Genomic DNA, 107,225 nt, shown 5'->3' with positions numbered 1-107,225 from the left:
GCGGCCGGTGCTTTTGCGACTCCTACGCCCGGGGGGGGGGGGGGGGGGGGGCCCCCCCCCCCTCCCCACAAAAGCCCCTCACCACATAGTTGGGGTTATCTCAGCGCGGCGATGGCATCCACCGATTCGCGAATCAGCGCCGGGCCTTTGTAGATGAAGCCCGAATACAACTGCACCAGGCTGGCGCCCGCAGCGATTTTCTCAGCGGCGTGCTTGCCTTCGGTAATGCCGCCCACCGCGATGATCGGCAAACGCCCGGCCAGCTCGGCTGCCAGCACCTTCACGGTGTGAGTGCTCTTGTCACGCACCGGGGCACCGGACAAACCGCCGGCCTCGTCACCGTGCTCCATGCCTTCGACGCCTGCGCGGCTCAGGGTGGTGTTGGTCGCGATCACCGCGTCCATCCCGGTGTCGATCAGCGATTGCGCCACTTGAACGGTTTCTTCGTCTGTCATGTCCGGGGCGATCTTGATCGCCAGCGGTACACGCTTGCCGTGGCGCTGAGCCAGGTCTTCCTGGCGCTGACGCAAGGCTTCGAGCAATTGCTTGAGCGAGTCACCAAACTGCAGGCTGCGCAGACCCGGGGTGTTCGGCGAGCTGACGTTGACCGTCACGTAACTGGCGTGGGCGTAGACCTTGTCCAGGCAGATCAGGTAGTCGTCGACCGCACGTTCAACCGGCGTATCGAAGTTCTTGCCGATGTTGATCCCCAGCACGCCCTTGTATTTGGCAGCCGCTACACGCGCCAGCAAATGATCGACGCCGAGGTTGTTGAACCCCATGCGGTTGATGATCGCCTCAGCCTGCGGCAAACGGAAAATCCGTGGTTTTGGATTACCTGGCTGCGGGCGCGGGGTAATGGTGCCGATTTCGACGAAGCCGAAACCCAATTGGGCAAACCCGTCAATGGCCGCACCGTTCTTGTCCAGACCGGCTGCCAGACCCACCGGGTTCGGGAAGTCCAGGCCCATGACATTCACCGGCATCTGCGCTGGCGCCTTGCACAGCAAACCATTGAGCCCCAAACGCCCACCTGCGCCGATCAGGTCCAGGGACAGATCGTGGGAGGTTTCCGGGGAGAGTTTGAACAGCAGTTGGCGGGCCAGGGTATACATGGGCGGGTTTGACTCGGTTGGCGGCGAAATAAGGCGGCGATTATAGCCGGGCATCGGGGTCGCAAGCGAGGCGCACGACGAAATCAGCCATCAGTGGCATATGCCTTGCACTAACACACTCATCTGCACCCATGCCAATGGCGGGATGAGTGCCTGGTTGCGAATCGAAAGGACAACGGCGTCGTCACCTGGCCTGGTTTGCACACGGGCCATGGGTACGGCGCTTTTTTAATGCAAGGTGCTTATTTGATGACTGAACCCGAAGCAGGTCCGCTGGCCTGGGTCAACGGCAGCGATGCCCCGGAAAAAACCACGATCAACCTTGGCTTCATGGCCCTGAGCGACTGCGCGTCAGTGGTGGTTGCCGCGACTCAGGGCTTCGCTCAACCCTACGGGCTGACCCTGAACCTCAAGCGCCAATCGTCGTGGGCTAACCTGCGGGACAAACTGGTCAGCGGCGAACTGGATGCCGCCCACAGCCTCTACGGTTTGATCTATGCAGTGCATCTGGGCATCGGCGGCGTCGCGGCAACCGACATGGCGGTGCTCATGGGCCTGAACCGGAACGGCCAGAGCATCAACCTCTCTCACGGCCTGCAAGGGCTGGGCGTGACCAGCCCTGAAGCGCTGGACCGTCACGTGCACCAAAGTCGCCCAAAACTCACCTTCGCCCAGACCTTCCCCACCGGCACCCACGCCATGTGGTTGTATTACTGGCTGGCGAGCCAGGGCATCCATCCGTTGCAGGATGTCGACAGCGTCGTGGTACCACCGCCACAAATGGTCGCGCACTTGCAGGCCGGGCGTATCGACGGTTTCTGCGTTGGCGAACCGTGGAGCGCCAGCGCGGTGAAGCAGAACCTCGGCTTCACGATGGCGACGACTCAGAGCATCTGGCCCGACCACCCGGAAAAAGTCCTCGGCTGCACCCGCGCCTTCGTCGAGCAGTACCCGAACACCGCTCGGGCGCTGGTCATGGCGATCCTCGAGGCCAGCCGCTTCATCGAACAAAGCACGGAAAATTGCCGCAGCACCGCGCAACTGTTGAGCGCTGCCGAATACCTCGACGCGCCACTGGACTGCATCGAACCGCGCTTGCTGGGCGACTATGCCGATGGCCTCGGCAATCGCTGGCAGGACCCTCACGCACTGCGCTTTCATGGTGACGGCGACGTGAACCTGCCATACCTGTCCGACGGCATGTGGTTCATGACCCAGTTCCGTCGCTGGGGCTTGCTGCGCGAAGACCCGGACTATCTGGCAGTGGCACGCCAGGTCCAGCAACTCGGTGTCTATCGCGACGCAGCCATGGCGCTGGGTGTCGCGGACCGAGGTCAGGACATGCGCAGCAGCCAGTTGATCGACGGTAAAATTTGGGACGGTTCGGAACCGGCAGCGTATGCCCGCAGTTTCAAACTGCACGCCATGGCCGACACCCCAGCCCTTCTCGCCCGCCGCTGACAGGAGCCTGCAAACATGCTGCGTATCCTGCTGATCAACGACACCGCGAAAAAGGTCGGACGGCTCAAGGCGGCACTGAGCGAGGCCGGCTTTGAGGTGATTGATGAGTCCGGCCTGACTATCGACCTGCCCGCACGCGTCGAAACGGTGCGTCCGGACGTGATCCTGATCGATACCGAGTCACCGAGCCGCGATGTGCTGGAACAAGTGGTACTGGTCAGCCGTGACCAGCCACGACCGATTGTGATGTTCACCGACGAGCACGACCCGCAGGTGATGCGTCAGGCGATCAAGTCCGGCGTCAGCGCCTATATCGTCGAAGGCATTCATGCTGCGCGCCTGCAACCGATCCTCGACGTGGCCATGGCGCGTTTTGAAAGCGATCAGGCCCTGCGCGCCCAGCTCCAGGCCCGCGACCAGCAACTGGCCGAGCGCAAGCGCATCGAGCTGGCCAAAGGGTTGCTGATGAAAATGAAGGATTGCAATGAAGAGCAGGCCTACACCCTGATGCGCCGCCAGGCCATGAGCCGCCAACAGAAGCTGATCCAGGTGGCCGAGCAGATCATAGCCATGAGTGAGTTGTTGGGCTGAGGCCTTCTGGCGCCTGTAAGGGCGCCAATCGCGAGCAGGCTCGCTCCCACAGGTGATCTGTGTACGACGCAGTTTCCCCTGTGGGAGCGAGCCTGCTCGCGATTGGCCGCAACTCGGTTTCACCTGTTGGCACAGATCTCGCTATGTAAACCACACAGGTAACCAACGGCGGTTGCCCCACCTACGACAAAGACGTCGCACACCCCTTTCGCGCAAGCGCAACGGGTTGCGGCGTTTTTTCGTTTTGGCCCCACAGCCCGGGGCCGGTGGTGCGGCCGTCGCGGCGCCCCACCGCAAAGCTCATGACTCCCTTCGAGACTCTTCACAGCTGAGGTGCGCGATGAATTCAAGTTTCTGGAAATCCGGCCATACCCCGACATTATTCTCAGCCTTTCTGTATTTCGACCTGAGCTTCATGGTCTGGTACCTGCTCGGCCCGCTGGCGGTGCAAATCGCCGCCGACTTGCACCTGACCACCCAGCAACGCGGACTGGTGGTGGCTACGCCGATTTTGGCCGGGGCGTTCTTGCGCTTCGTGATGGGCTTGCTGGCGGATCGTCTGTCGCCAAAAACCGCTGGGCTGATCGGCCAGGTGATCGTGATCTGCGCGCTGTTCGGCGCCTGGAAACTCGGCATCCACAGCTACGAGCAAGCGCTGCTGCTGGGCGCTTTCCTCGGCATGGCCGGCGCCTCGTTCGCCGTCGCCCTGCCCCTGGCCTCGCAGTGGTATCCGCCACAGCATCAGGGCAAGGCGATGGGCATTGCTGGCGCGGGCAATTCGGGCACCGTATTCGCGGCGCTGATCGCCCCGCTGCTGGCAGCGTCATTTGGCTGGAGCAACGTCTTCGGCTTCGCGCTGATCCCACTGATCCTGACTCTGATCATCTTTGCCTGGCTGGCGAAAAACGCGCCTGAACGGCCAAAAGCCAAATCCATGGGTGACTACTTCAAGGCCCTCGGTGACCGTGACAGCTGGTGGTTCATGTTTTTCTACAGTGTGACCTTCGGCGGCTTCATCGGCCTGGCCAGCGCCCTGCCCGGTTACTTCAACGACCAATACGGCCTGAGCCCGGTCACTGCTGGTTATTACACTGCTGCCTGTGTGTTCGGTGGCAGTTTGATGCGGCCACTCGGTGGTGCTCTGGCGGATCGCTTCGGCGGCATCCGCACCCTGTTGGTGATGTATACCGTTGCGGCGATCTGCATGGCTGCCGTGGGTTTCAACCTGCCCAGTTCCTACGCTGCACTGACGCTGTTTGTCTGCACCATGCTCGGCCTTGGTGCGGGTAACGGCGCGGTGTTCCAGTTGGTGCCTCAGCGCTTTCGGCGCGAAATCGGCGTGATGACCGGATTGATCGGCATGGCGGGCGGCATCGGCGGTTTCGCCCTTGCGGCGGGTATGGGTGCGATCAAACAGAGCACCGGCAGCTATCAGATGGCCTTATGGTTGTTCGCCAGTCTCGGTGTTCTGGCCTGGTTTGGCTTGCACGGGGTCAAACGCCGCTGGAGAACCACCTGGGGTTCGGCCGCTGTGACCGCAGCGCGGGTATGATGCATCAATGAGCCTGCAATTGAGCTTCGCCGAGGCCAGCGCCATCGGCCCACGAGACGAGAATCAGGACGCCCTGCGCCTGGTCACACCGGCCGCCGAACTGGCGGCGAGCAAGGGGTTTCTGTTCGCCATCGCCGACGGCGTCAGTCAATGCGCCGATGGCGGGCTCGCAGCCCGGACAACCTTGCAGGCTTTGGCCCTAGACTACTACGCCACGCCGCAGACCTGGGGAGTGGCGCAAGCGCTGGACCGCCTGCTGCTGGCGCAGAATCGCTGGTTGCAGGCCAATGGCGGTGGGCAGCCATTGCTCACCACCGTCAGCGCGCTGGTGCTGCGGGGTCGACGCTTCACCTTGGCGCATGTCGGCGATTGTCGGGTGTATCGCTGGCACGCCGACCAATTGCAGCGCATCAGCGAGGACCACGTCTGGGAACAACCGGGCATGCAGCACGTGCTCAAGCGCGCATTGGGACTGGATCAGCACCTGGTGCTGGACTTTCTCGACGGTGAGCTGCGGGCGGGCGAGAGCTTCATCCTGCTGAGCGATGGTGTTTGGGCGACCTTGGGCGACACGGCAATCGCAGCCATTCTGCGCGATCAGCCCGACCTCGACAGTGCTGCGCAAACCCTGGTCAACGCCGCGCACCTGGCCGGCAGTCAGGACAACGCCAGCGCGCTGCTGGTGCGGGTCGACACCCTCGGTGAAACGAGCATCGGTGATGCACTGATCCAGTTGCAGCAATGGCCATTGCCGCCGCCGCTCAAACCCGGTCAAGCCTTCGAGGGCTGGCATGTCGAGAGACTGCTCGGGCAGAGTCAGCAGTCGCTGATTTACCGTGTTCGTGATGGGCAGCAACAGCCCTGGCTACTGAAAACGCTCCCTTTGCAGTTGAACAACGACACCACGGCCGCACAGGCGCTGCTCTGCGAAGAGTGGTTTCTCAAGCGCGTTGCCGGTCGAAGCTTTCCGGAAGTTCACCCGGCGACTCAACGTCAGCACCTGTATTACGTGATGCGCGAGTATCCGGGGGTGACCCTGGCCGAACTGTTCGCGCAAAACGGTCCGTTGCCGCTGCCCCAATGGCAACACCTGGCCGAACGTCTGCTGCGGGCCGTGGGGATGCTGCATCGGCGGCAGATCTTCCACCGCGACATCAAACCGGAAAACCTGCTGCTGGCGGAAGACGGTGAGTTACGACTGCTGGATTTCGGTCTGGCGTACTGCACGGGTTTATCCGAAGACCCATCGAACGCGCTGCCGGGCACTCCGAGCTACATTGCCCCGGAAGCATTCAATGGGGACTTGCCGACGCCGCAACAGGATTTGTACTCGGTCGGGGTGACGCTCTATTACCTGGCCACCGGGCATTATCCCTATGGGGAAATCGAAGCCTTTCAACGCCCACGTTTCGGCTCGCCAATCAGCGCCAACCGCTATCGACCGGATCTGCCGGACTGGTTGGGACAAAGCCTGGAACGTGCGGTATGCGCCGACCCGGCGCAACGTTATGAAACGGCGGAGGAATGGTTGCTACTGCTGGAGCAAGGTGAACGGCGCAGTTTGAGTGTGCGCCCCAGACCGTTGCTGGAGCGCGAACCGTTGAAGGTGTGGCGCACGTTGGCGCTGGTGTTGTTGCTGATCAATCTGGTGTTGGTGTTTTTTGTGCTGCGTTCATCGTGAGTCGAACGCGATTCCCTGTGGCGAGGGAGCTTGCTCCCGTTCGAGTGCGCAGCACTCGTAACACCTGAGACCGTGGTCTGTCTGAAACACCACGCGTGAAGGTTTTGGGGTCGCTGCGCAACCCAACGGGAGCAAGCTCCCTCGCCACAGGTTCTCACCGCGCCATGACTGTGCGTCACGCCTTGAATCGGTGCAAAAACGCCTGAATCACACTGACTAGCAGCGCGTAAACCCAACAAAACCGCGCCTCCCCCAACTTGGCACAACCGCTGCATTACCTTTTTCACCATACATAAAGTTCAGCCTTCAACGACGAAGGCCGGGCTTCCCGAGAGAACGGGACCAGGACAAAGGCGTCCTCGCTAGGTAACTAGCGGGACGCCTTTTTTTGTTTGCGCAAAATATGTCGAGCCAGCCTGACCGCCCTGATGAGGCAAGTCTGAGCTCCCCGGAGAACCTGATGAAAAAGCTAAAACTGGTGATGATCGGCAACGGCATGGCCGGGGTTCGCACCCTGGAAGAATTGCTCAAGCTGAGCAGCGAGCTGTACGACATCACGGTCTTCGGTGCCGAACCCCACACCAACTACAACCGCATTCTTCTCTCGCCGGTGCTGGCGGGTGAGCAGACCTTTGAAGAGATCGTGCTCAACGATCTGAGCTGGTACCTGGACAACAACATCAAACTGCTGCTCAACCGCAAAGTGGTGGAGATCGACCGGGTCAAACGCCGGGTCATCGCCGAAGACGGCAGCGAAGCCGAATACGACCGCCTGCTGATCGCCACCGGTTCAACGCCGTTCATCCTGCCGATCCCCGGCAACACCTTGCAAGGCGTGATCGGCTACCGCGACATCGCCGACACCCAGGCCATGATCGACACTGCCAAAACCCACAAACACGCGGTGGTCATCGGCGGCGGCCTGCTGGGCCTTGAAGCGGCCAATGGGCTGATGCTGCGCGGTATGCACGTGACCGTGGTGCATCTCGGCGAGTGGTTGCTGGAACGGCAACTGGACAAAACCAGCGGCCAGTTGCTGCAAACCGCCCTGGAAGGTCGCGGCCTGCACTTTCGCCTGTGCGAACAGACGCAGGCCCTGCACGACGCCGGCAATGGTCGGGTCGGGTCGGTGCAGTTCAAGAACGGTGACATCATCCCCGCTGACCTAGTGGTGATGGCCGCTGGCATTCGCCCCAACACCGAACTCGCGGAAAAATCCGGCATCCCGTGCAACCGCGGAATTCTGGTCAACGACACCCTGCAAACCTATGACCCGCGTATCTACGCCATCGGCGAATGCGCCAGTCACCGAGGTATCGCCTACGGCCTGGTGGCGCCGCTGTTCGAGCAAGCCAAGGTCTGCGCCAACCACCTGGCGCAACTGGGGTTTGCCCGCTATTCGGGCTCGGTGACCTCGACCAAATTGAAAGTCACCGGCATTGACCTGTTCTCCGCTGGCGACTTCATGGGCGGCGAAGGCACCGAGACCATCACCCTTTCCGACCCCATCGGCGGGGTCTACAAAAAACTGGTGATCAAGGATGACGTGCTGGTCGGGGCCTGTCTGTACGGCGACACGGCAGATGGTGGCTGGTATTTCCGGCAGATTCGAGAGAATCACGCCATCGGCGAGATCCGCGACCATCTGATGTTTGGCGAAAACACCATTGGTGATGTAGGCCACCAAGGCCAGGACAAAGCCATGAGCATGGCTGACAACGCCGAAGTCTGCGGCTGCAACGGCGTCTGCAAGGGCACCATCGTCAAGGCGATTCAGGAACACGGGTTATTCAGCGTCGACGAGGTCAAGAAACACACCAAAGCGGCCAGTTCCTGCGGTTCCTGTGCCGGTTTGGTGGAACAGATCCTGATCAACACCGTCGGCGGTGCGGCGGACGTCAAACCGAAAAGCGAAAAAGCCATCTGCGGTTGCAGCGACCTCAATCACGGGCAGATCCGCCAGGCGATCCGCGAAGAACATCTGCTGACGATCGCCGGAACCATGAGCTACCTGAACTGGCGCACCCCGAATGGCTGCGCCACCTGCCGTCCGGCGCTCAACTATTACCTGATTTCCACCTGGCCGGGCGAGGCCAGGGACGATCCGCAATCGCGGCTGATCAACGAACGGGCCCACGCCAACATTCAGAAAGATGGCACTTACTCGGTAGTCCCACGGATGTGGGGCGGTGTGACCAATCCTTCGGAGCTGCGGCGCATCGCCGACGTGGCAGACAAATACAACGTGCCCATGGTCAAGGTCACCGGCGGCCAGCGCATCGACTTGCTGGGGATCAAGAAGCAGGATCTGCCCGGCGTCTGGAAGGACCTCGACATGCCGTCCGGCCATGCCTACGGCAAATCGATTCGCACAGTCAAAACCTGCGTAGGCAGCGAGTTCTGCCGCTTCGGCACACAAAACTCCACGCAACTGGGCATCGAACTGGAGCATGACCTGTTCAACATGTGGTCGCCGCACAAGGTCAAGCTGGCGGTCTCTGGTTGCCCGCGCAACTGCTCGGAAGCCGGGATCAAGGACGTAGGGATCATCGGCGTCGACTCTGGCTGGGAGATGTACATCGGCGGCAACGGCGGGATCAAAACCGAAGTCGCGGAGTTCTTCGTCAAACTGAAAACTGCCGAAGAAGTGCGCGAGTACAACGGCGCCTTCCTGCAGCTGTATCGCGAAGAAGCCTTCTACCTCGAGCGCACCGTGCACTACTTGCAACGGGTCGGTATGGAACACATCAAGAAAGCCGTGCTGGAAGACCCGGAACGCCGCAAAGCCCTCAACGACCGGCTGCAATTCTCCCTGTCGTTCGAACAGGACCCGTGGAAAGCACGCCTTGAGCAGCCGCTGCTGAAGAAGGAATTCGATGTCATCCCCGTGAAAAACCTGGAGGTGTCGGCATGAACTGGCTGGATATCTGCGCACTCGAAGAAATCAACGCCCTGGGCTCGCGCATCATCAGCGGGCCAAAAGGTGACATCGCGATTTTTCGCACCAGCGACGATGAGGTTTTCGCCCTCGATGATCGCTGCCCGCACAAGGGCGGACCGCTGTCCCAAGGGCTGATCTACGGCAAACGCGTCGCCTGTCCATTGCATAACTGGCAGATCGACCTGGAGTCCGGAGAGGCCCAGGCGCCCGACGTCGGCTGCGCCCATCACCATCCGGCGCGGGTGGAGAACGGTCGGGTCATGCTGGCTGTGCGGGACGCAGGCTGATGAGCCGCCAGACGACCGCCTCGACCTGCTGTTACTGCGGGGTGGGCTGCGGCGTACTGATCGAGCATGACGGCGAGCAAATCCTCGGCGTCAGCGGCGACCCGACGCACCCGGCCAACTTCGGCAAGCTGTGCAGTAAAGGCTCGACCTTGCACCTGACCGGCAACCTCGCGGCCCGGGCGCTGTACCCGGAACTGCGCCTCGGCAAAGGCCTGGCCCGCAGCCGTACCGATTGGGGCACCGCCCTTGATCACGCCACCAGCGTTTTCGCCGAGACCATTGCCGAGCACGGCCCGGACAGTGTGGCGTTCTATATCTCCGGGCAACTGCTGACCGAGGACTACTACGCCTTCAACAAGCTGGCCCGGGCGCTGGTGGGCACCAACAACATCGACAGCAATTCACGACTCTGCATGTCGTCAGCAGTGGTCGGCTACAAGCGCAGCCTGGGCGCCGACGCTCCGCCATGCAGCTACGAAGACCTTGAGCTAAGTGATTGCGTGATGATCGTCGGCAGTAACATGGCCTACGCCCATCCGGTGCTGTTTCGTCGCCTGGAAGAAGCCAAATCCCGCCGACCACAGATGAAAGTCATCGTCATTGACCCTCGGCGTACCGATACCTGCGACCTGGCCGACCTGCATCTGGCCATACTGCCTGGAACCGATGTCGCGCTGTTCCATGGAATATTGCATCTGCTGTTATGGGAAGACTGGGTCGACCGTGAGTTCATCAAGGCTCACACCGAAGGCTTGGCCGAGCTGAAAAACCTGGCGCGCGACTACACCCCGCAAATGGTCGCGCAACTCTGCGGGATCAGCATTGAACAATTACAGCAATGCGCAGAGTGGGTTGGCACTTCGGCCAGTTTTCTGTCGCTGTGGTGCATGGGCCTCAACCAGTCCACCGCCGGCAGCGCAAAAAACAGTGCACTGATCAATTTGCACCTGGCCACCGGGCAAATCGGCCGTCCAGGTGCAGGCCCCTTCTCTCTCACCGGTCAGCCAAATGCCATGGGCGGACGCGAAACCGGCAGTTTGTCGAACTTGCTGCCAGGGCATCGCGAAGCGGCCAATGCTGAGCATCGCGCCGAAGTGGCGGCTTACTGGGGTGTCGAAAAACTGCCCGACACTACCGGGCTGACCGCCATTGAACTGTTCGAGCAGGTCCAGAGCGGAAAGATCAAAGCACTGTGGATCGCCTGCACCAACCCGGCGCAGTCGCTGCCGGATCAGCAAACCGTTCGCGCGGCATTGCAGGCCTGCCCATTCGTGGTTCTGCAAGAAGCCTTTCGCACCACCGAAACCGCCCCTTTCGCCGACCTGCTGCTGCCCGCCGCCAGTTGGGGCGAGAAGGAAGGTACGGTGACCAACTCCGAACGGCGAATTTCCCACGTCCGCCGCGCCATAACCGCCCCGGGCGAAGCGCGTCCGGACTGGGCGATTACCGTGGATTTCGCACAACGTCTGGAACGGCGCCTGCGCCCGGGAATGCCCAGCCTGTTTGCCTTCGAACAACCGGCGCAGGTCTTCGATGAATACAAACAACTGACGCGCGGACGGGATCTGGATCTCTGCGGGATCAGCCATGCGCTGCTCGACCGCCTCGGCCCCCAGCAATGGCCGTTCCCGGACGGCGCCTTGAGCGGAACCCCTCGGCTCTATGTGGACGGAGTTTTCCCCACGGCGAGTGGTCGCGCACAGTTTGTTGCCGATCCCTATCGCGCCGCCAAGGAGCAACGCGACGCACGCTTTCCGCTGACCCTGATTACCGGACGCCTGCGCGATCAATGGCACGGCATGAGCCGCACAGGCACCGCCGCGCAATTGTTCGGCCACGTCAGTGAAGCCTTGTTGAGCCTGCATCCTGATGAACTGCGTCGGTATCGCTTGCAGAGCGGTGGCCTGGTCAACCTCAAAAGCCGTCGAGGCAGCCTGATCGTCGCCGTCGACAGCGATGACAGCGTGCGCCCAGGCCAGGCGTTCCTGCCGATGCATTGGGGAGACCGCTTCCTCAAGGGCGGCGTAAATGCCGTCACGCAGCCGGCGTTCGATCCTCTGTCGAAACAACCCGAACTCAAACACAGCGGCGTGCGTATCGAACCGGTAAAGCTGCCATGGCATTTATTCGCATTGGTTGAGGGCGATGTTCAGCAGCATTTCGAGACCTTACGACCGCTCTGCGAGGACTTTGCCTACGTCAGCCTCAGTCTGACCGGCCGTGAACGTCCAGCGCTGCTGATTCGCGCTGCCAGCCCCCAGGCGCCCGATCCACAACGACTGCATGACATCGATCAACTGCTCGGACTCAACGAGGGTCCAGTCTTGGCCTACGACGATCCACGCCGCTCGATTGGCAAGCGGGTTCGCATCGAAAATGGCCGGATTACCGCCATCCGCCTGGCCGGTGAAACCCTTGCACAACACTGGCTGCAAAACCTGTGGCTGGAAGGCCGGGCCGACGAGCAGCTACGACGCTGGTTGTTGGCGCCGTTGAGCTCGCCACCCGGCAGTGCGGGCTCATCCGTCAGCGCCAACAAAACCCTGTGCAACTGCAAGAACGTCAGCGAAGGCGCTGTGTGCGCCGGTATTCGAAGTGGCCTGGATTTGCAAGGTCTGAAACAACAACTGGGTTGCGGCACGCAATGCGGCTCCTGTGTCCCGGAAATCAAGCGTCTGTTGGCGGCCAGCGTGCAGCCCATCGCAATCACGTCGTGAGGAATAGAACATGAGCGCAAAAGTCTGGTTGGTGGGTGCAGGCCCTGGTGACCCTGAATTGCTGACCCTCAAAGCCGTACGGGCGCTGAACGAAGCCGATGTGGTGCTGGTCGATGACCTGGTCAACGAAGCAGTGCTGGTGCATTGCCCGCAGGCGCGCATCATTGCGGTCGGCAAACGCGGTGGCTGCCGCTCTACTCCGCAGGCGTTCATTCATCGCTTGATGCTGCGTTACGCTCGCCAAGGCAAGTGCGTGGTGCGGCTCAAGGGCGGCGACCCGTGCATTTTCGGGCGCGGCGGTGAAGAAGCGCGGTGGCTGCGCGAGCGTGAGATTGAGGTGGAGTTGGTCAATGGCATCACTGCAGGCCTGGCCGGCGCTACGCAATGCGATATTCCCCTGACCCTGCGCGGTGTCGCTCGTGGCGTAACCCTGGTCACCGCACACACTCAGGACGACAGCGAGCTCAATTGGCGAGCCTTGGCCCAAAGCGGTACGACGCTGGTGATTTACATGGGCGTGGCGAAATTGAGCGAGATCCGCGAGCAATTGCTCGCCGGCGGGATGACAGCGGATACACCGGTGGCAATGATTGAAAACGCTTCATTGCCACACCAGCGCGAATGCCGGAGCAACCTGACAGCAATGCAGGAAGACGCCCACAACTTCCAACTGAAAAGCCCCGCCATCCTGGTGATCGGCGCGGTGGCAGCCTATGACAATGCTAAAAGATCGCAGCCTGCGGCAGCTACAGAGGAGCGCTGGAACGCTAATCTAGCGTAGGAGCTGCCGCAGGTTCGGGCCGCGTTCGGACGATCCTTTCAAAAAACCAAATCGCAGGCAAAGAAAAGCCCGGCCTAAGCCGGGCTTTTCCGAACTACACGCTAATTACTTAGCGGTAGCTTCAACCTCTGCTTCTACGCGACGGTTCATAGCGCGACCAGCTTCAGTGCTGTTGTCAGCAATTGGGCGGGACTTGCCATAACCAACCGAGTGAACGCGGTTAGCTTCAACACCATCCTTGACCAGGACTTGTTTCACAGCGTCGGCACGACGCGCGGACAGTTTCTGGTTGTAAGCGTCAGGACCGACGTTGTCGGTGTGACCTGCAACAGTGGTGGTGGTGTTCGGGTACTGCTTCATGAAGTCAGCCAGGTTCTTCACGTCGCCGTAGCTGTTTGGCTTAACAACAGCCTTGTTGAAGTCGAACTTCACGTCCAGCTGAACTTTAACAGTTTCAGCAACTGGAGCTTCTGGCGCTGGCTCTGGAGCCGGTGCTGCAGCTACTGGAGCTGGGGCAACTTTGCCACCGGTGCCACCGAAGTTAACGCCCAAGCCGATCAGAGCCTGGTAGTCCCAACGACCGCTGTCCAGCTTGTAGTCGGCTTCAACGCCAGCACGAGCGTACAAGTTGTCGGTCATGTACCACTTGGCGCCAGCACCAGTGGTCAGGTAGGTCGAACCATCACGGCCGGTGTGGCCGTCAGCAGCGACGTTGGTCATGCTACCGTGTTGAGCACCGCCTTCAACGTAAGGACGGATGGCATCGCCAACAGTACCGAAGTGGTACTGGGACTTCAGACCAAAGTGATCGCCACGGATTTTCTGGCTACCAGTGTCGGAATCAGAACGAGTGTAGTCGTCCGAACGGTAGGTGGCATTCACAGAAACGTCATCGGTCAAGAAGTAACCGATCGAGTAGCCAGGACCAGTGCGGCCGTTCTCGTAAGAGTCAATACTGTGGTTGAAAGTTTTGCCGTAGAACAGCTCACCTTCGACCGCGCCTTGGCCTTGTGCCAGAGCGCCGAACGAAGTAGCGGCAATAAGAGTACCAATGGCCAAGCCCAAGGTGTTTTTCAGTTTCATCCGTTAAATCCCCATCTGGTGATTGTAAAGCAGTCCCGCAAACCGGGGGACAACTCGGCGGCAAGTCTAACAGAACTTGCCTACACGTAAGAGATATTTGCGCCGAACTAAGTTTCGGCAATGCCCGCAAATTTCTCACGCAATTTGTCGAGAGCGCGTTTGTACCGCATTTTCGTTGCGCTCAAGCCCATGTGCATGATGTCTGCGATCTCCTGAAACTCCAGCTCTGCGACAAATCGTAGCACCAGAATTTCTCGGTCAATCGGGTTCACATACACCAACCAGCGATCAAGTCCACCCTTTTCCTCAGGTTTCGGCGTCTTTTCCTCAGACGCTTCCTCAAGGGGGTCCAGACTCAAAGCGTCCATCAAGCGACGCTTACGCCGTTCCTTCCGATACTGTGTGATGCATTCGTTGTACGTGATGCTGTAGAGCCATGTCTTGAACTTCGATTTCCCCTCGAAGTTCTTCAGGCCGTACAACACCTTCAACATCACTTCCTGACAGACATCATCTGCGTCACGATCGTTCCCAAGATACCGTGCACAAACGTTAAATAATGTTCTCTGATAACGCCGCATCAGCTCTTCGTAGGCGCGCGTCACGTGAAACAGCTCCGTGTGCGAGCGCGCGACCAACTCCTCATCAGAGAGCTCGCGGGGGTCGTAGCGCATGGATAGCGATTGGGCTTTATTCAAAACAAGTCGGGCCGACAGTCAGGTCAATGTCCGCCGCTACCCAGGGTATCGGGCATTTTGCGGCGGCATACATTAGCAGGGTTTGCCGGGTTAGCGGCTACTTACATGCTGTTCCAGGAGGATCCGATTGGAAAGTGAGACTAGCTCACCCTCATCGGTCAGCAATGTAGTTTTAACCGTGCCGATCTCTTCGATCTGACCTTCGACCTCACCAACACGCACTTGTTGCCCAACCTGATACAACTCACGCACATAGATTCCAGCAAGAATCTGGCCGGCAATGTCCCGGCTTCCCAACCCCATGGCCAAGGCTACTGCCAGACCAACGGTAATCAACACAATCACGATCACATGGTTCAGCAGGTCGGTTTTGACCTCCAGCTGACTGATCGCAACCGAAATACTGATGATGATCACCAGGCCTTGAGCGATTCGCCCCAGGCCCGATGCGTAATCAAGCCCTACACCCTCTGCGGCGCCGCGCACCAGCCCATTGGCCAATTGTGCGAGCAACACGCCCACCAGCAACACCAGCGCAGCACCGAATACTTTCGGCACATACAGCGCCAACATATCGAGCGTAGCCGAAACTCGCTCCAAGCCAAGGGATTCTGCAGCAGAAACCAGAAAAATCAGCAAAACGAACCAATAAACGATCTTGCCGATCAGGGTTGAAATCGGCACCTGCAGGCCTGCACGGGCCAGCAGCTTGGTCAAACCAGTACCGCCCATCAAGCGGTCCAGGCCCAGTTTTGCGAGTAATTTGGAGAGCAGGGTGTCGAGCAGCTTGGCCACGACAAACCCCAGTAACAGCACTACGAGTGCGCCGAACAGGTTAGGAATGAAGTTCGCTACCTTGGTCCACAACGCTGTCATTGCCGTGACGAGGCTCTGAGTCCAGAGATCAAGTTCCATATTCAATCAGCCTTATCAGCAGTGCGAGCAGTAGGTTTACGACGGGAAACCGGCGATATATGGGCCGATCCGTTATTCAGGGCGATCATCAGCGCGGGCAGCCAGCGGCCCAGCAGGCTGAACAGATCACCGGCGCCGACCTGGCGGTTGGCGGTTTTCAGTACACGCCCCAGACAGGCATCGTCGTCACGGCTGGACGGTGATGCCTTGAGCATGTCACGCAAGGACTGTTCAAACGGATCGTGCATACGCACCTCTCGTGATATCTGTGAAAGACGCGATCAAAATTCTTCGGGTCACATGGCGCTCCTTCATACCCAGCGTAAACGTCGGAACAACCACCACTGCCCCACCGCCACTGTCACCATCATCAGACAGGCAATCACGAAGCCATAAGGGTTCCCGGAAAAAGGAATTCCACCGACGTTTATGCCGAGCAAACCGGTCAGGAAACTCATCGGCAAAAAGATCCCGGTGATGATCCCGAAGCGGTACATAGTGCGATTCATGCGCACGCTCAAACGCCGATCTTCAGTCTCAAGCACCAGTCCTACGCGCTCCCGGGTCAACTCCAGCTCTTCCAGATAACGCGTCAGGCTGTTGTACAATTCGTTCCAGTAGTCGCCGTCATCGTCGACGAACCATGGCAGTTTTATCCGCGTCAGCTGACCGAAGATATCCCGCTGCGGAGCAAGGAAACGCTTGAGTCCTGCCGCTCGCCGACGGATCTGCAAAATGGCGCCATGCTCCGGAGCATACCGTTCGTCGGTATCCAGCTTTTCTTCTTCATCATCGACGATTTCGGAGAGATCGCTCACCAGATCCTGCACTTTATGGGTGAGGTACTGAGCCATATACAGGACCAGTTCCGAGGTGGTTTTCGGCCCCTTGCCCTCATTCAGTTGCACCAGCAACTCATCGGTGGCACGCAATGGCCGTAAACGCAGGGAAATGACCCGCTGAGCAGAGGCGAAGATCCGCACCGACACCATGTCTTCAGGCTCGGCTCCCGGATTGAGATTGATTCCGCGCAAAAACAGCAACAGCTCGGAGTCCGGCAGCGCCAACAGACGCGGCCGGGTGTTTTCTTCGAGCAACAGATCACAACTGAACGCACTCAGACCACTGGCTTGACGCAACCAGGTCTGGGTTTGCGGGTGACTACGGTCCCAGTGCAGCCAGAGGCTTTCATGGGCTTGCAGTTGCAGGTCATTCAGTTCAGTCCGGGCAATAGAACGCGCACCGCCTTTTCCATCCAGCACCAGGGCATGCACCAGCCCCCACTGCGCGTTTTCTTCCTCGAACATCCTCACCCCTTTCTTGAACATCGACAGCTATTCGATGTTTTATTCCGGCATTTTCAACGGACTCGGCGAGATGATCACGCCGTTATTATCCGCATAGATGTATTCACCCGGACGGAAAGTCACACCGGCGAAGGTCACTGCGACGTTCAGATCACCGATACCACGCTTGTCGGTCTTCATCGGGTGACTGGCCAGCGCCTGCACGCCCAGATCGGTTTGTGCAATGACGTCGACGTCACGGATGCAACCGTAGATCACCAGCCCTTCCCAACCGTTTTTCGCGGCTTTCTCGGCCAACATGTCGCCCAGCAGTGCACGACGCAGCGAACCACCGCCGTCGACCACCAGCACCTTGCCATTCCCTTTGAGCTCGACCTGCTCCTTGACCAGTGAGTTGTCTTCGAAGCATTTGATGGTAACGATTTCGCCGCCGAAGGAATCACGGCCACCAAAATTGCTGAACATCGGCTCCAGCACCTGCACCAGTTCCGGGTAGGCGTCGCACAGGTCGGGAGTGAGGTAATGGTTCATCGAGAAACTCCTGTAAGAGAGAGAACACAATTGTGGGCTGTCGAAAATCGCAGGGGTTGCAGTACTCAAACGAGTAGTCGCAAAAGATTTAAACATCAATCCCTATGCGATCACCCTCGTAAGCCACCCTCAGTATGCTCAAGCCAGGGCACGGTGCCTGTACCGGAACGCCGCTGGGCAACTGAAACTCGATTCCGTGGCGCTGACAACGCAGGATATTTCCCGAGAGTGTCGCGCAACTCAACGGAGCGCCTTGATGTGGACAGCTGTCTATCAGCAACAACGGCTGATTATCCAGCACCAACAACAGCAGGCTACGCCCTTCGACCTGGAACGTCCGCCGATAACCTTCATTCAGATTGATCAGACGCTCAAGAGGCACGAACATAAGGCCGACCCAGTAACCGTTTGTGACCAGAACAGCTCAATGCGTCATATCTTAGCCGTTAGCTGATCGGAGCGAAACGCTCTTGTTAGAGCATTCGCACTCAGACCGCTGTCGCCAGATCCGACTTGCCAGCCAGTAACGGCGCCTGCTGATCGGTCAGCCAGCGCTGCACCAACGGCCAGACTTCGGCTTGTGCAGCTTTGCTGACCAGCATTTCAACATGACCAAAATTGTCCGAAAAGCCCTGCTCACGCCCCAGGCAGACAAACTGCTTGTGCTCGGAGCCGATCTGATCGAACAGCTTGCGACACGCCCAATCAGGGTCCTGATGATCGCTCGTCGCGCTGACGCCCAATACCGGCACCTGAACCTCAGCCAGCCCGGCCCACCAGTCTTTCTCGGCATCGCCAAAGCGCCCGAACAAGCCGTACCAACGCATGCCTTCCAGGGCCAGGCCTATCGGCTCGTCCTCCGGACCACGCTTGAGGCGAGAGCCAGAAATCTGCGCGAAACGCTTCAGGATGAACCGCCCGCTCCATTCCACCGGGGGAATTTTCAGCGGCCAATAGGTGCGACTGACCTGCGTACCAAAAAATGCTGCGGAGGCAACCGCTGGCTCACCCAGGTACTGCCCACCCAGCGCTGCCGCCAGGGTGATGCCACCCAGTGAATGACCAATCCAGTGCGGAATCTGTCCACTTTGCTCGCGAACGAACGCGGCAATCGCGGGTAGATCGTAACGGGCGTAGTCGGCAACGCGGTTCTTTCGATAGTTCTGGTTGCGCTGAGACAAGCCGTGACCACGCATTTCCGGTATCCACACATCAAAACCGGCGCGCGCCAGGTAGGCGCCCAAGCCGAGGCCTTTGGGGGAGAACCAGAAACGCCGGTTGGAAAAACTGCCGTGAAGCAAAATCACTGGAACACCGCGCACGGCAGGCTCATCGGCTATGCCCAGGCGGGTGACCGCCAGTTCGACGGTGCCATCCGGGCTGTTGCCGGGTTTCAAGCGATAGACGTCCTCGCTCAGATCGCCGCGACGCTCGGCGCTGATCAAGGCGACAGGAAATAGGTTGCTGCTGCTTTGCATAATGCTCTTGCACAAAAAAGGGCGGGCTCCATCTGGATGCCGCCCACGTGCCCTATCTCGGCAATGACTGTTCAATTTTGACGGCGGCTTTTGCCAGCATGCTGCGTTGCCGCTCCTCGCCATAGCCAGCTATGACTCGTCGCGGCGCCTTGCCTGCCAGCAAAATCCACACGTCAAAATTGAACGCATTGCCGAGATAGGACACAGAACTCTAAAGGGCCGATCACCGATCGGCCCTTCACTCAACGACTTAGACCGCAGTCTGACCTTCAGCCAGGAAGAACCAGGTTTCCAGTACGGAATCCGGATTCAACGAAACGCTTTCGATCCCCTGTTCCATCAGCCACTTGGCCAGGTCCGGGTGGTCGGAAGGGCCCTGACCGCAAATACCGATGTATTTGCCAGCCTTGTTACAGGCCTGAATCGCGTTGGACAGCAGCTTCTTGACCGCCGGATTACGCTCGTCGAACAGGTGCGCGATGATCCCGGAGTCACGGTCCAGGCCCAGGGTCAGCTGGGTCAGGTCGTTGGAGCCGATGGAGAAACCGTCGAAGAACTCGAGGAACTCTTCAGCGAGGATCGCGTTGGACGGCAGTTCACACATCATGATGACGCGCAGACCGTTTTCGCCACGCGCCAGGCCGTTCTCGGCCAACAGGTCCACGACCTGGCTGGCTTCGCCCAGGGTACGGACGAACGGCACCATGATTTCGACGTTGGTCAGGCCCATCTCGTTGCGCACGCGTTTCAGTGCGCGGCATTCGAGCTCGAAGCAGTCACGGAACGACTCGCTGATGTAACGCGAAGCGCCACGGAAGCCCAGCATCGGGTTTTCTTCTTCCGGCTCGTAGAGCTTGCCGCCGATCAGGTTGGCGTATTCGTTGGACTTGAAGTCCGACAGACGCACGATGACCTTTTTCGGCCAGAACGCGGCGGCCAGGGTGCTGATGCCCTCGACCAGTTTCTCGACGTAGAAACCAACCGGATCGTTGTAACCGGCGATGCGCTTGTCGACGCTTTCCTTGATTTCCGACGGCAGACCGTCGTAGTTCAGCAGCGCTTTAGGGTGCACGCCGATCATGCGGTTGATGATGAACTCCAGACGGGCCAGGCCCACACCGGCGTTCGGCAGCTGCGCGAAATCGAAAGCACGATCCGGGTTACCGACGTTCATCATGATTTTGAACGGTAGTTCCGGCATGGCGTCGACGGAGTTTTTCTTGATGTCGAAGCCCAACTCGCCTTCGAAGATGAAACCGGTGTCGCCTTCAGCGCAGGAAACGGTCACGCCCTGGCCGTCTTTCAACAGCTGGGTGGCGTTACCGCAACCGACGACAGCCGGGATACCCAGTTCACGCGCAATGATCGCCGCGTGGCAGGTACGCCCGCCACGGTTGGTGACGATGGCGCTGGCGCGCTTCATGACCGGTTCCCAATCCGGGTCGGTCATGTCGGAAACCAGAACGTCGCCTGGCTGGACTTTGTCCATCTCGGAAACGTCTTTGATGATGCGCACTTTACCGGCGCCGATGCGCTGGCCAATGGCGCGACCTTCCACCAGTACGGTGCCGGTTTCTTTCAACAGGTAACGTTCCATGACATTGGCCGAGGTACGGCTCTTCACGGTTTCAGGGCGAGCCTGAACGATGTACAGCTTGCCGTCGTCGCCGTCTTTGGCCCATTCGATGTCCATCGGGCACTTGTAGTGCTTCTCGATGATCATCGCCTGTTTGGCCAGTTCGCTGACTTCAGCGTCAGTCAGGCAGAAACGCGCGCGTTCAGCCTTGTCGACATCGACGGTCTTGACCGAGCGACCGGCCTTGGCTTCGTCGCCGTAGATCATCTTGATGGCTTTGCTGCCCAGGTTACGGCGCAGGATCGCCGGACGACCGGCTGCCAGCGTGCCTTTGTGGACGTAGAACTCATCCGGGTTCACCGCGCCTTGTACGACGGTTTCGCCCAGGCCGTAGGCGCCGGTGATAAACACCACGTCACGGAAGCCGGATTCGGTATCCAGGGTGAACATCACGCCGGCAGTGCCGGTTTCCGAACGCACCATGCGCTGCACGCCAGCCGACAGGGCCACCAGCTTGTGGTCGAAGCCCTGATGCACACGGTAGGAAATGGCGCGGTCGTTGAACAGGGAAGCAAACACTTCCTTGGCGGCGCGAATGACGTTTTCGACGCCACGGATGTTCAGGAAGGTTTCCTGTTGGCCGGCGAAGGAAGCGTCCGGCAAGTCTTCGGCAGTCGCCGAAGAGCGCACGGCCACGGCCATGTCCGGGTTACCGGCCGACAGCGTGGCGAACGCGGTGCGGATCTCGGCGTTGAGCTTCTCCGGGAACTCGGCTTCCATGATCCATTGACGGATTTGCGCACCGGTTTTCGCCAGGGCATTTACGTCGTCGACGTCCAGCGCATCGAGCGCGGCGTGGATCTGGTCGTTCAGACCACTTAATTCGAGAAAATCACGATAAGCCTGAGCCGTCGTGGCGAAGCCACCTGGGACCGATACACCGGCGCCCGCAAGATTACTGATCATCTCGCCCAGGGATGCGTTCTTGCCCCCCACATGCTCTACATCGTGGACGCCGAGCTTATCGAGGGAAACTACGTACTCTACCAAGGTGATCTCTCCACTAACTGTGTTGGAAAAGCTCAGGGCGCTGGCGGCTCATCAGGAGCATTTGCCAGCGATATGGCCTGGACCTGGAAAATAAGTGAGAATGCGGGCCAATCCAGGCCGGCAAATCGCGCCTATCATATCCAAGAATCGTCACCAGCTTAAGGCCCAAGGCGCAAATGAAACGATCTGCTTTCTTTATCTCCGATGGCACGGGCATTACAGCCGAAACCCTGGGTCAAAGCCTGTTGGCGCAGTTCGAAAACATTACCTTCAGCAAAGCTATTCGACCGTACATCGACAGCGTGGATAAAGCGCGGGCCATGGTACAACAAATCAATATGGCCGCCGAAAAGGACGGATTTCGTCCGATCATCTTCGACACGATCGTCAACCAGGATATTCGTGAGATTCTCGCGACCTCCAATGGTTTCATGATCGACATCTTCTCGACCTTCCTCGCGCCGCTCGAGCAGGAGTTGAGCGAGCACTCGTCGTATTCGGTCGGCAAGTCGCATTCCATTGGCCACAACTCCAATTACATGGAGCGTATCGAGGCGGTGAACTTCGCCCTCGACAACGACGATGGCGCCCGTACCCACTATTACGACAAGGCTGACCTGATCCTGGTCGGCGTGTCGCGCTGCGGCAAAACCCCGACCTGCCTGTACATGGCCATGCAATTCGGTATTCGCGCGGCCAACTACCCGCTGACCGAAGACGACATGGAACGCCTGCAACTGCCAGCGGCATTGCGCGCCCATCAGCACAAGCTGTTCGGCCTGACCATCGACCCGGACCGCCTCACCGCGATCCGCAACGAGCGCAAGCCCAATAGCCGCTATTCGAGCTACGCCCAGTGCGAGTTCGAAGTGCGCGAAGTCGAGAACCTGTTCCGCCGCGAAAACATCGCGCACATCAACTCCACGCATTTTTCCGTGGAAGAGATTTCGGCGAAGATTCTGGTGGAGAAAGGTGTGGAGCGGCGGTTCAAGTAGTTTTTTGGCGCCTGTTACACCGCTTTCGCGAGCAAGCCCGCTCCCACATTTGACCGCGACCTCAAGGTAGATACGGTCCAGTGTGGGAGCGAGCCTGCTCGCGATGAACGATTACGCGGTTTCTGCGCCCTGCTCCAACGCCTTCGCCACCGCCTCAAACCCCGCCAGTAACAACCGATCATCCCCAGACGCATTGCAAACACTCACCCGAATGAACTGCGGCACGGTCACATGTCCGACAGCGAACGCTTCGGCAGTAGCGATCAGGTAACCGTTCTGTTTGAGCTCAGCCTCGATCTGCGACGCACGCCAGGGCTCGGGCACTTCGATCCAGAAATGAGGACTGTGAGAGTGGGTTTTGTACGCAAGCCCGTTGAGCAACCCGGCGACCAAGGCTTTGCGGCGACTGATTTCTACTATTTGTTGCCCCAGCAACTGCTCGGCGACACCGCGTTCAATCCATGAAGTAGCCAGCTCCAGTGTCAACGGCGTGGCCATCCAGCACGTCCCCCGCACCGCCGCCGACACGCGACTGATCAAGGGTTGCGGCGCATGCAGATAACCGACGCGCAATCCGGCCGAGACTGCCTTGCTCAAGCTGCCAATCAGAATCGTGCGCTCCGGGGCGAAAAAGCTCAGGGGTAACGGACGCTCTTGCGCCAGCACGGCATGGGCTTCGTCCTCCAGGATCAGCAGATTGTGCTCTCGACAGACCTCAGCGATAGCCTCGCGCCGCGCCACAGACATCACCGCCGCCGTGGGATTCTGGATCGTCGGCGTGCAATACAGCGCAGTCACCCGGTGATTGCGGCAGGCCTCATCCAGCATGGATGGCAACAATCCTTCGTCATCCATCCCCAGACCCATGAGTTTTATCCCGAGCATGCGTGCGACGCTGATCAGCCCCGGATACGTCAAATGCTCGGTCACCAGCGTGTCGCCCGCCTTGAGCAATGCCATCAGCGCGCATAGCAGCCCGTGCTGGCCGCCATTAACGCAAATCACCTGCTCCGCACTCGCAATAAACTCCTTGTGGCTGAGCCAATGTGCGCCAGCAGACCGATAACGCAGCAACCCGGCATCGACGGTATACCCACTGATCCCCTGCAATGTCTCGGCATCGCAGGCCAATGCCTGCAAGCTTTGACTGAGAAACAGCGCCGCCTGCCCGGGAATCGGCTGGTTGCGGCTCATGTCAAAGCACTGCTGTGGTCCTTCGCTGACGTTACGAAAACCACCGTCGCGCGGACGTTCCATCCCGCGCCGACGCACATAAGTGCCATCTCCTACGCGAGCAACCACCAGGCCCACGCGCTCCAACTCGGAGTAAGCACGACTGATGGTCCCAACGGTTAAGCCCAGGCTGTCAGACAACAACCGATGGGGCGGCAACTTGCAGCCGGGCTCGATCAACCCCTCATGAATGCCCTTTTCGATGGCCTCTGCCAGACGCTTGTACTTCACGCCAAGACCGTCCGCGAGCCCGGCACGCATGATTGACACCATAGCAATACTTACTTTGACAGCCATTATCTTCCCTAATAGCGTGCTGGAAACAGGTTCAATCAGGGATAGACCTTTTCCATGGACAGGTCAATTTCCTCTCACGAAAGGAACTCGGCCATGCCCATGTCCGTTGCCATCGATGCCACGCAAAAGAACCAAAAAACCTGGCTGGCAGGCCTGATCACCAGCGCACTGTTTCTCATCGTTTGCCTGAGTTGGGGCACCACGTGGCTGGGAATCAGGATTGCGGTCGAAAGCGTGCCGCCCCTGACCGCTGCGGGTCTGCGCTTTCTGATTGCTTTTCCACTGTTCCTGACGTTCGCGAAGCTACGCCGGGAGCCGTTGTTGTTTCCCAGGGAAAGCCGCTGGTTTTTTGCATTCGTCACGCTGTCATACTTCAGCCTGCCCTACTACCTGCTGAACTACGGCGAGATGCACGTTTCATCCGGCCTGACCGCTCTGCTGTTCAGCTGCATGCCGGTGTTCATCCTGATTTTTTCTGCGGTGTTTCTGCGGGAAAAAATCTACACCTCTCAGGTGCTCGGTATCGCAATCGGTTTTGGCAGCCTGTTCATGATTATCCGTAGCCAAGGGCTGCATCTGGATCACGCGGAATTGTTCGGGGTGCTGGCGATTCTTGCGGCCGCGATCCTGCATGCGCTGTGTTACGTGGTGACCAAGAAACAAGGCAGCGCCATCAGTGTCATCACCTACAACACCCTGCCCATTGGCCTCGCCGGACTGATGTTGTTCGTGGCCGGGCTGCGCTTCGAAGCACCGACTTTCAGTGACATAACGCTGCGCTCCTGGAGCGCCCTGCTCTACCTCGGACTGGTCGCCTCGGTCGGCGGTTTTATCGTGTATTTCATGCTGCTCAAACGTCTGAGCCCGATCATTCTGTCCTTCGTCTTCATCATCTTCCCGGTGTTCGCCGTGGTCATCGGTTCCTGGTACGAAGGTTTGGCGATTTCCTCGGAGTTGATGCTCTATTCATCGGTGCTGTTGACAGGATTTGCAATTACCAAGCTTCCCGTTGAAAAGCTGTTGGCCAAACGTTCGAAAACCTGACTACCCACCTGCGCAAAAGCCCGCTTTCGCTGGCTTTTTTTGGCAGGCAATCGCTGTCTCAGATCACGAACAAATCGACAAAGCGGTTCACCGGCGTTGCCTCAAGTTTTGCCTGATCCTTGCACAGGGCAAAGATTTGTGCCGAGCGTTGCGCAGTGAAACGGGTCGCCAGATTGGCCTTGAATTTGTCCTCCAGCAAGGGAATGCCTTCGGCACGACGACGGCGATGGCCAATCGGGTATTCGACCACGACCTGCTCGGTGCTTGAGCCATCCTTGAAGAACACTTGCAGGGCATTGGCGATAGAGCGTTTGTCGGCCTCCAGGTACTCGCGGGTGTAGCGTGGCTCTTCGACAACGACCATCTTCTCGCGCAGCACGTCAATGATCGGGTGCGCGGCGTGGAACTCGTCTTCGTACTGTTCAGCCACCAGATTGCCGAAGGCCAGAGGCACGGCAGTCATGTACTGGATGCAGTGATCGCGGTCCGCGGCGTTGGCCAGTTGACCGACCTTGGAAATGATGCGAATCGCCGACTCGTGGGTGGTGATGACGATCTTGTCGATTTCATGCAGACGATTCCTCACCTGCGGGTGCAAGGTTACCGCAGCTTCGCAGGCGGTTTGCGCGTGGAACTCGGCCGGGAAGCTGATCTTGAACAGCACGTTTTCCATCACATAGGTGCCGTATTTTTGCGAAAGGCTGAACTCGCGCTTGTCCTCAGGCTTGAGCGCCAAGTCCTTGTTGGTATGACTGAACAGCACGTCGTAGAAGCCCCACTGCTTTGCCGTCAGCACGCCCGGAATGCCCATCTCGCCACGCATGGCGATGTCCGCCAGCCGCACGCCACGACTAGAGGCGTCACCTGCCGCCCAGGACTTGCGCGAACCGGCGTTCGGCGCGTGACGGTAGGTGCGCAATGCCTGGCCATCGACAAACGCGTGGGACAGCGCCGCCAACAGTTGCTCGCGATTTGCGCCCATCAGTTTCGCGGTCACCGCCGTCGAGGCGACTTTAACCAGCAGCACATGGTCCAGGCCAACCCGGTTGAAGGAGTTTTCCAGGGCGATCACCCCCTGAATCTCGTGAGCCATGATCATCGCGTCCAGCACCACTCGCACGGTCAGCGGTGCATCGCCATTGGTCACGCGTTTCTGCGACAGGTGATCGGCAACCGCGAGTATTGCGCCAAGGTTGTCGGACGGATGGCCCCACTCGGCGGCCAGCCAGGTGTCGTTGTAGTCGAGCCAGCGGACGATACAGCCGATGTCCCACGCAGCTTTGACCGGATCGAGACGAAAGCTGGTGCCTGGAACACGTGCGCCAAAGGGCACGACTGTGCCTTCGACGATCGGCCCCAGGTGCTTGGTGCATTCGGGAAAACGTAGCGCCAACAGGCCGCAACCCAGGGTGTCCATCAAGCAATTTCGAGCCGTATCCAGGGCCTCCTGGGACTCGATCTTGAAGTTCAGTACGTAGTCGGCAATGTCCTTAAGGACCGTGTCGTAATCGGGGCGGTTGTTCAGGTCAACGTTGGCGCTCATGTTCGATTCACTCTGCAAGTGGTTCGTTGATGGGACCTCGGTTCAGGAGCAATCTCAGTCGGTTACTACTTTCTTATTATTGAAATGCAATGAACTGTGGGAGCAGCCGGGCGGCGCTCCGTATGCTCGCGATGGGGTCGACACAGTCAACATTGATGTCGCCTGACACAACGCTATCGCGAGCAGGCTCGCTCCCACATTGGTTCGGTGTCGGGATCAGAACGCGTCGCCCGGCACCCGTACCCAGCCTTCCATCAACACCCGCGCACTGCGGCTCATGATGGCTTTGGTCACGGTCCATTCGCCGTCGACCAGATGAGCTTCAGCGCCAACGCGCAAGGTGCCCGACGGATGCCCGAAACGCACGGCGTTGCGCGGGTTGCCACCGGCAGCGAGGTTGACCAGCGTGCCGTCAATCGCCGCAGCGGTGCCGATGGCTACGGCAGCCGTGCCCATCATCGCGTGGTGCAGCTTGCCCATGGACAGCGCCCGGACCAGCAGATCGACATCGCTCGCGGCCACCGGTTTACCGCTGGACGCGAGGTAATCGGCAGGCCGTGCGACGAACGCAACCTTGGGCGTGTGCTGACGTTTGGCGGCGTCATCGAGGTTCGAAATCAACCCCATGCGAAGTGCGCCGTGAGCACGAATGGTCTCGAACATCGCCAGCGCTTTCGGGTCGCCATTGATGTCGCCCTGCAACTCGGTGCCGATGTAGCCGATGGCATGCGCGTTGAGGAAAATGGTCGGAATGCCGGCGTTGATCATGGTCACCTTGAGGGTGCCAAGGCCGGGCACTTCCAGGTCATCGACCAGATTGCCGGTGGGGAACATCGAACCACCCGCGCCCTCTTCCTCGGCCGCCGGGCTCATGAATTCGAGCTGCACTTCGGCGGCCGGAAAGGTCACGCCGTCGAGTTCGAAATCACCGGTTTCCTGCACCGCGCCATCAGTGATTGGCACGTGGGCGATGATGGTCTTGCCAATGTTGGCCTGCCAGATGCGCACCACCGCCACACCGTTGTGCGGAACGCGACTGGCATCTACCAGACCGCTGCTGATGGCGAACGAACCAACCGCTGCCGAGAGGTTGCCGCAGTTGCCGCTCCAGTCGACAAAAGGCTTGTCGATGGAGACCTGACCGAACAGGTAATCGACGTCGTGATCGGCCTTGATGCTCTTGGACACGATCACCGTTTTGCTGGTGCTGGAGGTCGCCGCGCCCATGCCGTCGATTTGCTTCTCATACGGGTCAGGGCTGCCAATTACCCGCAACAACAGCGCATCGCGGGACGGGCCCGGAACCTGTGCCGATTCAGGCAAATCCTGCAGGCTGAAGAACACGCCTTTGCTGGTGCCGCCCCGCATGTAGGTGGCGGGAATCTTGATCTGAGGTACGTGGGCCATGTGGGTCCTTATAGGCCAGCGCGGGACTTAAAATCCCGCGCGGCTCGTCGTATTAAACGGCAACAGCCGATTCAAGGAAGTCCTGGGCGAAACGCTGCAACACGCCACCGGCTTCGTAGATCGAGACTTCTTCAGCGGTGTCGAGGCGGCAAGTGACCGGCACCGAAACTTGTTCACCGTTCTTGCGGGTGATAACCAGGGTCAGTGTGGCGCGCGGAGTGCGCTCGCCGATCACGTCGAAGGTTTCAGTACCGTCGATGCCCAGCGTCTTGCGGTCGGTGCCCGGCTTGAACTCCAGCGGCAACACGCCCATGCCCACCAGGTTGGTACGGTGGATGCGCTCGAAACCTTCGGCAGCGATGGCTTCGACGCCAGCCAGACGCACGCCCTTGGCGGCCCAGTCGCGGGACGAACCCTGACCGTAGTCAGCACCCGCGATGATGATCAGCGGCTGCTTGCGCTCCATGTAGGTTTCGATGGCTTCCCACATGCGCATGACCTGGCCTTCCGGCTCGACCCGCGCCAGAGAACCCTGCTTGACCTTGCCGTTTTCCTTAACCATTTCGTTGAACAGTTTCGGGTTGGCGAAGGTCGCACGTTGCGCGGTCAAATGGTCGCCGCGATGCGTCGCGTAAGAGTTGAAGTCCTCTTCCGGCAGGCCCATTTTCGCCAGGTACTCACCCGCCGCGCTGTCGAGCATGATGGCGTTGGACGGCGACAGGTGATCGGTGGTGATGTTGTCCGGCAGCACTGCCAGCGGGCGCATGCCCTTGAGCGGACGCGCCCCGGCCAGTGCGCCTTCCCAGTACGGCGGACGGCGGATGTAGGTGCTCATCTCGCGCCAGTCGTACAGCGGCGTAACTTTCGGGCCGGTGTCTTCGTGGATCGCGAACATCGGAATGTAGACCTGGCGGAACTGCTCCGGTTTGACCGACGCCTTGACCACTGCGTCGATTTCTTCGTCGCTCGGCCAGATGTCCTTCAGGCGGATTTCCTTGCCCTCGGCGGTCAGGCCCAACACGTCTTTTTCGATGTCGAAACGGATGGTCCCGGCGATGGCGTAAGCCACCACCAATGGTGGCGATGCGAGGAATGCTTGCTTGGCGTACGGGTGGATACGTCCGTCGAAGTTGCGGTTACCCGACAACACGGCGGTGGCGTACAAATCACGGTCGATGATCTCCTGCTGGATCACCGGGTCCAGTGCACCGGACATGCCGTTGCAGGTGGTGCACGCGAACGCCACCACGCCGAAGCCGAGTTGCTCCAGTTCGGTGGTCAGACCAGCTTCATCCAGGTACAGCGCTACGGTCTTGGAACCTGGAGCCAGGGACGACTTGACCCACGGCTTGCGGGTCAGCCCCAGCTTGTTGGCGTTGCGCGCCAGCAGGCCGGCGGCGATGACGTTGCGCGGGTTGCTGGTGTTGGTGCAACTGGTGATGGCGGCAATGATCACCGCGCCATCCGGCATCTGGCCAGGAACATCGTCCCACTGGCCAGAGATGCCTTGAGCAGCGAGATCAGAGGTGGCGACACGGGCGTGCGGGTTGCTCGGACCTGCCATATTGCGCACTACTGAAGACAGATTGAAGCTCAGCCCACGCTCGTATTGCGCGCCCTTCAGGCTGTCGGCCCAGAGACCGGTCTGCCGAGCGTAGTTCTCCACCAACTGCACCTGCTCATCTTCACGGCCGGTCAGTTTCAGGTAGTCGATGGTTTGCTGGTCGATGTAGAACATCGCCGCGGTGGCGCCGTATTCCGGAGCCATGTTGGAAATGGTTGCGCGGTCGCCCAGGGTCAACTTTGATGCCCCTTCACCGAAGAACTCCAGCCACGCGCCGACCACTTTTTGCTGGCGCAGGAACTCGGTCAGCGCCAGCACCATGTCGGTGGCGGTGATGCCGGGCTGCAATTTGCCGGTCAGTTCGACGCCAACGCTTTCCGGCAAGCGCATCCAGGACGCACGGCCGAGCATGACGCTTTCAGCTTCCAGACCGCCAACACCGATGGCGATCACGCCCAGCGCATCGACGTGCGGAGTGTGACTGTCGGTACCCACGCAGGTATCGGGGAAGGCCACGCCATCACGCACCTGAATCACCGGAGACATTTTCTCCAGGTTGATCTGGTGCATGATGCCGTTGCCCGGCGGGATCACGTCGACGTTCTTGAACGCCTTCTTGGTCCAGTTGATGAAGTGGAAACGGTCTTCGTTGCGACGGTCTTCGATAGCACGGTTCTTTTCGAACGCCTCCGGATCGAAGCCACCGCGTTCGACAGCCAGGGAGTGGTCGACGATCAGTTGCGTCGGCACCACCGGGTTGACTTGCGCAGGATCGCCGCCTTGCAGGGCGATAGCATCGCGCAGGCCGGCGAGGTCCACCAATGCGGTCTGACCCAGAATGTCGTGGCACACCACACGGGCCGGGAACCACGGAAAGTCGAGGTCGCGCTTGCGCTCGATAAACTGCTTCAGGGATTCGGTGAGCGTGGCCGGGTCGCAGCGACGCACGAGGTTTTCCGCCAACACGCGGGAGGTGTACGGCAGGGTGTCATAGGCGCCGGGCGCGATAGCCTCGACTGCCGCGCGGGTGTCGTAGTAATCCAGGTGGCTGCCGGGCAGTGGTTTGCGAAATTCTGTGTTCATCGTCAGGACTCGGTCACGGTGATTACATAGGAGGCGCCTGGCACAGGACTTGAACTGAACACAATCCACTGTGGGAGCGAGCCTGCTCGCGATAGCGATGTAACTGGCGACATCCATGTTGAATGTCAGTCCGTCATCGCGAGCAGGCTCGCTCCCACAGGGATCTGCATTGAATTCAGATCCCGGCGCCGGCTCCCACCGGTCAGCGTTGTTCGATTGGCACGAACTTGCGCTGTTCGACGCCGACGTACTCGGCGCTCGGGCGAATGATGCGGTTGTTGGCGCGCTGTTCGAACACATGCGCCGCCCAGCCGGTCAGGCGCGAGCAAACGAAAATCGGCGTGAACAGCTTGGTCGGAATGCCCATGAAGTGGTACGCAGAGGCATGGTAGAAGTCGGCGTTGGGGAACAGTTTCTTCTGTTCCCACATAGTCTTGTCGATGGCTTCGGACACCGCGAACAACACCTTGTCGCCGACTTCGTCAGCGAGCTTTTTCGACCAGCCCTTGATCACTTCATTGCGCGGGTCGTTGTCTTTGTAGATCGCATGGCCGAAGCCCATGATCTTGTCTTTGCGCTCAAGCATGCCGAGGGTGCCCTTGATCGCCTCCTCCGGCGATGCAAAGCGTTCGATCATTTCCATCGCCGCTTCGTTGGCACCGCCATGCAACGGGCCACGCAGGGAACCGATGGCCGCGGTGACGCAGGAGAACAGGTCGGACAAGGTCGAGGCGCAAACGCGAGCGGTGAAGGTCGATGCGTTGAACTCGTGCTCCGCATAAAGGATCAGCGAAACGTTTATCACCTTGACGTGCAACTCGCTCGGCTTCTTGTCATGCAGCAGGTGCAGGAAGTGGCCACCGATGGACTCTTCATCGGTCACGCAGTTGATGCGTTTGCCGTCGTGGCTGAAGCGATACCAGTAGCACATGATCGCCGGGAACGCGGCCAGCAGGCGGTCGGTTTTGTCGTGTTGCTCTGAGAAGTTCTGCTCCGGCTCAAGGTTGCCGAGGAACGAGCAACCGGTGCGCATCACGTCCATCGGGTGGGCGTCCGCCGGAATGCGTTCGAGCACTTCCTTCAGCGCTTGCGGCAGATCACGCAGCTTGCTCAGTTTGCTGATGTAGGCCGCCAGTTGCGCCTTGTTCGGCAGTTCGCCGTATAGCAGCATGTACGCCACTTCTTCGAAATGCGCTTGTGCCGCCAGTTCGCGAACGTCATAGCCGCGATAGGTCAGGCCTGCGCCTTCTTGTCCCACGGTGGACAATGCGGTTTGCCCGGCCACCTGGCCACGCAGCCCGGCGCCACTCAATACTTTTGCTTCGGCCATTGCTGTCTCCAATCTTGAATTTGTTAGGGAATCGGCAAGCTTTAAATGGTCATCTTGCTTTCGTAGCAGTTGCCGAGCCTGCGAGGCTACGTTCGAGGCCGAAGGACTCGCCAATCAGCCGACGCGATATTTCAGATAAACCGCGTCGTCAGATTTTGCGACCGCTTCGTCCGAACGCGGCCCGGGCCGAACGCAGCCTCGCGGGCTCGGCAGCAGCTACAGGGATGCGTCCATCGTTACTTCTTCGCGGCAAACAACGCATCGAGCTTCTGCTCGAAGGTGTGATAGTCGATGCGATCGTAAAGCTCCATGCGGGTTTGCATGGTGTCGATGACATTCTGTTGTGTGCCGTCGCGGCGGATCGCGGTGTAGACGTTTTCGGCGGCCTTGTTCATGGCGCGGAAGGCCGACAACGGGTACAGCACCAGAGAAACATCGGCAGATTTCAATTGCTCGACGGTGTACAGCGGCGTCGAGCCGAATTCGGTGATGTTGGCCAGAATCGGCGCTTTGACGCGGCTGGCGAACAGTTTGTACATGTCCAGTTCGGTGATGGCTTCCGGGAACACCATGTCGGCGCCGGCTTCGATACACGCCGCGGCGCGATCCAGTGCCGATTCCAGACCTTCCACCGCCAGGGCGTCGGTGCGGGCCATGATCACGAAGCTGTCATCGGTGCGCGCATCGACGGCAGCCTTGATGCGGTCAACCATTTCCTGCTGGGAAACGATTTCCTTGTTCGGACGGTGACCGCAGCGCTTGGCGCCGACCTGGTCTTCGATGTGAATCGCCGCCGCGCCGAACTTGATCATCGACTTCACGGTGCGCGCGACGTTGAACGCCGAGGAACCAAAACCGGTGTCCACGTCCACCAACAGCGGCAGATCGCAAACGTCGGTAATCCGGCGTACGTCGGTCAACACGTCATCGAGGCCAGTGATACCCAAATCCGGCACACCGAGGGAGCCGGCAGCGACCCCGCCACCGGACAGATAAATAGCCTTGAAACCGGCGCGCTTGGCCAGCAGTGCATGGTTGGCGTTGATCGCGCCGACCACTTGCAAAGGTTGCTCGCTGGCAACCGCATCGCGGAAACGCTGGCCTGGTGTGCTCTTGTTGGAACTCATGACTCACCTCGTGGAGTGGCTGTCTGATGGGCGCCGTCCTGATAGTGACGGGCGATATTGCGTTTTGAAGCGCCGATGTGACGACGCATCAACAACTCGGCCAACTCACCGTCTCGGTCGGCGATGGCATCGAGAATCCGGTGGTGCTCGGCGAACGCCTGGCGCGGCCGATTGGGCGTGGCGGAAAACTGGATGCGGTACATACGCACCAATTGATACAGCTCGCCGCAAAGCATTTGCGTCAGCGTGCGGTTGCCGCTGCCCTGAATGATCCGGTAATGGAAGTCGAAATCGCCTTCCTGTTGGTAATAGCCTTTACCTGCCTGAAACGCCGCATCGCGCTCGTGGGTTTCGAGCACCCGGCGCAGCTCGTCGATCTCTTCGGTGGTCATGCGCTCGGCGGCCAGGCGACAGGCCATGCCTTCCAGGGACTCGCGAATTTCGTAGAGTTCAAGCAGCTCGGCGGGGCTCAGCGACACCACCCGGGCCCCCACATGCGGGATGCGAACCAGCAAGCGCTGACCTTCCAGACGATGGATCGCCTCACGCAACGGCCCCCGGCTGATGCCATAGGTGCGCGCCAGCTCAGGCTCGGAGATCTTGCTGCCCGGTGCAATTTCGCCCTTGACGATGGCTGCCTGAATGCGTCGGAAGACGTTTTCGGAAAGGGTTTCCGAATCGTCTGACGCCATCACCGGGGGTTCGAGCTGACCCAACATATTGTCGACACCTTATAAGCCAATGCGGCAAAAACTAACCAATATCACGCAATCAGTCAAAGGAAAAAGACCTATTGTCGACAATCGTCTAATAAACGCCTTTAGTAAAACCTAAGTAAAGGTCCACCCCGCGGCTGGCGCCATAAAACCACCGTGCTAGAATGCCGCCCGCATTTGTCTGTCATCTTTTTATGGCAGGCATTAGAAGGAGCTTGTGCAGCAATGCCAGTCGCCTTGAACTGAAGAACAGACGGCATTGCGCCAGGATTTATGAGACTCAAGCCCTTCACCTTGTTGCTCTGCCTACTCTGCCTGCCAGGTCTCGCCATCGCGGGCGAAAAGACTGTGTACGGCCTCAACGAGTACGCGCAACTGGCAGGGATTGACCTGGAAGTCGCGGCCAAACTCGACACCGGGGCCAAAACCGCCTCCCTCAGTGCCCGCGACATCAAACGCTTCAAACGCAATGGCGAATCCTGGGTGCGCTTCTATCTGGCCATCGACGCCGCCCACTCGCACCCGATCGAGCGCCCTTTGGCACGGGTCAGCAAGATCAAACGCCGCGCCGGTGACTTCGACCCCGAGGAAGGCAAGCAGTACACCGCACGCCCGGTGATCGAGCTGGATATCTGCATGGGCACGGCGCTACGCAGTATAGAAGTGAACCTGACCGACCGAAGTGCATTCCAGTACCCGCTCTTGATCGGCTCCGAAGCCTTGAAACGCTTTGATGCACTGGTCGACCCCAGCCTTAAATACGCTGCTGGCAAACCTGCCTGCGCCACCGACGCACATACCGCAGAGTAATACCCATGCGCTCTCTTACCCTCCACCTGAAAATCCTGATCGCCATATTGATGGTGCTGGGCATATCAGTTACGGCCTATCAGATTTTCGTGCTGGGCATTCCGGTGACCGAAGACGCCACCGACGACTTGTGGAACATCGACGCCAAAGTCGAGTTCGTCGCCAGTGCCAAGGACCCGGTCAAGATCCAGATGTTCGTGCCGCCGCTGAGCCGCGATTACGTCAGCCTCAATGAGAGTTTTATCTCCAACAACTATGGCGTTTCGGTCAACCGCGTTGACGGCAACCGCAAAGTCACCTGGTCGGCACGTCGGGCCAAGGGCAACCAGACGCTTTATTACCGCCTGGTGCTGACCAAGCGCTACACCGGCGAAAAGTCCAAGGTCAAAGGCCCGACCTTCCGCGACAGCATCGCCGTCGAAGGCCCGGAAAAAATTGCCGCCGACGCCCTGCTCGCACCGATTCGCCAACACTCGGCGGACGTTGAAACCTTCATCAGCGAAGCGATCAAACGGGTCAACAACACCAACGACGACAACGCCAAAATGCTCCTGGCAGGCGATCCTTCGCCTGCGCACAAGGCGAAAATCATCGAGCTACTGCTGTCCATCGCCCACGTACCGATGGAAAAGGTCCACACCATCCGCCTGGTGGCCGATCAGCCGCAAATCCCGGAGCTCTGGCTGCGCAGCTTCAACGGCACCGACTGGCTGTACTTCAACCCGGAAACCGGTGAACAAGGCCTGCCAACCGACCGCCTGCTGTGGTGGACCGGCGATGACAACCTGATCACCGTCGATGGCGGCAAAAAAGCCAATGTCACCTTCAGCCTGAACAACAGCGAAATGAACGCCATTCGTCTGGCCAAGCTGACCGACGAAAACACCAACGCCAGCTTCCTTGATTACTCGTTGTACGGCTTGCCGCTGCAAACCCAGCAAACCTTCATGATCATGGTGATGATCCCGATCGGCGTGCTGGTGATCCTGATTCTGCGCAACCTGATCGGCTTGCAGACCCTGGGCACCTTTACCCCGGTGCTGATTGCTCTGGCCTTCCGCGAAACCGGGTTGGGCTTCGGTATCGCGCTGTTTACAGTGATCACTGCGCTGGGGCTGTCGTTGCGCTCCTACCTTGAGCACCTTAAGCTGCAAATGCTGCCAAGGTTGTCGGTGGTACTGACCTTCATTGTGGTGCTGATTGCCGCCATCAGCCTGTTCAGCCACAAGCTTGGTCTGGAGCGCGGGCTGTCGGTGGCCTTGTTCCCGATGGTGATTCTGACCATGACCATCGAGCGCCTGTCGATCACCTGGGAAGAACGCGGCGCCGGACATGCGCTGAAAGTCGCGATCGGCACGCTGTTCGCCGCCGCTCTGGGACACCTGATCATGAGCATTCCGGAACTGACCTACTTCGTGTTCACCTTCCCGGCGATCCTGTTGATCCTGGTGAGTTTCATGCTGGCCATGGGTCGCTATCGCGGCTACCGCCTGACCGAGCTCATGCGCTTCAAAGCCTTCGTCAAGGCTGATTCGTAATGTTCGGTCTCTGGAAAGCCTGGAAGGCCCTGGAAGCCCGGGGCATCATGGGCATCAATCGGCGCAACGCGGATTACGTACTCAAGTACAACAAGCGCAGCCTGTACCCGATTGTCGATGACAAGATCATCACCAAGGAACGCGCGATCAAGGCCGGCATTCATGTGCCGGAAATGTACGGTGTGATCTCCACCGAGAAGGAAATCGAAAAGCTTGGCGAGATCATCGGCAACCACAGCGATTTCGTGATCAAACCGGCCCAGGGTGCCGGCGGTGACGGCATCCTGGTGATCGCTGATCGCTTCGAGGGCCAGTACCGCACGGTTTCCGGAAAGATCATCAGCCATGAGGAAATCGAACATCAGATTTCCAGCATTCTGACCGGCCTGTATTCCCTGGGCGGTCACCGCGACCGCGCGCTGATCGAATACCGGGTGATTCCCGACCAGATCTTTAAAAGCATCAGTTATGAAGGCGTACCGGACATTCGCATCATTGTGCTGATGGGCTACCCGGTGATGGCCATGCTGCGCTTGCCCACCCGGCAGTCAGGCGGCAAGGCCAACCTGCACCAGGGCGCCATCGGCGTCGGTGTCGACCTGGCCACCGGCCTGACGCTAAGCGGCACCTGGCTGAACCGAATCATTGCCAAACACCCCGACACCACGAACCCGGTGGATGGCGTGCAACTGCCCTACTGGGACGGTTTCATGAAGCTCGCCGCCAGTTGTTATGAGCTGTGCGGCCTGGGCTACATTGGCGTCGACATGGTGCTGGACCAGGAGAAAGGCCCGCTGATTCTCGAACTCAACGCGCGGCCCGGGCTGAATATTCAAATTGCCAATGACTGCGGGCTGACCCAGCGTACTCATGCCGTCGAGGCCCGTCTGGAAAAGCTGAAGGCCAGAGGGATTACCGAAACGCCGCAAGAGCGGGTGGAGTTTGTTCAGGAAATGTTTGCGCATATTCCTCCGGTTGAGGGCTGATTCAAGACCGAGGCGCGCCCATCGCGAGCAGGCTCGCTCCCACATTTAGATCTTTGGTGTGATACAAATCCAATGTGGGAGCGAGCCTGCTCGCGAAGGCGGCCTGACATTCACCAAAACCTTCAGCCCTGCCTCCAACCTGCCAATCCCCGACATCCCCTCTAGGAGCAAGTCCTACAGAGGACTACAATCGCCACCCCGCCTCGATGGCTGATCTGCCCCGCTCATGTTGACCTGCTCCGTATACCCGCTTCCCTATCGCGCCAACCCCGCCGAGTATTTCGCGGCGATTCGTCATGCCCCGGGCAGTGTGCTGCTCGACAGCGGCCGGCCGAGTGCCGAGCGCGGCCGATATGACCTGCTCAGCGCCTGGCCGCTGGCAACACTGGCGGTGTCGCCTGACGAAAGTGGCGGCGCGTTCCTGCAACGCCTGCGCGACACTCTGGGCCGACTCGGCGATGCCGCGATACCAGAACCCTACGCGTTACCGTTCGCGGGCGGCTTGATCGGCTATCTCAGTTACGATTTCGGCCGCCACCTGGAGTCTCTGCCCTCCCAGGCTCACGATGACCTTCAGCTACCCGACGCACGCTTCGGTCTGTATGACTGGGCACTGATCAGCGATCACCTGATCGGCAGCAGCCAGTTGGTGTTCCATCCACACCTGATCGAAACCGAGCGCCAGCGTCTGATCGAACTGTTCAGCCAGCCCACGACCGCAGCCGCCGGGACGTTCACCCTGAACGGCGCCATGAGCCCCGACCTCAGCGCCAGCGACTATCAGCAGGCGTTCGTGCGTATCCAGCAGTACATCCAGGCCGGCGACTGCTATCAGGTCAACTTCGCACAACGCTTTCGCGCGCCGTGCCAGGGTGACCCGTGGACCGCGTATTGCGCACTGCGGGAAGCCTGCCCAACGCCGTTCTCGGGTTTCCAGAGCTTGCCCGACGGCGGCGCAGTACTGAGCTTGTCGCCGGAGCGTTTCGTCAAGGTCAGCGACGGTCATGTAGAAACCCGACCGATCAAAGGCACCCGGCCGCGTGGGAAAAACGCCGCCGAAGACGCGGCCAACGCCGCCGAACTGTTGGCCAGCCCCAAGGATCGTGCGGAAAACCTGATGATCGTCGACCTGTTGCGCAACGATCTGGGCCGCACCTGCCGTATTGGCTCGGTGCGCGTGCCAGAGTTGTTCAGCCTGGAAAGCTACCCGAACGTGCACCATCTGGTGAGCAGCGTCACCGGCGAATTGGCTGACAACAAAGACGCCCTTGATCTGATCGCCGGCAGCTTCCCCGGCGGCTCGATCACCGGCGCGCCAAAAATCCGCGCCATGCAAATCATCGACGAACTGGAGCCGACCCGCCGCGGTTTGTACTGCGGCTCGTTGCTGTATCTGGACGTACGCGGGGAAATGGACAGTTCGATCGCCATTCGCAGCTTGCTGGTCAAGGACGGTCAGGTCTGCTGCTGGGGCGGTGGCGGGATCGTCGCCGATTCTGACTGGCAGGCCGAGTATCAGGAATCGATCACCAAGGTGAAGGTGTTGCTGGATACCCTGCAAGGCCTTTAAAAGCATCGCGAGCAGGCTCGCTCCCACAGGTACAGCGTTGTCCTTGTGGGAGCGAGCCTGCTCGCGATAGCGCCATCAGCCCCGACACATGACTTACAGGCTCAGTTCGCGGTTTGAAGCCTTGAGGAATTCCTGCTTCAGCTCGGCAAAGCTGTGCACTGCCGGGAATTGTGGGAATTCGCGGATCACATTGTCAGGCGCGTGGAACAGGATGCCTGCATCCGCCTCACCCAGCATGCTGGTGTCGTTGTAGGAATCTCCGGCAGCGATCACGCGGTAGTAGAGGCTCTTGAAGGCCAACACCGACTGACGTTTGGGATCCTTCTGACGCAGTTGATAGCCCGTCACCCGACCGGTGTCGTCAGTCACCAGACGATGGCAAAGCAATGTCGGGAACCCCAGCTGACGCATCAGCGGCTGGGAAAACTCATAGAACGTGTCCGAGAGAATCACCACCTGGAAGCGCTCACGCAGCCAGTTGACGAACTCGATGGCACCGTCCAGCGGCTTCAGGGTGGCGATCACTTCCTGGATATCGGACAGCTTCAGGCCGTGCTCGTCGAGGATGCGCAGGCGCTGCTTCATCAGCACGTCGTAATCGGGAATATCCCGGGTGGTTGCCTTGAGGGATTCAATTCCGGTTTTTTCGGCAAAGGCGATCCAGATTTCCGGGACCAGGACACCTTCCAGATCGAGACAGGCAATTTCCACAAGACACTCCCATTTGTATTGATTATTGAATTGAGCGAGCAAAAGGACTGCCGAACTCTAGCGAGTCGTACTGACCGACGCAACGCAGACGAGCGCACCTGTCGCCTCGGGTTTTTGCTACCATCGCCACTATATAGAGCGCTTAGCGCCACCGACCTGTAGGAAACCGCCCTGATGAGCCCATCGTTCGACGTCGCTGAACTCGCCGCAGCCTATGCCACCAAATCCGCCCAGGACATTCTCAAACTGGCTTTTGCCGAGTTCGGGGACGACCTGTGGATCTCCTTCAGCGGTGCCGAAGATGTGGTGCTGGTGGACATGGCCTGGAAGATCAACAAGAACGTCAAAGTCTTCAGCCTCGACACCGGACGCTTGCATCCAGAGACCTACCGCTTCATCGATCAGGTGCGCGAGCACTACAAGATCGAGATCGAACTGGTCTCGCCGGACTACACCAAGCTCGAACCTTTCGTCAAAGAGAAAGGCCTGTTCAGTTTCTACAAGGATGGCCATGGCGAATGCTGCGGCATCCGCAAGATCGAGCCGCTGCGTCGCAAGCTGTCCACCGTCAGCGCCTGGGCCACAGGCCAGCGCCGCGACCAGAGCCCGGGCACCCGCAGCCAGGTTGCCGTGCTGGAAATCGACAGCGCGTTTTCGACGCCGGAGCGCACCCTGTACAAATTCAACCCGCTGGCACAAATGACCAGCGAAGAAATCTGGGGCTACATCCGCATGCTGGAGCTGCCGTACAACAGCCTGCATGAGCGCGGTTTCATCAGCATTGGTTGTGAGCCGTGCACCCGCCCTGTGCTGCCGAACCAGCACGAACGCGAAGGCCGCTGGTGGTGGGAAGAAGCCACGCAGAAAGAGTGCGGCTTGCACGTGGGTAACATCATCAAAAAAGCATAACCCCCTGCCCTGCAAAATCCCCTGTGGGAGCGAGCTTGCTCGCGATGACGGACTGACATTCAACATTGATGTTGAATGTTGATTGTTACACCGCTATCGCGAGCAAGCTCGCTCCCACAGGATCTGCACTCGGCCAGGAGACGTGCTCAAACGGCACTGAACCGCTGCGCCAATTGCTGCCCGGCAAACTGTTCGATGATGAAATCAACGAATGCCCGTGTCTTGCCTGGCAGCAGTTTGTGTTCGGCGTAGTAGATCGAGATGTTGCCGTCATCGACGTACCAGTCCGCCAGCACGCGCTGCAAGGTGCCGGCATTCAGGTAGCCAACCGCGAACGGCATGCTCACCAGCGCAATCCCCAAGCCTTGCACGGCGGTAGCGCAAGCCGCTTCGGAGTCACTCATGGTCATCCGCGCCTTGAGGCTCAGCGGGCTGTGCTCCTGGCGACGGCTGGTCAGTTGCCAGGAACGCACGCGGCCGGTCTGCGGTGAACGAATCAGAATCCCGTCGCAGTGGCGCAAATCATCCGGCTCATGAATCGTCTCGCGTTGCGCCAGATAATCCCTGGAGGCCACCAGCACCCGGTGGGCCGGCGTCAGCTTGCGCGCGACCACTCCTTGCGGCAACTCAAAGCCGCCACCAATCGCCGCGTCGAAGCCTTGGCCGATCAGATCGACCTGGCGGTTATCGAAATGCCAATCCGGGTTGATCGCCGGAAAACGCCGCAGAAACTCGCCCAGCAACGGCACGATGTACAGCCGCCCAAACACCGTGCCCATGCTGACTTTAAGTGTCCCGGCCGGACGTCCTTCGGCGCTGGCCAGATTGGCCACGGCATTTTGAATAGTGTGCAGACTGGCACTGACTTCGCCGAGAAACAGCTGACCGGCTTCAGTCAGCGTCAGGCTGCGCGTGCTGCGCTGAAACAGCCGAACGCCCAGGCGCGCCTCAAGCTTGGCGACACTTTTACCCACCGCGGCCGGGGTCAGGCTCAAGCGCCGCGCGGCTTCGGCAAAGCTGCCGACCTCGGCGCTGCGCACGAAGCATTCGATACTGCTGAAGGTTTCCATGGTCGTCACTATAAACTTTTGGTTTACACAGACTATAGCAATGACCGTCTACACGGCAGGTAATCCGAGGCTGATACTCGATTCCAACAACAAGGCAGTCCGCCTTGTACTTTTGGAGAACGACATGACCACTCAGAACCTCAGCAGTAAAGTAGCCCTGATCCAGGGCGGCTCCCGCGGCATCGGCGCCGCCATCGTCAAACGCCTGGCCGCTGAAGGCGCCGCGGTTGCCTTCACTTACATCAGCTCCGCTGCCAAGGCTGAAGAATTGCAGAACAGCATCAGGGCTATCGGCGGCAAAGCGCTGGCCATCAAGGCCGATAGCGCTGATGCAGTAGCTATTCGCAACGCGGTAAACAGCACCGTCGAAACTTTTGGTCGCCTCGATATTCTGGTCAACAACGCAGGTGTGCTGGCCGTTGCCCCACTGGAAGATTTCAAACTCGAAGACTTCGACCAAACCCTGGCAATCAACGTACGCAGTGTGTTCATTGCGACTCAAGAAGCCGCCAAACACATGACCGAAGGCGGTCGGATCATCAACATCGGCAGTACCAACGCCGACCGCATGCCCTTCGCGGGTGGCGGCCCTTACGCCATGAGCAAGGCGGCGCTGGTCGGCTTGACCAAAGGCCTGGCCCGCGACCTGGGTCCACGGGGCATCACCATCAATAACGTGCAGCCTGGCCCGGTCGATACCGACATGAACCCGGCCCACGGCGATTTCGCCGAGAGCCTGATCCCGCTGATGGCCGTTGGTCGCTATGGCAACGCCTCCGAGATCGCCAGTTTCGTCGCCTACCTGGCCGGCCCGGAAACCGGCTACATCACCGGTGCCAGCCTGACCATCGACGGTGGTTTTGGCGCCTGATTCACGGCCCTCGTGCCGCAAAAAACAAAACGCCGGGCAACCTTTGATCAGGTTGCCCGGCGTTTTGTTGTTCAGTGTTTACCCGTCACACCCGCTCGAGTGCCGGCAAACCGTACGCGTGCGGTTGGAACGCTTTTAACGTACGAAGAATGCTGTCGGCATGCGCATACTTTTCGTCAGCCATGGCGGCATCCGGCACGGCAATCGCGGTCATCCCCGCCGCTTTCGCTGCAGTGACGCCAAACGGCGAGTCTTCAAACACCAGACAATCCTGCGGTGCCACACCCAAGCGGCGCGCAGCGGTCAGGAAAATATCCGGTGCAGGTTTGGCCGCGCCCACTTCAGGGTCATCAGCCGTCACGATGGTGTCGAACAGCGCAAACCAATCGCCATGCAACGTGGTTTTCTGCCCGAAGGACTGACTCGAGGAGCTGGTGCCCACGGCAATCGGAATGTTGTTCGCTTTCAAATGCTGGACCAGCTCTTGCGCACCCGGCATCGCCAGCGCACGCGGAAAGCGCTCACGCATCAACGGCTCGCGGATCACCAGAAACTCTTCAGCGCTGATCGGCAGGTCCAGCGCCTCGACGACATAGCGCGCCAGATCACCGGCGCCGCGGCCGATGATGTTCTGCTTGATGCTCCAGTCAAAGGTTCGGCCGTAGCGTTCGGCAATGATTTGCGTGACCTCGGTGTAAATGCCCTCGGTATCGAGCAGCAAACCATCCATATCGAAAATCACGGCCTTGATCGGGCCGAAGTCGAGCGGTGCATTCATCGCATCTGATCCGTTATCAACACAACATTCCGGGAGGCGGCTCAGGTACGGCCAGTGCCTTGATCGATCAAAGAGGGATCGATCAAAGGGTTCGGCAGCATAGCGAGCGCGATTCACATGCAGCAACTGTTTGCCGCCCCTACCCTTCAGATCACGGCCTAGGGTGAGTGGAGAGCGCAAGGAAAGCGCCGCACGGTTACTTATAGAAATATAAGAAAATCATTGCATAACTTATGGAAGACTTATTAAGATCTCATGAACGAAATCTACTGGACCCGCAAAGCCGTAAAGCAACTGCTCAGGGTACACACGGAGCACCGGGCGCAAATCCGCGATGCCGTAACGCAGCTGGAGCGCATGCCCGACGCAATCAACGTCAAGGCGCTGGCCCTGCATGATTGTGGGTATCGCCTGAGAGTCGGTCACTATCGGGTTCTGTTTGACTGGGACGGCTCGGTCCAGGTGGTCAGCATTCAAGAGGTAAAAAAACGTGACGAACGCACCTACTGACATACAAATCATCAACGGCCCGGACGGTGAACCGGCCTTTGTGGTCATCCCCTACCAGCAGTATGTCGCTCAACACGGCGACACCGAGCTGATTCCTCATCAAGTGGTCAGTCGTATCGTCGACGGTGCCACCCCGATCCGCGCCTGGCGCGAACACCTGAACCTGACTCAGGAGGAAGTGGCAAAGCGGATGGGAATTTCACAACCTGCGTTCGCCCAGCAGGAGGCAGTGAGCAAACCACGCCGTGCCACTCGAGAGAAGATCGCCATGGCATTCGGGATCAGGGCTGATCAATTGGAGTTGTAAAATCAGCCTCATTGCAGGGTCAGGACTCAGGCCGCGCACTAGCATGGGGTGCTAGTGCGCGAGTCACCTGGAATGAAAAAGCCCGGCAATTAGCCGGGCTTGTGCGAATCGTACCGCTGGAATCAGTGCCCCCTACTTGCCCATGAGCGCACCGCCGGCTGCGCCACCAAGGCCAGCACCGATGGCGGAGCCGGTCTTGCCGCCCAGCGAGTTACCGATAACCGAACCACCCGCCGCGCCTACACCACCGCCGATTGCAGCTTTAGCGCGGTGGCCCTTGCGCGCGCCGGCAGCACTGCCCGCTGCGCCCGCAACGCCTGCACCAATCGCTGCGCCGGTGCTGCCACCGAGCTTCTGACCGACCACATTGCCCAGCGCACCACCCAGACCACCGCCGAGCGCTGCGGAGCCGTCACCGGCAGCCATTGCGCCTTGAGCGACCAAAAGACCCAGAACCAGAGCAGGCAGAGTTAAACGCATGACATGAACCTCAAAAAGGGTACTGATTAGTAATAAATTGGATGCTCTGAAAAGGCAGTCGGTTCAGTCAATGAACCAGCTCAACTCTCCTGAGCGCGAGGGTTGGACAGCTATTATGCCAAGAGTTTTATCGCAGGCAAAAAAAAGCCCGCTGGGGAGACGGGCTAATGGAATTGCTTTGTAACGGATGAGCTGAGCCTACGGACGTGCTTGTGAAAGAAGCGTGAAAGAAACCCGACAATCGCTCACTTTGATACCGCGTATGACACGCCTTAAGCCCTCCCCTAACTGCTATGCGTCCAAACATCACTCACAAAAAACCCCGCTCAATGGCGGGGTTTGCGTACCTTTCGGTTACTTGCGCACGGGTGCTGCAACCTTGGGCATAAACGGCTTTGCGGTGGTTTTTGTCATCGCTGGCAACTTGGCCTTGCCCGGCTTGGTCGGCGTTTCACCAAACCCCGCCACATAATCCGTCTGACCACACTGCACACAGTTGTTAACCGGGTACTCAGCTCCATCGTCTTCAATGTAAGGATTGCTCATCTATCAGTCCCTCCAAACAGATCGATACCGGCAAGCAACTGATTGCCTAACTAAAAAGTACCGACCTTCAAGGTTTTTGAGACTAGCCGGTCATTCTCGGACCAATGATTCAAATGCGAAACACCCGACGAACGGCCCGAAAAAGACTCCGACCTCACCGACCTCTTTCCGACAGATAAAACGCCCATCAGCTTTACTTGCTAAGTACTGTTGCGACCCGGGTTTAGCTGATGGTTTTGGTGTTACGCGCACAGGAGGTTGTATGACGGTATTTTTACTGCTGTACCTGTGCACTGACGCATCTCGCACGGACTGCCAGGTGATAGCCGTCGAACACTGGGCGCAGGCTAACGCTTACAAGCAGTGCACCGCTGCCGCCAAGCAGCTGACGGCTGATCTCACGGCCAAGAATCGCAAGACCAATTACTTTGTCTGTGAAACTCAAGTCAACCAGTGAAAGCAAAGGACGAGACCCATTAGCCGGTCTCGGGTCAAGGCTTCAGGAATTCATCGCTACAGCGTCTCGACTGATACACCCCACCCCTACCAGCGCTGCCTCAACGGCCTCATCCAAAGGCGTATGCGGCTCACTCCCCAGCACTTCGATCAATCGCGCATTGTCCATCTGCACCGGCGTGCGCCACAGATAGCGCATCTCCAGCATTTCACGGAAAGTGACGACAAAGGGTGCAGCCACGTTCAGCAACCACCACGGAAACGCTGTCACACGCGGCTGCGTGCCCGTGTGCTGAAAAACAACTCGCTGGATAGCGCGACTCATCTGAGTACCGTCGATGTCCAGATGACCCGCCATATGAAAACTTTCGAAGGCGTCGAGCATGGTACGGCGCTCCAGCAACTGGACCATGGTCCGCGCAACGTCGGGCAGGTAGGCCCATTGGTGAGCAACGCCTCGCTCACCCGGATAATTCACTGCCTTGACGGGCCTTCCCGGTTTGATCAGCCCCATTGAAAACCAGTTGTTGCCGGCTCGGGGTCCAAAAAAATCTCCGGCGCGCACAATCAACACACGAGCGCCATCGCCGGCGGCCTTGCGCAAGCGCTGCTCCATTTCCACCCGAATGGCGCCCTTGCGCGTTTGCGGATGCTGGCGTGAATGTTCATGCAATACCGGAAAGGCATCAGGGCCAAAGTTGTAAACCGTGCCGGGCAGAACGATGGTCGCCCCTTCAACCAGGGCCGCCGCGATGGTGTTATCAAGCATCGGCAGCACCAGTTCCGACCATCGGCGATAACCCGGAGGATTGACCGCATGCACGATCACCGAGCATCCCTTGGCCGCCTCGGTAACATCCTGCCGATTCAACGCATCGCCCTGCAACCACGTGAGCCCCTCCAGTTGATCGATCCCCTTCTCGACATGACGCGATAGCGCACAAACCTCCCAACCGGCGGATTTCAATTGGCGCGCCACTTCCCCGCCAATCCCTCCCGTCGCTCCCAGCACCAACACTTTATTGCTCTTCATGCCCGACGCCTCAAGGTTATAGAGAGCTTGATCCTAGGCGGTCGAACACTATAGATAAATTGCAGAAAACAGGCGTGATGCTATACATTTATGCATGGCATCGAATATTGCTTGGGAGCTTTATCGATCCTTCCTGGGGGTACTCAATGAAGGATCGCTGTCGGGCGCGGCGCGCTTGCTCGGCATCACACAGCCAACGGTCGGCCGGCATATCGCCGCGCTCGAAAAGGCCCTGGGTGTTGCCTTGTTTACACGATCACAAACAGGACTGATGCCCACCGAAGTGGCGCTGACCCTGCGCGCCCACGCACAAACCATGGAAAGTACAGCCGCCTCCATTGAGCGAGCAGCCTCAAGCCGGGGCACGGCAGTACACGGGATTGTCCGTATTTCAGCCAGCGACGTGATTGGCGTGGAGGTATTGCCACCCATCATCGCGCGGCTTCGCCAACAACATCCCGCGTTGAAAGTAGAGCTCGTACTGACCAACCGCGTCGTGGATCTCTTGCAGCTTGAAGCCGACATCGCCGTGCGCATGTTGCGTCCCCGCCAAGAGCAACTCGTGGCGCGCCGTATCGGTCGACTCGAACTTGGGCTGTATGCGCGCGCAGAATACTTGAGCCAACACGGAACACCGTGCGACCTCAACGAACTGGCCAGCCATTCGATCATCGGTTACGACCAGTCGAATGCCTTTATCCGTAGTATCGGCAAATCCATAAAAGGCATTGACCGCCACCTCTTCTCACTGAGCAGCGACAGCGACCTTGCGCAGTTAGCGCTGATACGTGCAGGCGCGGGCATCGGTTTCTGCCAGGTTCCGCTGGCCAAGCGTGACGCAACGCTGCAACGTGTGCTGACGACCTCGGTTTCGCTGGGGATGGAAACCTGGGTCACGATGCACGAGGACTTGCGCAACAGCCCGCGATGCCGCACGACCTTCGACGCGCTGGTTGAAGGGTTGCTGCAATATGCCGATCAGGATGCGCCGGGATATTGAGTGGCCAAAGGGGATGGCTTACCCGGTATCGCTTCTAAAGAGAGTGTTTTTCTGTGTAAGCACCAACGTGACTGGCGTGCTTCAAATCGCAACTGGCAAACCGTGCTCGCGCAGGATTCGCCAGCCTTTAGCACACCATCAAAGGGGTTAAGCTTTAGTGTTGATGAGCGCGCCGATGGTCTGCCCGCTGCCATTCACAACGCCAGTAGCAGGCGCCTTGGACGGCGTTGCAGCACCTACATGTTGCTGATGCTGTTTTTGCATCAATAGCTGAGCTTGATGATCGCCACGCCCAGCCTCTTGAGCGGTTTGTGCAGCGGTTTCGGTTGCTTCTTTCAGTGCCGCCGCAACGTTGCTGGCAACGGTGGTGACGCTTGTGGATGCAGTTGCCTGATCCGCTTGCGCCTTGGGCTGACTTTGGGCAGAACGGAGCCCGTTAATAGTCACTGGGTTGGAAGCCGAGATTGCTCCGATGGACATAGGTAACTCCTGAATGAGTGGATTACACGCGCGTTAATCGTTAATGCGATTTGCGTCAACGTTACCCTTTGAGTCCTGTCCTTTGCCTGGTCCTCCTCACTGTCAGCCACGGCGCCGAAGAGCTTAGATTTGGGGTTGTAGGGTTACCGTCGGATAAAGGTGAAAACTTCATGGTTTCCAAGAACAAAAGTCCGAGAACGCCTCATTGAGATAGCGCCTTTAGCAAATACTACCGTTACAATTTGACACTTATTCACTCCTCAAAGACCAAAGTCCATGACTGAAGACTTCGAAGTCCCTAGCCCGCACGAACAACATCTGGAACACGCGACCGAACACGCCCAGGCGCGTGGTGACAGTTTCGCCAGCAAGATAGCGGTGATGACGGCGATCATGGCCACCATCGGCGCCATGCTCAGCTATCAGGCGGGCTCCACGGAAAGCGAAGCGGCAATGGACAAGAACAACGCCGCCATCAAGAAAACCGAAGCCTCCAACCAGTGGAATTACTACCAGGCCAAATCCAGCCGACAAAACCTGTCGGAACTGGCGATACACATCCCCGGCCTCGATGCCGCGCACTACACCGCCGAAGCGCAACGCTACAAAACTGAAAAAGAAGCAGTGCGCAAGCAGGCAGAGGCACTCGAAGCGGAAGCTCGCGAGTGGGATGAAAAATCAGAATTGGTATTGCACCAGCATCACCGCTGGGCCCAGGCAATGACCGCCATTCAGATTGCCATTTCGCTGGCGGCGATCACTTTGCTGACGCGCAAGGAGTGGCTGAAAAGGGTTGCGTACAGTGCGGCAGGCATTAGCGTCGTACTGGGCTCGCTGGCGTGGTTGCATCTATAAGTTTTTTTTGGGGAGGGGGCGACATTCAGTCATAGCGCCCCCGCCCTGCATCTTGGCGAGCGAGCACAGGCAATCAATACACGAGCGTGACCAAGACAGACAGCCAAAGCAGCACAAAACACCTATCGCAAACGCCCGCCTGCCCGGCAAAACCCTTTCCAGCGACTTCATAATGGGCTCCCGCCCACACGCTAGCACCTGCGCTAGACACTGCCATGCCACTGAGCGCCTACCGGCAGGTTTTCGTGGTAAGCCAGACGCCCTTCGAGATCACGAACTCCTTGTCGCCGCATGAGACGTGTTGAACTACAAACAATCGTGCACGGACTTCATCAGAGCGCCCGACTTGGCCCATGGCGGGCCTTGATAGAGTGATATGCGACTCCCATTCTTGTACTTCACGATATCCAGGGTCTCGTCGGCGGTAATAATGCTTGGCGCAGTGATCCTGTAGCCGTTAGCAATCGCAGCCTGAGTGGTTTTAGGGATCTCGCGCTGCCAGGCTGGCAGAACGCACAGGGCGTAGTCCTTGGGAACCTTGGCAGAAATCTCGCTGACATTCGGTTCACCCGGCACCAAGGACGCCGGCAAAGAGCACCCCGCCAACGTCGCAACAGCAAGCGCACCGATCAAAATTCGCATGATTGTTCCTTGCAATAAAATGTGGCAAATGTAACGCGAGGCCGAGTAGACATCCAGTGTAATTGAGGGCTAGCAGTGCAACGCCCGGTTTCAGAGTTGAGAGCGAATCGATCGAAAAGGAACGTTTTCGCACGCTTCTGAAAGTCCGTCCGGCTCCTTTTCGCAAGTCCCGCCTTCAGCCCTTACGTTTCGTCGCCTCGTCGTTGATCGCGTCAGGGCCGTGGAGCACACTCCAAAGCGCTGACGGAACCAGCCCCCAAACAAACAGCCCACCCTCAAGTGGGCTTTTTGTTGCCTGCCCTTCCCAGGCACGCCAATGCCTCAGCCCTGAGAACATTTAGCGTGCACCGCAGAACTCGACTTTACTTTTACTGATGCACCCAGGAGTTTCTTCACGACACTCACTATCGGGAGCCCGGTCATGAACACCCCTCTATTGGCACTGGTCGCCGTGTTGTCTGCGGTAGCCGGATGCAGCTCTGAAACACAGGTCTATCGAGAACAACCGCTGGTCGCAAAGGTCGAGATGGGCATGAGCAAGGATCAAGTCCAGCAAATCGGCGGGAAGCCTTTATCGATCAGTGATCGCACCGTCGAGCCCGGCACCTGCTTTGACTACATGCTCACGCAAGCCGGCCAGAAGCATACGTTCAATGTCAGTTTTGATGGTCGAGGCAAAGTCGACCATAAGAGCTTTATGACGTGCGCGGAATGGAGTCGCGTGCAGCAAAAGGCCAGAGAGCCGTCCGGCAGTATGGGGGGGATGGGCGGTGGCGGAGGGTATTAGTGCGCCGTAACGAGGATGGATTTGTTCTGGAGGCAAGTCCTCGCGCCAAGTGCAAATAAATCCAAGAATCATCTGGCCAGCTGGATGCTGCGGCCGGGAAAACTGACCTTGTAGGGCCTGGTAAGACGGTATATTTTTTTCAGGTGGGCAGGCGTCCGGGATGCTCGCAACCCACCTCAGGACATTACCAAGAGGAGCGGTGAAAATGACTAACACCGTAAAGAAAATGCAGATCAACACTGAAGACAAAGCCAGTCAGCACCCGGTAACGACTGACCTTTGGCGCCCACTGGAAAAACTGCGGCAACAGGTCGATCACCTGTTCGAAGACTTCAATCGAGGCCCAGGATTGTCGCCGTTCAGCCGCGGACTGTTTGATGCCGAGCCGTTCTGGCGGCGGGATTTCATCGGTCGCGGCCTACCTGCCGTGGATATTGCCGAGAAGGAAAAAAGCTTCGAAATCACTGCCGAATTACCCGGCATGGATCAGAAGAACATCGAAATCAAACTGTCCAACGGCAGCCTGATCATCAAAGGCGAAAAGAGAGAGGACAAGGAAGAGAACAGGAAGGGCTATCACCTTTCCGAGCGTCACTATGGTTCCTTCGAGCGTGTGTTCAATCTGCCAAAAGGGGTTGATGCCGAAAAGATTGAAGCAAAATTCAGCAATGGTGTGTTGAGCATATCGCTGCCGAAAAAGCCCGAAGCCATAAAACCGGAAAAGATCGTGCAGATTAAAGCCGAATGAGTCGGTGACAGCCCCGCCTCTTGCAGGGAAAACGGCAAGGGGCTTACTGCGATGGTCACCTCCACACCCTGCGACGGTTACGCTTTCGCAGGGTGTTTTGTTTTCGGGCAGGACAACTCGAGTGCGGAAGGCGAGCTAAGGGAACATCTTGCAGGATGACCTTGCCGGTCTATTTCGCTATTGGCTGGAGCGAATAGCGCCGCCGTCAATCAACAGATTCTGCCCGGTCAGGTAGCCTGCGTGAGTGCTGCAAATAAAGGCACACAGCGCACCGAATTCTTCGGGAGAACCGAAGCGTTTTGCCGGAATTTCTGCACAGCATTCAGCCAGGAAGGCCTCACTGTCTTGCCCCATCTCTTCACCGGCAGCAACCAAAGTATTACGCAGCCGATCGGTGTCGAACGAGCCCGGTTGCAGGTTATTGACGGTCACGTTGCGGCTGGCGATGTTGTCTTGTCGGGCGAGCCCCGCGATGAAGCCCGTTAGCCCACTGCGCGCACCGTTTGAAAGTCCCAGGCTCTCAATCGGTGATTTGACGGCGCTCGAGGTGATGTTGATGATTCGGCCAAAACCCCGTGCTGCCATGCCGTCCACCGTCGCCTTGATCAGTTCGATGGGAGTGAGCATGTTGGCATCCAGTGCCTTGATCCAGGCATTCCGGTCCCACTCGCGGAAGTCCCCCGGAGGTGGCCCGCCAGCGTTGTTGATGAGAATGTCGAAATGCTCATGGGCAGCCAGGGCCGCAGCCCGACCCGCGGGGGATGAAATGTCCCCTGCGACGGCTATTACGGTCACGGCAGGGTTGATCGCTCTCAACTGATCGGCGGTTTCATTCAGCGCCTGTTCACCTCGGGCCGTGATGACAACATTGACGCCTTCGCTGACCAATGCCTGGGCGCAAGCTTTGCCCAGGCCTTTGCTGGCCGCACAAACCAGAGCCCAGCGCCCCGCGATACCAAGGTTCATAAGTGTTCTCCTGAAGGGTGCTTAAAAGGAAGTGCTTGCCGAAAGCTAAACAGGGTCGTGCATGCCCCACTGCGATAGACGACGATCAAGAGTTGAGCCCATGAAGCGTCGCACATGTTCCGCATACGTATCACGTCGAGTCGTTTCCGCTGAAGCGCTGGAGAAAGTATCAGCCAATGGGCTGTTTTTTCCGGCCTTAACGGCACTCACACAAGTCCAGGCGTCTCAATCGAAAGGCCTGTGGGGATTAGAGAAGCTTGATCAACACTGCAGTGACGGCAGCCACCGTGCCGATCAGCCCCGTCGCAACGGCTACCGGATACCAAAAAGTTTCACGGGTCATCTTGCCGGTCTCGGCGTTAAGCTTGCGCTGCTCAGCCATCAGCTTGACGATTTCCACGTGAACCTTCTCCAGTTCGGCCTGTTGCATGGTCAGTTCCTGCATAACGTTCGTCCTTTCGGGTGGCGGGGCGCGTGCGCTACGCTTTGATTCATTTTCTACCCTGAAGGTGCGAAACGAATCCCCCTTCCCGACTCGCTTCGTTTGAAGCGCTAAAACCAATGAAAGCACTCAAGCACCTGGCTTTCCAGCGTTACTTCCCACGCTCCAGTCATATGTCCTACATCCATTTCGGAAGCCTCTTCGCCTATGCCGTGAACGCTTTTAACAAGAAATAAATCCGGCTTATTTTCGCCATACAAAGGAAGCAAAAATAGCGACTTTGTCGTTCCTGCCCCCACATCAGCGTGTTCCTACATCACAGTCAGAAGTCTTGCCCCCCTTCACACCTTGCACCACTTCGAGCATGAAACTTATAGTCCGCCCGTCGCCCACATGGCGGCTCGGGTTTGGCGACTCGACGACAAATGTGCAGAAGCCTCCCGGTTAGTTTGCGGAGTGCTTCTGCGCGCAATATGCTGCTCTATGGCGGCTGTGCGTGGGAGACCTTTAGGTCTGCCGGTTTTTCCATTTGTCCCGGTTCGCCAACCTGCGTATAGCTGCCACCTTTTCGTTTGGCGACGATTGAGTGGTAGCTCTTCTTAATCAAATGGAGCTCCACATATGAATCAGTACATGGCACTCACCAGCAACGCTGACGACCAACCCACCCTGTTCGTCGATACCACGGCGCCCTTGCACATATTGCTCGATGCAGCCGGCTACCGAATCCGCGCCGTCACTCAAGTCCTAGAAAACCTCGCGATGCGCGGTGAAATCGCCAGCGACTAGGTGATCCTTAACGACTTTGCACTGCTTTGCGCGATTCCTCTGCGCGACGGTGCGATGTGCTCGATGTCATTGGACGGCGTTTGGACGCGCTACCGTCCTGAACAGGATGAAAGGGGCGACGTTTGAGTCGCCCCTTTGCAGTAAACAGCTCAATGACAGGTGGGCAAAACACCGCAAGCGAAGCACCTGCCTCGATTTACCCGAACAGGGTTAATCACATAAGCTGGTCAGCATGAATACACATCCTTCGGAGGCCCCAATGGCCACCTCCAAAAAGATCGACAAGCCGCGCAAAAAGGTCGTCAACGCAGATCTGACGCTCCTGGATGTTTGGCAAGCCGCGTGTGATGGGCAGAAAGTGTTCGACGCCTTTGTGATCACTGGCAAGCTACCCATTACGAAGTAGGCCTCGATGCCGACAGTCAAATTTTCTCCGTTTAGCGTTTGAAATCACGGATCGGCATGACCTCTCCAGATTGCTCCTGGGCCATGCGATGCAACGTCATGGCGGAGAGTTCGATGTCATCACCCCACGTCACGTCAAATCCCCACTCGCCTACCGCGACCTGGCTGAACAGCGCCAGGTCTTGTAACGGCTTGAGCACAGGGAATGTCTTGATGTGCTCGGTGACATCAACGGTATGCCGCTTGCTGTTGTTCCACTCGACATTCAGGCCATGTTTGCCGGCAACTGGTTGCACAGCAGAAATACGCAGCTTGCTGATCATAAGTCAGTACCTCCGGCTTTGCTCATTCTATATACGCCAGAAATCGGCGGTATGTGCCCTTGCCCAGAGCTAGAGAATTTTTTCCCTGGCACAACCGACTTTTTCAGACGCCAGAAACCACAAAACCCCTGACTTCTTTCGAAATCAGGGGTTTTGTGTACATCGAATTTGGCGGTGAAGGAGAGATTCGAACTCTCGATACAATTTCTTGTATACACACTTTCCAGGCGTGCTCCTTAAGCCACTCGGACACTTCACCGTATCTCTTCAAACATGTTCTGTCTGTCGAGGCGCGCTAATGTAGTCGAAAGCTTTTCCGATGGCAAAGGTTTTTTTCAGAATTTTCATGCGGTTAAGGCATTTGTGCGTTCGGGCAGGTCTGGAGGCAGGGCAAACCTGCCAATCTTCGGCCGGGTGAATGCTTCTATATAGAGGGCAATGCGTGGTGTGTATGGCCGGCTACGCTTGGCGGGGGTGAATTGGCTGACTGGCCGGTCAGTCATGGCGCTTTACCTGGCCTACGGCGGTGGGTAACGTCTGCTCCACTTCAATACAAGGAATAGCGTCATGAGTGAGTTGATTTCGTACCACCTCGAAGACGGTATCGCGACCCTGACCTTGAGCAACGGTAAGGTCAATGCTATCTCGCCGGACGTGATTGCCGCGTTTAATGCTGCGCTGGATCGTGCGGTGACGGATCGTGCGGTGGTGATCATCACCGGTCAGCCGGGCATTTTGTCGGGCGGTTATGACTTGAAGGTGATGACGGCCGGTCCTAAAGAAGCGGTGAGTCTGGTGACCGCCGGTTCGACCCTGGCCCGTCGTCTGTTGTCGCACCCATTCCCGGTGATCGTCGCGTGCCCTGGGCACGCGGTGGCCAAGGGTGCGTTCATTCTGTTGTCAGCCGACTACCGGATTGGTGTCGACGGCCCGTTCAGCATTGGCCTGAACGAAGTGCAGATCGGCATGACCATGCACCACGCTGGCATCGAGCTGGCCCGCGATCGTCTGAGCCAGTCGGCGTTCCACCGTTCGGTGATCAACGCTGAGATGTTCGATCCTCAGGGTGCTATGGATGCTGGTTTCCTCGACAAGGTCGTATCGGCCGAAGAACTGCAAAGTGCCGCACTGGCCGTAGCGCGTCAGTTGAAGAAAATCAACATGACCGCGCACAAGAACACCAAGTTGAAAGTGCGCAAGGCCCTGCTGGAGACACTGGACAACGCAATTATCCTGGATCAGGAACATTTGGTTTAAGCAGCCCGAAAGCGCTGCAACGAAAAGCCCGACCGCCGAGTCGGGCTTTTTCTTGCTCCATCGGTTAATCGTCCTTCGGCCGCTCTAGCCCGCATATGACACTACAGGTCAGAAACATGCGCTTAAACATCGCCTATCTCCTACCTCTATAGCGGCAATTGCCGAAAACAGTGCACATCCGTACACTGCGCCACCTTTTGTCCCGGTGGGCCTGTAAATGCTGTATCTGTTCCGCATGTTATTGATGGGTCTGCATTTTTTTGTAGCAGGTGTGCTGGGTGTATTGCTGGGCCTGTGCCGGCCGTTCAATCCGGATAACAGCCGTTTGTGCGCGCGCCTTTATGCCTGGCCGGCGATGTGCATTTTGCGCCTGCGAGTGAAGACCGATGTCGAGCCGCTGACGAACAAGACGCAAAGCTGCGTGGTGATCGCCAACCATCAGTCCAACTACGATTTGTTTGTGCTGGGCAATGTGGTGCCGCACCGCACTGTGTGCATCGGCAAAAAGAGCCTGAAGTGGGTGCCGTTGTTCGGGCAGCTGTTCTGGCTGGCCGGCAATGTGCTGATCGACCGCGGCAATGCGCACAAGGCTCGGCAGGCGATGCTCACCACCACCGACACCTTGCAGCACAAGGACACGTCGATCTGGGTGTTCCCGGAAGGCACGCGCAACCTGGGTGAAGAATTGCTGCCGTTCAAGAAAGGCGCGTTCCAGATGGCGATCGCCGCCGGCGTGCCGATCGTGCCCGTGTGTGTCAGCAGCTACATCAACCATATGCGCCTGAACCGCTGGCGCAGCGGCAAGATCCTGATCCGCTCGCTGCCGGCGATTCCTACCGCCGGTTTGAGCCTGGACGACATGCCGATGCTGATCGCGCAGTGCCGCGAGCAGATGCGTGAGTGCATCGAGACGATGGACCGACAGCTGCAAGCCGCCTGAATGAAGCCCGCCCCGTGCGGGCTTCTTTTTGCCGGCGAACTTCGCCGATTCTGCTGACTCTCACACTCTGGAGCAGGCTAAGCTGCACGCTGCTTGTCACTGTCATTTGCCAAGAAGAAGTGAATAAGAATTATGGGTAGAGTCGTTGCGGCTGCGGTCTACAGCGCCGGTAAGAAAGTCACCAGTATCACCCCCAATGAAGGCGCGGCCTGGGCTGCAAAACCCGACCATTTCGTGTGGATCGGCCTCGAAGAGCCAAACGCCCTGGAGCTGGCCAACCTGCAACGCCAGTTCGGCCTGCACGAGTTGGCGATCGAAGACGCCCTGGAAAAACACAGCCGTCCGAAGCTTGAAACCTTTGGCGATGCGCTGTTTATCGTCACGTACTCGCCGGTGCGCCATGAAGGCAAACTGGAGTTCATTGAAACGCACATCTTTGCCGGCAAGGGTTACATCATCACCTGCCGCAACGGTCACTCGGCGTCCTACGCCCATGTGCGCCAACGCTGTGAGGCACGTCCGCTGTTGCTTGAGCACGGCGAGGATTTCGTACTCTATGCCCTGCTCGATTTCGTCATCGAAAACTATCAGCCGGTGAGTGAAGCGATCCATGCCGAGATCGATGAGCTGGAGCGCAACGTGCTGTGCAGCGCACTCAACGAAAAGGACATCCAGAACCTGCACGGTTTGCGTCGCGACGTATTGCGCCTGCGACGTTATGCGGCGCCGATGGTGGAGATCAGCGAAGAGCTGCAGAAGCTGAGCTTCCCGTTTATCGACAAGAACATGCGCCCGTACTTTCGTGATGTGCAGATCCATGTCACGCGACAGATGGAGGACCTTACAACGTTACGCGACATCGCCAGCCAGACCATCGAGATCGGTGTGTTGCTGGAAGCGGCGCGGCAAAGCGTAGTGCAACGCAAGTTCGCGGCCTGGGCGGCGATTCTGGCGTTCCCGACGGCGGTGGCCGGGATCTACGGGATGAACTTCCAGAATATGCCGGAGTTGAGCTGGCACTACGGCTATTTTTCGGTACTGGGGTTTATAACCGTGGGCTGTGTCGGGTTGTGGGCGAGCTTCAAGCGGTCGGGGTGGCTTTGAACAGCTGTTGTGGCGAGGGGGCTTGCCCCCGTTGGAGCGCGAAGCGGTCCTCAAATCGGGGGGGATTATTCGGAGTCAGGTAGACGCGACTGGTTTTACGACCGCTTCGCGGCCGAGCGGGAGCAAGCTCCCTCACCACAGGTTTCTTATCGAGACTACACCTTATACGGATTTGGTCTGCGGCTTATGAGCCACAAACCGCATCATCCACTCGGCGACAGTGGCGCCGTGGTGCTCATGCGCCAGGCTGGCCACGCCTTTCTGATAAACCTGTTCGCCCAGGTGCTGTTGGCGGATTTCCAGCAACGCCCGCGAGTAATCGTGAATGAACTCCGGATGACCCTGGAAGCACAGCACCTGGTCGTTGATGTGGTACGCGGCGTACGGGCAGAAATCGCTGGAAGCGATCACCGTGGCGTTTTCCGGTAGTGCGGTGACCTGATCCTGGTGGCTGATCAGCAGCGTCAACTCTTCCCTCACCGGGCTCATCCACGGCGCTTTGGCGGCGAGTTTGTAGCTGTGGGTGCCGACGCCCCAGCCCTGGGTCGCACGCTCGCTTTTGCCGCCCAGCAGCAGCGCCAGCAATTGATGGCCGAAGCACACGCCCAGCAGCTTGTCGCCGCGCTCATAGCGCGCCAACAGGTAAGTCTTGAGGGTTTGAATCCACGGGTCGGTACCGAACGAGTCCGCCTTACTGCCGGTCACCAGATAGGCATCGAAACTCAGTTCATCGCTCGGGTAATCGCCCTGCATCACGTTGTAGACAGTGAACTCGGCAGCGATGGGTTGCTGCGAAAACAGGCGCTGGAACATCTGCCCGTAACCCTGATATTCATCGACCAGTTCTGGACGCAGGATGTCGGTTTCCAGAATGCAGATGCGTAACGACATAAAAAATACCTGACACGATAGAGGCGATAGTGCACACCTCAGAGCCTGCCTTGAAACGCGGGGTCAAGGCAAGCCCGGTGCACGCCGCTAATCCGTCAGAACAACGCTCCCTTCGCGGCTTTTTCCAACAGCAGCGCAGGCGGTGTAAAGCGCTCGCCGTATTGCTCGGCCAGGTACTGGGCGCGGGCGACGAAGTCTTTCACCCCATACTGGTTGATGAACTGCAACGCCCCGCCGGTCCAGGCGGCGAAGCCAATGCCGAAGATCGAACCGATATTGGCGTCGGCCGTCGACAACAGCACGCCCTCCTCCACGCAACGCACGGTTTCGATGGCCTGCACGAACAACAGGCGATCGCGTATATCTTGTGGCGATATTTGCCCGTCAGCCTTCTCGAAGCGAGTTTTAAGCCCTGGCCACAAATGTTTCTGCCCATCGACCGGGTATTCGTAGAAACCGCCGCCAGCAGCTTTACCAGGACGCTTGTATTCGTTGAGTAGCAGATCGATCACGGCAAACGCCGGATGCGCGGTCAGCGCTTTACCTTCGGCTTGCAAGTCCCTGGCAGTTTGCTGACGGATATGGCTCATCAGGCTCAGGGACACTTCGTCGGAGATCGCCAGCGGGCCAATCGGCATCCCGGCCTTACGCGCCTCGGTTTCGATCATCGGTGCCGAGATGCCCTCGCCGAGCATGGCGATGCCTTCGTTGGTGAAGGTGCCGAACACCCGCGAGGTGAAGAAGCCACGGCTGTCATTGACCACAATCGGGGTTTTCTTGATTTGCAGGACGAAATCAAAACCGCGAGCCAGTGTTTCATCGCTGGTGCTGGCGCCTTTGATGATTTCCACCAGCGGCATTTTGTCTACCGGGCTGAAGAAGTGCAGGCCGATGAATTTCGACTGATCCGGCACGGCCGTTGCCAGGCCACTAATTGGCAGGGTCGAGGTATTGGAAGCGATGACCGCGTCTGCACCGACGACTTTTTGCGAGGCTGACGAGACCTTGGCTTTCAGCTCGCGGTCTTCGAACACCGCTTCGATGATCAGGTCGCAACCCGCCAGATCGGCGTCCTGCTCGGTGATTTTGATCCGCGCCAGCGTGGTTTCCCGCTGCTCCACGCTCAGTTGACCACGGGCGACTTTCTTGTCCAGCAACGCCGCCGAATGGGCCTTGCCCTTCTTGGCCGCCGCCAGGTTGATGTCCTTGAGCACTACGTCGATACCGGCCACGGCGCTGACGTAGGCAATCCCGGCGCCCATCATGCCCGCACCGAGCACCCCGACTTTCTTCGTCACGTGAGGTGCAAAGCCCGCAGGTCGCGAACCACCGGCATTGATTTCATTGAGCTGAAACCAGAAGGTGCCGATCATGTTCTTCGCCACCTGGCCGGTGGTCAGCTCGGTGAAGTAGCGGGCTTCGATCAGTTGCGCCGTGTCGAAATCGACCTGAGCGCCCTCAACTGCGGCGCAGAGGATCTTCTCCGGTGCTGGCATGCAGCCCTGGGTTTTGCTGCGCAGGATCGACGGCGCGATGGCCAGCATCTGCGCGACTTTCGGGTGCGACGGTGTGCCACCGGGAAGCTGGTAACCGCTCACATCCCAAGGCTGTTTGACCGCCGGGTTGGCGACGATCCACGCACGCGCCTTGGCCAGCAGTTCATCACGATCCGCCGCCACTTCATCGACCAAGCCGGCTTGCAGCGCTTGTTGCGGCCGAACCTTCTTGCCTTCGAGCAGATACGGCAGTGCTTTCTCCAGCCCCAGCATGCGCACCATCCGCACCACCCCACCACCGCCCGGCAACAGACCCAGAGTGACCTCCGGCAAACCGATTTGCACCGACGGATTGTCCAGCGCAACGCGGTGATGACAGGCCAGGCAGATTTCCCAACCGCCACCCAGTGCCGCGCCATTGATCGCCGCGACTACCGGTTTGCCGAGCGTCTCCAGTGTCCGAAGTTGAGCTTTGAGTGTCAGCACCATATCGTAGAAGGCTTTGGCCTGGGGCTTGCCGACTTTGATCAGCTCGTTGAGATCGCCGCCGGCAAAGAAGGTTTTTTTCGCGGAGGTGATGATCACCCCGGCGATCGAGTCCTTGTCGGCCACCAGACGCGCAACGCAGCCCGCCATGGCGTCGCGGTACACCGCGTTCATGGTGTTGGCGCTCTGGCCCGGCATGTCGATGGTCAGGACGACAATCTGGTCCTGACCTTTTTCGTAACGAATGGCATCAGTCATGGCAATTTTCCTTGAAGTCGGGTTTCCCTGAAGTCGGGGGCTCAGAGGCGTTCGATGATGGTGGCGATACCCATGCCGCCGCCGACACAGAGGGTCGCCAGGCCGTAGCGCAACTGCCGCACTTCCAGTTCATCGAGCAAAGTGCCGAGAATCGCGCAACCGGTAGCGCCCAGCGGGTGGCCCATGGCGATGGAGCCGCCGTTGACGTTGACCTTGGCTGGATCAATGGCCATGTCCTTGATGAATTTGAGCACCACCGAGGCAAATGCTTCATTGACCTCGAACAGATCGATGTCCTCGACCCGCAGCCCGGCTTTGGCCAAAGCCTTGCGAGTGGCCGGCGCAGGGCCGGTGAGCATGATGGTCGGATCGGTGCTGGTGACCGCCGTGGCGACTATCCGCGCCCGTGGCTGCAAGCCCAGCGCCCGGCCCTTCGCTTCGGAGCCGATCAGCATCAGCGCCGCGCCATCGACGATCCCTGAACTGTTGCCCGGCGTGTGTACGTGGTTGATGCGCTCGATGTGGCTGTAGACCCGCAGCGCGGTGGCATCGAAGCCCATTTGCCCGATCATCTCGAAGCTCGGTTTGAGCTTGCCCAGGCCTTCCAGGGTCGACTCGGCGCGAATGAACTCGTCATGATCGAGCAGGATGATGCCGTTCTGATCCTGCACCGGCACCAGGGACTTTTTGAACGAGCCGTCTGCCCGTGCCCGCGCCGCTTTTTGCTGGGAGTGCAGCGCGTACGCATCGACGTCCTGACGACTGAAGCCCTCGATCGTGGCGATCAGGTCTGCACCCACGCCTTGCGGGGTGAATTGGCTGTGCAGGTTGGTCTGCGGGTCAAGCGCCCAGGCACCACCGTCGCTGCCCATCGGTACCCGCGACATGGACTCAACCCCGCCGACCACCACCAAGTCCTCGAAGCCGGAACGCACCTTCATCGCCCCGAGATTCACCGCTTCCAGCCCTGATGCACAAAAACGATTGATTTGCACACCGGCGACGCTGACGTCCCAATCAGCCACCAACGCTGCGGTTTTGGCGATGTCGGCGCCCTGATCGCCAATCGGTGTAACACAGCCGATCACGAGGTCATCGACCTCGCGGGTGTCGAGTTGCGTACGTTGTTGCAGCGCGCCGAGCAGGCCTGCCAGCAGGTTCACCGGTTTGACGCTGTGCAAGGCGCCATCGGCCTTGCCTCGGCCACGGGGCGTGCGTAACGCATCGAAAATCAAAGCTTGGGTCATGACGTCCTCGTACCGCTGGGCAGGTGAAGGTTAGCGAGTTCTCACCTTAGGCTTAGCCGCGATGGATTCAATGACCGAAGCGCTCAACGACCTTGACGGTCACGCTCAGACGGACGGTAGTGAGCTATCGGATTAACCGATTCAGGTCACCGAACTGTCTAGCAAAAGGGCGTCAAAGCAGCTGGCAATACGCCTCATGCCTTTATAGAAGCTTTTTGCGCTTACTTGATACGAAATGGATCTAAACCACAGCCTGCGGGGCCCCTAAGGTAAACATTACGAGGTTGTCGTCGGGTTTTGCCGAGGCGCTCGTGAGAAGGGAACTACAGCGCTTTGCCGTCATGGAGAAATGCAGGCAAGCATTCGACGCTCAGGAAATAACAAAAAAAGGCAGACAGCCATGTTCAAACATTCGAAAGTGCGTCAAGCCGGGCTCATTCTATTCGCCACTACGCTGATACTGATTTTGCCGAACCTTACCAAAGTGATCGGATAATCACGCGTGGTTGTTGACGGCGCCTCAACAAAAAACTGACTCGTTCGCTACCTGGGTCAGCGCGCGTGTGCCAATCTTCAGGCATACCCACGACAGGATGCCGATCACTTGAAAGCTCTACTTTTGCTTTGGGCCTCGCTGCTCTGCACGCCCTTGTATGCCGCGCAACTGGTGCTCGATCTGGGCACCGGCAGCCGAACCTGGCAGACCGAGGAATTGCTCAAGCATCCTCAGGTTCAGACCATCCAGATCACCGACGACGTGTCCTACAAACGGGACATGATTTATCGCGCTGTGCCGCTGGCGGCGTTGTTGACCGGCATTAAAGCCGACGACCACTTGCAAGCCGTGGCCCTGGACGGTTTCGCCGCCGAGCTGGCTGCCGCGCCGTTGCTCGATACGGTGGGCGCGCAGGCGTGGTTGGCCATTGAAGACCCGGCCAAGCCCTGGCCAGCGCTGTCGGAAGGCAAGCCGAGCGCCGGGCCGTTTTATCTGGTGTGGACCAACCCTCAGGCCGGGCATATCAGTCCCGAGCAATGGCCTTTCCAGGTCGCCAGTATCAAACGCCTGGCGGCTGTCGGCGTACGCTTCCCTGCCCTGCTTCCAGACCCGGCGCTCGCAGCCAATGACCCGGTGAATCTGGGCTACGCGTTGTTCCAGAAAAACTGCCTGGCATGCCATCGCTTGAACGGCGCGGGTGATGCGCAGTTTGGTCCGGACCTGAACATTCCCTTCAGCCCGACCGAGTACTTTGGCGCCGAATTCCTCAAGCGCTATATCCGCGACCCACAAAGCTTGCGCCAATGGCCACAGGCGAAAATGCCGGGGTTCTCGACGGCGGTGTTGTCGGATGAGGAACTGACGTTGTTGGTGGGGTATTTGAAGCATATGGCGGGGCGTAAGCATCAGCCCTGATAGTTTGAGAGATGCGGTGTTAGTAAGGGCCTCATCGCGAGCAAGCTCGCTCCCACAGGACTTCCGACACAATGGAGATCCAATGTGGGAGCGTGCCTGCTCGCGATGCGGTATCCCCCAATCTTACTGCTGTTGCACCGAAATCACTGGCGCCGGGGTTGGTGAAACGAACACCTTGGCATGCATCTGCTCACCGCCGCCGCCACGGCGCATGCCGCGTACCGGGCAGGCATCCAGGTAGTCGAGGCCTACTGCCAGTTTCAAGTGACGCTCAGGTTTGGCCAACTGATTGGTGACATCGAAGCTGTACCACGCGTCGTCCAGCCAGGCCTCGGCCCAGGCGTGACTGGCCAGGTGCTCGCTGTTTTCGCTGTACAGGTAACCCGACACATAACGCGCTGGAATGCCCAGGCTGCGTGCGCAAGCGAGAAATGCGTGGGTGTGATCCTGACAGACGCCCGCGCGCCCGGCGAAAGCCTGAGCGGCGCTGGTGTCGACTTCGGTGGAACCCGGCGTGTAGGTCATGTGCTGGTTCAGGCCATGCATCAAGTCGATCAGCGCTGTGCGATCACGGCGTTGGCGACATTCCTTTGCAGCGAACGCACGCAGAGCTTCATCCGCTTCAGTCAGTCGAGTGAAACGCAAGAATGGCAGCGCCGACTGGCTCTCATGCTCGGCCTCACGCAACTCATCGATGTCCACCTGACCCCGCGCGCCGATGATGATCGCCTCATGGGGCTCGTCCATCGTCAGCACATGCAGGATGTTGCCGAACGGATCGAGTTGCGCGCGCACCGGCCGTGGTAGGTCGAGTTGCCAACTGAGCACGTGCTGACGCTCGCTGTCGTGGGGGGTCAGACGCAAATACTGGATGCTCGCCCGCACCTGATCTTCGTAGTGATAGGTGGTTTCATGGCTAATGGAAAGTCTCATGCAGCCTCCAGGTAGGAACTGTGTATGGCGTTGCCCAACTGGCGCACCAGCGGGATGAACTCGGTCAGCCAGGCATGCAGGCCTTCGGCGAGGATTTCGTTGATGCCGGTGTAACGCAGCCGCGCGTCCATTTCTGCCGCCAGACGTTGCGCGGGACGGCCGTTGGCCCCCGGCAGGCTGGCGAGGATCTGGTCGATTTCTTCAGTGCAGGCACGCAGCGAACGCGGTACGTCGGCACGCAACAGCAGCAGTTCGGCGACATGCCTCGCGCCAGGTGCGTCGCGGTAGATCTCGGTGTACGCCTCGAACGACGACAACGCCCGCAGCAACGCGCTCCACTGGTAATAGGCGTGAGCCGTGCCATCGCTGACAGCCTCTGCCTGATCGCCGGCCATTTCGTAGCGGGCATCCAGCAGGCGCAACGTGTTGTCAGCCCTTTCGATGAACGTCCCCAGACGAATGAAGCGAAACGCATCGTTGCGCATGATGGTGCCGTAGGACGCGCCCCGGAACAGGTGGGAACGTTCCTTGATCCACTCGCAGAAACGGCTCATGCCATAACGGCTGAGACCCTGTTCGGCGATACCGCGAATCTCCAGCCAGGTCGAGTTGATGTTTTCCCACATGTCGGCGGTGATCCGCCCACGTACCGCATGAGCACTGGCCCGCGCGGCGCCGAGACAGCTATAGATGCTGGCCGGGTTGGCCGCATCGAGAGCGAAGAAGTGCAGTAAACGCTCGGCATGCAACTCGCCGTGGCGCTCCAGGTAATCATCCAGTGTGCCGGTGATCAACAACGGCATCGCTAATTCGTGCAGACCGTCACCGCGACCATCCTGCGGCATCAACGACAGTGAATAACTGACATCGAGCATCCGTGCGAGGTTTTCCGCCCGCTCCAGGTAACGCGACATCCAATACAAATCCGAGGCAGTTCTACTTAACATGGCAGGCTTCCTTCAATCCTCGACCACCCAGGTGTCCTTGGTTCCGCCACCCTGGGACGAATTCACCACCAGGGATCCTTCACGCAGGGCTACACGGGTGAGGCCACCGGGCACTACCCGGGTTTCGCGGCCAGACAGGACAAACGGGCGCAAGTCGATGTGCCGCGGGGCGATGCCGTTTTCGACAAACGTCGGGCAGGTCGACAGGGACAACGTCGGTTGTGCGATATACGCGTGGGGCTTGGCCTTGATTCGTGCGCGAAACGATTCGATCTCCGCCGCAGTGGCAGCGGGTCCGACCAGCATTCCGTAACCACCGGAACCCTGGGTTTCCTTGACCACCAGCTCAGGCAGGTTCGCCAGCACGTGAGAAAGTTCTGACGGATTGCGACACTGCCAGGTCGGCACGTTTTTCAGGATCGGTTCTTCGTCCAGGTAGAAACGAATCATGTCGGTCACGTACGGGTACACCGACTTGTCGTCCGCGACACCGGTGCCGATGGCATTCGCCAACACCACATTGCCGGAGCGATAGGACGACAACAGTCCTGGAACACCCAGCATCGAATCCGGGTTGAACGCCAACGGATCGAGGAACGCGTCGTCGAGGCGACGGTAGATCACGTCGACGGCTTTCGGCCCGTCGGTGGTGCGCATGAACACCTTGTCATCGCGTACGAACAGGTCCGCGCCTTCCACCAGCTCCACGCCCATCTCCCGCGCCAGAAACGCGTGCTCGAAGAACGCACTGTTGAAGCGCCCGGGGGTCAGCACCACGACACTCGGATCGTCCAGCGGGCTCGAGCTTTTCAGGGTGTCGAGCAACAGGTTTGGATAATGATCGATGGGCGCGATGCGCTGGGCGGCAAACAACTCGGGGAACAGCCGCATCATCATCTTGCGGTCTTCGAGCATGTAGCTGACGCCACTGGGTGTGCGCAAATTGTCTTCGAGCACGTAGTACGTGCCGTCGCCATCGCGCACCAGATCGACGCCAGAGATGTGCGAATAGATATCGCGATGCAGATCCAGTCCTTGCATGGCCAGCTGGTACTGCTCGTTGGCCAGCACTTGTTCGGCCGGGATGATGCCGGCCTTGATAATGCGCTGCTCGTGATACAGGTCGGCGAGGAACATGTTCAGTGCCTTGACCCGTTGAATGCAGCCGCGCTCGACGATCCGCCATTCACTGGCGGGGATGCTGCGGGGAATGGTGTCGAAGGGAATCAAGCGCTCTGTCCCCTGCTCATCACCATAGAGCGTGAAGGTTATCCCGGCACGATGAAATAACAGATCGGCCTCGCGTCGCCGTTGTGCCAAAAGCTCGTCAGGCGTCTCAGCTAACCAACGGGCGAACTCCCGATAGTGCGGGCGGACCAGGCCGCCGGCGTCGTACATCTCATCAAAATAGGTGCGGATCATGCCGTACTCCTTGTCACCCGGACACCTAGGCTTCGCAAGGCCCGTGCCAGCGGCATAAACGCTTTATTATCAATCGGTTGGATAATCGCCCAACTCGCACCGCACCAATCCTGTGCGGCAAATGCCCCAACCTGATCGCCCCCGCTTCATTGCGAAGCAATGCCCATGGCAATTACCAGCATAGCCAGAGTTGATTCCACTGCCCGCGTACGGCTGCGGTCTTTTGATTTTTTATTCACCACAAACGAAAACGGCCAACCCTGAGGTCAGCCGTTGCTGAGTGTTGTCGCTGTTCATAGTGTTATGCGAGTAGCCCTCGTACCTCCTGCTTGACGCCCCATCCTTCGATAATCCCGCCCAGAGGCCCGACCACCGCCTCAAAGTCCTGTTCGAAGTCGCCGATGCCGCCGTAAGTGGCGTACATCACCTTGCTCAACTCCAGATGCCAGGCACCGTCATCACGCACGCTGACCTGTGCATTCAAGGACTCACCGCGAAAATGCCCTGCCGCCCTGCGTGCCCGCTCCTCATCCGGGAAAATGGCGTAGAACTCGATGGGATGGAATCTTGAAAAGTCAAAACCGCCTTCTTTCATGCGGCGCAACACACTGCTGCTGATGTCTTCTTGATAGGCTGTGCTCATGAAACGTCCTCCTCAAACCGATGGATAGACTTTCCGTACTCCCTGCGCCCGCAACCGAATGGTGGGGGCGATACGGCAATCAGATTGCCGCCGGGAAACAAGCATGTAGCTGACAAGACCAGACCTTAGCGATTCATTCGCTGATCTCGATTGCAGAGTAGCCCCAAGTCAGAGTTGCTGCCAAGGCCTGGTTTCGAGTGGCATCAAGAGGTTATGCACTTGGAGTGATACTGAGGATTTCAATGCTGCACTGATCTTTCAGACTTTTGACTGTCGGATCATCGGTTCGACCCTCCAGATCATTGAGATCGAGCTCGGCCGGAACAGGGAGGAGTTTTGCACGAATCAATTGCGCGGCCCGCTCCATCGTGGGTTCTTGTTCGCAATCGAATTGCTCCACGGTCTGCACGCCGTGATTATCAACGAAGGTGACTTCCCACTTTTGCATCGGTGCCTCCTCGATTAAGCCCATTAATGGGCTTACAACATCTCGACCCCGAACACCGGTCAATCGTTCCCGCGAACCCATTTGGTTTGAGATGAAAAAGGCCGCCTGATGGCGGCCTCATTCCAAAGAGCGCGGGATTACTTCTCGGCGCGTTCTTTCAATGCTTTCAACGTGTCGAATGGCGCGTCGACAACGAACTTGTTGGCCAACCAGGACGGCACGCTACCGCCTGGCTCGGTGTGAACCTGGTAGGTCACTTCAACCTGATCAGCGCCCTTCGGAACAAACTTCCAGAAGCCTTGAACCTGGGTAACACGAACATAGCCCTTTTCTTCAGGGATGTAGGTCGGCACACCTTCAAGCTTACGGGTCAGGCTGCCATCGGCGCCCTCGACGGTGGTCACGTGCAATACCGAATCACGCACCGTCACCGGCCATGGGGTATTGAACTGAGTGTAGGTCCAGCTTTGGTCACCTTCGTGCTTGAGCAACTTCTGCGATTTGCACTCATGAATCCAGGCACATGCGCCGACTACATCTTCCTGCAGAGCGCGCAATTTGGCCACGGAGGTCTTCATCACGGTCACGCCGCGGTAGGCCTTGTATTGGGAGCCCGCGACTTCACTCAAGGAAACCTTGATACCGTCTTCGTCCTTGGCAGTTTTCCAGTCTTCAGCCTGGGCCGTGGTGGCCAGCAGAACCGTCAAGCCACACAACACAGCAATACGATGCAGCGAACCCATAGTCTTATTCCTTATTGTTGAAGTTCCGTTCGTTGAACACACTACGCCGCCGTCATTGCCTCCCACCAACCGAGCAACTTGATGGCTTCTTCCTGGCTGTTGCCGCAGACCTCGATATCCGCCTGAAATGCGCCACAAACCGCCGGACGTTCAGGTTTCCCGAAAATGCTGCACAGATTATCGACAGACAGTTGCACACAACGTTCTCCCGCCGCTTTGCCGTTTGGCATGCCAGGAATGGGTGTGCTGATGGAAGGGGCAATGCAACAGGCGCCACAGCCTTCACGGCAGTTCATGACGACACGCTCCTAGCGACGGGTAGTGTGTTGAATAACGTGGACTAGAGTACCCGCTAAAACAGCCGTTTGAAATTGGCCGGGCAGCGGTTTTTTCATTCAAATGCGTGTGACTGACCAGTCTCCGACAAAGCGTCTGGTTCGGGGGTCACAGATCTGCAGGTGATTTAGTGCTTGAACTCGAACTCAAGTGCCGCGCCTTCTACTTCTCGGTGTTCTTCTTTGCGCAGTTGCAACTGCATTTCGTTGCTGAGCAGGCGTCCGTTGAGCTGGAACGGGCTGTCATCCTTGGTTTTTTCACCAAACATGGGCGGCAGCAACGGGGCATGCTTGACTATCGGGATGCTGCCAATAGGCTGCAATTGCTTGACCATGTCCGGTGGCAAACTCAAATCCAGCGTGGCCGGAGGCAAGTACGTGGTTCTGACCACCTCACTCGCGGATTTTGATTTTGAGGCAACCGGTGGGCGTTTTTTTTGTGGCGTCGGCTTCTTTGCCGCTTCGGTCTTTTTGACAGGCGTGTGTGTTTTTGCCGGAGTAACAGGCTTCACCTTCGCCTCGGACGTGCTGGTTACCCCTTTATCCGGGGCGGCCGCAGCCATCGCGCTCCCCGGAATGAAAACACTCAAGAGGCACGCCAAGATCAAACCAGCTGGAAAAATCGCTTTCATAAACACTACAGCACTAACAGCAGAGGGCCATATGCTCGCTTGTTGGAAGGTCTCTGACAAGCTCACATAGCAATCCAGCCCTCTGATCCGCGTCAAAAACCGCCTGCGGTCTCCTGACAAAGCTGAGTGGCCAGCATCCCGAGTGTCATCAGTGCCCGCTCGGCTTCACGATTCCACGCAGTGCCGCAGTTCAAGCGAATGCAGTGATTGAACTGCTCGGTGTTACTGAAAATAAGTCCTGGCGCGATACTGATACCCTGTTGCAACGCACGTACGTGCAATTCTTGCGTGTTGACCCGCCCCGGCAAGCTGACCCACAGAATGAAACCGCCCGTGGGCCGGCTCATCTGCGTTCCTTCAGGGAAATACTGCTGCACCGCCAACTGGAAAGCGCTGAGGTTCTTGCGGTATTCCTGACGGATGTAACGCAAATGGCGATCGTAGCCACCGTTCTCCAGATAGGCCGCGATCCCCATTTGCGTCACGCTGCACGCCGAATGGGTGCTGAAGGTCTGCAAACGCTGGATTTCCTGCTGGTACTTGCCAGCGATCATCCAGCCGATACGCACACCGGGTGACAGAGTCTTGGAGAAACTTGAGCAATAGATGACCCGATCCAGTCGGTCATAGGCTTTGAGCGATTTGGTACGGCCCTGCTCGAACATCAACTCGCCGTAGATATCGTCCTCGACCACCTGGATATCGAAGTCCGAGGCCAGGCGCAGCAGTTGCTTTTGCCGTTCTTCCGGCATGGTGCCGCCCAACGGGTTGCTCAGGCGGGTGGTCAGCACCAACGCCTTGATCGACCACTGGTTGGCGGCCAACTGCAAGGCTTCCAGGCTCATGCCTGTCGCAGGGTCACTGGGGATCTCGATGACTTTCAAACCCAGTAAATCGGCGAGTTGCAACAGACCGTAGTAGGTCGGTGACTCCGCCGCGATCAGATCGCCGGGACGCGTCAAGACGCGTAACGACATTTGCAGCGCATCGACGCAACCATGGGTGATAACCACCTCTGATGGATCGACCACTACACCGGCATCGCGCATGCGGATCGCCACCTGGCGACGCAACGGCTCAAAACCCGGACTGAACATGTAACTGAATGCCCGCGGGCTGTGAAACCGCGTGACCTTGGCCAACTGCTGGTGCAGCGCCCGTACCGGCAGGTAGTCGACACTGGGCACTGCCGCGCCTAGCGGGAACACTCCGTCACGACGCGATTCGACCAACACTTGCTGAATGATACTGCTGCGCGTGACCAGGCCCGGGCGCTCGACACGCGCGATATCCGGCGTCGGCGCGGTCAGTGCCGGGGTCTGGTGGACGTAGTAACCGGACTGCGGACGCGCGCGAATCAGCCCTTGATCTTCGAGATTGGCATACGCCTGAAGCACCGTCGCGTGGCTGACATTGAGCTGTGAGCTCATCTTGCGTACTGAGGGCACGCGCTCGCCTGGCTGATAGACACCACGCCGGATATCCTCAGCCAGTTGCTGAGCAATTCGTTGATAGAGCAAGAGATTGGTCATGACGCAGCACTCGATTTCACGGGCATTTTATTCTTGTGTGAAACAATACCGGAACAGTTTAGAAGTGTACGGGGACAGTTGCCACAATAGTCGACCGTACAGTGCAGTGACAGCAAAAACTGTACTGCTTTTATGGGTATGGCGCGATCCAATTCGCAGACATAAAAAAACCCGGCACCTCTGAGGGGCCGGGTTTTCCAGTAACGCTGTCCTTAGCGGGCAGCGCCGAGCTGGCCTTTTGCATCGGAGAACACAATTTCGACCCGGCGGTTCTGCGCACGGCCCCGCTCGGAAGCGTTGGCCTCTACCGGGTATTCATCGCCGTAGCCTTCGACCTGAATGCGTTTATCGTCGATCCCCAGATCGATCAGCATATCCGCCACTGACTGGGCACGGTCGCGAGACAGCTGGAGGTTGTCCTGCTTGCCGCCTGTGCTGTCGGTATAACCTTCGATCCGCACCACACGCTTGGGGTTGAGCTGAAGGAACTGGACAATTTTCAGCACGGTGCGGTTTGCCGAATTTTTCAGCTCGGCTTCACCGGTGTCGAACAATACATCTCCCAGAGTCATGACCAGACCGCGATCGGTCTGGGTCGTGGCCAGGCTGATGATTTGCTCTTCCAACCATTTACCCTGTTGCTGCACGCTGAGCAGTTTGTTCTCGCGCAATGCCAGTTGCAGGCGCTGACGTTCCAACTCAAGCTTCACCGCACGTTCATTATTAAGCGCTTGTTCGGTGTGTTGACGGGCAATTTCGCTGTAACGCTGACTCAGGTACGCGTAATGCTGAACATCCGCGCCGCTGCCCCAGTAGGTCGACAGGCGATCCGCCCGGGCAAGAGATTCACCCGCCCGAATCACATCCTTGGGCGCGATGCGCAACACATTCGAATCTTCCTTGACCTTCTGAAAGTCGGCGCCGGCTTGTTGCAAAGCAACCGCGCTCTGTTGACCCGCGCAGCCGGCGAGCCCTGCACAACCGACCAACAGCAAACCGCCCAGCATTGTATTTTTCAGGCTCATTGGGCATCTCCCAGTTGCTTGCGCAGGCGAGTGATGCGGGTATTGAGCACGTTCAGTTTCTCCTGACTTTTCAACGTCAGCACCTTGGCCTCGGCCAGACGCGCGTCCAGCTCCGCCTGTTCGGCCTGAATGCGCGCATCCTTGAACGATTGATGGGTCATGTCAGCCTGAGCCTGAGCGAACTTGCTTTCAGCGAGTTTCAGCTCGGGCACGTCTTCAGTGGCGGCCCCAACAGCGGCGGCCTGCTCCAGCGCTTGTTCGGTCAAACGCAATTGTTCATTCGGCGCCGGATCGGCTGCGCAACCCGCCAGAGCCAGAACGGCCAGGGCAGCGAAAAGAGGTCGAATAGTCACTAAGAATCCCTACTGTTTTGAGGTGCTGACGGGTTGCTGCAATTGTGCTTTCCAGCGCTCCAGATTGCGCTGCAGCACAGTCTCCGTCAGACCGGACGCGGGCAATTCTGTCATCTTTTTGGACAGCTGTCCGCGTAACCATGGATCGTTGCCGGCAGAGTTATGGGAAATGGCGAGGAACAGCCCAGGATGGTCGATCGATTGCGCAAACGCCTGTACATCGTTGGCAAGCAACGCTAATCCATCGCGTACTTCCCCACACTCAAATTGCAGACAATAAAAAGCCCGGCCAAAAGGCCGGGCTCTTTATAAGTGAAGCCGCTGGATTAGACCAGCTTCTCAAACTCAGGGATGGCTTCGAACAAGTCCGCCACCAGGCCGTAATCGGCCACCTGGAAGATTGGTGCTTCTTCGTCCTTGTTGATCGCAACGATCACTTTGGAGTCTTTCATACCGGCCAGGTGCTGGATCGCGCCAGAGATACCGACGGCGATGTACAGCTGCGGTGCAACGATCTTGCCGGTCTGACCGACCTGCATGTCGTTGGGTACGAAACCTGCGTCGACCGCGGCGCGGGAAGCGCCAACAGCAGCGCCCAGCTTGTCGGCCAGAGCGTACAGGTGCTTGAAGTTGTCGCCGTTCTGCATGCCGCGACCGCCGGAAACGACGATCTTGGCAGCGGTCAGTTCCGGACGATCAGACTTGGCCAGCTCTTCGCCAACGAAGCTGGAAGTGCCCGCGTCGTGAGCAGCAGCCACCACTTCAACGGCAGCCGAACCACCTTGAGCTGCAACCGGGTCGAAACCGGTAGCACGAACGGTGATGACTTTTACCGAAGCGTTGGACTGAACGGTAGCGATGGCGTTACCGGCGTAGATCGGGCGCTTGAAGGTGTCAGCGCTTTCTACCGAGATGATCTCGGAGATCTGGTCAACGTCAAGTGCAGCAGCAACGCGCGGCAGGATGTTTTTGCCGTTGGAAGTCGCAGCAGCCAGGATGTGGCTGTAGCCCTTGCCCAGCTCGGTCACCAGCGGTGCAACGTTTTCCGGCAGTTGATGAGCGTAAGCAGCGTTGTCGGCTACCAGCACTTTGGCCACGCCAGCGATTTTCGCGGCAGCTTCAGCTACAGCGCCAACGCCCTGACCCGCAACCAGAACGTGGATGTCACCACCAATTTTGGCGGCAGCGGCAACGGTGTTCAGCGTGGCCGGGGCCACTACTTTGTTGTCGTGTTCAGCGATTACCAAGATAGTCATGATTAGATTACCTTCGCTTCGTTTTTCAGTTTCTCGACCAGTTCAGCCACCGACTTGACCTTGATGCCCGCGCTGCGTGCAGCCGGCGCTTCGACTTTCAGGGTTTTGTTGGTGGAGGCGGTGGAAACGCCCAAAGCATCAGGAGTCAGCACTTCAAGCGGCTTCTTCTTGGCTTTCATGATGTTTGGCAGGGACGCATAGCGCGGCTCGTTCAAACGCAGGTCGGTGGTGACGATGGCCGGCAGTTTCAGGGAAACCGTCTGTGCGCCGCCGTCGATTTCGCGAGTCACGGCAACGCTGTCGCCGCTGACTTCGACTTTCGAAGCGAAGGTGCCCTGACCATAACCGCTCAGTGCAGCCAACATCTGGCCAGTCTGGTTGTTGTCGCTATCGATGGCTTGTTTGCCAAGGATCACCAGCGAAGGCTGTTCCTTGTCGACAACAGCCTTGAGCAGCTTGGCAACGGCCAAGGAAGTCAGATCTTCAGCGGATTCGACGAGGATGGCGCGGTCGGCACCCAGAGCCAGCGCGGTGCGCAGTTGCTCTTGAGCAGTGGACGGGCCGATGGAGACGACGACGATTTCAGTCGCAACACCTTTCTCTTTCAGGCGTACGGCTTCTTCCACTGCGATTTCGCAGAAAGGGTTCATCGACATCTTGACGTTAGCGAGATCGACGCCGGAGTTGTCCGCTTTGACGCGAACCTTGACGTTATAGTCGACTACTCGTTTGACAGCTACAAGAACCTTCATGGATTCCTCGTTACTCTCCGGTGAAAAGAAAGTCGCCTAGGCGAACCTGGCGGTTGATGCTCATCGGGTACAAGGGCACCTCTAAAAACGCCGGCATGTGTAATGGATGACCCTGCTCACGAGGCTGATGACCGTTCGTCAGTGGTGACTGACGAGTCATTCATTGTCGTGGCGTGTAAACTTCGCGCCAAACCTGCGCTGCGCGTCACCTTGTACTGCCTTCCGCCCTGTCTTTAGAGGTGCTCTTGAAACCAACAGTCAGCCTACGGCGAGCGCAAAACCGCCCGTATCTTGACCGGAACGCCTATTGCGGTCAATACGCCAAAATGGCCAGTTATAAGCCGCGCTTCTTTGATTTCTCTGGCCTTGAGCAAATTCAAACAAACGTTTGTATTGGACGCTGAGAGTGGTGTAGATATAATGCGCCACCTAGAGAGAAAGGTGGTTCATTGATTGTCCCTTCCCCCGCGTTGCGCAGGGGGTTCATGGATGCGACACCAAACCTCCAATTAGAAAAAAAACTGTTGAGCCTTGAGTAGGAGATAACCTGTGGAACGCGAATACATGGAATTCGACGTAGTCATCGTCGGTGCCGGCCCCGCTGGTCTTTCCGCCGCCTGCCGATTGAAGCAGAAGGCCGCCGAAGCCGGTAAGGAAATTAGCGTCTGCGTGGTCGAAAAAGGCTCCGAAGTCGGCGCTCACATCCTGTCTGGCGCGGTGTTCGAACCTCGGGCTCTGAACGAATTGTTCCCGGACTGGAAAGAACTCGGCGCTCCGCTGAACACTCCGGTCACTCGCGATGACATCTTCGTTCTCAAGAACGCCGACGGCGCGATCAAGATTCCAGACCTCTTTGTGCCCAAGACCATGCACAACGAAGGCAACTACATCATCTCCCTGGGCAACCTGTGCCGCTGGCTGGCCCAGCAGGCCGAGAACCTGGGCGTAGAGATCTACCCAGGCTTCGCCGCTCAGGAAGCACTGTTCGACGAAAACGGCGTGGTTCGCGGGATCATCACCGGCGACCTGGGCGTTGACCGTGAAGGCAATCCAAAAGAAGGCCTGTACACCCCAGGCATGGAGCTGCGCGGCAAGTACACGCTGTTCGCCGAAGGCTGCCGTGGCCACATCGGCAAGCAGCTGATCAAGCGCTTCAACCTCGACACCGATGCCGACGCCCAGCACTACGGAATCGGCCTGAAAGAAATCTGGGAAATCGATCCGGCCAAGCACCAGCCGGGCCTGGTGGTGCACACCGCCGGTTGGCCGCTGGACATCATGGGCACCGAAAACACCGGTGGCTCGTTCCTCTATCACCTGGAAAACAACCAGGTGGTGGTCGGTCTGATCGTTGACCTGTCCTACAGCAACACTTACCTGTCGCCGTTCGACGAGTTCCAGCGCCTCAAGCATCACCCGGTGCTCAAGCAATACCTGGAAGGCGGCAAGCGCATCAGCTACGGCGCGCGCGCAATCTGCAAAGGTGGCCTGAACTCTCTGCCGAAGATGGTCTTCAAGGGCGGCGCGCTGATCGGTTGCGAGCTCGGCACCCTGAACTTCGCCAAGATCAAAGGCAGCCACACCGCGATGAAGTCCGGCATGCTCGCCGCTGACGCCGTGGCCGACGCCCTGTTCGCAGGTTCCGAAGGCGCTGACGAACTGAACAGCTACGTTGAATCGTTCAAAGCCAGCTGGCTCTACGAAGAATTGTTCGCCAGCCGCAACTTCGGCCCGGCGATCCACAAGTACGGCGCTATCGTCGGCGGTGGTTTCAACTGGCTCGATCAGAACATCTTCGGTGGCAAACTGCCGTTCACCTTGCACGACACCAAGCCGGACTACGCCTGCCTCAAGCTGGCAGCCGACTGCAAGAAGATCGACTACCCGAAACCGGACGGCAAACTCAGCTTCGACAAACTCAGCTCGGTGTTCATCTCCGGTACCAACCACGAAGAAGAACAGCCTTGCCACCTGAAGCTGGCTGACGCGAGCATCCCGATCAGCAAGAACCTGCCGCTGTACGATGAGCCTGCTCAGCGTTACTGCCCGGCCGGCGTGTATGAAGTGATCACCAAGGAAGACGGCGAGAAGCGCTTCCAGATCAACGCCCAGAACTGCGTGCACTGCAAGACCTGCGACATCAAGGACCCTGCGCAGAACATCACCTGGGTCACACCGGAAGGTGCTGGCGGCCCGACTTACCCGAACATGTAAGTCGTACGCTTGAACATCAAGGCTCCCGAATGGGGGCCTTTTTGTTGCCAGGAGAAAACGACACCGCTCTCTGTAGCGCCTGAAATCTAAGCCACCCGTTCATCCCCCGGATTGCGCTCGAAATAGCGTTTGTACTCGCGACTGAACTGCGACGTACTCTGATAGCCCACTCGATGCGCGACCTGCGCCACTCCCAGCCCCTCCGACAGCAACAACTGCTGCGCCTTGAGCAGACGCAAGCGCTTCAGATACTGCACTGGCGATAACAAGGTGCTGCGTTTGAAATGCTCGTGAAAGGTCGACGTACTCATGTTCGCGCAGCTGGCCAAAGTCTCGACGTTCAGTGGCTCGGTGAAGTGCGCATGCAAGTGACTCAACGACGCCGCAACCCGGGCAAATTGCCCCTGCTGTTCGACCAGTGCTCGCAACACATCAGCCTGCGGGCCGCGCAAGGCAACGAATAACAACTCACGCAACCTTGCCTGGCCCATGACCTGACACTCCAGCGGATCGTGCAGGCAGCGCAACAAGCGCTCCACACAGCCGCGCATGCCGTCATCGAGCACCGCCGAGGTCATCGATTCGGGTGTTTGCGCCGGGGTATTGCGTCCTGGCACCAGCCCCATGGCCAACACCAGCTCACCCAGCAGCGACCGGTCGATGGCAATCGACACCCCCAGCAACGGCGCATCGGCCATGGCAAAGGTTTCGCATTCGAAAGGCACCGGCAACGCCTGAATCAGATAATGCCCCGCGCCGTACTCCAGCGTGCGCGCGCCCAGATAGGCGACTTTGCTGCCCTGGGCAATGATCATCAGGCTCGGCTCATAGATCTGCGGGCCACGCGCCACATCGCAACTGGCTCTGAGCACGTGCACGCCGGGCAAGCGCGTCGGGACAAAACCATCACGGGTAGCCAATGGCTGAATCAGCGCAACCAGCGCGGCATTGGCATCAAGATGACGGGTCAACAGCATGGCAAAAACTTCACGAAATAAGGGATGAAAGCATCATCGCAGGTCTGAGTGCCAATGCGACCGATCCACCGCGGATGCCGGAGGAATAGGCATGAGACGCGGAGGAATCGTCATGGCCGGCCCAGCGGACGGCGCGGAAAATGGCCCACCTCACCCGTCACTGCTTTTGCGAGGTTCACCATGTACACCGCCATCGGTTACGCCGCCCAGTCAGCCACCACGCCCCTCGCCCCGATGACCTTCGAACGTCGCAGCCCACGGGCCGATGACGTTGCGATCGAAATCCTCTACTGCGGCGTCTGCCATTCCGACATCCACCAGGCTCGCAACGAATGGGGCATCGCGGTTTACCCACTGATGCCGGGCCACGAGATCGTCGGCAAAGTCACCGCCATCGGCGCCAATGTCACTGCTCATAAAGTCGGCGATCTGGTCGGCGTCGGTTGCATGGTCGACTCATGCCGCCACTGCGAAGCCTGCCATGCCGATCTGGAGCAATATTGCCTCGAAGGTCCGACCTTGACCTACGCGACCCCGGACCGGGTCGACGGCAGCAACACCATGGGCGGTTACTCCGACAGCATCGTCGTCAGCGAACGCTTCGTGTTGCGCATTCCGGCAAAGCTCGACCTGGCCAGCGCTGCGCCGATCCTCTGTGCAGGCATCACCACCTACTCGCCGCTCAAGCACTACGGCGTGAAGGCCGGTGACAAGGTCGGCATTCTCGGCATGGGTGGCCTCGGTCACATGGGCATCAAGTTTGCCAAAGCCATGGGCGCCGAAGTGACGCTGTTCACCCGCTCGGCCAGCAAGGCCGAAGAAGGTCGCCGCCAGGGCGCGGACCACGTGATCGTCTCTACCGACGCCGAGCAGATGAAGGCCGCCGCCGGGCAGTTCAACTTCCTGCTCGACACCATTCCAGTGCAGCACGACCTCAACCCGTACCTCGATACGCTGCGCTTCGACGGCGTGCACATCCTGGTCGGTCTGATCGAGCCGATCGATCCGCCCGTCCACGCAGCCAAACTGGTGCTGGGTCGTCGAGTGCTGGCCGGCTCGTTGATTGGCGGTATCGCCGAAACCCAGGAGGTGCTGGATTTCTGCGCCGAACACAACATCACCTGCGACATCGAAATGCTCGACATCCGCCAGATCAACGAAGCTTACAGTCGCATGATCGCCGGCGACGTGAAGTACCGTTTCGTCATCGACATGGCGACCTTGAAAGTCTGATCAGACGTTAGCGGCTTATATCTTGGCCCCTAGCTCCGCCGACAGCCGAGCCGTGACCCCTTTGATCAGGGGAATCAGCTCGGCCATTTTTTCCAGCGGCATGTACGGTACGGTGCTGGCGATGCTGATGCCGGCAACGATCCGCCGACTGGCATCGCGAACCGGAGCAGCCACACAGCGAATCGACGGTTCGTTGTCCTCCAGATCGAAAGCGTAGCCACCCGCCACATATTCCAGCATGCGCTGCTGAAACTGCTCCCAGGATTGCTCGGGGTGCTGCGGCCAGAACTGACTCTTCCCACCCGCCGGCAAGCTGATCTGATACAGCCGCTGCCACTCTTGCTGCGCGTCATCGAGCATCAGCGCCTTGCCGATCCCGGTGCGTGCCAACGGCATGCGATGACCCACCCGCGAGCGCATTTCCGGGCCATTGCGCCCCGGAATCTTCTGCAGGTACAGCACCTCGTCGCCTTCTCGGATTGCCAAGTGGATGGTGTCGCCGGTCAACACCGACAACTCGTCCAGATACGGTCCGGCCAGGGTCACCAATGGCAGCTCTTCACGAGCCTGAAAACCCAGCTCGATCAGCTTCGGCCCTAGCAGGTAACCCACTTGCGGCACCACTCGCAGATAGCGCTCGTCCACCAGGCAACTGGCCAGGCGATGCGTGGTGCTGCGGGTGGTGCCGATCAGCCGGGCGATTTCCTTGAGGTCACGAGCTCCACCGGCCACGGCATGCACCACCGCCAAACCGCGCAGCAACGTTTGGGTGCCGGTTGGCGCAGCATTTTTCGAGAGTTCTTCCTGCATAGTCCAGCCTTACCGTTGAGCGAGTGAACGGGCGGCATTATGGTTGCCCGTGTGCCGCCACTACAACTCGAAGTGCAGCGCGTTCCAGGCCGCGACATACGCCCTCGCCCGAACGGCCACTTCCTCAGGCGTGAGGCCCGGTTTGAACAACCCGGAACCCAGACCAAAGCCTTTGACACCTGCCTCGAAAAACACCTGCATGTTGTCCGGAGTAATCCCGCCCACCGGTAACAGCACGGTCCCGGCCGGCAACACTGCGAGCCAGGCCTTCACTACCGCCGGCCCCATCTGCTCGGCTGGGAACATCTTCAACACATCCGCGCCTTCGGCCAGTGCCGCGAACGCTTCGGTCGGTGTCGCCACACCCGGCGACAGGTACAAGCCGGCCGCCTTTGCCGCACGCAGGACCTTGGCGTCGCTGTGGGGCATGACAATCACCTGACCACCGGCGGCTTTCACCTGCGCAACCTGCTCCGGGGTCAGCACCGTACCCGCACCGATCAGGCAATCGGCAGGCAACGTGCTGCGCAGGATGCGGATGCTTTCATAGGGTTCAGGAGAATTGAGCGGCACTTCGATAACCCGGAAACCGGCCTGGTACAGAACCTCGCCGATGGCTGCCGCCTCTTGTGGGCGCAGGCCGCGAAGGATCGCGATCAGACCGTTTGTTGCCAGCGCTTGCTTGAGCATGTCAGACCTCTAGTCAGGTTGAACGGGAGCGGTTTTACCGAGCAGCCCAGCTGCGACCGCCAACTGCCACAAACCGCGTTCGGTGGCCTGTTCGGCCAAGCTCACGTGAGGAAAACCGCAGGTGTCGAGGGCACGCTGATAGCGCGCGCAGAGTTGAGCGTTGCCGATCAGGACGATTGAAGGTAGGTCAACGCTGTTGCGCCGACGGCGCTGAACACTGGCCAGCGCCGACAGTTCATGACCGATCAGCAGGCCGGACAGATAGTCCGGCTGTTGCTTGGCGCTGAGTTCACCGGTCAGACCGAGACTGCGAGCGCTGAACAGCGTCGACAGCGGACCGATCTCACCATCCGCCGACAACGCCACCTGCACGCCGCGATCAAAAGCCCCGCAGTCGAAGGCGGCGCCACGTTGTTGCGTACGCCCGAGAATGCTGTGCTCGCTGAGCACTGCGAACAGTTCACCTGTCATGAACGTGTCGAAATGAGTGATGCAACCTTCGACCACCTCGACCCATTTCGAATGGCTGCCCGGCATGCCGATCAACAGATTCTCCCCTGCCCCGGCTGGCAGGTTTTGCAGCACGCCAAGGACCTGGGTTTCCTCGCCACGCATCACATTTGGCAAGCGCGAACGCTGGATGACGCCGGGCACGATATGCACATCGACACCGCGTAGGCTGCGCACAACTTGTAGGGAGTTACCGAGATTGGCGACATTCGCCGGCGTGTCGCAGTAGGCGGCTTCACGCCAGCCCTGAGCACTGCCGACCATGCCGCAGGCAATCACCGGAAGACTGGGTTGCGCATCGAGCCAATCACCGCAGGCCTCGTCGAATGCCAGTTCAAAACCGTCTGTGCATGACTGGCCAGCAATCATCCGTGGCGCACCCGGCAACTGCATGATCCCCGATGCGAGCGAACGCTGTTCGAGTACCTGACCATTGGAGCCGAGTTTGTAAGCACGAAGGGAGGTGGTCCCCCAATCGAGCGCGATCAATTGCGCCTGCATCGCTTCACCCGTTTTGTTTTTGGTAGTGAGTGAGCTGGACTATAAACCTCGCGGAATAAAAATCTCAATATGTAAATATAAATCCCATATTGCGGGATTTACAACTGTGACAAGTTTTTCTCCAGCAACGCTTTTAAGATGCCAGGCCATTTCCAGCGATGGTGCTTACCGCCGCACCCGACACTCAAGGACGAAAACATGATGAATGCTTTAAAGGCGCTGCTGTTCTGCGGCGTGCTCTGGTCCACCGCCGCTCTTTGCGCATCGGAAAAATTGAAGGTTGGCGATATCTGGGCCTATAAAAACAGGCCGGGAGAGGAGACATCGACCCTGACCATTCTGAAAATAGAAAACTATCCAAAACTAGGCAAAGTCGTTCACATCAGGGTCGACGACATTCGGATGATCAATCCGGTGAATGGCGGTGAGTTCAACGAAATGCCTCACCTACCCTTTCAGGCAAGGGGAATCGAACGCAGCATCACCCAAAGAGTCGGGAAAACCGCAGGGATTCCAGACTTCAGTAAAGGTTATGAGGCTTGGAGGGCGGCCTTCGATGAAGGGAAGGCCGGTGTTTTCAAGATCACGGTAAGACAAACGCTCGACGGTATGATTAGTGGTAACTGGGAAGCAACGGACTAACCCTCGGCAAACTCCCGCAACACCGCCCCATCCATGCGATAACGCACCCACTCTTCCTGCGGCTGGGCGCCGAGGGATTTGTAGAAGTCGATGGCTGGGGTGTTCCATTCCAGCACGCTCCATTCGAAACGGCCGCAGTCGTTGGCGCAGGCAATTTTGGCTAGGTGGCGCAACAGTTGTTTGCCGGCGCCGCCACCGCGTTGTTCGGGGGTGATGTAGAGGTCTTCGAGGTACAGGCAGTTGCTGCCCAGCCAGGTCGAGTAGCTGAAGAAAAACACTGCGAAACCAATCGGCAAACCGTCGCGCAGGCAGATCAGGCCATGGGCGGTGGCACCTTCGCTGAACAGGCTGCGCTCGATGTCGGCGACGCTGGCGATGACTTCATGCCGGGCGCGCTCGTAGTCGGCGAGTTCGGTGATGAACGCAAGAATTTGTGGCGCATCGCTGGGGGTGGCCGGACGGATCTCGATCGACATGGACGTGCCTTGTGAACAGTTGAAACCGCCATACTATGTCGGCGATCAGCGCTCGTCACATGTCACTTCAAAACTTAATCTACGGGCGCCGTCACAATAGTGTTCTGCACAAAAGGATTTATATGAGCCTCACCGCCTTCGCGCCACTGCAAGCCCTCGCCTCGTCCTTGTTGCCCCACGCACTGGAGCCGTCCAAGGACGGTGCATGAAATCGGTTTACCGCCCAGCGCCGCCTGAAATGATTACTCCGTTTTCCGCTAACCCTGAAACCGCAAACCTCAGAACATACGCCACGGCCGCCTGTGTTAGATAAGTACCCTATAAAACCAACAGATAAAGAGACTTATCCATGCCCAGTCGCAACACCCCGGACACTGCCGTTTCAGGAAAACTGTTTGGCTTGTTCTGCCTCGCCAGCTACCTGCTTTCGCTGTCCTATGGCTCGACCTTTTTGCTCTCACTGCTGATCAGTTCACGCGGTGGTAACGAGCATGATGCGGGTAGCGTGATTTCGGCGGCGATGCTCAGCACCTTTGCAGCGGTGATCCTCTCGGGGCATTTGTCGGACCTGCTCGGCGCCGCCCGTTCGATTGCGGTGTTCGGTGGTTTGCTGGTGCTCGCCAGCCTGGGCTTTGCGCTGACCCCGGGCTTCGGCAATACCCTGCTGTTTTTTGGTCTGACGTTGGGTCTGGGCTGGGGCGTGTTTTACACCTTGGGGCCGATTATCGTGGCGATGCTGGTAGCGCCTGCACAACGTGCCAAGTACTTCGCACTTCTCTCGGGCAGCATGATGACTGGCATCGGTTCCGGGCCATTGCTCGGGCGGACAGCCAGTGCCCTGGGTTATCCGGTGACCAGCGCGTTTTACCTCGCCGCATTGGCGAGCCTGATCGGCGCGGTGTTGTTCTGGCGTCTGGGCGTCGCGCTCAAACAGCGCCCGAATCAATTGGGTACGGCGGCAGTTTCACGGATTTCCTGGGCGGCCGCCGCGCGGGTGATGTCATCCAAAGCGTTGTTTCCCATCATCATGGTCGGCCTCGGCGGCTGCGTGTTTGGTGGCCTGTCGAGTTTCCAGACCAGCTACGCCGCCTCCCGCTCACTGGACTACTCGCTGTTCTTTCTTGGCTTCATGAGCGCTGCGATCACCAGCCGAATGCTGATCGCCGGCTTCGTGGTCAAGCGCGATCCCTATTGGGCATCCTGCATTCTGTCGGGGCTGATGGTGGTGGCGATTCTGATGTTCCGCTTCGTGGTCGACGATGCCTTCACTTACTTGATGGCCGCTGCTGTGCTGGGTATCGGTTACGGGCTGACCTACTCGGTGATCAACGGCCTGGCCGCCAATGAAGCACCGGCGGGCAGCACCTCCCAAGCCTTGTTGCTGTTCAGCCTCGGGTACTTTGTAGGGGTGTTTGGCTTTCCCTTGCTGGCCGGCAAAATCATTGTCGAGCACGGTCTGCCGACGCTGTTGCTCACCGTTCTGACAGTGGCGCTGCTGAACTGGTCGATCACCATTGGCCGCCTGCTGTGGCGCTGGGCGATCGCCGGCAAGTTGCTGCAAGAGGCGTAGATAGAGGCGTGTCCTGCTCGAAGCGATTTGTACCCAGCCGCTTTGTAAACTACGGTTAGCCGCGACAGATCAAGCAGTCAATAGCATCTGTTCCACTTGAATCCGCTATCGACAGGTATAAGCATGAACATGGACGCGTCTACGCAATACCCGATTGTTTTGGTTCACGGTCTTTTCGGCTTCGATACAATCGCCGGTTACCCCTACTTCTTCGATATCAAGGAAGCCCTGGAGCACGCTGGCGCTCGGGTATTTGCCGTGAATATTCCAGCCGTCAACGGCAACGAGGAACGCGGTGAAAAACTGCTCGAACAGGTCAACCGCATTTTGCAGGAAACGGGCGCCGCCAAGGTCAATCTGATCGGCCATAGCCAAGGCCCCCTGGCTGCACGCTACGTCGCGGCGCTGCACCCGGAAAAGGTCGCGTCGGTCACCTCTGTCAGTTGCCCCAATCACGGCTCCGAGATTGCCGACCAATTGCATAAGGCACTGACGCCTGGAGAGTTGCCCGAAGCGCTCGTACTGGCCCTGTTGAGCGCAGTCGGCACCTTCATTTCATTGATCAGCGGCCATCCGCAAAACCCTGTGGACCCTCAAGCAGCTTTCGAATCGCTGACCAGCGAAGGACTGGCTGCATTCAATCGCAAGTACCCGCAAGGGGTGCCGAAACACTGGGGCGGTGAAGGCAACGAAATTGAAAACGGTGTGTATTACTACTCCTGGAGCGGGATTCTGCAGAACTTTCAAACCCCGCAACTAATCGATCCGACCCATATCAACTGCATCGTGCTGTCGAAGTTATTTTATAAAGAGAAAGACGCCAACGACGGGCTCGTCGGCCGATACAGTTCGCATCTGGGGAAAGTGATTCGCTCGGATTACCCTATGGACCATTTTGACGCAGTCAATCAAATGGCCGGGATCACCAGTTGGAACGTAAGTCCGGTCGGGCTCTATCTCGAACACGCCGCTCGACTCAAGAGCAAGGGTTTGTAGGCCCATCGGCAACGGCCCGGTTTAGACAACGGGCCGTTTTCCAGATCACATAAGCGCAGCGCGTTATGGCTCAAGGCCGATGGGGAAAAACTCTCCGCCACTCCAGACGCCCAACCAGCGCTGCCCATCTATCTCGCGGGTCACGGCCAGCTCGACCAACTGATAAAACACATTGCGATGGATCAGCGCTTCAAGGTTGGTGCGTACATGCACGTAAGGCGCCGGCTCCTGGGTCAGTGGATCGATCACCACCCGCAACGGATGCTCGGCACCCGCCTCGGCCTGCTCTTCGACGTTGGTGGTAAAACGCAAAACCTGCGCCTCGCCCTCGCCTTCAACCTCCAGTGCAACCGCCACGAACGGCGCGTCATCGACCTTGATCCCGACCTTTTCGACCGGGGTAATCAGAAAGTAATCATCACCGTCGCGGCGAATGATGGTGGAAAACAGTTTGACCATCGGCTTGCGCCCGATCGGTGTGCCCAGGTAATACCAGGTACCGTCGCGGGCGATGCGCATATCGATGTCGCCGCAGAAGTCGGGGTTCCATAAGTGGACCGGCGGCAAGCCCTTGGACTTGGGGATCTGCCCCAACAAATCGTTAGCTTTTTGCGGACCACTCATGCTGCTCTCCTGGTGAATTACTGGCTGCTCAAACCCAGCAGACTACGAGCGTATTGCTCCAGCGGCGGGCCGATCAAGTCTTCTGGTTTGTTGTGGAACGCCAGCAAACCGCTACGACTTTTGATCCGTGCAGTATCGATCAAATACTGGGTGCTGGTCTCGATCAGCATGATCTGAATCACCCCGCTGTCGGCCCCCTGGTGATCTACGGCTTCCTGGTCGAGCCAATCATCCGCATCGGCCTTGGCAAAACGGGTGTAGAGCAGGTAATGCGCGCCAGCAGCACGTGCCTCACCCATAGCGGTGTCAAGACCTTCGGGCGCGCGGGCGCGGCGAACCATCGGGAAATATTCGATGAAGCCGTTGAAAGCCACTTCAGCGACCACGTTCGGCCGCGGATAGGCACTGCCCAGCGGCGTAAAAGCGCCTTGGGCGATGTAGATAAACGAGTCCGGCTGAATGCGCAGATTGTTCACGCGACGGCTGTCGCTATGATCGAGCAAACCTGCGTCGCTCATGTGGTAGTGAACCCCTTCGCCCATATCGCTGACATTCATGCAGCCGCCAAGCGCCAAAAAGGCCAGCAGCAAAACCAGGCTACGCATCCTACCCTCCAGAGGCCGGTGACGGAAAACCGGCGAATGTCCGCAGGATGCAGCTTCCGCGCCAGTCCTTGAGGACATGGAAAATTCCGGTTTGATAATACGAACCTGTGGCGAGGGGGCTTGCCCCCGCTCGACTGCGCAGCAGTCGCAAGACCAGAAAACGGGGTATGTCTGACGGATGGTGGGAGACTTTACCGGGGTCGCTTCGCGACCCAACGGGGGCAAGCCCCCTCGCCACAAAAACCGAGTCAGCCGCCGATAATCTTCATGATTGTTGCGCCACCAGAGAACGCCACTTCCTGTTTGTCACCCAACGCCTTCACCAGCAAACGCTGAAGCGCCGGAAGTGCTTCATGGCGCGGCTTGTCCAGCAGGTCACCGACATAGTGACGGTTACTCGACGACAGGCAGCCATGCAGCCAGCCAGTGGACGACAGGCGCAAGCGCGAGCATGTGCGGCAGAACGGCACGCTTTCATTGGCGATAACGCCGAAATAGCCGTGCCCGGGAATTTCGTAACGCACCGCTGTAGCATCCACCGGTGCATCGGCCTGCAAGTAGTTGTAGCGCTCACCGATCAGGCTCAACAACTGTTTGAGGCTGACAAACTGCTGCAGGAATGCGTTCGAATCGCTGGCCAGATGGCCCATGCGCATCAGCTCGATGAAGCGCAATTCATAACTGCGCTCCAGGCAATAATCAAGCAGCGGCATCACTTGATCGAAATTCTGCCCGCGCAATGGCACCATGTTGACCTTGATTTTCATGCCCGCTGCGCGAGCCTGGTCCATGCCGCTGAGCACTGTCGCCAGATCGCCACCGCGCGCAATGCTGCGGAACGCATCGGCGTCCAGGGTATCGAGGGAAACGTTGATCCGCCGAATACCGGCGTCCACCAGCAAGGGCAATTTCTTCGCCAGCAACTGACCGTTGGTGGTCAGGCTGATATCGGCAAGGCCCATCTGCCCGACTGCCGTCATAAAGGCTTCCAGCTTTGGACTCACCAGCGGCTCGCCACCGGTAATACGCAAACGCTCGATACCCGCGGCTTCGATCAGGTAGGCAACGCCGCGCGCCATGGCCTCGGCCGACAGCTCATCCTGCGCAGCCACCAACCGCTTGCCATTGGGCACACAGTAGGTACAGGCGTAGTTGCAGGCGGAGGTCAGACTGACCCGCAAATTGCGGAAACGTCTGCCTTGTCGGTCAACGATCATGGATCACTCCGGCGGAAGTAATTTCGGAAGCACCAAAACTTGACTCACAAATCAAGTTTTGGCAATACCTAAGCCTGAGTATATTCCTGGGGCACTGCGCCATACAGGGAAAACATGGCGCAATAAGGCATCTGAATGAGTCAGCTGCTCGGTGTGTCGGTATCGCGCTTGCGCTTGTTGCCCATGCGCACGCCGATGTCCATCAGGAACTGGAAGAAACCTTCCTGATCTTCCAGCACATTGCTCCAGAACGGCGAGTGGTACAGCGCGACAGCGCCGTGCACCAGCGCCCAGGACGCGCAGTAATGGAAGTACGGCGGCACGTCTTCAAGCTTGCCTTCGCTGATGCGGCCCTTGATCAATAAGGTCAGGCGTTCGAAGTTGGAGGCGCGAATCCTGTGCAACTCCTCGACCATCTCCGGCACCTGATTGCCCTTGACCACCTTCTCTTCCAGACGATCGAACAACCGATAACGTTGTGGATCGCGCATGCGGAATTCGAAGTAGGCCCGGGACAGGGCTTCCTTATCCTTGTCGACATCGGCAGAGTGCAGCAGCTCGTTCAAGTCGCGCTCGTAATCGAGCATCAGGCGCAGGTAAATCTCCGCCTTGGACTTGAAGTGCTTGTAGATGGTGCCTTTGCCGATACCCACGGCATCAGCGATCATCTCGACGGTGACACTGTCTTCACCTTGTTCGAGGAACAGCTTGAGCGCGGTGTCGAGAATTTCTTGCTCGCGGCGACGAAACTCACGGACCTTACGAGGTTCTTTATGCATAAGAAAAGGTCTGTAGGGGTCAAAATTCTAAGCCGCGTATTATGCCTAACTTGCGCCAAATTGCACGGATCATCCGACCATGTCTACGTTTCTTGATGAATTTGTACAGGCTCCGGGCCTGCGTTATTTGAATCATGCGGCCGTTGCACCCTGGCCAAATCGCGCAGCCACGGCAGTGGCGCGCTTCGCCCAGGAGAACGTTTTACTGGGCGCGCGGGACTATTCGGACTGGATGGCGCTTGAACAACGCCTGCGTGAACGACTGATGCGACTGCTCAATGCACCGTCGACGGATGACGTGGCGCTGGTCAAAAATACTTCTGAGGCATTGTCTTTTGTCGCCTTCGGACTGCCATGGGCAAGCGGCGACCAGATCGTCATCAGCGATGAAGAATTCCCTTCCAACCGAATTGTCTGGGAAGCCTTGGCCTCCCAGGGTGTGGAAGTGGTACAGACCAGTCTAAAGGGTGATGACCCGGAAGGCGCCTTGTTGGCTGCCTGTGGACCGCGCACCCGCTTGATGTCGGTGAGCGCGGTGCAATTCGCCAGCGGTCTGCGCCTGGACCTGCAACGCCTCGGCGCCGGCTGTAAACAACAGAACGTACTGTTCTGCATCGACGCCATCCAGCAACTCGGCGCCCTGCCCTTCGATGTCCAGAGCTATCAATGCGATTTCGCCATGGCCGACGGCCACAAATGGCTGCTCGGGCCAGAGGGCCTGGGGGTGTTCTACGTGCGCAGCGAACTGCGTGAACAGCTGAAACTGCACGAGTTCGGCTGGCACATGCTCGAGCACATGGGTGATTACAACCGCACCGAATGGGAGCCGGCCAAGAGTGCACGACGTTTTGAATGCGGCAGCCCGAACATGCTCGGGGCAATGGCGCTGGAGGCAAGCCTGTCGTTATTGGAAGAAGTCGGCATGGAGCACGTCGCCGAACTGATCGCCGAGCGAGTGAAATGGCTGCAGGATGGCCTGAGCGCGATTCCCGGCGTCAAACTGCACAGCCCGCTCAATCCAGCCCGACGCGGGGGGATTTTTTCGTTCAGTATCGATGGCATCGATAACCAGACCGTTTACGAGGCCCTGAAAGCCCAGCAGGTAGTCTGCATCCCGCGCGGTCCAGGCGTACGTTTTTCACCGCACTTCTATACCGAAAAACGCGTGATCGACGAAACTGTGGCCATTGTCGCGTCAATTGCCAAGCAGTGAGAACTCAAGCGAAGCGCCTGTATTCCAAATTTGTTTAAGAAACAGGCGGGGCAAACTGGACTGAACGCAATAGTGATCAATACTTGAACTGTCGGCGTGACATCTCCCCCAAGTGGCGCGCCGATGAAGGTACCAATGGACCGCGTGCCTTTGTTTTACTCCTAATGGTCTTAACCCGGATTCACCCCCCAGAACCCGGGTTTTTTTTGCCTGCGATTTGAGCCTTGAACTCGACCCTGTCAATTCGGCTTGACGTGCGCCAACGGAAACAGCCGCTTGAAGTTCTCCGTGGTCTGCTCGGCAAAGCGCTCGTAGGACTCGCCGCGCAACATGGCCAGAAACTCCGCCACATCCCGTACGTACTGCGGAAGGTTCGGTTTGCCGCGATGAGGGATTGGCGCCAGGTACGGCGAATCGGTTTCCACCAGCAGGCGATCCGCTGGTACTTGCCGGGCCACATCACGCAAGGCATCGGCATTGCGGAAAGTGACAATTCCCGATAACGAAATGTAGAACCCAAGATCCAGTGCAGCCTTGGCCATGTCCCAGTCTTCGGTGAAGCAATGCAACACACCGGCCTGCGGCAACGCTGCCTCACGCAATAACGTCAGCGTATCGGCGCGGGCGCCCCGGGTGTGGACGATCACCGGCTTGGTGGTCTGCCGGGCCGCTTGCAGGTGCAAACGGAAAGACGCCTGCTGCAACTCGGCCGCCTCCGGCTCGTAGTGGTAATCCAGGCCGGTTTCGCCGATCGCCACCACCCGCGGGTGATTGAGTTCCTGCAACAGCCACTCCAGCGCCGGAGCGGCGCCCGGCTGAACATCCAGCGGATGCACGCCCACCGAACAATCGACATCGTCGTAACGCTCGGCAAGGGCTTTGACGTCCTTGGCGTTGTCGACACTGACGCCGATACAAAGGAAGTGCCCTACCCCGCGCTGACGAGCGGCATCAAGCGCAGCATCCAGGGAGCCGTCGTGCGCGGCGAGGTCGAGACGGTCAAGGTGGCAATGGGAATCTACGAGCATATAAGGCTGCAACTACATCGTATGAGTGGGACGGTCGGACTTCAGGGCTCCGACCAGATAGGTTTCAATTCGGCTTCGGGCGGTGTTGTCGCCTGCATTGAACTGTACGCCGACACCGGCAGCGCGATTACCCTGCGCGCCCCTGGGGGTCACCCAGGTCACTATACCGGCCACGGGAATCTTTTCCGGCTCATCCATCAAGTGCAGCAACATGAAGACCTCGTCGCCCAACTTGTAGCTTTTGTTGGTCGGAATGAACAGGCCGCCGTTCTTGATGAACGGCATGTAGGCCGCATACAGCACGGATTTGTCCTTGATGGTCAGGGACAAGATGCCGTTGCGCGGTCCCGGGCTGACGGGTTCGTTCATGCTGACCTCCATGGCTGATGATCAGAGTCTAGGGTCTGTTGACGTTTGGTGACGAACCGCGTTGCGATGCCAACGTGTGCGAGGCAAGGCGCGGGATGCCGCCAATGGTTGTTCCCTAGGCACAGACGTTCACTTCTGAGCAGGCAAGGACACCCATTGCACCAACAGCGCTTCCAGCAACAACGCCGGATTGAGGTTGGCCTTACTCATCACTTTCTGCCGCTGGGCGAGAATCCAGTCCTGAATATTCAAGACTTTTTCCTGGGCGGTTTTCTGCGCCAGGTACTGAACTACTTTGCGCATGTCCGCCAACCCCAACCCTTCTTCATCCTGGGTCAACTGGTAGCGCAGAATCAGGCTCGACCAATCGCAGAACCAGTCGAACAGCTGCAACATCGGAATGGATTTCCACTCTTCGGCCAGTTGCGTCGGCGACTGTTGCTGCTTGAGCAACTTCTTCACGCCCTCGACGACCAGCGCACGCTGCTCGCGCACGCCCTGCCCTTGCAGCTTGACAGCCGCCAGCGGCGAACCGGCAGCCAGGGTCAGCAGCTCGATACGCTCTTCTTCAGCGCAATCGGGCAAGGCCTTGGCCAGCCATTGCAGGCTCATGGCCTCGCTCGGCAACGGACAGGCCTGTTGCACGCAACGACTCTTGATGGTCGGCAGCAAACGGCTGGTCTGGTGACTGACCAACAGCAATACCGTATCGCCTGACGGTTCTTCGAGGCTTTTGAGCAAGGCGTTGGAGGCGTTGATGTTCATCGACTCGACCGGCTCGATCAGCACCACTTTGCGCCCGCCCAACTGCGCGGTCTGGACCACGAAGCTGACCAGATCACGAACCTGATCGACCTTGATCGCCTTGTCCGCCTCTTCCGGCTCCAGTATGTAGTTATCCGGATGACTGCCAGCCTTCAGCAGCATGCAGGATTTGCACTGCCCACATGCGTCCAGCCCTTCTGGCCGCTGACACAACAGACGCGCCATCAGACGCTCGGCCAAGGCGCGCTTGCCGATGCCCATCGGGCCGTGGAGCAAATAGGCGTGCGCGTGCTGTGCGCGACCGGCCAGTTGCTGCCAAAGGCTGTCCTGCCACGGATAGGCTTCAGCCACGGTGACGCTCCAGCAATTGCGGCATCAAGGCATCCAGCGACTGCTGAACCTGTGCCAACGGCTGCGAGGCGTCCACCAACAGGTAGCGTGCCGGATCAGCCTCAGCGCGCTTGAGGAACGCACTGCGCACCGCCTCGAAAAACACTCGACCTTCCAGCTCGAAACGGTCCAGCCGACCACGAGCACTGGCACGCGCCATGCCGATCTCGATCGGCAAGTCGAACACCAGTGTCAGGTCCGGGCGCAGGTCGCCTTGAACGAAAGTTTCCAGGGTCGCGATACGCTCCAGCGACAATCCGCGACCCCCACCCTGATAAGCGTAAGTCGAATCGGTAAAGCGGTCGCACAACACCACCGCGCCTCGCGCCAGTGCCGGGCGGATCACCTCGGCCAGATGCTGCGCTCGCGCTGCGAACACCAGCAACAGCTCGGTATCCGGGTTCATGACTTCGTCGACCGGGGCCAGCAGCACATCGCGAATTCGCTCGGCCAGCGGCGTACCGCCCGGTTCGCGAGTCAATACGACTTCGATACCCTCGGCGCGCAGACGCTCGGCCAGGTATTCACGATTGGTGCTTTTGCCGGCGCCTTCCGGGCCTTCCAGGGTAATAAACAAGCCAGTCACAGGCAGTCCTTAGTCAGAGTCATTGCGGGCTTTGCGGCTCATCGGCACTGGGTGCCGGAGCTGAAGCCGGTTGCGATGACGGCAATTGCGGTGCCGCCTCTGGAGCCGTGTCGGGCGACGCTGGAGCAATCGGTGCCTGCGCGTCAGGCGTCGTGGCCCCATTAGTCGGCGCCGGGCTGGAGCGGTAATCGGCACGTCGCTTGATCTGGAACTCGCGCACAGCACTGTTGTGGGCATCCAGATCGTCGGAGAACACATGACTGCCGTCACCGCGCGCCACGAAATACAAACTGCTGCCGGACACCGGATTCAGCGCCGCATGAATCGCTTCACGACCGACCATGGCAATCGGCGTCGGCGGCAGCCCGGCGATCAGATAAGTATTGTAGGGCGTCGGCTCCTTCAGGTGGGCACGGGTCAACTTGCCGTTGTAGCGCTCGCCCAGGCCATAGATCACGGTCGGATCGGTTTGCAGCAACATGCCGATCTGCATCCGCCGTACGAACACCCCGGCAATCTGCCCGCGCTCCTGCGGCACACCGGTTTCCTTCTCCACCAGCGAGGCCATGATCAGCGCCTGATAGGGCTCGGTGTAGGGTGCGTCAGGGGAACGTTTGCTCCACTCTTTCGCAAGGACATCGTCGAGGCGCTCGTAGGCTTTTTCCAGCAGCTCGGCGTCGGTCATGCCACGGACAAAACGGTAGGTGTCCGGAAAAAACCGGCCTTCCGGAAACACGCCAGCGTGACCGAGCTTGTTCATCACATCGCTGTCGCTCAGTCCCGCCAGGGTTTGCTCGAGCTTGTCATTTTTCGCCAGCGCCGCACGGACCTGGCGGAAGTTCCAGCCCTCGACCAGAGTCAGACTGTACTGAACCACTTCGCCGCGCTGCCAAAGACCGATCAAACCCTGCGCGCTCATGCCGGGCAGCATGCGGTATTCGCCGCTGTGCAACGGCTGCGTGGCAAGATTGAAGCGCCAGTACAGGCGCAGCCAGAAGGCGTCCTGGAGAACGCCATCGGCTTCAAGGCGATTGAAAGTCCCGGACGGCGTCGCGCCGTTCGGTACATCCAGTAACTCTTCCTGAGTAATGTTGAGTGGCTGCTCCAGCGCCGAGTTGATCTTCCAGGCTGAAGTGCCCAGCAGCAGCCCCGCCAGAACCAGTCCGGTTTCCAGCAGCAGCAAGAATTTACGTCTCACAAATCAAGCATCCAGTAGCGCGCGGGCAATGCCTTGCAGTTTACGGGTGAGCGGCCCAACCGACCAGCTCAGTGCAGCATAAGCGCGTACCGGCCAGATGCCGTACACGCTGTTGCAGACGAAAACTTCATCAGCCTGTTGCAACTGATCAAGGGCGATATCCGAAACGAGTGTGGGGATCCCCAGCATACTGGCCTGGGACAAGAGTTCGGCGCGCATCACTCCCGCCACGCCGCAACGACTCAGATCAGCCGTCAGCAACGCGCCATCGCGCACCAGGAACAGATTACTGAATACACCTTCGATCACCCGCCCCTGAAGATCCAGCATCAAACCTTCGGCGTGCTCGGCGTCTTGCCATTCGGAACGAGCGATAACCTGTTCGAGACGATTCAGGTGCTTGAGGCCGGCGAGCAGCGGCTGCTCGGAAAGTCGTGTGGTGCAGGGAAACAACCGAATACCTTGCTGCGCGTGGACCGCAGGATAAGCAGCCGGAAGATTGCCTTGCAGAATTCGTCGCGGCGACACCGAAGGATCGGCCGCATAACCACGCTGGCTGTCGCCACGGGTCAGCATCAGCTTGAGCACACCGTCGCCGAGGACGGCGGCGTAGGTCAGTAGCTCACGGCGAATCAAGGCGTGATCCGCATTAATCGCCAAGCGCGAGCAGCCATCGGCCAGACGACTCAAATGTCGATCCAGCAGCAATGGCTGCCCGCCCTTGACAGCGATGGTCTCGAATAGACCATCGCCATACGCCAGGCCGCGGTCTTTTAGCGACAGTGCGTCAGCCGGCTGACCGTCGACCCAGCTTTCCATCAATCAACGAACCGGCGGAACACCAGCGAGCCGTTGGTACCACCAAAACCAAACGAGTTGGACAACACCACATCGATGTTCATGTCACGCGCAGTGTGCGGCACGAAATCAAGGTCGCAACCTTCGTCCGGCTCATCAAGGTTGATGGTCGGCGGTGCCACCTGGCCATTGATCGCCAGTACACTGAAGATCGCTTCAACCGCGCCCGCCGCCCCCAACAGGTGACCGGTCATGGACTTGGTCGAGCTGACCGCCAGCTTGTAGGCGTGATCGCCAAACACCGACTTGATCGCGCAGGCTTCGGCAAGGTCTCCGGCCGAAGTCGACGTGCCGTGGGCATTGATGTACTGGACCTGATCGACATTCAGCTTGGCATCACGCAGCGCGTTGACGATGCAACGTGCGGCGCCGGCGCCATCGGCCGGTGGCGAGGTCATGTGGTACGCATCGCCACTCATGCCAAAGCCAATCAGCTCGGCGTAAATGGTCGCACCACGCGCCTTGGCGTGCTCCAGCTCTTCGAGCACCAGTGCACCGGCACCGTCGGACAACACGAAGCCATCACGGCCCTTGTCCCACGGACGGCTGGCGCGGGTCGGTTCGTCATTGCGGGTCGACAGCGCACGAGCAGCACCAAAGCCGCCCATACCCAGACCGCAAGCAGCCATTTCGGCACCACCGGCAATCATCACGTCGGCTTCGCCGTAGGCAATGTTGCGCGCCGCCATACCGATACAGTGCGTACCAGTGGTACAGGCTGTCGAAATGGCATAGTTAGGCCCCTGCGCACCCAGATGGATGGACAGGAAACCGGAAATCATATTGATGATCGAGCCTGGCACGAAAAACGGAGAAATCCGCCGTGGTCCCGAATCATGCAGCGTACGGCTGGTTTCTTCGATATTGGTCAGACCGCCAATACCCGAGCCCATGGCCACGCCGATGCGCTCACGGTTGGCGTCGGTGACTTCCAGGCCAGAGTTGCGCACCGCCTGAAACCCTGCCGCCAGACCGTATTGAATGAACAGGTCGAGTTTGCGAGCTTCCTTGACCGACAGGTATTCCTCGACATTGAAGCCCTTTACCGAGCCGCCAAAATGGGTGGAATAGGCAGAAAGGTCGGTGTGTTCGATCAGACCAATGCCACTGCGGCCAGCCAGAATGCCCTGCCAGCTACTCGGCACATCCGTGCCCAGTGGCGACAACATACCCATACCGGTGACTACGACGCGTCTACGCGACACAGCACTCTCCTTTTTTCAAATGACGACTTTGCATCAGGCCTAAAGAAAAAACCGCACGCCGTGACGGCAGTGCGGTTTTTCCATGACAGCTAACAACGGCTACAAACTATTACGCCTGATGGCTAGTAACGTAGTCGATGGCAGCTTGTACAGTAGTGATCTTCTCAGCTTCTTCGTCAGGAATTTCGGTCTCGAATTCCTCTTCCAGAGCCATCACCAGCTCAACGGTGTCAAGGGAGTCGGCACCCAGGTCTTCAACGAAGGAAGCAGTGTTCACAACTTCTTCTTCTTTAACGCCCAGTTGCTCAGCAACGATTTTCTTGACGCGCTCTTCGATGGTGCTCATACCTTGTTTTCACTCCTAATGGACAAATTCAGGCAGCTGGCCAGTGGGTAAGTGTATAGAAAGGCTTTTCAGTTTTTCAACTGAAAGCTTCACTCCTCAAACCCTGACGACCATCTGCCTATAAATAGATTGCAGCTTTATAACGGATTTTAGACAGCTCGTATGACATTTTTTTGAAGCAACCCGTCACATTTAACTCATGTACATCCCGCCGTTCACCGGGATTGTAGCCCCAGTAACGTAAGCCGCACCGTCCGACGCAAGAAAAGCGACCACAGACGCGATCTCTTGAGCTTGCCCCAGACGGCCCAGCGGAATTTGTGTCTGCAAGGCTTCACGCTGCGCTTCTGGCAGTTCGCGGGTCATATCGGTGTCGATGAACCCAGGGGCCACCGAATTGACCGTAATCGAGCGCGAACCCACTTCACGCGCCAGAGCGCGGCTGAAACCTTCCAGACCTGCCTTGGCGGCTGCGTAGTTTACTTGGCCTGCGTTGCCCATGGCACCCACAACTGAACCAATACTGATAATTCGACCCCAACGCGCCTTGGTCATGCCACGCAAAACACCCTTGGACAGGCGAAACAGACTGTTCAGGTTGGTATCGATGACGTCATGCCACTCGTCATCTTTCATGCGCATCATCAGGTTATCGCGGGTGATACCGGCGTTATTCACCAGAATCGCCGGCGCACCGAACTGCTCCTGAATGCTTGCCAGCACAGCCGCTACAGACTCGTCGCTGGTGACATTGAGCTCAAGACCGGTACCTTGAATGCCGTTTTCTTTCAGGGTTGCCGCGATGCGCTCGGCGCCCGAAGCGGAAGTCGCGGTACCCACCACGATAGCGCCCTGACGACCCAGTTCCAGCGCGATAGCCTGGCCAATACCACGGCTGGCGCCGGTAACCAGTGCAACTTTACCTTGCAGACTCATGCAGGCTTCTCCTAATTCAGGCCAACGCTGCACGAGCGGCAGCGAAAGCATCCGGGGTGTTCAGGTTAGAGGTCGACACGCCTTCGGCGCAGCGCTTGTTCAGGCCGGCCAGGACTTTGCCCGGACCGCATTCAACCAGTTGAGTAGCGCCTTTGGCGGCCAGCGCCTGGACCGATTCAACCCAACGAACCGGCTTGTAGAGCTGCTCAAGCAGATCGCGCTTGAGGGTTTCCAGATCTGGCGCCACATCAGCGCTGACGTTCTGCACCAGCGGGATTTGCGGAGCCTGCCAGTTGATCGCAGCGATCGACTCGGCGAAACGCTCGGCAGCCGGGCGCATCAGTTCGCAGTGCGACGGCACGCTGACCGGCAGCGGCATGGCGCGCTTGGCACCACGTGCCTTGCAGCCTTCGATGGCGCGCTCGACAGCCGCCTTGGCACCGGCGATCACTACCTGGCCCGGCGAATTGAAATTGACCGCGCTGACCACGTCCCCTTGCGCCGCTTCGGCACAGGCAGCCAGCACATCAGCATCTTCCAGACCGAGGATTGCGGCCATGCCACCCTGCCCGGCCGGCACGGCTTCTTGCATCAGCTGACCACGACGCTCTACCAGCTTCACCGCGTCGCCCAGGCTAAGGCTGCCAGCCGCGACCAGCGCGCTGTATTCACCCAGGCTATGACCGGCAACGTAAGCCGGACGTGCGCCGCCCTCAGCCAGCCACAGACGCCACAAGGCAATCGAAGCGGTGAGAATCGCCGGTTGGGTTTTGTCGGTTTGATTGAGTTGCTCTTCCGGCCCTTGCTGGGTCAGTGCCCACAGGTCGTAACCCAGAGCATCGGAAGCTTCTTTGAAAGTTTCGAGGATCAACGGATATTGCGCGCCCAACTCGGCCAGCATGCCGAGGGACTGCGAACCCTGTCCTGGAAAGACGAATGCGAGGGAAGCAGACATGTAACAAGCCCCTAATGATCTTGTCGTCGGAGAATTGACGTCCTGTACGGCTGGACGCAAGAAACTGACAGTTGGATGGCTAATTGAACTGAGCGGTCACATTTAAGCATTGTCCGACGAAAATGCCTAAAGCAACAAATCCTCAAGACGACCGTGGAGCCGCTGCGGCAGGTTCTCCTGAATCTCGATCAAGGCACGCTGAATCGCACTTTGAAAGCCCTGCACACCGGCCGAGCCGTGACTTTTGACGACGATCCCCTGCAAGCCGAGGAAACTTGCGCCATTATGTCGCGCCGGCGCCAGATCGGCCTGCAAGCGCCTCATCAGCGGCAACGCCAAAGCCCCGACCACTCTCGACGCCAGGTTTCGCTTGAACAACGCCTCGATTCGACCGGCAATCATGGTCGCCAGACCTTCACTGGATTTGAGCAGGATATTGCCGACAAATCCGTCGCAGACCACCACGTCAGCCTCACCACGGTACAAGCCATCACCCTCGACGAAGCCGATGTAATTCAGCCCACGAGCATTTTGCAGCAGCGTGGCTGCCAGCTTGACCTGCTGATTGCCCTTGATGTCTTCCGTGCCGATATTCAACAGCGCGACCTTTGGACGAACAATACCCAAGGTTTCAGCAGCCACCGACCCCATCACCGCGAACTGGAACAGATGCTCGGCACTGCAATCGACATTCGCCCCCAGATCAAGCAACTGGCAATAACCGCGCTGCGTCGGGATCGCCGCCACCATCGCTGGCCGATCGATACCCGGCAAGGTCTTGAGCACATAACGCGACAACGCCATTAGCGCACCGGTATTACCGGCACTGACGCACGCTTGAACCTTGCCATCGCGCAACAACTCAAGGGCGACCCGCATTGACGAGTCCGGCTTGCCACGCAGGGCCTGGGAAGGTTTTTCGTCCATGCCGATGACGTCGCTGGCTGGCGCAATGGTCAGGCGCGCGCGATCCACAGCCAACTGGCCGGCAATCAGTTCTTCTAACAGGGAAGGTTGACCGACGAGGGTCAGGTGCAGCGAGGGCGTAGCAGACAGACAAGCAAGGCTGGCCTGAACAATGCTGCGGGGACCGAAGTCCCCGCCCATTGCGTCAATCGCGATGACTTGAGCGGACAAGGATTACTCGTCAGCGCCCTTGTCGATCACTTTACGGCCACGGTATACGCCTTCTGGCGATACGTGGTGACGCAGGTGAACTTCACCAGTGGTCTTTTCTACGGACAGGGTGCTTGCCTCGAGAGCATCGTGCGAACGACGCATGTCACGGGCGGAGCGGGATTTTTTGTTCTGCTGAACAGCCATAATTGATTAACTCCTAAACGTTTGGGTCACGCTTTAACTGCGCCAATACACTGAACGGGTTGGACCGCGTTACCTCGTCCTCGCTCGGTTCGGGCTCATCGAGACCCGCCGGCTGCTGGCATTCTTCCGGATGATGAGCAGGCACAATGGGCAAGGCGAGCAAAAGCTCCTCCTCGATCAGTGACTGCAGATCCAAAGGATCTTCGCCCAGTTCCAGCACGTCATAACCTTTCGGCAACGACTGGGTATTCGCACCCTCCTTCACCACAGCATAACTGCATTCGCTGTGAATCGGCAGGGTGACCAGCTCAAGACAACGCTGGCAAACCATTTTGACTTCGGTGTCGATAAAGCTGTGGATTACCACAGATTTACGTTCATCTCGCTCAAAAACGAATTTAGCCTGCACCGTACCGACAGTGTCGGAAAGCGGGTCGCAGAGTCTCTCCAAATCGGCCAGCAGCATTTCACCTTGAAGGGTGGTGCCACGATCAGCCAATTTGCGCGGGTCAACGTGAGGTGGAATCGGGTCATTCAACATAGGCGCAGCATTATAGGGATGCACCCAGCCATGTCAAAGGAAATTCAGCCCTGTCCGTCACTTGGAAGCCCCGCTAGAATTTGCGACTGACTTTTGGAGAGCCGTATGCTGCCTTTATTACTTGCTTCAAGCTCGGTCTATCGCCGCGAATTACTGGCCCGCTTGCAACTGCCGTTTACCTGCTGCTCACCGGATATCGACGAAAGCCATCAACCGGGCGAGTCAGCCCGCGAACTGGTAAAACGCCTGGCTCATGAAAAAGCCCAGGCACTGGCCGGCAGTCATCCTGCCCATTTGATTATCGGCTCTGACCAGGCGGCGGTACTCGACGGACAGATTATCGGCAAACCCCACACCTTCGAGAAGGCCCGTGAGCAGCTACTGGCCGCCAGCGGCGCCAGCGTGACCTTCCTGACCGGCCTGGCACTGCTCAACAGCCAGACCGGTCAGTACCAGCTCGACTGCATTCCTTTCACCGTCCACATGCGCACGCTCGACCAGGCACGCATCGATCGCTACCTGCGCACCGAGCAGCCCTACGACTGCGCTGGCAGCTTCAAAGCCGAGGGATTGGGTGTAAGCCTGTTTCAAAGCACCGAAGGCCCGGACGCCACCAGCCTGGTCGGCCTGCCGCTGATTCGCCTGGTGGACATGTTGCTGGCCGAGGGCGTGCAGATCCCCTGAACGCACACATCACCCCATCACAAACACAAAAAACCGGCCACGCAGGCCGGTTTTTTTGATGCTGCACAATGATCAGCGCAATGCAGGTCCCTGGAAGCCCATCCACATTGCCAACTGCTCAGCCACGCCGGCGCCGAGCTTTTTCGAGAAGCGGTCGAACGTCGACTCTTGAACCGTGAAGTCGACCAGCTCTTTCTCGCCAATCACGTCACGCGCCACCGAACTGGCGCTGCCCAGGCCATCGATCAAGCCCAATGGCAGCGCCTGCTCACCTGACCAGACCAGTCCGGAGAACAGCTCTGGATGCTCTTTGTCCTTCAGGCGATCGCCACGGCCCTTTTTGACGCTGGCGATGAACTGCTGGTGAGTGGTGTCCAGCACGCTCTGCCAGAACTTGGTCTCTTCAGGTTTTTCTGGCTGGAACGGATCGAGGAACGACTTGTGCTCGCCCGAAGTGTAGGTCCGACGCTCGACACCGAGCTTCTCCATGGTGCCGACAAACCCATAGCCGGCCGCTGTCACGCCAATGGAGCCCACCAGGCTCGCCTTGTCGGCGTAGATCTGGTCCGCCGCGCTGGCAATGTAGTAAGCACCCGAAGCACCGAGATCGGAAATCACCGCGTAAACCTTGATCTGCGGATGCAGGGCACGCAGACGACCAATTTCATCGTAGACATAACCCGACTGCACCGGACTGCCGCCCGGGCTGTTGATCCGCAGCACGATACCCTTGACCTTCGGGTCCTCGAACGCAGCGCGCAAACCGCTGACGATATTGTCGGCGCTGGCCGACTCCTTGTCGGCAATCATCCCGCTCACGTCGATCAGTGCCGTATAACCCGACCCACGGGTCGCGCTTTTTTCAATGCTCACCAGTGGCGTGAAGAGGATCAGCGCGGCAAGCAGATAAACGAAGGTCAGCAGCTTGAAGAAAATCCCCCAACGCCGCGAACGACGCTGCTCCTGCACGCCTGCAAGCAGGGTTTTCTCAAGCAGCTTCCAGCTCTTGTCATCGCCACCTTCGGCGCTGGCCTTGGCTGGCGCCTTCCATTCGTCAGTCATTTCACCCACCCCAACAAGAACTTAATTGGCCCGCCGACCCAGCCAGGCGTGCAATTGCGAAAAATGATCAATGGCCAGACGCGGCTCGAACACGCGCAAGGCTTCTATCGATTGAGCGCCATAGCTGACGGCAACCGAATCCATCCCGGCATTGCGTGCCATCTGCAGATCGAACGACGAATCCCCCACCATCAACGCCTGCTCCGGGTGGACGTCGCAATGGGCCAGAATCTGCTCAAGCATCAACGGATGCGGCTTGCTGGCGGTTTCATCGGCGGCGCGGGTGATATCGAAATAATCCTCCCAGCCGTGAGACTTCAGCACACGATCCAGTCCGCGACGCGCTTTGCCGGTCGCCACAGCCAGGCGATAACCCTCAGAGCGAAACGCCTCAAGCGACTCGACGACACCTTCGAACAAAGGCGAAGGCACAGCTTCCGACGCGATGTAGTGATCCGCATAGTGCTGACGAAACGCTACCAGCTCATCATCGCCAATCTCCGGATACAAGGTCCGAATCGCTTCCGGCAAGCCCAGACCGATGATGCCCTTGACGGCCAGATCATCGCGCAACTGAAAACCGGACCGTTGCGACGCCACATGCATGGCCTCGACAATCCGACCAATGGAATCGGCCAGCGTGCCGTCCCAATCGAAGATCAGCAGTTTGTACTCAGGGTGCAACACTCAGGCGCTCCACGGTCTTGGCCCACATTTCATCGACAGGGGCCTGAAGCTTCAACTCGCCACCATCAGGCAGCGGTACAGTGAGCATGTAAGCGTGCAGGAACAGGCGCTTGCCACCCAGATCACGAATTTCCTTGGAGAAACCCTCGTCGCCGTACTTGGTATCGCCGGCGATACAATGACCAGCGTGCAGGGTATGGACGCGAATCTGGTGAGTACGGCCGGTAACAGGCTTGGCTTCGACCATGGTTGCGAAGTCGCCAAAGCGGCGCAGTACCTTGAACAGGGTCAGCGCTTCCTTGCCCTCCTCATCCACTTCCACCATGCGCTCGCCGGAACGCAGATTACTCTTCTGCAACGGCGCTCGGACGCTCTTGATGGAAGTAGCCCAATTGCCGCGAACCAGCGCCATATAACGCTTGTCGACACCATCGCCACGCAAGGCAGCGTGCAGATGGCGCAGCATGCTGCGTTTTTTCGCGATCATCAGCAGACCGGAAGTATCGCGGTCCAGGCGGTGAACCAGCTCAAGCTCCTTGGCGTCCGGACGCAACTGCCGAAACGCTTCGATCACCCCGTAGTTCAGGCCGCTACCACCGTGCACAGCAATCCCGGCGGGCTTGTTGATCACGATCAGCGCCTTGTCTTCGAAGACAATCGAGGCCTCGAGTCGCTGCAACAAACCTTGCGCCAATGGCACAGGCTCGTCGCGTTCCGGCACACGCACCGGCGGCACGCGCACGATGTCGCCCGCCTGCAGCTTGTATTCGGGCTTGATCCGACCTTTGTTCACACGCACTTCGCCTTTACGCAAAATGCGGTAAATCAAGGTCTTGGGCACGCCTTTGAGCCGAGCGAGAAGGAAGTTATCAATACGTTGGCCGGCATATTCCGGCGAGACCTCAAGCAGTTGTACGCTTGGAGTCGAGGGGGCAGTAGTCGTCATGCCGCGAATGATAACAATTTTTTATGGAATTGAAGCACTTAATCATTGCTGCTATAGTCGCGAACACCGCCAAAAGCGGCCCGGACAGAGGACAAGCGGCAGATTGCCGGCCCTGACCAACGCAATTCATCAGGACGCGAGGCCGTCCTACGGGGCTTTCGCAACGATTGGAAGGTTCGTGATTGTAACAAGCGCAGGTGACATGAGGCCTGAAGCGAGCGCAGCAACAGAGTAACCACTCGTCTGATGCGCCGATATTTACGGCCAGTTCACAAAGTGCAGTCAGTCTCGAACCAGCCCTTAAGCGAATGCTTCGGAAACAACGCCTGTTACAAGCTGAGTGCCAGCAAAACAGCTATCACCCAGTCTTGTGTAGCCATGAGCGTGAACTCCCCACTGGAGAACACGGTAAATGCCAACCCGCTGCGGATTCTGCGCGCGGCAGCACCCGAATTATCAGGGATACGTGTAGGGTGGAGATGCACAACCGTCGGACTGTGTAGCACTAGGCTTATATTTAGACGCTTCATCTCGTCCACAGTCGCCGGTTGATTCCTCCTCCTGACTGAGTGCTTAAGTAGCCACAGCAAGCAGGACGCGTACGTCGCGACGCCGACCCAATTGGTCGGACCTCGCTAGACACGGGAGTGGCCAACCACTCCTGACGCACCTGACACCGACCGTGAGAAGTCGTGTGTGCCGAACGCCGTTTCCGGCAGCCCGGAAACCGACGGTACTACATGAAAAGAATGCTGATTAACGCAACTCAACCTGAAGAGTTGCGTGTTGCACTGGTAGACGGCCAGCGCCTCTACGACCTGGACATTGAATCCGGTGCACGCGAGCAGAAAAAGGCCAACATCTATAAAGGCCGGATTACTCGCATCGAACCAAGCCTTGAGGCTGCCTTTGTCGATTTCGGCTCTGAGCGCCACGGCTTCCTGCCCCTCAAAGAAATCTCCCGCGAATACTTCAAGAAAGCCCCTGAAGGCCGCGTCAATATCAAGGACGTCCTGAGCGAAGGCCAGGAAGTCATCGTTCAGGTCGAAAAAGAAGAACGTGGCAACAAGGGCGCCGCCCTGACCACCTTCATCAGCCTGGCCGGTCGTTATCTGGTTCTGATGCCGAACAACCCGCGTGCTGGCGGTATTTCCCGTCGCATCGAAGGTGAAGAGCGCAACGAACTGCGCGAAGCCCTGAACGGCCTGGTTGCCCCGGCTGACATGGGTCTGATCGTGCGCACTGCCGGCCTTGGCCGCAGCAGCGAAGAAATGCAGTGGGACCTCGACTACCTGCTGCAACTGTGGACCGCTATCAAAGAAGCCTCGCTGGATCGTTCCGCGCCTTTCCTGATCTACCAGGAAAGCAACGTAATCATCCGCGCAATCCGCGACTACCTGCGCCAGGACATCGGCGAAGTGCTGATCGACAGCGTTGAAGCCCAGGACGAAGCCCTGACCTTCATTCGCCAGGTGATGCCGCAGTACGCCAGCAAGATCAAGCTGTACGAAGACAGCGTTCCGCTGTTCAACCGCTTCCAGATCGAAAGCCAGATCGAGACCGCCTTCCAGCGCGTCGTTGAACTGCCTTCCGGCGGCTCCATCGTTATCGATCCGACCGAAGCCCTGGTGTCCATCGACATCAACTCGGCGCGCGCCACCAAAGGCAGCGACATCGAAGAAACCGCCCTGCAGACCAACCTTGAAGCCGCTGAAGAAATCGCCCGTCAGTTGCGCCTGCGCGACATCGGCGGCCTGATCGTCATCGACTTCATCGACATGACCCCTGCCAAGAACCAGCGCGCCGTGGAAGAAAAAGTCCGCGAATGCCTGGAAGCCGACCGCGCTCGCGTGCAAGTCGGTCGCATCTCGCGCTTCGGCCTGCTGGAAATGTCCCGTCAGCGCCTGCGTCCATCGCTGGGCGAAAGCAGCGGCATCGTCTGCCCACGTTGCAACGGCACCGGCATCATCCGTGACGTTGAGTCGCTGTCGCTGGCCATTCTGCGCCTGATCGAAGAAGAAGCCCTGAAAGACCGCACCGCCGAAGTTCGTGCACAAGTGCCGATTCCGGTTGCTGCGTTCCTGCTCAACGAAAAGCGCAACTCGATCACCAAGATCGAACTGCGCACTCGTGCTCGCATCGTCATCCTGCCAAACGATCACCTCGAAACCCCGCATTTCGAAGTTCAGCGTCTGCGCGATGACAGCCCGGAAGCCCACACCAACCAGTCCAGCTACGAAATCGCTGCTGCCGCTGCTGAAGTGGAAGAAGTTCAACCGGCCGCCGCCACCCGCACCCTGGTTCGCCAGGAAGCTGCTGTGAAAACCGCTCCAGCCCGCGCCAACGCTCCGGTTCCGACCGAAGTCGCTGCCGCCCCGGTTGCTGCACCGGCCGCAGCCCCTGAGCCAAGCCTGTTCAAAGGCCTGGTGAAGTCGCTCGTCAGCCTGTTCGCCACCAAGGAAGAGCCAGCGGCTCCGGTTGTGGTTGAAAAGCCAGCCACCGAGCGCCCGGCACGCAACGAAGAGCGCCGCAACGGTCGTCAGCAGAGCCGCAACCGTAACGGTCGCCGCGATGAAGAACGCAAGCCGCGCGAAGAACGTGCCCCTCGTGAAGAACGCGCACCACGCGAGCCTCGTGAAGAACGTCAACCACGCGAAGCCCGCGAAGAGACTCCGGCAGTCGCTCGCGAAGAACGTGCACCACGTCCACCGCGTGAAGAACGCGCACCACGCGCTCCTCGTGAAGATCGCAAGCCACGTGGCGAGCGTGAAGAACGCCCGGTTCGTGAACTGCGTGAACCTCTGGATGCCGCTCCAGCCGTTGCCGCTGCCGCAGCTGTGACTGCCGCGACTGAAGAGCGTCCGGCTCGCCAGCCACGTGAAGAGCGCGCACCGCGCCCACCGCGTGAAGAGCGTCAGCCACGTGCCGAACAGACCGCTGCGGTCGCCGAAGAAGAGTTGCCGACCAACGAAGAGCAACTGCAGGAAGACGGTCAGGACAACGCCGAAGGCGATCGTCCACGCCGCCGCTCCCGTGGTCAGCGTCGTCGCAGCAACCGTCGCGAGCGTCAACGCGATGCCAACGGCAACGTGATTGAAGGGTCGGAAGAGTCCGAAACCGGCGAAGAGCCAAGTGGCGCTGAACTGGCTGCCGGCCTGGCCGTTACTGCCGCTGTTGCCAGCACGGTGATCAGCGCCCCCGCTGAAGCCCAGGCTCACCAGCAAGCTGAACGCGCTACCGCTGCCGCGACTGAAGAAGCTGTTCAGGAAGTGGCTCAGGTTGAAGCGCCTGTCGTAGAAGCAACCACTGCAATCGAAGCGCCAGTCGCTCCTGCCGTCGAAGTAGCTCCAGTTCGTGAAGCACAGCCTGAAGTTCACGCTGCTGTTGAACCAGCCGTAGTTGCCGAACAGCCAGTCGTCGCTGCCGAGCCTGTGGTTGAAGCACCGGTCGCTGAAAAAGCACCTGAGGTTCGCGAAGAGCAAACTGCGTTCAACTGGGTTGCAGAGACTGCAGCTGTCGAAGCTCCAGCGCCAGTCGCTGAAGTGGTTGCCCCGGTCGTTGTTGCCGCCGAACCTGCTCCAGTAGCCGCGCCAGTGGTTGCCGAAGTGGTGGCGCCGGTTGTCGAAGCAGCGCCTGTCAGTGCCCTGACCGAAAGTGGTCGTGCGCCGAACGACCCACGTGAAGTGCGTCGCCGCAAACGTGAAGCCGAGCTTCTGCAGAAGGAAGCCGAACTGGCTGCCGCTGCTGCACCGGTTGTTGCTGCCGAGCCGGCTCCGGTTGTCGCTGAAGTTGTCGAGGCAGCCCCTGCCCCGGCCGCTGAAGTCGCTGCCGAACCTGCTGCCCCAGCCATCGACGAAAACCTGCGTTCCGTCGAACACGCGGTAGAGCAAAAACCTGAGGCCCTGGAAAAAGAGCACGAGCCTAAACCCCTCGCCTGATTCCATCAGCCACTAAAAAGCCCCGCCTGGTAACCCAGGCGGGGCTTTTTTATGCTTTTGAACATCACACCAATCCCCTGTGGGGGGGGGGGGGGGGGGGGGGGGGGGGGGGGGGGGGGGGGGGG

At 58.7% G+C, this 107,225-nt stretch carries 105 protein-coding genes, 1 tRNA gene and 2 pseudogenes; 37 read left to right on the top strand and 71 right to left on the bottom strand.

All coding sequences use genetic code 11. From position 1 onward, the window contains the following. Positions 1 to 95: 95 nt before the first annotated feature. Complete coding sequence (locus NTD87_RS04765; protein WP_262112233.1) at positions 96 to 1,115, bottom strand: quinone-dependent dihydroorotate dehydrogenase; 1,020 nt, start codon at positions 1,113 to 1,115, stop codon at positions 96 to 98. Positions 1,116 to 1,364: 249 nt separating this feature from the next. Between NTD87_RS04765 and NTD87_RS04760 the strand changes: the two genes are divergently transcribed. The 8 genes from NTD87_RS04760 to cobA all read left to right on the top strand — a co-directional run bounded on the left by NTD87_RS04760 (position 1,365) and on the right by cobA (position 13,126). Then, the gene (locus NTD87_RS04760; protein WP_262112231.1) at positions 1,365 to 2,576 is read left to right on the top strand and encodes a CmpA/NrtA family ABC transporter substrate-binding protein; all 1,212 of its coding nucleotides are present in this window, start codon (positions 1,365 to 1,367) and stop codon (positions 2,574 to 2,576) included. A gap of 15 nt (positions 2,577 to 2,591) precedes the next feature. Continuing rightward, complete coding sequence (locus tag NTD87_RS04755; RefSeq protein ID WP_262112230.1) at positions 2,592 to 3,167, top strand: ANTAR domain-containing response regulator; 576 nt, start codon at positions 2,592 to 2,594, stop codon at positions 3,165 to 3,167. A 340-nt stretch (positions 3,168 to 3,507) separates the two neighbouring features. Continuing rightward, positions 3,508 to 4,719, top strand: coding sequence for a nitrate/nitrite transporter (locus NTD87_RS04750; protein WP_262112228.1), 1,212 nt, complete (start codon positions 3,508 to 3,510; stop codon positions 4,717 to 4,719). A gap of 7 nt (positions 4,720 to 4,726) precedes the next feature. Beyond that, on the top strand, positions 4,727 to 6,400 hold the full coding sequence (locus NTD87_RS04745) for a bifunctional protein-serine/threonine kinase/phosphatase (RefSeq protein WP_262112226.1): 1,674 nt from the start codon (positions 4,727 to 4,729) through the stop codon (positions 6,398 to 6,400). A 460-nt stretch (positions 6,401 to 6,860) separates the two neighbouring features. Beyond that, on the top strand, positions 6,861 to 9,314 hold the full coding sequence (nirB, locus tag NTD87_RS04740) for a nitrite reductase large subunit NirB (RefSeq protein ID WP_262112224.1): 2,454 nt from the start codon (positions 6,861 to 6,863) through the stop codon (positions 9,312 to 9,314). Further along, positions 9,311 to 9,628, top strand: a complete 318-nt coding sequence (gene nirD / locus NTD87_RS04735) for a nitrite reductase small subunit NirD (protein WP_262112222.1) — start codon at positions 9,311 to 9,313, stop codon at positions 9,626 to 9,628. Before nirB ends, nirD begins: the two co-directional genes overlap by 4 nt. Continuing rightward, positions 9,628 to 12,345: a nitrate reductase gene (locus NTD87_RS04730; protein WP_262112221.1), complete on the top strand. Its 2,718-nt coding sequence runs from the start codon at positions 9,628 to 9,630 to the stop codon at positions 12,343 to 12,345. The genes nirD and NTD87_RS04730 overlap by 1 nt, the downstream gene beginning before the upstream one ends. Positions 12,346 to 12,355: 10 nt before the next feature. Next, positions 12,356 to 13,126, top strand: coding sequence for a uroporphyrinogen-III C-methyltransferase (gene cobA, locus NTD87_RS04725; protein ID WP_262112220.1), 771 nt, complete (start codon positions 12,356 to 12,358; stop codon positions 13,124 to 13,126). A 105-nt stretch (positions 13,127 to 13,231) separates the two neighbouring features. On the opposite strand, the gene NTD87_RS04720 is transcribed toward cobA, so the two are convergent. The 9 genes from NTD87_RS04720 to ppsA form a co-directional block, all read right to left on the bottom strand. Further along, positions 13,232 to 14,209, bottom strand: a complete 978-nt coding sequence (locus NTD87_RS04720; RefSeq protein WP_262112218.1) for an OmpA family protein — start codon at positions 14,207 to 14,209, stop codon at positions 13,232 to 13,234. Positions 14,210 to 14,316: 107 nt separating this feature from the next. Beyond that, entirely contained in the window at positions 14,317 to 14,907 is a 591-nt protein-coding gene (sigX, locus tag NTD87_RS04715; RefSeq protein WP_015096065.1) for an RNA polymerase sigma factor SigX, read from the bottom strand. A gap of 90 nt (positions 14,908 to 14,997) precedes the next feature. Next, the gene (locus NTD87_RS04710) at positions 14,998 to 15,822 is read right to left on the bottom strand and encodes a mechanosensitive ion channel family protein (RefSeq protein WP_262112217.1); all 825 of its coding nucleotides are present in this window, start codon (positions 15,820 to 15,822) and stop codon (positions 14,998 to 15,000) included. A 2-nt stretch (positions 15,823 to 15,824) separates the two neighbouring features. Continuing rightward, on the bottom strand, positions 15,825 to 16,070 hold the full coding sequence (locus NTD87_RS04705) for a CrfX protein (RefSeq protein ID WP_262112215.1): 246 nt from the start codon (positions 16,068 to 16,070) through the stop codon (positions 15,825 to 15,827). Between the two features lie 63 nt (positions 16,071 to 16,133). Beyond that, positions 16,134 to 17,129 (bottom strand): zinc transporter ZntB, encoded by a 996-nt coding sequence (locus NTD87_RS04700; protein ID WP_262112213.1) that lies wholly within the window; start codon positions 17,127 to 17,129, stop codon positions 16,134 to 16,136. A 39-nt stretch (positions 17,130 to 17,168) separates the two neighbouring features. Then, a complete protein-coding gene (gene rraA, locus NTD87_RS04695) occupies positions 17,169 to 17,660 on the bottom strand; it encodes a ribonuclease E activity regulator RraA (protein ID WP_262112211.1) in 492 nt (163 codons plus the stop codon). 88 nt (positions 17,661 to 17,748) lie between these two features. After that, positions 17,749 to 18,048, bottom strand: coding sequence for a Rieske (2Fe-2S) protein (locus NTD87_RS04690; RefSeq protein ID WP_262112209.1), 300 nt, complete (start codon positions 18,046 to 18,048; stop codon positions 17,749 to 17,751). 100 nt (positions 18,049 to 18,148) lie between these two features. Further along, the gene (locus tag NTD87_RS04685; RefSeq protein WP_262112208.1) at positions 18,149 to 19,138 is read right to left on the bottom strand and encodes a lysophospholipase; all 990 of its coding nucleotides are present in this window, start codon (positions 19,136 to 19,138) and stop codon (positions 18,149 to 18,151) included. Between the two features lie 250 nt (positions 19,139 to 19,388). Then, positions 19,389 to 21,764, bottom strand: a complete 2,376-nt coding sequence (ppsA, locus tag NTD87_RS04680) for a phosphoenolpyruvate synthase (protein WP_262112207.1) — start codon at positions 21,762 to 21,764, stop codon at positions 19,389 to 19,391. 176 nt (positions 21,765 to 21,940) lie between these two features. Here ppsA and NTD87_RS04675 point away from each other — a divergent pair, with 176 nt between their 5' ends. Then, complete coding sequence (locus tag NTD87_RS04675) at positions 21,941 to 22,759, top strand: pyruvate, water dikinase regulatory protein (protein WP_262112206.1); 819 nt, start codon at positions 21,941 to 21,943, stop codon at positions 22,757 to 22,759. 111 nt (positions 22,760 to 22,870) lie between these two features. On the opposite strand, the gene NTD87_RS04670 is transcribed toward NTD87_RS04675, so the two are convergent. After that, positions 22,871 to 24,289 carry a PLP-dependent aminotransferase family protein gene (locus NTD87_RS04670; RefSeq protein WP_262112205.1) on the bottom strand — a complete coding sequence of 473 codons (1,419 nt, stop codon included), beginning with the start codon at positions 24,287 to 24,289 and terminating at the stop codon, positions 22,871 to 22,873. A 144-nt stretch (positions 24,290 to 24,433) separates the two neighbouring features. Between NTD87_RS04670 and NTD87_RS04665 the strand changes: the two genes are divergently transcribed. Then, positions 24,434 to 25,333 carry a DMT family transporter gene (locus NTD87_RS04665; protein ID WP_262112240.1) on the top strand — a complete coding sequence of 300 codons (900 nt, stop codon included), beginning with the start codon at positions 24,434 to 24,436 and terminating at the stop codon, positions 25,331 to 25,333. 58 nt (positions 25,334 to 25,391) lie between these two features. On the opposite strand, the gene prpD is transcribed toward NTD87_RS04665, so the two are convergent. From prpD to NTD87_RS04635, 6 genes are all read right to left on the bottom strand, one after another. After that, positions 25,392 to 26,876, bottom strand: coding sequence for a 2-methylcitrate dehydratase (prpD, locus tag NTD87_RS04660; RefSeq protein WP_262112204.1), 1,485 nt, complete (start codon positions 26,874 to 26,876; stop codon positions 25,392 to 25,394). Positions 26,877 to 27,092: 216 nt separating this feature from the next. Then, positions 27,093 to 28,283 carry a 2-methylaconitate cis-trans isomerase PrpF gene (gene prpF / locus NTD87_RS04655; protein ID WP_262112203.1) on the bottom strand — a complete coding sequence of 397 codons (1,191 nt, stop codon included), beginning with the start codon at positions 28,281 to 28,283 and terminating at the stop codon, positions 27,093 to 27,095. 52 nt (positions 28,284 to 28,335) lie between these two features. After that, positions 28,336 to 30,930 carry a Fe/S-dependent 2-methylisocitrate dehydratase AcnD gene (gene acnD / locus NTD87_RS04650; RefSeq protein ID WP_262112202.1) on the bottom strand — a complete coding sequence of 865 codons (2,595 nt, stop codon included), beginning with the start codon at positions 30,928 to 30,930 and terminating at the stop codon, positions 28,336 to 28,338. Between the two features lie 202 nt (positions 30,931 to 31,132). Further along, positions 31,133 to 32,260: a 2-methylcitrate synthase gene (gene prpC / locus NTD87_RS04645; RefSeq protein ID WP_262112200.1), complete on the bottom strand. Its 1,128-nt coding sequence runs from the start codon at positions 32,258 to 32,260 to the stop codon at positions 31,133 to 31,135. A 236-nt stretch (positions 32,261 to 32,496) separates the two neighbouring features. Beyond that, entirely contained in the window at positions 32,497 to 33,387 is an 891-nt protein-coding gene (gene prpB / locus NTD87_RS04640; RefSeq protein WP_262112198.1) for a methylisocitrate lyase, read from the bottom strand. Continuing rightward, positions 33,384 to 34,106, bottom strand: a complete 723-nt coding sequence (locus tag NTD87_RS04635; protein WP_410017459.1) for a GntR family transcriptional regulator — start codon at positions 34,104 to 34,106, stop codon at positions 33,384 to 33,386. Before NTD87_RS04635 ends, prpB begins: the two co-directional genes overlap by 4 nt. A 270-nt stretch (positions 34,107 to 34,376) precedes the next feature. Here NTD87_RS04635 and NTD87_RS04630 point away from each other — a divergent pair, with 270 nt between their 5' ends. The 4 genes from NTD87_RS04630 (at position 34,377) to pabB (ending at position 39,007) form a co-directional block, all read left to right on the top strand. After that, positions 34,377 to 34,913 carry an ATP-dependent zinc protease gene (locus NTD87_RS04630; protein ID WP_262112197.1) on the top strand — a complete coding sequence of 179 codons (537 nt, stop codon included), beginning with the start codon at positions 34,377 to 34,379 and terminating at the stop codon, positions 34,911 to 34,913. A 5-nt stretch (positions 34,914 to 34,918) separates the two neighbouring features. Continuing rightward, on the top strand, positions 34,919 to 36,451 hold the full coding sequence (locus tag NTD87_RS04625) for an inactive transglutaminase family protein (protein ID WP_262112196.1): 1,533 nt from the start codon (positions 34,919 to 34,921) through the stop codon (positions 36,449 to 36,451). Continuing rightward, complete coding sequence (locus tag NTD87_RS04620) at positions 36,451 to 37,437, top strand: alpha-L-glutamate ligase-like protein (protein WP_262112194.1); 987 nt, start codon at positions 36,451 to 36,453, stop codon at positions 37,435 to 37,437. Before NTD87_RS04625 ends, NTD87_RS04620 begins: the two co-directional genes overlap by 1 nt. A gap of 226 nt (positions 37,438 to 37,663) precedes the next feature. Next, on the top strand, positions 37,664 to 39,007 hold the full coding sequence (gene pabB / locus NTD87_RS04615; protein WP_262112193.1) for an aminodeoxychorismate synthase component I: 1,344 nt from the start codon (positions 37,664 to 37,666) through the stop codon (positions 39,005 to 39,007). Between the two features lie 93 nt (positions 39,008 to 39,100). On the opposite strand, the gene thrH is transcribed toward pabB, so the two are convergent. Continuing rightward, positions 39,101 to 39,718 carry a bifunctional phosphoserine phosphatase/homoserine phosphotransferase ThrH gene (gene thrH, locus NTD87_RS04610; RefSeq protein ID WP_262112192.1) on the bottom strand — a complete coding sequence of 206 codons (618 nt, stop codon included), beginning with the start codon at positions 39,716 to 39,718 and terminating at the stop codon, positions 39,101 to 39,103. A 174-nt stretch (positions 39,719 to 39,892) separates the two neighbouring features. Between thrH and NTD87_RS04605 the strand changes: the two genes are divergently transcribed. Beyond that, on the top strand, positions 39,893 to 40,627 hold the full coding sequence (locus tag NTD87_RS04605) for a phosphoadenylyl-sulfate reductase (RefSeq protein ID WP_262112191.1): 735 nt from the start codon (positions 39,893 to 39,895) through the stop codon (positions 40,625 to 40,627). A 146-nt stretch (positions 40,628 to 40,773) separates the two neighbouring features. Here the strand turns inward: NTD87_RS04605 and NTD87_RS04600 are convergent, their stop codons facing one another. Continuing rightward, entirely contained in the window at positions 40,774 to 41,697 is a 924-nt protein-coding gene (locus NTD87_RS04600; protein WP_262112190.1) for a LysR family transcriptional regulator, read from the bottom strand. 124 nt (positions 41,698 to 41,821) lie between these two features. Between NTD87_RS04600 and NTD87_RS04595 the strand changes: the two genes are divergently transcribed. Further along, a complete protein-coding gene (locus tag NTD87_RS04595; RefSeq protein ID WP_262112189.1) occupies positions 41,822 to 42,568 on the top strand; it encodes a 3-oxoacyl-ACP reductase family protein in 747 nt (248 codons plus the stop codon). A gap of 85 nt (positions 42,569 to 42,653) precedes the next feature. Here NTD87_RS04595 and NTD87_RS04590 read toward each other — a convergent pair whose 3' ends face one another. Then, positions 42,654 to 43,346: an HAD-IA family hydrolase gene (locus NTD87_RS04590; RefSeq protein WP_262112188.1), complete on the bottom strand. Its 693-nt coding sequence runs from the start codon at positions 43,344 to 43,346 to the stop codon at positions 42,654 to 42,656. Positions 43,347 to 43,601: 255 nt separating this feature from the next. On the opposite strand from NTD87_RS04590, the gene NTD87_RS04585 reads away from it, so the two are divergent. After that, positions 43,602 to 43,856, top strand: a complete 255-nt coding sequence (locus tag NTD87_RS04585; protein ID WP_262112187.1) for a type II toxin-antitoxin system RelE family toxin — start codon at positions 43,602 to 43,604, stop codon at positions 43,854 to 43,856. Then, on the top strand, positions 43,837 to 44,163 hold the full coding sequence (locus NTD87_RS04580; RefSeq protein ID WP_262112186.1) for a helix-turn-helix domain-containing protein: 327 nt from the start codon (positions 43,837 to 43,839) through the stop codon (positions 44,161 to 44,163). The genes NTD87_RS04585 and NTD87_RS04580 overlap by 20 nt, the downstream gene beginning before the upstream one ends. Before the next feature lie 132 nt (positions 44,164 to 44,295). Here the strand turns inward: NTD87_RS04580 and NTD87_RS04575 are convergent, their stop codons facing one another. Then, the gene (locus NTD87_RS04575) at positions 44,296 to 44,643 is read right to left on the bottom strand and encodes a bacteriocin (protein ID WP_262112185.1); all 348 of its coding nucleotides are present in this window, start codon (positions 44,641 to 44,643) and stop codon (positions 44,296 to 44,298) included. Between the two features lie 354 nt (positions 44,644 to 44,997). Further along, the gene (locus NTD87_RS04570; RefSeq protein ID WP_262112184.1) at positions 44,998 to 45,189 is read right to left on the bottom strand and encodes a hypothetical protein; all 192 of its coding nucleotides are present in this window, start codon (positions 45,187 to 45,189) and stop codon (positions 44,998 to 45,000) included. 262 nt (positions 45,190 to 45,451) lie between these two features. Between NTD87_RS04570 and NTD87_RS04565 the strand changes: the two genes are divergently transcribed. After that, positions 45,452 to 45,646 carry a hypothetical protein gene (locus NTD87_RS04565; RefSeq protein WP_262112183.1) on the top strand — a complete coding sequence of 65 codons (195 nt, stop codon included), beginning with the start codon at positions 45,452 to 45,454 and terminating at the stop codon, positions 45,644 to 45,646. Positions 45,647 to 45,688: 42 nt separating this feature from the next. On the opposite strand, the gene NTD87_RS04560 is transcribed toward NTD87_RS04565, so the two are convergent. Then, the gene (locus NTD87_RS04560) at positions 45,689 to 46,678 is read right to left on the bottom strand and encodes an SDR family oxidoreductase (RefSeq protein ID WP_262112182.1); all 990 of its coding nucleotides are present in this window, start codon (positions 46,676 to 46,678) and stop codon (positions 45,689 to 45,691) included. Between the two features lie 94 nt (positions 46,679 to 46,772). Here NTD87_RS04560 and NTD87_RS04555 point away from each other — a divergent pair, with 94 nt between their 5' ends. Continuing rightward, a complete protein-coding gene (locus NTD87_RS04555) occupies positions 46,773 to 47,678 on the top strand; it encodes a LysR family transcriptional regulator (RefSeq protein WP_262112181.1) in 906 nt (301 codons plus the stop codon). A 147-nt stretch (positions 47,679 to 47,825) separates the two neighbouring features. Here the strand turns inward: NTD87_RS04555 and NTD87_RS04550 are convergent, their stop codons facing one another. Then, a complete protein-coding gene (locus tag NTD87_RS04550) occupies positions 47,826 to 48,158 on the bottom strand; it encodes a hypothetical protein (RefSeq protein WP_262112180.1) in 333 nt (110 codons plus the stop codon). Between the two features lie 276 nt (positions 48,159 to 48,434). Here NTD87_RS04550 and NTD87_RS04545 point away from each other — a divergent pair, with 276 nt between their 5' ends. Then, on the top strand, positions 48,435 to 49,013 hold the full coding sequence (locus NTD87_RS04545; protein WP_262112179.1) for a DUF4337 domain-containing protein: 579 nt from the start codon (positions 48,435 to 48,437) through the stop codon (positions 49,011 to 49,013). A 306-nt stretch (positions 49,014 to 49,319) separates the two neighbouring features. Here the strand turns inward: NTD87_RS04545 and NTD87_RS04540 are convergent, their stop codons facing one another. Then, positions 49,320 to 49,655, bottom strand: a complete 336-nt coding sequence (locus NTD87_RS04540) for a hypothetical protein (RefSeq protein ID WP_262112178.1) — start codon at positions 49,653 to 49,655, stop codon at positions 49,320 to 49,322. A 421-nt stretch (positions 49,656 to 50,076) separates the two neighbouring features. Here NTD87_RS04540 and osmE point away from each other — a divergent pair, with 421 nt between their 5' ends. Together osmE and NTD87_RS04530 are read left to right on the top strand one after the other, a co-directional pair. After that, a complete protein-coding gene (gene osmE, locus NTD87_RS04535; RefSeq protein ID WP_262112177.1) occupies positions 50,077 to 50,442 on the top strand; it encodes an osmotically-inducible lipoprotein OsmE in 366 nt (121 codons plus the stop codon). A 205-nt stretch (positions 50,443 to 50,647) separates the two neighbouring features. Continuing rightward, on the top strand, positions 50,648 to 51,190 hold the full coding sequence (locus tag NTD87_RS04530) for an Hsp20/alpha crystallin family protein (RefSeq protein ID WP_262112176.1): 543 nt from the start codon (positions 50,648 to 50,650) through the stop codon (positions 51,188 to 51,190). A 177-nt stretch (positions 51,191 to 51,367) separates the two neighbouring features. Here the strand turns inward: NTD87_RS04530 and NTD87_RS04525 are convergent, their stop codons facing one another. Both NTD87_RS04525 and NTD87_RS04520 read right to left on the bottom strand, forming a co-directional pair. Beyond that, positions 51,368 to 52,156, bottom strand: a complete 789-nt coding sequence (locus NTD87_RS04525; protein WP_262112175.1) for an SDR family oxidoreductase — start codon at positions 52,154 to 52,156, stop codon at positions 51,368 to 51,370. Positions 52,157 to 52,403: 247 nt separating this feature from the next. Continuing rightward, positions 52,404 to 52,586 (bottom strand): hypothetical protein, encoded by a 183-nt coding sequence (locus tag NTD87_RS04520; protein WP_262112237.1) that lies wholly within the window; start codon positions 52,584 to 52,586, stop codon positions 52,404 to 52,406. Positions 52,587 to 53,219: 633 nt separating this feature from the next. Here NTD87_RS04520 and NTD87_RS04515 point away from each other — a divergent pair. Together NTD87_RS04515 and NTD87_RS04510 are read left to right on the top strand one after the other, a co-directional pair. Then, positions 53,220 to 53,488, top strand: a pseudogene (locus NTD87_RS04515) (short-chain dehydrogenase). A gap of 158 nt (positions 53,489 to 53,646) precedes the next feature. After that, complete coding sequence (locus NTD87_RS04510) at positions 53,647 to 53,793, top strand: hypothetical protein (RefSeq protein WP_262112174.1); 147 nt, start codon at positions 53,647 to 53,649, stop codon at positions 53,791 to 53,793. 31 nt (positions 53,794 to 53,824) lie between these two features. Here the strand turns inward: NTD87_RS04510 and NTD87_RS04505 are convergent, their stop codons facing one another. Together NTD87_RS04505 and NTD87_RS04500 are read right to left on the bottom strand one after the other, a co-directional pair. Further along, on the bottom strand, positions 53,825 to 54,115 hold the full coding sequence (locus tag NTD87_RS04505) for a DUF2442 domain-containing protein (protein ID WP_262112173.1): 291 nt from the start codon (positions 54,113 to 54,115) through the stop codon (positions 53,825 to 53,827). 169 nt (positions 54,116 to 54,284) lie between these two features. Next, positions 54,285 to 54,374, bottom strand: a tRNA-Ser gene (locus NTD87_RS04500). Between the two features lie 308 nt (positions 54,375 to 54,682). Between NTD87_RS04500 and NTD87_RS04495 the strand changes: the two genes are divergently transcribed. The 3 genes from NTD87_RS04495 to NTD87_RS04485 all read left to right on the top strand — a co-directional run bounded on the left by NTD87_RS04495 (position 54,683) and on the right by NTD87_RS04485 (position 57,416). Further along, complete coding sequence (locus tag NTD87_RS04495) at positions 54,683 to 55,372, top strand: crotonase/enoyl-CoA hydratase family protein (protein WP_262112172.1); 690 nt, start codon at positions 54,683 to 54,685, stop codon at positions 55,370 to 55,372. Positions 55,373 to 55,589: 217 nt separating this feature from the next. Then, the gene (locus NTD87_RS04490) at positions 55,590 to 56,312 is read left to right on the top strand and encodes a 1-acylglycerol-3-phosphate O-acyltransferase (protein WP_262112170.1); all 723 of its coding nucleotides are present in this window, start codon (positions 55,590 to 55,592) and stop codon (positions 56,310 to 56,312) included. Positions 56,313 to 56,444: 132 nt separating this feature from the next. Next, on the top strand, positions 56,445 to 57,416 hold the full coding sequence (locus NTD87_RS04485) for a magnesium and cobalt transport protein CorA (protein WP_262112169.1): 972 nt from the start codon (positions 56,445 to 56,447) through the stop codon (positions 57,414 to 57,416). A gap of 162 nt (positions 57,417 to 57,578) precedes the next feature. On the opposite strand, the gene NTD87_RS04480 is transcribed toward NTD87_RS04485, so the two are convergent. From NTD87_RS04480 to NTD87_RS04470, 3 genes are all read right to left on the bottom strand, one after another. Beyond that, positions 57,579 to 58,307 carry an amidotransferase gene (locus tag NTD87_RS04480; RefSeq protein ID WP_262112168.1) on the bottom strand — a complete coding sequence of 243 codons (729 nt, stop codon included), beginning with the start codon at positions 58,305 to 58,307 and terminating at the stop codon, positions 57,579 to 57,581. Positions 58,308 to 58,402: 95 nt separating this feature from the next. Beyond that, a complete protein-coding gene (locus NTD87_RS04475) occupies positions 58,403 to 60,547 on the bottom strand; it encodes a 3-hydroxyacyl-CoA dehydrogenase NAD-binding domain-containing protein (protein ID WP_262112167.1) in 2,145 nt (714 codons plus the stop codon). Between the two features lie 41 nt (positions 60,548 to 60,588). Then, entirely contained in the window at positions 60,589 to 61,794 is a 1,206-nt protein-coding gene (locus tag NTD87_RS04470) for an acetyl-CoA C-acetyltransferase (RefSeq protein WP_262112166.1), read from the bottom strand. Positions 61,795 to 62,398: 604 nt separating this feature from the next. On the opposite strand from NTD87_RS04470, the gene NTD87_RS04465 reads away from it, so the two are divergent. Continuing rightward, positions 62,399 to 63,205 carry a c-type cytochrome gene (locus NTD87_RS04465; RefSeq protein WP_262112165.1) on the top strand — a complete coding sequence of 269 codons (807 nt, stop codon included), beginning with the start codon at positions 62,399 to 62,401 and terminating at the stop codon, positions 63,203 to 63,205. 123 nt (positions 63,206 to 63,328) lie between these two features. On the opposite strand, the gene NTD87_RS04460 is transcribed toward NTD87_RS04465, so the two are convergent. The 14 genes and pseudogenes from NTD87_RS04460 to NTD87_RS04395 form a co-directional block, all read right to left on the bottom strand. After that, positions 63,329 to 64,138: a transglutaminase family protein gene (locus NTD87_RS04460; RefSeq protein WP_262112164.1), complete on the bottom strand. Its 810-nt coding sequence runs from the start codon at positions 64,136 to 64,138 to the stop codon at positions 63,329 to 63,331. After that, positions 64,135 to 65,085 carry an alpha-E domain-containing protein gene (locus NTD87_RS04455; RefSeq protein ID WP_262112163.1) on the bottom strand — a complete coding sequence of 317 codons (951 nt, stop codon included), beginning with the start codon at positions 65,083 to 65,085 and terminating at the stop codon, positions 64,135 to 64,137. Before NTD87_RS04455 ends, NTD87_RS04460 begins: the two co-directional genes overlap by 4 nt. Positions 65,086 to 65,097: 12 nt before the next feature. Beyond that, positions 65,098 to 66,507, bottom strand: a complete 1,410-nt coding sequence (locus tag NTD87_RS04450; RefSeq protein ID WP_262112161.1) for a circularly permuted type 2 ATP-grasp protein — start codon at positions 66,505 to 66,507, stop codon at positions 65,098 to 65,100. Positions 66,508 to 66,808: 301 nt separating this feature from the next. Next, a complete protein-coding gene (locus NTD87_RS04445) occupies positions 66,809 to 67,150 on the bottom strand; it encodes a ribonuclease E inhibitor RraB (RefSeq protein WP_262112159.1) in 342 nt (113 codons plus the stop codon). 211 nt (positions 67,151 to 67,361) lie between these two features. After that, positions 67,362 to 67,598, bottom strand: a complete 237-nt coding sequence (locus NTD87_RS04440) for a hypothetical protein (protein ID WP_262112158.1) — start codon at positions 67,596 to 67,598, stop codon at positions 67,362 to 67,364. 137 nt (positions 67,599 to 67,735) lie between these two features. After that, positions 67,736 to 68,341, bottom strand: a complete 606-nt coding sequence (locus NTD87_RS04435; protein ID WP_262112156.1) for an START domain-containing protein — start codon at positions 68,339 to 68,341, stop codon at positions 67,736 to 67,738. Between the two features lie 41 nt (positions 68,342 to 68,382). Next, positions 68,383 to 68,637 carry a YkgJ family cysteine cluster protein gene (locus NTD87_RS04430; RefSeq protein ID WP_262112155.1) on the bottom strand — a complete coding sequence of 85 codons (255 nt, stop codon included), beginning with the start codon at positions 68,635 to 68,637 and terminating at the stop codon, positions 68,383 to 68,385. 167 nt (positions 68,638 to 68,804) lie between these two features. Further along, positions 68,805 to 69,308, bottom strand: a complete 504-nt coding sequence (locus tag NTD87_RS04425; RefSeq protein WP_262112154.1) for a translation initiation factor 2 — start codon at positions 69,306 to 69,308, stop codon at positions 68,805 to 68,807. Positions 69,309 to 69,400: 92 nt separating this feature from the next. Further along, a complete protein-coding gene (locus tag NTD87_RS04420; RefSeq protein ID WP_262112152.1) occupies positions 69,401 to 70,840 on the bottom strand; it encodes a PLP-dependent aminotransferase family protein in 1,440 nt (479 codons plus the stop codon). Positions 70,841 to 71,052: 212 nt separating this feature from the next. Next, on the bottom strand, positions 71,053 to 71,865 hold the full coding sequence (locus tag NTD87_RS04415) for an OmpA family protein (RefSeq protein WP_262112151.1): 813 nt from the start codon (positions 71,863 to 71,865) through the stop codon (positions 71,053 to 71,055). Continuing rightward, a complete protein-coding gene (locus tag NTD87_RS04410; RefSeq protein ID WP_262112150.1) occupies positions 71,862 to 72,218 on the bottom strand; it encodes a DUF4398 domain-containing protein in 357 nt (118 codons plus the stop codon). Before NTD87_RS04410 ends, NTD87_RS04415 begins: the two co-directional genes overlap by 4 nt. A 9-nt stretch (positions 72,219 to 72,227) precedes the next feature. After that, a pseudogene (locus NTD87_RS04405) lies at positions 72,228 to 72,449 on the bottom strand (ABC transporter substrate-binding protein); the annotation flags it as partial. A gap of 95 nt (positions 72,450 to 72,544) precedes the next feature. Next, positions 72,545 to 73,474, bottom strand: a complete 930-nt coding sequence (locus NTD87_RS04400; RefSeq protein WP_262112149.1) for an electron transfer flavoprotein subunit alpha/FixB family protein — start codon at positions 73,472 to 73,474, stop codon at positions 72,545 to 72,547. Between the two features lie 2 nt (positions 73,475 to 73,476). Then, a complete protein-coding gene (locus NTD87_RS04395) occupies positions 73,477 to 74,226 on the bottom strand; it encodes an electron transfer flavoprotein subunit beta/FixA family protein (protein ID WP_262112147.1) in 750 nt (249 codons plus the stop codon). 549 nt (positions 74,227 to 74,775) lie between these two features. Between NTD87_RS04395 and NTD87_RS04390 the strand changes: the two genes are divergently transcribed. Then, complete coding sequence (locus NTD87_RS04390; RefSeq protein ID WP_262112146.1) at positions 74,776 to 76,440, top strand: electron transfer flavoprotein-ubiquinone oxidoreductase; 1,665 nt, start codon at positions 74,776 to 74,778, stop codon at positions 76,438 to 76,440. A gap of 86 nt (positions 76,441 to 76,526) precedes the next feature. Here NTD87_RS04390 and NTD87_RS04385 read toward each other — a convergent pair whose 3' ends face one another. Next, entirely contained in the window at positions 76,527 to 77,417 is an 891-nt protein-coding gene (locus NTD87_RS04385) for an AraC family transcriptional regulator (protein WP_262112145.1), read from the bottom strand. A gap of 180 nt (positions 77,418 to 77,597) precedes the next feature. On the opposite strand from NTD87_RS04385, the gene NTD87_RS04380 reads away from it, so the two are divergent. Then, positions 77,598 to 78,650, top strand: coding sequence for an NAD(P)-dependent alcohol dehydrogenase (locus NTD87_RS04380; protein ID WP_262112144.1), 1,053 nt, complete (start codon positions 77,598 to 77,600; stop codon positions 78,648 to 78,650). 15 nt (positions 78,651 to 78,665) lie between these two features. On the opposite strand, the gene NTD87_RS04375 is transcribed toward NTD87_RS04380, so the two are convergent. From NTD87_RS04375 to NTD87_RS04365, 3 genes are read right to left on the bottom strand one after another with little or no spacing between them, the layout of a single operon-like run. After that, a complete protein-coding gene (locus NTD87_RS04375; RefSeq protein WP_262112143.1) occupies positions 78,666 to 79,460 on the bottom strand; it encodes an IclR family transcriptional regulator in 795 nt (264 codons plus the stop codon). Positions 79,461 to 79,520: 60 nt separating this feature from the next. Continuing rightward, positions 79,521 to 80,150 carry a 2-dehydro-3-deoxy-6-phosphogalactonate aldolase gene (locus NTD87_RS04370; RefSeq protein ID WP_262112142.1) on the bottom strand — a complete coding sequence of 210 codons (630 nt, stop codon included), beginning with the start codon at positions 80,148 to 80,150 and terminating at the stop codon, positions 79,521 to 79,523. 9 nt (positions 80,151 to 80,159) lie between these two features. Beyond that, positions 80,160 to 81,161, bottom strand: coding sequence for a 2-dehydro-3-deoxygalactonokinase (locus tag NTD87_RS04365; RefSeq protein ID WP_262112141.1), 1,002 nt, complete (start codon positions 81,159 to 81,161; stop codon positions 80,160 to 80,162). A 198-nt stretch (positions 81,162 to 81,359) separates the two neighbouring features. On the opposite strand from NTD87_RS04365, the gene NTD87_RS04360 reads away from it, so the two are divergent. Further along, positions 81,360 to 81,803: a hypothetical protein gene (locus NTD87_RS04360; RefSeq protein ID WP_262112140.1), complete on the top strand. Its 444-nt coding sequence runs from the start codon at positions 81,360 to 81,362 to the stop codon at positions 81,801 to 81,803. Here the strand turns inward: NTD87_RS04360 and NTD87_RS04355 are convergent. After that, positions 81,800 to 82,279, bottom strand: a complete 480-nt coding sequence (locus NTD87_RS04355; RefSeq protein WP_262112139.1) for a GNAT family N-acetyltransferase — start codon at positions 82,277 to 82,279, stop codon at positions 81,800 to 81,802. The two genes, NTD87_RS04360 and NTD87_RS04355, sit on opposite strands and share 4 nt — an antisense overlap. Before the next feature lie 349 nt (positions 82,280 to 82,628). Between NTD87_RS04355 and NTD87_RS04345 the strand changes: the two genes are divergently transcribed. Together NTD87_RS04345 and NTD87_RS04340 are read left to right on the top strand one after the other, a co-directional pair. Continuing rightward, entirely contained in the window at positions 82,629 to 83,849 is a 1,221-nt protein-coding gene (locus NTD87_RS04345; protein WP_262112138.1) for an MFS transporter, read from the top strand. A 123-nt stretch (positions 83,850 to 83,972) separates the two neighbouring features. After that, a complete protein-coding gene (locus NTD87_RS04340; protein ID WP_262112137.1) occupies positions 83,973 to 84,845 on the top strand; it encodes an esterase/lipase family protein in 873 nt (290 codons plus the stop codon). A gap of 63 nt (positions 84,846 to 84,908) precedes the next feature. On the opposite strand, the gene NTD87_RS04335 is transcribed toward NTD87_RS04340, so the two are convergent. The 4 genes from NTD87_RS04335 to NTD87_RS04320 all read right to left on the bottom strand — a co-directional run bounded on the left by NTD87_RS04335 (position 84,909) and on the right by NTD87_RS04320 (position 88,070). Then, complete coding sequence (locus tag NTD87_RS04335) at positions 84,909 to 85,469, bottom strand: DUF1285 domain-containing protein (RefSeq protein ID WP_262112136.1); 561 nt, start codon at positions 85,467 to 85,469, stop codon at positions 84,909 to 84,911. A gap of 17 nt (positions 85,470 to 85,486) precedes the next feature. Next, positions 85,487 to 86,074 carry a DUF4823 domain-containing protein gene (locus tag NTD87_RS04330; protein WP_262112135.1) on the bottom strand — a complete coding sequence of 196 codons (588 nt, stop codon included), beginning with the start codon at positions 86,072 to 86,074 and terminating at the stop codon, positions 85,487 to 85,489. 248 nt (positions 86,075 to 86,322) lie between these two features. After that, positions 86,323 to 87,291 (bottom strand): GTP 3',8-cyclase MoaA, encoded by a 969-nt coding sequence (locus NTD87_RS04325; RefSeq protein ID WP_262112133.1) that lies wholly within the window; start codon positions 87,289 to 87,291, stop codon positions 86,323 to 86,325. Positions 87,292 to 87,431: 140 nt separating this feature from the next. After that, positions 87,432 to 88,070: a TetR/AcrR family transcriptional regulator gene (locus tag NTD87_RS04320; RefSeq protein WP_123423175.1), complete on the bottom strand. Its 639-nt coding sequence runs from the start codon at positions 88,068 to 88,070 to the stop codon at positions 87,432 to 87,434. Positions 88,071 to 88,149: 79 nt separating this feature from the next. Here NTD87_RS04320 and NTD87_RS04315 point away from each other — a divergent pair, with 79 nt between their 5' ends. Next, a complete protein-coding gene (locus NTD87_RS04315) occupies positions 88,150 to 89,283 on the top strand; it encodes an aminotransferase class V-fold PLP-dependent enzyme (RefSeq protein ID WP_262112131.1) in 1,134 nt (377 codons plus the stop codon). 239 nt (positions 89,284 to 89,522) lie between these two features. On the opposite strand, the gene NTD87_RS04310 is transcribed toward NTD87_RS04315, so the two are convergent. The 13 genes from NTD87_RS04310 to NTD87_RS04250 form a co-directional block, all read right to left on the bottom strand. After that, positions 89,523 to 90,311, bottom strand: coding sequence for a TatD family hydrolase (locus tag NTD87_RS04310; protein WP_262112130.1), 789 nt, complete (start codon positions 90,309 to 90,311; stop codon positions 89,523 to 89,525). Positions 90,312 to 90,323: 12 nt separating this feature from the next. Next, the gene (locus tag NTD87_RS04305; RefSeq protein WP_262112129.1) at positions 90,324 to 90,680 is read right to left on the bottom strand and encodes a PilZ domain-containing protein; all 357 of its coding nucleotides are present in this window, start codon (positions 90,678 to 90,680) and stop codon (positions 90,324 to 90,326) included. Positions 90,681 to 90,809: 129 nt separating this feature from the next. Then, positions 90,810 to 91,796, bottom strand: a complete 987-nt coding sequence (locus NTD87_RS04300; RefSeq protein WP_262112128.1) for a DNA polymerase III subunit delta' — start codon at positions 91,794 to 91,796, stop codon at positions 90,810 to 90,812. Next, on the bottom strand, positions 91,789 to 92,421 hold the full coding sequence (gene tmk / locus NTD87_RS04295; RefSeq protein WP_262112127.1) for a dTMP kinase: 633 nt from the start codon (positions 92,419 to 92,421) through the stop codon (positions 91,789 to 91,791). Before tmk ends, NTD87_RS04300 begins: the two co-directional genes overlap by 8 nt. A 19-nt stretch (positions 92,422 to 92,440) precedes the next feature. Further along, the gene (mltG, locus tag NTD87_RS04290) at positions 92,441 to 93,619 is read right to left on the bottom strand and encodes an endolytic transglycosylase MltG (protein WP_262112126.1); all 1,179 of its coding nucleotides are present in this window, start codon (positions 93,617 to 93,619) and stop codon (positions 92,441 to 92,443) included. 3 nt (positions 93,620 to 93,622) lie between these two features. After that, entirely contained in the window at positions 93,623 to 94,438 is an 816-nt protein-coding gene (gene pabC, locus NTD87_RS04285; protein ID WP_262112125.1) for an aminodeoxychorismate lyase, read from the bottom strand. Next, the gene (fabF, locus tag NTD87_RS04280; RefSeq protein WP_262112124.1) at positions 94,438 to 95,682 is read right to left on the bottom strand and encodes a beta-ketoacyl-ACP synthase II; all 1,245 of its coding nucleotides are present in this window, start codon (positions 95,680 to 95,682) and stop codon (positions 94,438 to 94,440) included. The genes pabC and fabF overlap by 1 nt, the downstream gene beginning before the upstream one ends. 109 nt (positions 95,683 to 95,791) lie before the next feature. Beyond that, positions 95,792 to 96,028 carry an acyl carrier protein gene (gene acpP / locus NTD87_RS04275; protein WP_003175607.1) on the bottom strand — a complete coding sequence of 79 codons (237 nt, stop codon included), beginning with the start codon at positions 96,026 to 96,028 and terminating at the stop codon, positions 95,792 to 95,794. A 192-nt stretch (positions 96,029 to 96,220) separates the two neighbouring features. Further along, positions 96,221 to 96,964 carry a 3-oxoacyl-ACP reductase FabG gene (gene fabG / locus NTD87_RS04270; RefSeq protein WP_262112122.1) on the bottom strand — a complete coding sequence of 248 codons (744 nt, stop codon included), beginning with the start codon at positions 96,962 to 96,964 and terminating at the stop codon, positions 96,221 to 96,223. Positions 96,965 to 96,980: 16 nt separating this feature from the next. After that, on the bottom strand, positions 96,981 to 97,919 hold the full coding sequence (gene fabD, locus NTD87_RS04265; protein WP_262112120.1) for an ACP S-malonyltransferase: 939 nt from the start codon (positions 97,917 to 97,919) through the stop codon (positions 96,981 to 96,983). Between the two features lie 126 nt (positions 97,920 to 98,045). Further along, positions 98,046 to 99,056 carry a phosphate acyltransferase PlsX gene (gene plsX, locus NTD87_RS04260; RefSeq protein WP_262112118.1) on the bottom strand — a complete coding sequence of 337 codons (1,011 nt, stop codon included), beginning with the start codon at positions 99,054 to 99,056 and terminating at the stop codon, positions 98,046 to 98,048. Positions 99,057 to 99,059: 3 nt separating this feature from the next. After that, complete coding sequence (rpmF, locus tag NTD87_RS04255; protein ID WP_003179396.1) at positions 99,060 to 99,242, bottom strand: 50S ribosomal protein L32; 183 nt, start codon at positions 99,240 to 99,242, stop codon at positions 99,060 to 99,062. A gap of 13 nt (positions 99,243 to 99,255) precedes the next feature. Continuing rightward, positions 99,256 to 99,783, bottom strand: coding sequence for a YceD family protein (locus NTD87_RS04250; protein WP_008152342.1), 528 nt, complete (start codon positions 99,781 to 99,783; stop codon positions 99,256 to 99,258). A 105-nt stretch (positions 99,784 to 99,888) separates the two neighbouring features. Here NTD87_RS04250 and NTD87_RS04245 point away from each other — a divergent pair, with 105 nt between their 5' ends. Next, on the top strand, positions 99,889 to 100,467 hold the full coding sequence (locus NTD87_RS04245; RefSeq protein WP_262112116.1) for a Maf family protein: 579 nt from the start codon (positions 99,889 to 99,891) through the stop codon (positions 100,465 to 100,467). Positions 100,468 to 100,539: 72 nt separating this feature from the next. Here the strand turns inward: NTD87_RS04245 and sppA are convergent, their stop codons facing one another. The 3 genes from sppA to rluC are packed head-to-tail and all read right to left on the bottom strand — an operon-like array spanning position 100,540 to position 103,162. After that, positions 100,540 to 101,529 carry a signal peptide peptidase SppA gene (gene sppA, locus NTD87_RS04240; protein ID WP_262112115.1) on the bottom strand — a complete coding sequence of 330 codons (990 nt, stop codon included), beginning with the start codon at positions 101,527 to 101,529 and terminating at the stop codon, positions 100,540 to 100,542. 21 nt (positions 101,530 to 101,550) lie between these two features. Further along, complete coding sequence (locus tag NTD87_RS04235; RefSeq protein WP_262112235.1) at positions 101,551 to 102,213, bottom strand: HAD-IA family hydrolase; 663 nt, start codon at positions 102,211 to 102,213, stop codon at positions 101,551 to 101,553. Then, entirely contained in the window at positions 102,203 to 103,162 is a 960-nt protein-coding gene (gene rluC, locus NTD87_RS04230) for a 23S rRNA pseudouridine(955/2504/2580) synthase RluC (protein WP_071551139.1), read from the bottom strand. Before rluC ends, NTD87_RS04235 begins: the two co-directional genes overlap by 11 nt. A 740-nt stretch (positions 103,163 to 103,902) precedes the next feature. Here rluC and rne point away from each other — a divergent pair. Beyond that, complete coding sequence (gene rne / locus NTD87_RS04225; RefSeq protein ID WP_262112114.1) at positions 103,903 to 107,100, top strand: ribonuclease E; 3,198 nt, start codon at positions 103,903 to 103,905, stop codon at positions 107,098 to 107,100. The last annotated feature ends 125 nt before the right edge of the window (positions 107,101 to 107,225 follow it).

Origin of the sequence: Pseudomonas sp. 6D_7.1_Bac1 (assembly GCF_025465945.1) — a bacterium.
GTDB lineage: Bacteria > Pseudomonadota > Gammaproteobacteria > Pseudomonadales > Pseudomonadaceae > Aquipseudomonas.
The sequence above is the reverse complement of the archived record's forward strand: the minus strand, read 5'-3'. Positions and strand labels throughout refer to the sequence as shown.

What these genes read in the sequence shown, in the direction of transcription:
- NTD87_RS04765 (WP_262112233.1), bottom strand. Translation starts at nt 1,115, where the DNA reads ATGTATACCCTGGCCCGCCAACTGCTGTTCAAACTCTCCCCGGAAACC.
- NTD87_RS04760 (WP_262112231.1), top strand. Translation starts at nt 1,365, where the DNA reads ATGACTGAACCCGAAGCAGGTCCGCTGGCCTGGGTCAACGGCAGCGAT.
- NTD87_RS04755 (WP_262112230.1), top strand. Translation starts at nt 2,592, where the DNA reads ATGCTGCGTATCCTGCTGATCAACGACACCGCGAAAAAGGTCGGACGG.
- NTD87_RS04750 (WP_262112228.1), top strand. Translation starts at nt 3,508, where the DNA reads ATGAATTCAAGTTTCTGGAAATCCGGCCATACCCCGACATTATTCTCA.
- NTD87_RS04745 (WP_262112226.1), top strand. Translation starts at nt 4,727, where the DNA reads ATGAGCCTGCAATTGAGCTTCGCCGAGGCCAGCGCCATCGGCCCACGA.
- nirB (WP_262112224.1), top strand. Translation starts at nt 6,861, where the DNA reads ATGAAAAAGCTAAAACTGGTGATGATCGGCAACGGCATGGCCGGGGTT.
- nirD (WP_262112222.1), top strand. Translation starts at nt 9,311, where the DNA reads ATGAACTGGCTGGATATCTGCGCACTCGAAGAAATCAACGCCCTGGGC.
- NTD87_RS04730 (WP_262112221.1), top strand. Translation starts at nt 9,628, where the DNA reads ATGAGCCGCCAGACGACCGCCTCGACCTGCTGTTACTGCGGGGTGGGC.
- cobA (WP_262112220.1), top strand. Translation starts at nt 12,356, where the DNA reads ATGAGCGCAAAAGTCTGGTTGGTGGGTGCAGGCCCTGGTGACCCTGAA.
- NTD87_RS04720 (WP_262112218.1), bottom strand. Translation starts at nt 14,209, where the DNA reads ATGAAACTGAAAAACACCTTGGGCTTGGCCATTGGTACTCTTATTGCC.
- NTD87_RS04710 (WP_262112217.1), bottom strand. Translation starts at nt 15,822, where the DNA reads ATGGAACTTGATCTCTGGACTCAGAGCCTCGTCACGGCAATGACAGCG.
- NTD87_RS04705 (WP_262112215.1), bottom strand. Translation starts at nt 16,070, where the DNA reads ATGCACGATCCGTTTGAACAGTCCTTGCGTGACATGCTCAAGGCATCA.
- NTD87_RS04700 (WP_262112213.1), bottom strand. Translation starts at nt 17,129, where the DNA reads ATGTTCGAGGAAGAAAACGCGCAGTGGGGGCTGGTGCATGCCCTGGTG.
- rraA (WP_262112211.1), bottom strand. Translation starts at nt 17,660, where the DNA reads ATGAACCATTACCTCACTCCCGACCTGTGCGACGCCTACCCGGAACTG.
- NTD87_RS04690 (WP_262112209.1), bottom strand. Translation starts at nt 18,048, where the DNA reads ATGTTCGTGCCTCTTGAGCGTCTGATCAATCTGAATGAAGGTTATCGG.
- NTD87_RS04685 (WP_262112208.1), bottom strand. Translation starts at nt 19,138, where the DNA reads ATGCAAAGCAGCAGCAACCTATTTCCTGTCGCCTTGATCAGCGCCGAG.
- NTD87_RS04675 (WP_262112206.1), top strand. Translation starts at nt 21,941, where the DNA reads ATGAAACGATCTGCTTTCTTTATCTCCGATGGCACGGGCATTACAGCC.
- NTD87_RS04670 (WP_262112205.1), bottom strand. Translation starts at nt 24,289, where the DNA reads ATGGCTGTCAAAGTAAGTATTGCTATGGTGTCAATCATGCGTGCCGGG.
- prpD (WP_262112204.1), bottom strand. Translation starts at nt 26,876, where the DNA reads ATGAGCGCCAACGTTGACCTGAACAACCGCCCCGATTACGACACGGTC.
- prpF (WP_262112203.1), bottom strand. Translation starts at nt 28,283, where the DNA reads ATGGCCCACGTACCTCAGATCAAGATTCCCGCCACCTACATGCGGGGC.
- acnD (WP_262112202.1), bottom strand. Translation starts at nt 30,930, where the DNA reads ATGAACACAGAATTTCGCAAACCACTGCCCGGCAGCCACCTGGATTAC.
- prpC (WP_262112200.1), bottom strand. Translation starts at nt 32,260, where the DNA reads ATGGCCGAAGCAAAAGTATTGAGTGGCGCCGGGCTGCGTGGCCAGGTG.
- prpB (WP_262112198.1), bottom strand. Translation starts at nt 33,387, where the DNA reads ATGAGTTCCAACAAGAGCACACCAGGCCAGCGTTTCCGCGATGCGGTT.
- NTD87_RS04635 (WP_410017459.1), bottom strand. Translation starts at nt 34,106, where the DNA reads ATGTTGGGTCAGCTCGAACCCCCGGTGATGGCGTCAGACGATTCGGAA.
- NTD87_RS04630 (WP_262112197.1), top strand. Translation starts at nt 34,377, where the DNA reads ATGAGACTCAAGCCCTTCACCTTGTTGCTCTGCCTACTCTGCCTGCCA.
- NTD87_RS04625 (WP_262112196.1), top strand. Translation starts at nt 34,919, where the DNA reads ATGCGCTCTCTTACCCTCCACCTGAAAATCCTGATCGCCATATTGATG.
- NTD87_RS04620 (WP_262112194.1), top strand. Translation starts at nt 36,451, where the DNA reads ATGTTCGGTCTCTGGAAAGCCTGGAAGGCCCTGGAAGCCCGGGGCATC.
- pabB (WP_262112193.1), top strand. Translation starts at nt 37,664, where the DNA reads ATGTTGACCTGCTCCGTATACCCGCTTCCCTATCGCGCCAACCCCGCC.
- NTD87_RS04605 (WP_262112191.1), top strand. Translation starts at nt 39,893, where the DNA reads ATGAGCCCATCGTTCGACGTCGCTGAACTCGCCGCAGCCTATGCCACC.
- NTD87_RS04600 (WP_262112190.1), bottom strand. Translation starts at nt 41,697, where the DNA reads ATGGAAACCTTCAGCAGTATCGAATGCTTCGTGCGCAGCGCCGAGGTC.
- NTD87_RS04595 (WP_262112189.1), top strand. Translation starts at nt 41,822, where the DNA reads ATGACCACTCAGAACCTCAGCAGTAAAGTAGCCCTGATCCAGGGCGGC.
- NTD87_RS04590 (WP_262112188.1), bottom strand. Translation starts at nt 43,346, where the DNA reads ATGAATGCACCGCTCGACTTCGGCCCGATCAAGGCCGTGATTTTCGAT.
- NTD87_RS04585 (WP_262112187.1), top strand. Translation starts at nt 43,602, where the DNA reads ATGAACGAAATCTACTGGACCCGCAAAGCCGTAAAGCAACTGCTCAGG.
- NTD87_RS04575 (WP_262112185.1), bottom strand. Translation starts at nt 44,643, where the DNA reads ATGCGTTTAACTCTGCCTGCTCTGGTTCTGGGTCTTTTGGTCGCTCAA.
- NTD87_RS04570 (WP_262112184.1), bottom strand. Translation starts at nt 45,189, where the DNA reads ATGAGCAATCCTTACATTGAAGACGATGGAGCTGAGTACCCGGTTAAC.
- NTD87_RS04565 (WP_262112183.1), top strand. Translation starts at nt 45,452, where the DNA reads ATGACGGTATTTTTACTGCTGTACCTGTGCACTGACGCATCTCGCACG.
- NTD87_RS04560 (WP_262112182.1), bottom strand. Translation starts at nt 46,678, where the DNA reads ATGAAGAGCAATAAAGTGTTGGTGCTGGGAGCGACGGGAGGGATTGGC.
- NTD87_RS04555 (WP_262112181.1), top strand. Translation starts at nt 46,773, where the DNA reads ATGGCATCGAATATTGCTTGGGAGCTTTATCGATCCTTCCTGGGGGTA.
- NTD87_RS04550 (WP_262112180.1), bottom strand. Translation starts at nt 48,158, where the DNA reads ATGTCCATCGGAGCAATCTCGGCTTCCAACCCAGTGACTATTAACGGG.
- NTD87_RS04545 (WP_262112179.1), top strand. Translation starts at nt 48,435, where the DNA reads ATGACTGAAGACTTCGAAGTCCCTAGCCCGCACGAACAACATCTGGAA.
- NTD87_RS04540 (WP_262112178.1), bottom strand. Translation starts at nt 49,655, where the DNA reads ATGCGAATTTTGATCGGTGCGCTTGCTGTTGCGACGTTGGCGGGGTGC.
- osmE (WP_262112177.1), top strand. Translation starts at nt 50,077, where the DNA reads ATGAACACCCCTCTATTGGCACTGGTCGCCGTGTTGTCTGCGGTAGCC.
- NTD87_RS04530 (WP_262112176.1), top strand. Translation starts at nt 50,648, where the DNA reads ATGACTAACACCGTAAAGAAAATGCAGATCAACACTGAAGACAAAGCC.
- NTD87_RS04525 (WP_262112175.1), bottom strand. Translation starts at nt 52,156, where the DNA reads ATGAACCTTGGTATCGCGGGGCGCTGGGCTCTGGTTTGTGCGGCCAGC.
- NTD87_RS04520 (WP_262112237.1), bottom strand. Translation starts at nt 52,586, where the DNA reads ATGCAACAGGCCGAACTGGAGAAGGTTCACGTGGAAATCGTCAAGCTG.
- NTD87_RS04510 (WP_262112174.1), top strand. Translation starts at nt 53,647, where the DNA reads ATGGCCACCTCCAAAAAGATCGACAAGCCGCGCAAAAAGGTCGTCAAC.
- NTD87_RS04505 (WP_262112173.1), bottom strand. Translation starts at nt 54,115, where the DNA reads ATGATCAGCAAGCTGCGTATTTCTGCTGTGCAACCAGTTGCCGGCAAA.
- NTD87_RS04495 (WP_262112172.1), top strand. Translation starts at nt 54,683, where the DNA reads ATGAGTGAGTTGATTTCGTACCACCTCGAAGACGGTATCGCGACCCTG.
- NTD87_RS04490 (WP_262112170.1), top strand. Translation starts at nt 55,590, where the DNA reads ATGCTGTATCTGTTCCGCATGTTATTGATGGGTCTGCATTTTTTTGTA.
- NTD87_RS04485 (WP_262112169.1), top strand. Translation starts at nt 56,445, where the DNA reads ATGGGTAGAGTCGTTGCGGCTGCGGTCTACAGCGCCGGTAAGAAAGTC.
- NTD87_RS04480 (WP_262112168.1), bottom strand. Translation starts at nt 58,307, where the DNA reads ATGTCGTTACGCATCTGCATTCTGGAAACCGACATCCTGCGTCCAGAA.
- NTD87_RS04475 (WP_262112167.1), bottom strand. Translation starts at nt 60,547, where the DNA reads ATGACTGATGCCATTCGTTACGAAAAAGGTCAGGACCAGATTGTCGTC.
- NTD87_RS04470 (WP_262112166.1), bottom strand. Translation starts at nt 61,794, where the DNA reads ATGACCCAAGCTTTGATTTTCGATGCGTTACGCACGCCCCGTGGCCGA.
- NTD87_RS04460 (WP_262112164.1), bottom strand. Translation starts at nt 64,138, where the DNA reads ATGAGACTTTCCATTAGCCATGAAACCACCTATCACTACGAAGATCAG.
- NTD87_RS04455 (WP_262112163.1), bottom strand. Translation starts at nt 65,085, where the DNA reads ATGTTAAGTAGAACTGCCTCGGATTTGTATTGGATGTCGCGTTACCTG.
- NTD87_RS04450 (WP_262112161.1), bottom strand. Translation starts at nt 66,507, where the DNA reads ATGATCCGCACCTATTTTGATGAGATGTACGACGCCGGCGGCCTGGTC.
- NTD87_RS04445 (WP_262112159.1), bottom strand. Translation starts at nt 67,150, where the DNA reads ATGAGCACAGCCTATCAAGAAGACATCAGCAGCAGTGTGTTGCGCCGC.
- NTD87_RS04440 (WP_262112158.1), bottom strand. Translation starts at nt 67,598, where the DNA reads ATGCAAAAGTGGGAAGTCACCTTCGTTGATAATCACGGCGTGCAGACC.
- NTD87_RS04435 (WP_262112156.1), bottom strand. Translation starts at nt 68,341, where the DNA reads ATGGGTTCGCTGCATCGTATTGCTGTGTTGTGTGGCTTGACGGTTCTG.
- NTD87_RS04430 (WP_262112155.1), bottom strand. Translation starts at nt 68,637, where the DNA reads ATGAACTGCCGTGAAGGCTGTGGCGCCTGTTGCATTGCCCCTTCCATC.
- NTD87_RS04425 (WP_262112154.1), bottom strand. Translation starts at nt 69,308, where the DNA reads ATGAAAGCGATTTTTCCAGCTGGTTTGATCTTGGCGTGCCTCTTGAGT.
- NTD87_RS04420 (WP_262112152.1), bottom strand. Translation starts at nt 70,840, where the DNA reads ATGACCAATCTCTTGCTCTATCAACGAATTGCTCAGCAACTGGCTGAG.
- NTD87_RS04415 (WP_262112151.1), bottom strand. Translation starts at nt 71,865, where the DNA reads ATGAGCCTGAAAAATACAATGCTGGGCGGTTTGCTGTTGGTCGGTTGT.
- NTD87_RS04400 (WP_262112149.1), bottom strand. Translation starts at nt 73,474, where the DNA reads ATGACTATCTTGGTAATCGCTGAACACGACAACAAAGTAGTGGCCCCG.
- NTD87_RS04395 (WP_262112147.1), bottom strand. Translation starts at nt 74,226, where the DNA reads ATGAAGGTTCTTGTAGCTGTCAAACGAGTAGTCGACTATAACGTCAAG.
- NTD87_RS04385 (WP_262112145.1), bottom strand. Translation starts at nt 77,417, where the DNA reads ATGCTGTTGACCCGTCATCTTGATGCCAATGCCGCGCTGGTTGCGCTG.
- NTD87_RS04380 (WP_262112144.1), top strand. Translation starts at nt 77,598, where the DNA reads ATGTACACCGCCATCGGTTACGCCGCCCAGTCAGCCACCACGCCCCTC.
- NTD87_RS04375 (WP_262112143.1), bottom strand. Translation starts at nt 79,460, where the DNA reads ATGCAGGAAGAACTCTCGAAAAATGCTGCGCCAACCGGCACCCAAACG.
- NTD87_RS04370 (WP_262112142.1), bottom strand. Translation starts at nt 80,150, where the DNA reads ATGCTCAAGCAAGCGCTGGCAACAAACGGTCTGATCGCGATCCTTCGC.
- NTD87_RS04365 (WP_262112141.1), bottom strand. Translation starts at nt 81,161, where the DNA reads ATGCAGGCGCAATTGATCGCGCTCGATTGGGGGACCACCTCCCTTCGT.
- NTD87_RS04360 (WP_262112140.1), top strand. Translation starts at nt 81,360, where the DNA reads ATGATGAATGCTTTAAAGGCGCTGCTGTTCTGCGGCGTGCTCTGGTCC.
- NTD87_RS04355 (WP_262112139.1), bottom strand. Translation starts at nt 82,279, where the DNA reads ATGTCGATCGAGATCCGTCCGGCCACCCCCAGCGATGCGCCACAAATT.
- NTD87_RS04345 (WP_262112138.1), top strand. Translation starts at nt 82,629, where the DNA reads ATGCCCAGTCGCAACACCCCGGACACTGCCGTTTCAGGAAAACTGTTT.
- NTD87_RS04340 (WP_262112137.1), top strand. Translation starts at nt 83,973, where the DNA reads ATGAACATGGACGCGTCTACGCAATACCCGATTGTTTTGGTTCACGGT.
- NTD87_RS04335 (WP_262112136.1), bottom strand. Translation starts at nt 85,469, where the DNA reads ATGAGTGGTCCGCAAAAAGCTAACGATTTGTTGGGGCAGATCCCCAAG.
- NTD87_RS04330 (WP_262112135.1), bottom strand. Translation starts at nt 86,074, where the DNA reads ATGCGTAGCCTGGTTTTGCTGCTGGCCTTTTTGGCGCTTGGCGGCTGC.
- NTD87_RS04325 (WP_262112133.1), bottom strand. Translation starts at nt 87,291, where the DNA reads ATGATCGTTGACCGACAAGGCAGACGTTTCCGCAATTTGCGGGTCAGT.
- NTD87_RS04320 (WP_123423175.1), bottom strand. Translation starts at nt 88,070, where the DNA reads ATGCATAAAGAACCTCGTAAGGTCCGTGAGTTTCGTCGCCGCGAGCAA.
- NTD87_RS04315 (WP_262112131.1), top strand. Translation starts at nt 88,150, where the DNA reads ATGTCTACGTTTCTTGATGAATTTGTACAGGCTCCGGGCCTGCGTTAT.
- NTD87_RS04310 (WP_262112130.1), bottom strand. Translation starts at nt 90,311, where the DNA reads ATGCTCGTAGATTCCCATTGCCACCTTGACCGTCTCGACCTCGCCGCG.
- NTD87_RS04305 (WP_262112129.1), bottom strand. Translation starts at nt 90,680, where the DNA reads ATGAACGAACCCGTCAGCCCGGGACCGCGCAACGGCATCTTGTCCCTG.
- pabC (WP_262112125.1), bottom strand. Translation starts at nt 94,438, where the DNA reads ATGGAAAGCTGGGTCGACGGTCAGCCGGCTGACGCACTGTCGCTAAAA.
- acpP (WP_003175607.1), bottom strand. Translation starts at nt 96,028, where the DNA reads ATGAGCACCATCGAAGAGCGCGTCAAGAAAATCGTTGCTGAGCAACTG.
- fabG (WP_262112122.1), bottom strand. Translation starts at nt 96,964, where the DNA reads ATGAGTCTGCAAGGTAAAGTTGCACTGGTTACCGGCGCCAGCCGTGGT.
- fabD (WP_262112120.1), bottom strand. Translation starts at nt 97,919, where the DNA reads ATGTCTGCTTCCCTCGCATTCGTCTTTCCAGGACAGGGTTCGCAGTCC.
- rpmF (WP_003179396.1), bottom strand. Translation starts at nt 99,242, where the DNA reads ATGGCTGTTCAGCAGAACAAAAAATCCCGCTCCGCCCGTGACATGCGT.
- NTD87_RS04250 (WP_008152342.1), bottom strand. Translation starts at nt 99,783, where the DNA reads ATGTTGAATGACCCGATTCCACCTCACGTTGACCCGCGCAAATTGGCT.
- NTD87_RS04245 (WP_262112116.1), top strand. Translation starts at nt 99,889, where the DNA reads ATGCTGCCTTTATTACTTGCTTCAAGCTCGGTCTATCGCCGCGAATTA.
- sppA (WP_262112115.1), bottom strand. Translation starts at nt 101,529, where the DNA reads ATGACTGACGAATGGAAGGCGCCAGCCAAGGCCAGCGCCGAAGGTGGC.
- rluC (WP_071551139.1), bottom strand. Translation starts at nt 103,162, where the DNA reads ATGACGACTACTGCCCCCTCGACTCCAAGCGTACAACTGCTTGAGGTC.
- rne (WP_262112114.1), top strand. Translation starts at nt 103,903, where the DNA reads ATGAAAAGAATGCTGATTAACGCAACTCAACCTGAAGAGTTGCGTGTT.